Annotated in this window: 84 protein-coding genes and 1 tRNA gene (1 of these 85 running past the window's edge); 50 read left to right on the forward strand and 35 right to left on the reverse strand. The window is 47.5% G+C overall.

Translation table 11 applies throughout. The features are described from left to right. Window positions 1-165 precede the first annotated feature (165 nt). Window positions 166-936, forward strand: coding sequence for a DUF6090 family protein (locus DDZ15_RS11250; RefSeq protein WP_109647207.1), 771 nt, complete (start codon window positions 166-168; stop codon window positions 934-936). A gap of 182 nt (window positions 937-1118) precedes the next feature. Here DDZ15_RS11250 and DDZ15_RS11255 read toward each other — a convergent pair whose 3' ends face one another. Beyond that, the gene (locus tag DDZ15_RS11255) at window positions 1119-1658 is read right to left on the reverse strand and encodes a nuclear transport factor 2 family protein (RefSeq protein WP_158278689.1); all 540 of its coding nucleotides are present in this window, start codon (window positions 1656-1658) and stop codon (window positions 1119-1121) included. A 423-nt stretch (window positions 1659-2081) separates the two neighbouring features. On the opposite strand from DDZ15_RS11255, the gene DDZ15_RS11260 reads away from it, so the two are divergent. The 18 genes from DDZ15_RS11260 (at window position 2082) to DDZ15_RS11345 (ending at window position 42194) form a co-directional block, all read left to right on the forward strand. Next, window positions 2082-2837 carry a hypothetical protein gene (locus DDZ15_RS11260; RefSeq protein ID WP_109647209.1) on the forward strand — a complete coding sequence of 252 codons (756 nt, stop codon included), beginning with the start codon at window positions 2082-2084 and terminating at the stop codon, window positions 2835-2837. A gap of 462 nt (window positions 2838-3299) precedes the next feature. Beyond that, window positions 3300-6050, forward strand: coding sequence for an ATP-binding protein (locus DDZ15_RS17020; protein WP_109647210.1), 2751 nt, complete (start codon window positions 3300-3302; stop codon window positions 6048-6050). A gap of 166 nt (window positions 6051-6216) precedes the next feature. Beyond that, complete coding sequence (locus DDZ15_RS11270; protein WP_158278690.1) at window positions 6217-9597, forward strand: ATP-binding protein; 3381 nt, start codon at window positions 6217-6219, stop codon at window positions 9595-9597. 8 nt (window positions 9598-9605) lie between these two features. Continuing rightward, a complete protein-coding gene (locus tag DDZ15_RS11275) occupies window positions 9606-9986 on the forward strand; it encodes a response regulator (protein WP_109647212.1) in 381 nt (126 codons plus the stop codon). 207 nt (window positions 9987-10193) lie between these two features. Continuing rightward, on the forward strand, window positions 10194-14183 hold the full coding sequence (locus DDZ15_RS11280) for a two-component regulator propeller domain-containing protein (RefSeq protein ID WP_158278691.1): 3990 nt from the start codon (window positions 10194-10196) through the stop codon (window positions 14181-14183). A gap of 12 nt (window positions 14184-14195) precedes the next feature. Further along, window positions 14196-17642, forward strand: coding sequence for a GAF domain-containing sensor histidine kinase (locus tag DDZ15_RS11285; protein ID WP_109647214.1), 3447 nt, complete (start codon window positions 14196-14198; stop codon window positions 17640-17642). A gap of 105 nt (window positions 17643-17747) precedes the next feature. After that, window positions 17748-21023, forward strand: a complete 3276-nt coding sequence (locus DDZ15_RS17025) for an ATP-binding protein (RefSeq protein ID WP_109647215.1) — start codon at window positions 17748-17750, stop codon at window positions 21021-21023. A gap of 98 nt (window positions 21024-21121) precedes the next feature. Continuing rightward, window positions 21122-25072 (forward strand): ATP-binding protein, encoded by a 3951-nt coding sequence (locus DDZ15_RS17030; RefSeq protein WP_109647216.1) that lies wholly within the window; start codon window positions 21122-21124, stop codon window positions 25070-25072. Beyond that, entirely contained in the window at window positions 25065-33992 is an 8928-nt protein-coding gene (locus DDZ15_RS11300) for an ATP-binding protein (RefSeq protein ID WP_109647217.1), read from the forward strand. The genes DDZ15_RS17030 and DDZ15_RS11300 overlap by 8 nt, the downstream gene beginning before the upstream one ends. Continuing rightward, window positions 33989-35155: an FIST signal transduction protein gene (locus tag DDZ15_RS11305; RefSeq protein WP_109647218.1), complete on the forward strand. Its 1167-nt coding sequence runs from the start codon at window positions 33989-33991 to the stop codon at window positions 35153-35155. Before DDZ15_RS11300 ends, DDZ15_RS11305 begins: the two co-directional genes overlap by 4 nt. Before the next feature lie 41 nt (window positions 35156-35196). Continuing rightward, window positions 35197-35532, forward strand: coding sequence for a DUF6616 family protein (locus tag DDZ15_RS11310; protein WP_109647219.1), 336 nt, complete (start codon window positions 35197-35199; stop codon window positions 35530-35532). A 14-nt stretch (window positions 35533-35546) separates the two neighbouring features. After that, window positions 35547-36695, forward strand: a complete 1149-nt coding sequence (locus DDZ15_RS11315; RefSeq protein WP_109647220.1) for an FIST signal transduction protein — start codon at window positions 35547-35549, stop codon at window positions 36693-36695. Window positions 36696-36716: 21 nt separating this feature from the next. Next, on the forward strand, window positions 36717-37028 hold the full coding sequence (locus DDZ15_RS11320; protein WP_109647494.1) for an EthD family reductase: 312 nt from the start codon (window positions 36717-36719) through the stop codon (window positions 37026-37028). 39 nt (window positions 37029-37067) lie between these two features. After that, complete coding sequence (locus tag DDZ15_RS11325) at window positions 37068-38207, forward strand: FIST signal transduction protein (protein WP_109647221.1); 1140 nt, start codon at window positions 37068-37070, stop codon at window positions 38205-38207. A 79-nt stretch (window positions 38208-38286) separates the two neighbouring features. Next, window positions 38287-39450: an FIST signal transduction protein gene (locus DDZ15_RS11330; RefSeq protein WP_109647222.1), complete on the forward strand. Its 1164-nt coding sequence runs from the start codon at window positions 38287-38289 to the stop codon at window positions 39448-39450. Continuing rightward, entirely contained in the window at window positions 39451-40584 is a 1134-nt protein-coding gene (locus DDZ15_RS11335) for a sensor histidine kinase (protein ID WP_109647223.1), read from the forward strand. A gap of 11 nt (window positions 40585-40595) precedes the next feature. Then, complete coding sequence (locus DDZ15_RS11340; RefSeq protein WP_109647495.1) at window positions 40596-40973, forward strand: response regulator transcription factor; 378 nt, start codon at window positions 40596-40598, stop codon at window positions 40971-40973. A 24-nt stretch (window positions 40974-40997) separates the two neighbouring features. Beyond that, the gene (locus DDZ15_RS11345) at window positions 40998-42194 is read left to right on the forward strand and encodes a PP2C family protein-serine/threonine phosphatase (RefSeq protein ID WP_109647224.1); all 1197 of its coding nucleotides are present in this window, start codon (window positions 40998-41000) and stop codon (window positions 42192-42194) included. 13 nt (window positions 42195-42207) lie between these two features. On the opposite strand, the gene DDZ15_RS11350 is transcribed toward DDZ15_RS11345, so the two are convergent. Further along, window positions 42208-42549: an STAS domain-containing protein gene (locus DDZ15_RS11350; protein ID WP_109647225.1), complete on the reverse strand. Its 342-nt coding sequence runs from the start codon at window positions 42547-42549 to the stop codon at window positions 42208-42210. A gap of 192 nt (window positions 42550-42741) precedes the next feature. On the opposite strand from DDZ15_RS11350, the gene DDZ15_RS11355 reads away from it, so the two are divergent. From DDZ15_RS11355 to DDZ15_RS11380, 6 genes are all read left to right on the forward strand, one after another. Next, the gene (locus DDZ15_RS11355) at window positions 42742-43518 is read left to right on the forward strand and encodes a UbiA prenyltransferase family protein (protein ID WP_158278692.1); all 777 of its coding nucleotides are present in this window, start codon (window positions 42742-42744) and stop codon (window positions 43516-43518) included. Window positions 43519-43682: 164 nt separating this feature from the next. Then, entirely contained in the window at window positions 43683-44336 is a 654-nt protein-coding gene (locus DDZ15_RS11360) for a CDGSH iron-sulfur domain-containing protein (protein ID WP_109647227.1), read from the forward strand. 94 nt (window positions 44337-44430) lie between these two features. Beyond that, entirely contained in the window at window positions 44431-44820 is a 390-nt protein-coding gene (locus tag DDZ15_RS11365; protein WP_242979005.1) for a DUF423 domain-containing protein, read from the forward strand. A 369-nt stretch (window positions 44821-45189) separates the two neighbouring features. Next, window positions 45190-45708, forward strand: coding sequence for a hypothetical protein (locus DDZ15_RS11370; RefSeq protein ID WP_109647229.1), 519 nt, complete (start codon window positions 45190-45192; stop codon window positions 45706-45708). Between the two features lie 56 nt (window positions 45709-45764). Then, entirely contained in the window at window positions 45765-47999 is a 2235-nt protein-coding gene (locus DDZ15_RS11375) for a carbohydrate binding family 9 domain-containing protein (protein ID WP_109647230.1), read from the forward strand. 125 nt (window positions 48000-48124) lie between these two features. After that, window positions 48125-48472 carry an MmcQ/YjbR family DNA-binding protein gene (locus DDZ15_RS11380; RefSeq protein WP_109647231.1) on the forward strand — a complete coding sequence of 116 codons (348 nt, stop codon included), beginning with the start codon at window positions 48125-48127 and terminating at the stop codon, window positions 48470-48472. Window positions 48473-48860: 388 nt separating this feature from the next. Here DDZ15_RS11380 and DDZ15_RS11385 read toward each other — a convergent pair whose 3' ends face one another. From DDZ15_RS11385 to DDZ15_RS11415, 7 genes are all read right to left on the reverse strand, one after another. Continuing rightward, window positions 48861-49733: a hydroxypyruvate isomerase family protein gene (locus DDZ15_RS11385; protein WP_109647232.1), complete on the reverse strand. Its 873-nt coding sequence runs from the start codon at window positions 49731-49733 to the stop codon at window positions 48861-48863. Window positions 49734-49820: 87 nt separating this feature from the next. Then, window positions 49821-51071 (reverse strand): MFS transporter, encoded by a 1251-nt coding sequence (locus tag DDZ15_RS11390; protein WP_109647233.1) that lies wholly within the window; start codon window positions 51069-51071, stop codon window positions 49821-49823. 240 nt (window positions 51072-51311) lie between these two features. Beyond that, window positions 51312-52616: a glutamate-1-semialdehyde 2,1-aminomutase gene (hemL, locus tag DDZ15_RS11395; protein WP_109647234.1), complete on the reverse strand. Its 1305-nt coding sequence runs from the start codon at window positions 52614-52616 to the stop codon at window positions 51312-51314. Between the two features lie 47 nt (window positions 52617-52663). Further along, window positions 52664-53554 (reverse strand): protease HtpX, encoded by an 891-nt coding sequence (gene htpX / locus DDZ15_RS11400; protein WP_109647235.1) that lies wholly within the window; start codon window positions 53552-53554, stop codon window positions 52664-52666. Between the two features lie 248 nt (window positions 53555-53802). Next, a complete protein-coding gene (hemB, locus tag DDZ15_RS11405) occupies window positions 53803-54792 on the reverse strand; it encodes a porphobilinogen synthase (protein ID WP_109647236.1) in 990 nt (329 codons plus the stop codon). Between the two features lie 14 nt (window positions 54793-54806). Beyond that, window positions 54807-55694 (reverse strand): ChaN family lipoprotein, encoded by an 888-nt coding sequence (locus DDZ15_RS11410; protein WP_199222955.1) that lies wholly within the window; start codon window positions 55692-55694, stop codon window positions 54807-54809. 168 nt (window positions 55695-55862) lie between these two features. Beyond that, a complete protein-coding gene (locus DDZ15_RS11415; RefSeq protein ID WP_109647496.1) occupies window positions 55863-57521 on the reverse strand; it encodes a M28 family peptidase in 1659 nt (552 codons plus the stop codon). 152 nt (window positions 57522-57673) lie between these two features. Between DDZ15_RS11415 and DDZ15_RS11420 the strand changes: the two genes are divergently transcribed. The 3 genes from DDZ15_RS11420 (at window position 57674) to DDZ15_RS11430 (ending at window position 60995) form a co-directional block, all read left to right on the forward strand. After that, window positions 57674-58492, forward strand: a complete 819-nt coding sequence (locus DDZ15_RS11420; protein WP_109647238.1) for an SDR family NAD(P)-dependent oxidoreductase — start codon at window positions 57674-57676, stop codon at window positions 58490-58492. An 11-nt stretch (window positions 58493-58503) separates the two neighbouring features. Then, a complete protein-coding gene (locus DDZ15_RS11425; protein ID WP_109647239.1) occupies window positions 58504-59871 on the forward strand; it encodes an aldehyde dehydrogenase in 1368 nt (455 codons plus the stop codon). A gap of 125 nt (window positions 59872-59996) precedes the next feature. Then, window positions 59997-60995: a YhdH/YhfP family quinone oxidoreductase gene (locus tag DDZ15_RS11430; protein WP_109647240.1), complete on the forward strand. Its 999-nt coding sequence runs from the start codon at window positions 59997-59999 to the stop codon at window positions 60993-60995. Here the strand turns inward: DDZ15_RS11430 and DDZ15_RS11435 are convergent. The 4 genes from DDZ15_RS11435 to recJ all read right to left on the reverse strand — a co-directional run bounded on the left by DDZ15_RS11435 (window position 60979) and on the right by recJ (window position 66119). Then, window positions 60979-61392: a response regulator gene (locus tag DDZ15_RS11435; protein ID WP_109647241.1), complete on the reverse strand. Its 414-nt coding sequence runs from the start codon at window positions 61390-61392 to the stop codon at window positions 60979-60981. The two genes, DDZ15_RS11430 and DDZ15_RS11435, sit on opposite strands and share 17 nt — an antisense overlap. Before the next feature lie 654 nt (window positions 61393-62046). Further along, a complete protein-coding gene (locus DDZ15_RS11440; protein WP_109647242.1) occupies window positions 62047-63927 on the reverse strand; it encodes a DUF4914 family protein in 1881 nt (626 codons plus the stop codon). A gap of 188 nt (window positions 63928-64115) precedes the next feature. Then, window positions 64116-64188, reverse strand: a tRNA-Phe gene (locus DDZ15_RS11445). A 200-nt stretch (window positions 64189-64388) separates the two neighbouring features. Then, window positions 64389-66119 (reverse strand): single-stranded-DNA-specific exonuclease RecJ, encoded by a 1731-nt coding sequence (gene recJ / locus DDZ15_RS11450; protein WP_109647243.1) that lies wholly within the window; start codon window positions 66117-66119, stop codon window positions 64389-64391. A gap of 345 nt (window positions 66120-66464) precedes the next feature. Here recJ and DDZ15_RS11455 point away from each other — a divergent pair, with 345 nt between their 5' ends. The 4 genes from DDZ15_RS11455 to DDZ15_RS11470 all read left to right on the forward strand — a co-directional run bounded on the left by DDZ15_RS11455 (window position 66465) and on the right by DDZ15_RS11470 (window position 70934). Beyond that, window positions 66465-67637, forward strand: coding sequence for a Glu/Leu/Phe/Val family dehydrogenase (locus DDZ15_RS11455; RefSeq protein ID WP_109647244.1), 1173 nt, complete (start codon window positions 66465-66467; stop codon window positions 67635-67637). Window positions 67638-67765: 128 nt separating this feature from the next. Then, window positions 67766-68590 carry a DUF6159 family protein gene (locus tag DDZ15_RS11460; RefSeq protein WP_109647245.1) on the forward strand — a complete coding sequence of 275 codons (825 nt, stop codon included), beginning with the start codon at window positions 67766-67768 and terminating at the stop codon, window positions 68588-68590. Window positions 68591-68686: 96 nt separating this feature from the next. After that, window positions 68687-69592 (forward strand): Hsp33 family molecular chaperone HslO, encoded by a 906-nt coding sequence (gene hslO, locus DDZ15_RS11465; protein WP_109647246.1) that lies wholly within the window; start codon window positions 68687-68689, stop codon window positions 69590-69592. Between the two features lie 73 nt (window positions 69593-69665). Continuing rightward, a complete protein-coding gene (locus DDZ15_RS11470) occupies window positions 69666-70934 on the forward strand; it encodes an NAD(P)/FAD-dependent oxidoreductase (protein WP_109647247.1) in 1269 nt (422 codons plus the stop codon). A 19-nt stretch (window positions 70935-70953) separates the two neighbouring features. Here the strand turns inward: DDZ15_RS11470 and DDZ15_RS11475 are convergent, their stop codons facing one another. From DDZ15_RS11475 to lpdA, 8 genes are all read right to left on the reverse strand, one after another. Further along, window positions 70954-71394: a HesB/IscA family protein gene (locus tag DDZ15_RS11475; RefSeq protein ID WP_109647248.1), complete on the reverse strand. Its 441-nt coding sequence runs from the start codon at window positions 71392-71394 to the stop codon at window positions 70954-70956. A 16-nt stretch (window positions 71395-71410) separates the two neighbouring features. Next, window positions 71411-72088 (reverse strand): AlbA family DNA-binding domain-containing protein, encoded by a 678-nt coding sequence (locus tag DDZ15_RS11480; RefSeq protein WP_109647249.1) that lies wholly within the window; start codon window positions 72086-72088, stop codon window positions 71411-71413. Window positions 72089-72307: 219 nt separating this feature from the next. Next, on the reverse strand, window positions 72308-73318 hold the full coding sequence (locus DDZ15_RS11485) for an NAD(P)H-dependent glycerol-3-phosphate dehydrogenase (RefSeq protein WP_109647250.1): 1011 nt from the start codon (window positions 73316-73318) through the stop codon (window positions 72308-72310). Further along, window positions 73315-74010, reverse strand: a complete 696-nt coding sequence (gene plsY / locus DDZ15_RS11490) for a glycerol-3-phosphate 1-O-acyltransferase PlsY (RefSeq protein ID WP_109647251.1) — start codon at window positions 74008-74010, stop codon at window positions 73315-73317. Before plsY ends, DDZ15_RS11485 begins: the two co-directional genes overlap by 4 nt. Window positions 74011-74100: 90 nt before the next feature. Continuing rightward, the gene (lipA, locus tag DDZ15_RS11495) at window positions 74101-74979 is read right to left on the reverse strand and encodes a lipoyl synthase (RefSeq protein WP_109647252.1); all 879 of its coding nucleotides are present in this window, start codon (window positions 74977-74979) and stop codon (window positions 74101-74103) included. 34 nt (window positions 74980-75013) lie between these two features. Beyond that, window positions 75014-75763, reverse strand: a complete 750-nt coding sequence (lipB, locus tag DDZ15_RS11500; protein ID WP_109647497.1) for a lipoyl(octanoyl) transferase LipB — start codon at window positions 75761-75763, stop codon at window positions 75014-75016. A 110-nt stretch (window positions 75764-75873) separates the two neighbouring features. After that, the gene (locus DDZ15_RS11505) at window positions 75874-76569 is read right to left on the reverse strand and encodes an energy transducer TonB (RefSeq protein WP_199222956.1); all 696 of its coding nucleotides are present in this window, start codon (window positions 76567-76569) and stop codon (window positions 75874-75876) included. Window positions 76570-76800: 231 nt separating this feature from the next. Beyond that, on the reverse strand, window positions 76801-78225 hold the full coding sequence (gene lpdA / locus DDZ15_RS11510) for a dihydrolipoyl dehydrogenase (RefSeq protein ID WP_109647253.1): 1425 nt from the start codon (window positions 78223-78225) through the stop codon (window positions 76801-76803). Between the two features lie 231 nt (window positions 78226-78456). Here lpdA and DDZ15_RS11515 point away from each other — a divergent pair, with 231 nt between their 5' ends. Both DDZ15_RS11515 and tnpA read left to right on the forward strand, forming a co-directional pair. Continuing rightward, complete coding sequence (locus tag DDZ15_RS11515; protein WP_109647254.1) at window positions 78457-80523, forward strand: glycoside hydrolase family 97 protein; 2067 nt, start codon at window positions 78457-78459, stop codon at window positions 80521-80523. A gap of 566 nt (window positions 80524-81089) precedes the next feature. Beyond that, window positions 81090-81560 carry an IS200/IS605 family transposase gene (gene tnpA / locus DDZ15_RS11520; RefSeq protein WP_109647255.1) on the forward strand — a complete coding sequence of 157 codons (471 nt, stop codon included), beginning with the start codon at window positions 81090-81092 and terminating at the stop codon, window positions 81558-81560. Window positions 81561-82047: 487 nt separating this feature from the next. On the opposite strand, the gene tyrA is transcribed toward tnpA, so the two are convergent. Beyond that, window positions 82048-83178 (reverse strand): bifunctional chorismate mutase/prephenate dehydrogenase, encoded by a 1131-nt coding sequence (gene tyrA, locus DDZ15_RS11525; RefSeq protein WP_109647256.1) that lies wholly within the window; start codon window positions 83176-83178, stop codon window positions 82048-82050. Between the two features lie 205 nt (window positions 83179-83383). Here tyrA and uvrB point away from each other — a divergent pair, with 205 nt between their 5' ends. Genes uvrB through aat form a run of 4 tightly spaced genes read left to right on the forward strand, consistent with a single transcriptional unit; the run spans window position 83384 to window position 86793 of the window. Next, window positions 83384-85435, forward strand: coding sequence for an excinuclease ABC subunit UvrB (gene uvrB / locus DDZ15_RS11530; protein WP_109647257.1), 2052 nt, complete (start codon window positions 83384-83386; stop codon window positions 85433-85435). 11 nt (window positions 85436-85446) lie between these two features. Further along, the gene (locus DDZ15_RS11535) at window positions 85447-86010 is read left to right on the forward strand and encodes a class I SAM-dependent methyltransferase (protein WP_109647258.1); all 564 of its coding nucleotides are present in this window, start codon (window positions 85447-85449) and stop codon (window positions 86008-86010) included. Then, entirely contained in the window at window positions 86000-86161 is a 162-nt protein-coding gene (locus DDZ15_RS16745) for a hypothetical protein (RefSeq protein ID WP_158278693.1), read from the forward strand. The genes DDZ15_RS11535 and DDZ15_RS16745 overlap by 11 nt, the downstream gene beginning before the upstream one ends. Window positions 86162-86181: 20 nt before the next feature. Continuing rightward, window positions 86182-86793 carry a leucyl/phenylalanyl-tRNA--protein transferase gene (gene aat, locus DDZ15_RS11540; protein WP_109647259.1) on the forward strand — a complete coding sequence of 204 codons (612 nt, stop codon included), beginning with the start codon at window positions 86182-86184 and terminating at the stop codon, window positions 86791-86793. Between the two features lie 151 nt (window positions 86794-86944). On the opposite strand, the gene DDZ15_RS11545 is transcribed toward aat, so the two are convergent. Together DDZ15_RS11545 and DDZ15_RS11550 are read right to left on the reverse strand one after the other, a co-directional pair. Beyond that, window positions 86945-89362 (reverse strand): zinc-dependent metalloprotease, encoded by a 2418-nt coding sequence (locus tag DDZ15_RS11545; protein WP_109647260.1) that lies wholly within the window; start codon window positions 89360-89362, stop codon window positions 86945-86947. Window positions 89363-89457: 95 nt separating this feature from the next. Beyond that, entirely contained in the window at window positions 89458-89757 is a 300-nt protein-coding gene (locus DDZ15_RS11550) for a GNAT family N-acetyltransferase (RefSeq protein ID WP_109647261.1), read from the reverse strand. A gap of 54 nt (window positions 89758-89811) precedes the next feature. Between DDZ15_RS11550 and DDZ15_RS11555 the strand changes: the two genes are divergently transcribed. Further along, window positions 89812-90006 (forward strand): hypothetical protein, encoded by a 195-nt coding sequence (locus tag DDZ15_RS11555; RefSeq protein ID WP_146198578.1) that lies wholly within the window; start codon window positions 89812-89814, stop codon window positions 90004-90006. Window positions 90007-90158: 152 nt separating this feature from the next. Here DDZ15_RS11555 and DDZ15_RS11560 read toward each other — a convergent pair whose 3' ends face one another. Together DDZ15_RS11560 and DDZ15_RS11565 are read right to left on the reverse strand one after the other, a co-directional pair. Beyond that, window positions 90159-91040 (reverse strand): sterol desaturase family protein, encoded by an 882-nt coding sequence (locus DDZ15_RS11560; RefSeq protein WP_109647263.1) that lies wholly within the window; start codon window positions 91038-91040, stop codon window positions 90159-90161. Window positions 91041-91232: 192 nt separating this feature from the next. Continuing rightward, complete coding sequence (locus tag DDZ15_RS11565) at window positions 91233-93137, reverse strand: bifunctional metallophosphatase/5'-nucleotidase (RefSeq protein WP_109647264.1); 1905 nt, start codon at window positions 93135-93137, stop codon at window positions 91233-91235. 90 nt (window positions 93138-93227) lie between these two features. Between DDZ15_RS11565 and DDZ15_RS11570 the strand changes: the two genes are divergently transcribed. Then, entirely contained in the window at window positions 93228-95753 is a 2526-nt protein-coding gene (locus DDZ15_RS11570) for a M14 family metallopeptidase (RefSeq protein WP_109647265.1), read from the forward strand. A gap of 60 nt (window positions 95754-95813) precedes the next feature. Here the strand turns inward: DDZ15_RS11570 and DDZ15_RS11575 are convergent, their stop codons facing one another. Continuing rightward, window positions 95814-97106, reverse strand: a complete 1293-nt coding sequence (locus DDZ15_RS11575) for a DEAD/DEAH box helicase (RefSeq protein WP_158278694.1) — start codon at window positions 97104-97106, stop codon at window positions 95814-95816. 420 nt (window positions 97107-97526) lie between these two features. Beyond that, the gene (locus DDZ15_RS11580) at window positions 97527-100370 is read right to left on the reverse strand and encodes a M16 family metallopeptidase (protein ID WP_423242074.1); all 2844 of its coding nucleotides are present in this window, start codon (window positions 100368-100370) and stop codon (window positions 97527-97529) included. 158 nt (window positions 100371-100528) lie between these two features. On the opposite strand from DDZ15_RS11580, the gene DDZ15_RS11585 reads away from it, so the two are divergent. Next, window positions 100529-101776, forward strand: a complete 1248-nt coding sequence (locus DDZ15_RS11585) for a 4-hydroxy-3-methylbut-2-enyl diphosphate reductase (RefSeq protein ID WP_109647267.1) — start codon at window positions 100529-100531, stop codon at window positions 101774-101776. A 29-nt stretch (window positions 101777-101805) separates the two neighbouring features. Here the strand turns inward: DDZ15_RS11585 and DDZ15_RS11590 are convergent, their stop codons facing one another. From DDZ15_RS11590 to eno, 6 genes are all read right to left on the reverse strand, one after another. Then, window positions 101806-102813, reverse strand: a complete 1008-nt coding sequence (locus DDZ15_RS11590) for a CdaR family protein (protein ID WP_109647268.1) — start codon at window positions 102811-102813, stop codon at window positions 101806-101808. 27 nt (window positions 102814-102840) lie between these two features. Beyond that, window positions 102841-103149, reverse strand: coding sequence for a DciA family protein (locus DDZ15_RS11595; RefSeq protein WP_242979009.1), 309 nt, complete (start codon window positions 103147-103149; stop codon window positions 102841-102843). Further along, window positions 103149-104279 carry a DNA replication/repair protein RecF gene (gene recF / locus DDZ15_RS11600; RefSeq protein ID WP_109647269.1) on the reverse strand — a complete coding sequence of 377 codons (1131 nt, stop codon included), beginning with the start codon at window positions 104277-104279 and terminating at the stop codon, window positions 103149-103151. The genes DDZ15_RS11595 and recF overlap by 1 nt, the downstream gene beginning before the upstream one ends. 121 nt (window positions 104280-104400) lie before the next feature. Then, window positions 104401-105903, reverse strand: coding sequence for an alpha,alpha-trehalase TreF (treF, locus tag DDZ15_RS11605; RefSeq protein ID WP_109647270.1), 1503 nt, complete (start codon window positions 105901-105903; stop codon window positions 104401-104403). After that, the gene (locus DDZ15_RS11610) at window positions 105903-107153 is read right to left on the reverse strand and encodes an MFS transporter (RefSeq protein ID WP_109647271.1); all 1251 of its coding nucleotides are present in this window, start codon (window positions 107151-107153) and stop codon (window positions 105903-105905) included. The genes treF and DDZ15_RS11610 overlap by 1 nt, the downstream gene beginning before the upstream one ends. 199 nt (window positions 107154-107352) lie before the next feature. After that, window positions 107353-108639 carry a phosphopyruvate hydratase gene (gene eno, locus DDZ15_RS11615; RefSeq protein WP_109647272.1) on the reverse strand — a complete coding sequence of 429 codons (1287 nt, stop codon included), beginning with the start codon at window positions 108637-108639 and terminating at the stop codon, window positions 107353-107355. Window positions 108640-108711: 72 nt separating this feature from the next. Between eno and DDZ15_RS11620 the strand changes: the two genes are divergently transcribed. Further along, a complete protein-coding gene (locus tag DDZ15_RS11620; RefSeq protein ID WP_158278695.1) occupies window positions 108712-109398 on the forward strand; it encodes an HAD family hydrolase in 687 nt (228 codons plus the stop codon). Between the two features lie 7 nt (window positions 109399-109405). Here the strand turns inward: DDZ15_RS11620 and DDZ15_RS11625 are convergent, their stop codons facing one another. After that, window positions 109406-110233, reverse strand: a complete 828-nt coding sequence (locus DDZ15_RS11625; protein WP_109647274.1) for a hypothetical protein — start codon at window positions 110231-110233, stop codon at window positions 109406-109408. Between the two features lie 199 nt (window positions 110234-110432). Between DDZ15_RS11625 and DDZ15_RS11630 the strand changes: the two genes are divergently transcribed. The 8 genes from DDZ15_RS11630 to DDZ15_RS11665 all read left to right on the forward strand — a co-directional run. Beyond that, window positions 110433-110819: a hypothetical protein gene (locus DDZ15_RS11630; protein WP_109647275.1), complete on the forward strand. Its 387-nt coding sequence runs from the start codon at window positions 110433-110435 to the stop codon at window positions 110817-110819. Window positions 110820-110837: 18 nt separating this feature from the next. Further along, window positions 110838-111713, forward strand: coding sequence for a peptide chain release factor N(5)-glutamine methyltransferase (gene prmC / locus DDZ15_RS11635; RefSeq protein WP_109647276.1), 876 nt, complete (start codon window positions 110838-110840; stop codon window positions 111711-111713). Between the two features lie 395 nt (window positions 111714-112108). Then, the gene (gene dnaA, locus DDZ15_RS11640; RefSeq protein WP_109647277.1) at window positions 112109-113548 is read left to right on the forward strand and encodes a chromosomal replication initiator protein DnaA; all 1440 of its coding nucleotides are present in this window, start codon (window positions 112109-112111) and stop codon (window positions 113546-113548) included. Between the two features lie 59 nt (window positions 113549-113607). Continuing rightward, window positions 113608-113967 carry a dihydroneopterin aldolase gene (gene folB / locus DDZ15_RS11645; RefSeq protein WP_158278696.1) on the forward strand — a complete coding sequence of 120 codons (360 nt, stop codon included), beginning with the start codon at window positions 113608-113610 and terminating at the stop codon, window positions 113965-113967. Next, complete coding sequence (gene folK / locus DDZ15_RS11650) at window positions 113955-114443, forward strand: 2-amino-4-hydroxy-6-hydroxymethyldihydropteridine diphosphokinase (protein WP_109647279.1); 489 nt, start codon at window positions 113955-113957, stop codon at window positions 114441-114443. Before folB ends, folK begins: the two co-directional genes overlap by 13 nt. 23 nt (window positions 114444-114466) lie before the next feature. Then, a complete protein-coding gene (locus tag DDZ15_RS11655) occupies window positions 114467-115114 on the forward strand; it encodes a deoxynucleoside kinase (protein ID WP_109647501.1) in 648 nt (215 codons plus the stop codon). Then, window positions 115111-115320, forward strand: a complete 210-nt coding sequence (locus tag DDZ15_RS11660) for a hypothetical protein (RefSeq protein ID WP_109647280.1) — start codon at window positions 115111-115113, stop codon at window positions 115318-115320. Before DDZ15_RS11655 ends, DDZ15_RS11660 begins: the two co-directional genes overlap by 4 nt. After that, window positions 115317-115343: the start of a tetratricopeptide repeat protein gene (locus DDZ15_RS11665; protein WP_109647281.1), read on the forward strand. The gene runs 516 nt beyond the window's last position; only the first 27 of its 543 coding nucleotides appear in the window; the start codon lies at window positions 115317-115319; its stop codon lies beyond the right edge, outside the window. Before DDZ15_RS11660 ends, DDZ15_RS11665 begins: the two co-directional genes overlap by 4 nt.

The raw sequence follows: 115343 nt of genomic DNA on the forward strand, positions 1-115343 counted from the left end.
ATCAACCCGACAATTTGTTTACGCAAGGTAGGTGAAAACTCCCGGCGTTGCCGAAGATATTTTTTAGACATAAAGAATCGGTTTATAAGTGATAATTTATGTCAACCTATTTTAGGCACCTACATCTCACAACTCAACACTAAACACTAAGAACTCAAAACTAAAATGTTCAGCCTCTTCCGCCGTATCCGCCAGAAACTGATCGATTCGGGATCGGTAACAAGATACCTTCTCTATGCTGTGGGTGAAATCCTATTGGTGGTCTTGGGAATTCTCATCGCCCTGCAGATTAACAACTGGAATGAACAGCAGAAACAGGATGAGCGGGAGCGACTTCTTTTGATCAACTTGCGTAATGACTTTCAGACACGGTTTACCGAACTGAAGGAGATCAATACCGCCCGGGAGGAGGCCATTGAGCACATCCTGCTGCTAAACAGGATCATTGCAGACAGGACCCTTTTACCCGAAAATGACGAAATGGACCGTCTTCTCTCAACCATAATCAACTCATTCGGCTTTAACGAACAGTTCAATATGCTGGATGTACTTTTTAGTACCGGCATGATCAATGATCTGAGTGACGAGGAGCTGAAACAATTGCTGCTGCTTTGGCCACAGCAGGTAGAGGAGATGCTCGAGGAACAGCGCGGGTTGAACATTCTATACAATGACATACTTCGTCCCCTCTACTATAATTATCTGTCCATGAGAAACATCAATGAAGCCTTTGAATTCAGGGGTTACAATATCCCGAAAGGTGAGCCGGTTACTTTAACCCAGGATATTGGGGGGCTTCTGGATGATCCAATGTTTGAAAACTATCTCGCAGACGCACAAACCTATCTAACCGTCAACATCATCGACGGCCGAATACTGATAGATTCGGCTGAACGCATAATTGAGCTGCTAAATCAAAATATTGATGCATATTGAACAGCCGAATCATATTGAACTGACCGGTGCTTGTTTGTTTACAAAAAACCGGTGCAGGCAATGCTGAGCCGGCATTCCAGAATATGTTCAGTGTTATACAAAACAGGGCCGACCTATCAACTTACAACTTGCTATTTGACAGCTTCGACCCCGTTGATGTTCAGGTCTCAATTAATCGATATCTATTCAGAATCGGATAGAATATTGGTGCCCATTGCACTAATAATAAGTGAACGATCATAATAGCTGTAATACCGGTCAATTTTATTTTCTTCATTGAAATGAACGGTAATATTCATGCGCAGATTGACCTTAGTACCATTAAAAACCATCTCATTCGACAAATAGCTAACGACATACGGCCCGGTTAAACCGGCGTAATTCGGAGCCTCCTGTGCAATAACAGGCAGGTAAACAGGTTCGCTAAAAGTCATGGATTCTACTCCGGTAGTGGCTTCCCAGTTTTTCCACCAATCTATCAGAGCTTCTTTGCCGGTAATCACTGTACGGGTTCCCGCATCGCCATCCGGAAAATAGTATTCAATGTCATCTGCCATCAGCTCACCCCAGGCATCGAAATCCATATTCTGCATATGCATCATCCCCTCTTCCATAATCTCAACATACTCTGTTGAGCCTATATCCCAACTGTCATTCCCGTCATTCATGTTCTGAACACACCCGTTCAGCAGCATCATACCCAGAATCAATAATCCGGTCAAATACTTTATATTATTGTGTATAATCATATCTCCTATATCCCCTTATTTTATTTTTAAATGAAAAGAAAAGCATGTTTGAATCTCTGTAATCATTAATCAATTTGCCTTTTTGAAGGATAAATTCCAATAGTAAACTTTATGTAAATTTCATGATAATATTTACTATATACTTAATATCTGTGTGGCCTCACGGGTAATATATTATCATTAACGTTATATCAAAGTTCTATACCGGTATTTGCAATACCGAAAAATTTATTTTCATTTTTTTGAACAAAGGAAGATAATGCCGCATAAATTTATTACACTGAATTCTATCCACTTCTAAAATCAGTGAATCAATAGGGCAGGATGAGTGGGACGCACTGTCAGCTACTGACAGGCTTATTCATACATAACTAATAAATAATAGGGGATAATGACATGACTCAACTCAATAAGCTGTTTCTGTTTGTTTTAATATCTATCATCGCGGTTGGCGTAAAAGCTCAGATGGTGGAAGATTCCAGGACGGAATTTATCATGTGCACGCTGAAAGAAGGCAAGACCTTTGATGATGTGATCGAATACGCTGAGAAGTACGGCGAGGAGATCGAAGCCAAAGAGCTCAATTACGCGCAATTTTTGATGCGGCCTATGATGGCAGGATCATTTTTGGAAGACTATACTCACGTAATTGTCGGGTCATGGCCCGACGGTGGTGCCATGTATCGTGAGTATGGAAATTACGCCAATAGCTTTTTGGATAATGACGATCGTGAATCACCGCATACATGTAACGCGGTTTATTCTACGATTAATTATATGGTCATGAATTCCATGAAACAGGATGAGCCTATGGATGAACGGACTCCCCTTCAATTTGCAAGCTGTAATCTGAAGGAAGGTGTTAGCATGGAGTATGCCATGGAGGTTCAGGCGGAGTTCTCTGCCCGGCTGGATGAGGCAGGATATGACGGGATGGTTGGCTGGTGGGCCACTCCCTATCTGGGTTTTGAAGATTTCGGATATGATTTTATGTCCATCGCCTGGTGGCAAAGCTTTGAGCATCGCGCACAGATTGCCGGCGATTTTTATACAATGGCAGAAGATCTGAACTCCATGATGAATTCGGTAACTACCTGCGAAAATCCACGTGCCTACATGGTTGAAATGATCTTCGATCATCAGCAGGATTAATTGATTAACCGGCTGGTCTTATAATTACAAAAGGCTCATACGATGTATGGGCCTTTTTTATTCCGTCAATAAACTGGATCGACTTACACTCCCGGTATAAAACTGTAGTTAAACCTATACACTGAGTGCAAATTGCTTTATTCTCGCAACTCAAATACATATAAACCGCAGTTCACTTCCGGCAGATTTTTCCTGAAAAAAACCCTCAAAAAAATAGGCTTTTTGCCTGTATGTGCTATATTAATGGCGGCTGTGTAGGTAAAAAGGCATAAGCGTATTTCTTATCTGTGATTAGTTTTAACCCGGATAAAAATATTTTTTTTCGAAGACGGGCAAAAACCTTTGTTTCGTAATAATTTACAGCTTTACCAATCAGTCTATTATGTATGGGGGTGCGCGCTTTTTCAATTCATCTCTGGGGGTTTCAACAATCATTTAGAATGCAGAGTGCAGTAATTGTGTATGGATTCCGATAAGGAAAAAGCATTGAAAGAGGCTTATCAAAAGGTTATCGCTCTTAATTTCAATCAGGCTCCGATAGACCAAATAGAGTCTTATGTGGTTCCGGACGTGATGGTATTTGGCAGTACCGTCGACGAACAGGCACATGACCTGGAAGGATATATATCCATAATTAAGGGCCAGGAAGAGCAGACGAAATCAGAAGGCCTCTCCTTCCAGTTTGAAACGGAACCTATCCACAGGCGTATCTTGCCCGGCGAGGAATCAGCCCTCTTTGTGGATCTGGTAACGGTATCTTTCAAATCAGGCACTGAAGTTGTTCACCAGTCTGTATTCCGGTTGTCCTTGCTCATGGAAAAGATCGACGGGCAATGGAAGCTGGTTTACCTGCACGACTCCATCCTTACCGACACGGAAGGCGACCCTTTTCATATCAACGAGTACAAAAAGGAGAAGGAGAGGCTTGAACAACAGGTCGCAGAGCAGACGGCCGACCTTCAGCTGATAAACAGGGAGCTCGAAATTGAGGCCGCTATCCAAAGGGTCAGAACCGTTGCCATGGGAATGCAGGAGCCGGACGATATCATGAAGGTGCTGAATGTGATCAAAAAAGAGCTCGCCGCATTTGAGCTGAATAATATCGGTACCTGGATCTGGATCTTCAATGATGAAGAAACCCTCACGCAGTGGGATATTTCTGAAATCGACCTCAAAGGCACTCTCTCCAGCGTAAATATCACAATGGACCTCAAGTCATCCCAGAGCGCCCGGCGCCACGCTCCCAAATGGAAACGGGACGACTATTACACAATGTCCTGGAAGGGAGATCAGCTTCAGGGGCTTATTGATGAGGTAAAGACACTGGACGCTCAAAACGGGAAACTTTTCCAGGAAGCCGTCGATGAGGGACGCATGACCACCTATTGGCAGGCCTGTGCTCCGTTTTCTAAAGGAGTTTTGGGACTGGATTATCCGGCAGAGCCCCCGGAAGAGGCAAAAAACGTTTTGACCAAAATGGCCTCCGCTATCGATATGGCTTACCAGCGATTTGAAGATCTCCGGAAGGCGGAGCACCAGGCATACGAATCAAAAGTTGAAACCAGCCTCGAGCGGATACGCGGCATGGCATCAGCCATGAATCACAGCGATGATCTGATGCAGATCGCCGAGGCTATGTTCAGAGAGCTGGAAATCCTTAAAATCAGGCCGCTTCGCTATGGCTTAGCCATGATCGACCGGGAAAAAATAGAAGCGGAACTATGGGCGTCCACCGTTAACGACGGACACTATCTGGATATGCTGGGCACCCTCTCCCTTACCTGGCACCCGATGCTTCTGCAGGCACTTGATGCATGGGATTCGCAACATGAGGAATTGATATACGAACTCAAAGGCCAAGAGCTCAGCAGCTACTATAAAAAGATTGGTCTGATAAATCCGGAGATACCCAACCTGGGAGAGCTTCAGGACCCTGAAACGGATAGCGTACAGTACACCAGCTTTTTCCCTTTCAAAACCGGCGTACTCTATGCCTTTACCGAGGAAGAGCCGGCTGAGGAAGGACGGTCCATCCTGAAACGTTTTGCGTCCGTTTTTGAACAGGCCCATATCCGATACAATGATCTGCAGATCGCCGAACAGCAGGAGCACCTGATCCGCGAAGAACGCGATCGTCTTGAAATAGCGCTAAAAGAACTGAGGGCAACCAAGGATCAGCTTGTACAGCAGGAAAAACTGGCCTCCCTGGGCCAGCTTACCGCCGGCATCGCCCACGAGATCAAGAATCCCCTCAATTTTGTGAATAATTTCTCGGAGGTGAGCATCGAGATGGTGGAGGAAGCGATAGATGAAGTGAAAAGGCAAAAGGCAGAAGTGAAAAAGGAGGCGAAAAAAACTCCCCTCTCGCCCCGTAGGGATCCCGATGGGAAGAGGGACGGCGACCCGTCGTTAGACGGAAGCGCCAGGGGTGTGTCTGATGGGGCAAATGGTGAGGCAATCGACACAAACCTCCTCCTCGAAATTCTCGGCGACATTGAAGCCAACCTGCGCAAAATCCACGAGCACGGCTCGCGGGCCGACGGCATCGTAAAGTCCATGCTGCAGCACTCACGCGGCGGCGAGGGCACCTCTCAACCCACCAACCTGAATTCTCTGGTCAAAGAGTATGTCAATCTCTCCTTCCACGGCATGAGGGCCGGCGACGACCCGATCAACGTGGAGATCGACCTCCAGCTGGATGATTCAGTCGGTGAGATACCGCTGGTGGCCGAAGATTTCTCCCGGGTGATTTTGAATGTATGCAACAACGCCTTTGACGCGATGAGGGAAAAGCTGAGTGCTCAGAGCAATAGCGTTTCCCGCGCAAGCGAAAAGGCAAAAGCACGCACTGAGCAAAGTCGAAGTGTGAAAAGTGAGAAGTCCCTCCCTCAGCCGAAGGAGGGAGGTGATCCGTCGGCTGACGGAGAACGGGGGGATGACACTGAACATAGCTACAGCCCAAAACTCACAGTCCGTACACTTAGAAATAGTGGAGATGTCTCCATCCATGTTGAGGACAATGGAATCGGTATTCCGAAAGACATGAGAAGCAAAGTTCTGCAGCCGTTTTTCACGACAAAAAAGGGGACTTCAGGTACCGGACTGGGTCTCTCAATCACAAATGATATCATCAAGGCACACGGTGGTGATATCAGAATTGAATCGGAAAAAGGATTTGGAACCAACTTCAAAATTTTACTGCGGAACAGATAAAATTTTTCTGTCCGGCAAATAAAGCTTCATCGACAAAATGATAAAATTGACCCAATTCATTGTGTCTTTTTTGAATCCTGGATTCTCAACAGGCGATCTGCATCAACTACCTGCGGATTGGCTGACCCGGAAATCCAATGCTCTGCCGGCTCCAAAATCTGCTTCAATGATCCGGATCTCTATTTGGCTTATAATCTGCATTTTACTGGGAATCGAACCGGCCACCTCTCAAATCAAGCAGCACCCCGAAAAAGGCATCTACTATCATCAGCAATATCTACCCTCCGAGTTTAACGGGCATAATCAGAGCTGGTCAGTCCTTGAAAATAAGGACGGCCTGATCTATGTCGGAAACGGAAACGGCCTGATGGAATACGACGGCGTGCAATGGCGTATGATTCAGGTAGCCGGGGGGCAGGTTGCCCTATCACTAGCTCTAAGCGAGGATAACCGGGTATATGTTGGAAGTGTGAATGATTTTGGAGTGATTGAGACTGATTCCTTGGGGTTGGCTTTTTACAGGTCCATTTCAGACAGTCTGCCCGATAACATGAAGGATTTTGAAGATGTATGGGAGACCAAAGCCCACTCCGGCGGAGTATTATTCAGAACCCGCAGTGCCGCCTTTTATGTGACCCCTGATGATTCGATCGAAATTTTTCAACCTGTCGGGCAGTTCGAACGGGTCCATAAAGTGGGTGATACCTTGTATATGATTGACAAGGGCACAGGATTGATGAAATTCGGGGAAAATGAGTTTCGTCTTGTGCCCGGTGGTGAACAGTTTACGGATCTTTCAATCTGGTATATGGGAGGCCGGCCCGACGGATCCATTTTTATCGCTACCCGGGAAGGCACTTTTTTGCTGGATGGTGATGCTATAGAGCCATTTGAAACCGAAGTTTCATCCTTTCTGGGTAATCAGCTGGTCTATGAAGGCACCGAAGTGGGAGGCACGGGGTACGTATTTGCAACCATTGCCGGAGGTGTGGTAATGACCAACTATGACGGAGAAATCCTGGATGCTTTCAGCAGCGATGTTCTCACGAGTCCGCAGGCAACCAACGTATTTATCGATCGATTCGAAAACCTCTGGGTGACCACCACCAATGGGGTTAACAGAGTCGAAATTTCGAGTCCCCTCACCTACTTTGATAACACTACCGGACTCATATCAGCTGTTCTGGATGTGGTGAGACATGATGGAACCCTCTTTGTTTCCTCATCCTCGGAAATCCGATACCTCAATGAGAACGATTCCGCCATCAACGCTCCTCAGTTTGAATCGATCCCTGTGACCTCATCAAGCTACGACGTATTTGAATCGACAGACAGAGGCTTACTGGTCACATCCGGCTTTGGAATGGAAGAGGTAACCCTGAGCGGTACCTCACCCATAGGGCCTGAGCTTGAAGCTCAGGACATCTTTATCCCCGAATTCGATCCGGATCACCTTCTGCTGGGTCACAGGGGTGGACTGGCTCTGTACAGATATGAGAATGGAGAGTGGAATTTTTTGCGAAATTTGGAAGGAATAACAGAACAAATTTACAGAGTGGTGCAGGACTCTGATAGCGTCATTTGGGCCGGAACTGACTTTCAGGGCTTGATCAGGATCTCTCCTGCCCAAAGTGAAGATGAAGGAGAAGAGAGGGAAATTACCCGCTTTGATTCTGAGGAATTTTTTGATGCCAGGGCTACCAAGGTTGGGATATTTGATGATAATGTTTGGATTATTACCAACTCCGGCCTGTTCAGACCATCCGATCCCTGGAATCCGGAGCAGCCTTTTATTCCGGATATAAATGATTTGAAGGAGGAAACGGACAATTCTGTCCAGGGTGTGTTCAATGTCACAGAAGGTTTTGATGGCCGGTTTTGGGTGCTTACCGATCCGGGCCTCGGTTACGTTCCCGAACTGAGCAACCCTCTCGATTCACTTCGCAGAGGGGCCTTGGGACGCATTCCATCCTCCAATTTCGACTCCGTACATCCTGAAGAGGACGGAATCGTATGGATAGGAAGTGAAAATGGCTTAGTGCGTTATGATAGCAACTCCGACTACCCTGCAGGCATATCATTCGACGCATTTGTCAGGGGTGTCACTCACGAGAATGACCTGTTATTTGGCGGGGCCGTTAATTCAGGTTTTGACGAACTTTCGATCCCCTATCAGCAAAACGACCTTAGATTCCGATTTGGCACCAACTTTTTTGAGGATGAAGAGAACACGCTCTATCAGGTCAGAATAACCGGTTTTAACGAAGACTGGACAAGCTGGTCTGATGAAACATTCAGAGACTTTACCAATATCCCGCATGGAAGCTACACTCTGGAGGTCAGGGCTTTGAATACGTATGGCAACATAAGTACACCCGGTACTTTTTCTTTCGAAATATTACCACCATGGTGGTTCTCCTGGTGGGCCTACATATCCTATTTTCTGATATTCGCAGGACTTGTTTTTGCTGCAGATCGTTTTCAACGTAAACGTCTGATCAAAAAAGAGAGAGAAAGATCAAGGGAAAAAGAATTGGCGCAAGCACGGGAGATAGAAAAAGCATACGAAGACCTGAAAGCTGCCCAGGATCAGCTGATTCAGCAGGAAAAACTGGCCTCCCTGGGCCAGCTCACCGCCGGCATCGCCCACGAGATCAAGAATCCCCTCAATTTTGTGAATAATTTCTCGGAGGTGAGTATCGAGATGGTGGAGGAAGCGAGGGATGAAGTGCGACGGGGGACCGGAGACGGAAGACCGGGAGATTCAAAAAGAGAGAAGAATAATTCCCCCTTAACAAAGGGGGACAAAGGGGGATGTTCATCTCCGCAAAAGCAAGAAGTCTCGAATGATGACTATGACTCGGGGTTAATCCTCGAAATCCTCGACGATATCGAAGCCAACCTGAAAAAAATCCACGAACATGGCTCGCGGGCCGACTCCATTGTTAAGTCGATGCTGCAGCACAGCCGGGGCGGATCCGGAAAGATGGAGTCGACCGATCTCAATGCATTGATTAAAGAATATGTAAACCTCGCGTTTCATGGAATGCGCGCCGGTAAAGACCCAATTAATGTAGATATCGACCTGCAGCTGGATGAGAGCGTTGGCGAGGTGCCACTGGTGGCAGAAGATTTCTCGCGGGTGATTTTGAATGTTTGCAACAACGCCTTTGACGCGATGAGGGAAAAGCTGAGTGCTCAGAGCAATAGCGTTTCCCGCGCAAGCGAACAGGCAAAAGCACGCACTGAGCAAAGTCGAAGTGTGAAAAGTGAAATGGGAGAAGACTTCAGCCCTACCCTTTATGCAAGGACTAAATTGACTAATGAGTCTGTAATCATAGAAATCGAAGACAACGGTCCCGGGATTCCCGATGAAATGAAGGATAAAATCCTGCAGCCTTTTTATACAACCAAAAAAGGCACACAGGGAACCGGGCTCGGATTGTCGATTACCAACGACATTGTGAAGGCACACGGCGGGGAACTGGCCATTGAATCCCGGGAAGGTGAGTTCACACGATTTTCCATTCAATTAAACCGTAAATAAAACTCAGCATGAAGTTACTTATCGTAGATGATGAAAAAGACGTAGAAATGCTCTTTCGGCAACGTTTCAGAAGGGAAGTCCGACAGGGGCTCATCGAGCTGGAATTCGCCTTTTCGGGAGAGGAGGCACTGGACATTCTTCGAAGCAAAGAACCACCGGATATTGTATATATATTCTCCGACATCAATATGCCTGGTATGTCGGGCCTGGTACTGCTTGAAAGCGTGAAGACGCAGTTTCCGCAAATTCAGGTAAGCATGATTTCAGCCTATGGCGACACCGAGAACTATGAGAAGGCGATCAATTCGGGCGCTAAGGAGTTTTTTACCAAACCGATCGATTTTACTTCCCTGAAAGAAGAGATCCACAAGATGCTGGAAGAAGACTAGATCCTTATGTAGATAATAACAAAACCGTTAATCTCAGTTGTGGATAATGACAGTTAGTGCATCCGGCAACGACAACCATACATCTTATTCAGGATGGGCACTCAATCATTACATCATCGAAAAAACTATTCCGCAACGGGAAGTGGCCGAACTTTGCGCCAAACTTCATTTCCCGCATGTTTCAGACTCATCCTGCTTCTTTTAGCTTTGTCGTTACAAAACAGCAGATTACTTGCACAGGCTGAAGAAACTCCGCCATCACTGCTTTCTACCGAAGCCCCTACCCTTCGCTTCGAACATCTTAAAGTGGGCGACGGCCTGGCACAGGGTAGTGCCAATACTATCACCCAGGACAGCCAGGGGTATATCTGGGTTACCACACAAAGCGGCCTGCATCGCTACAACGGGTATGAGTTTGAAGTGTATAACTATACCGCGTTCGATTCTACGTCACTTTCTGAGGGATGGGTATGGCACACGGAAGAATCCATGAACGGAGACATGTGGGTTACCACCAATTCAAGCGGACTTAACCGGATGGACAGGGCAACCGGAAAATTTACCCACTACAGACACAACCCCGATGATTCCACGTCCATTTCAAGTGACTGGACGAGGTTTCTCTATGAAGATAGCCGGGGTAATCTCTGGGTTTCAACAGATAATGACGGCCTGAACCGGATGCGAGCGGGTGAGGACGGTATTTTTAAACGCTTTTTGCACGAACACGATGATTCCACAACCATTTCAAGCAATACCATCTACTTCATAAATGAAGATGCCGATGGGTATATCTGGGCCGGCAGTACCAACGGTATGAGCCGAATTCATCCCGAAACAGAAGAAGTTACCCGCTTTTTATTTGATCCGGATGCTCAGGAACGATACGGACAGCCTGGAAATGTGTTTGATATCATGCCTTATGATCAGGACCCGGATATTTTCTGGCTTGCTACCGGAAACGGCCTGGTTCGCTTTAACAAGCAAACCGGCGGCACCGAGCGGTTTATCATTGAACCCAATACAGATGGATTAAACCCACTCAATTTAATCCACCAGATTGTACCGGATCCGGATCTGCCCGGTGTTTTCTGGGTTGCAGGTCCCGGTACAGGCGTAGCCCGGTTTGATACACGGACAGAAGAATTCACAACCTATCGCAACGATCCGAGAGACCCCAACAGTCTTGCTGAGGATTATGCACAATCCATTTTTGCTGATCAGTCCGGCACCATCTGGGTCGGATATACGGCAGAGGGCATCAGCTCTTTCAACCCCGGAGCCGTCAATTTCTGGCATCTGCGCCACAATCCGAATGATCCGCTCAGCTTGTCTCCGGGTATTGTATGGGGCGTATATGAAGACAGCCGGGGCACCCTATGGGTGGGTACGGATGCAGGGCCTACAACCCGATACCTCACACAATACCATCCGGAAAAAGGAGCCATTAAATACCACCAGTTCGAACCCAATAACCCCAACTCTCTACTTCCGGGCCTCCATTGGAGATTCGCTGAAACCGATGACGGACGTTTTTGGGTGGCCGGAAATGTGGGCCTGAGCCGCCTCGACAGGGAAACCGGCGAAGTTACACGGCTGCGGCAACAGGAAGGCAACAATAATATCTTCAACATGATACCAACTCTTGGAAACAGAAATCAGTTCTGGATCGCAAATGGCGGGGGTTTAGACCTGTATGATACGGAGTCGGAAACATATACAAAGATAAACGTTGCCCCTGAAGGACAGGATAATGAACCCATCGTTCTTGATGTTTATGAAGACCCTGAAAATCAGGTTTTGTGGCTTGGCACATCTACCGGATTGATTCGCTATAATATGTCGGCCAGAACCTCCGAACTGTTTTCATACAATCCGAAAGATACCACATCCATCAGTGATGATGTGATTTTCAGCGTTGTTCCCCAGGAATCCGAACCCGGCATTCTCTGGCTGGCAACCCAGAATGCCGGGCTGAACCGGTTTGATACCCGTACAAATACGGCCACACATTTCACAATGGCAGACGGTTTGGCCGATGATCATATCTATGGCATGCTCAAGGATGAAAATGGCACCCTTTGGATGAGTTCGAACGGTGGGCTGACCAATTTCGACCCCAAAACGTTTGCTATCCGCAATTATGGATTGGATGACGGTTTGATGGCGCTTGAGTACAACCAAAACGCCTTCTTCAAAAACACGAACGGCATTATGTATTTTGGAAGCGCAAAAGGCGTTACCGCATTTGCGCCGGAACTGCTCAGGATCAATGAGACACCGCCCCGGGTTGCAATTTCCGATTTCAGGCTTTTTAACCGGTCGGTACCCGTAGGCCCCGACTCCCCGCTGCAGCAGGCGCTTTCCGAAACGGATACCATCACGCTGACCCACAAACAAAATGAAGTGGCGTTCGACTTTGTGGCACTGCACTATACAAACTCAAATAAGAACCGCTATCGCTACCAGCTTATCGGATATGATGAGGAATGGGTTGAGGCCGGAACCCAGCGAACCGCAGCTTACACTAATCTTTCTTCCGGCGACTATACATTCCGGGTCATTGCAGCCAACTCCGACGGAGTATGGAATAATGAAGGGGCATCTGTAAACCTCTCCATACTCCCTCCCTGGTATGCAACCTTGTGGGCCTACGGCCTTTTTGCTGGAATGTTTGGGTTTATGGTATTTGGCGTAGACCGGATTCAGCGGATGCGTTTAAGAAAAAAAGAGCAGGAGCGATCCGCACTGCGTGAAGCGGAATTACGGGCAGAAGCAGAAAACAAGCGGCGTTCTGACACCGAACAACTCAGCAAAATCGGACAGGCTATTACGTCCACCCTTTCTGTTGATGAAATTATTGAAAGGGTTTATGAGAACGTAAATGCACTTATGGACGCGGCCGTATTCGGTGTCGGCATTTATAACGAACATAAAAACAACCTTTACTTCCCCGCTACCAAGGAAAAGGGGGAGATGCTGCCATCATTCTCCTTCAGCCTCGATGAGGAGTCCCGGCTTGCCGTCTGGTGCTTTAAAAACAGAAAAGAGGTTGTAATTGGTGATTACGCAAATGAACACCAAAAGTATCTCAAGCAATATTTGAAGCCGGTTGAAGGAGGGGAACCTGTATCCGTTCTCTATCTCCCCCTGATTCAGCAAAATAAAGTGATCGGGGTGGTAACAACCCAGAGCTTTGAGAAAAATGCATATACAGCCTACCATATCAACCTTCTCAGAAACCTGGCTACCTATGCCGCCATCGCACTCGATAACGCAGCAGCCTATCGCAAGCTGAATTCCACATTGGGTGAACTGAAAGCAACTCAAAGCCAGCTCGTTCAACAGGAAAAACTGGCTTCCCTGGGGCAGCTCACCGCCGGCATTGCCCATGAAATCAAGAATCCGTTGAACTTTGTAAATAATTTCTCGGAACTGAGTGTGGAATTGGTGGAAGAGGCAAGGGAGGAAGTAAAAGAAAAGCTGACTGCTGACAGCCATCAGCTGACAGCTATTTTAGACGACATCGAAGTTAACCTGCGCAAGATCCATGAGCACGGCGGCCGGGCCGACGGTATCGTGAAATCAATGCTTCTCCATTCCAGGGGCGGAAGCGGTGAAATGGTAAAAACAAACCTGAATGCACTGGTACAGGAATACTCCAACCTGGCGTTTCATGGCATGAGAGCAGGAAAAGAATCTATCAATGTGGATATTGAGCTGGAGCTCGATGAATCCCTCGGAGATGTAAAACTGATCGCTGAAGACTTTAGCAGGGTGATTCTAAATCTGTGCAATAATGCCTTTGATGCCATGCGTGAAAAGCATACGCAGACCGGTGACGGAAGACCGGGGACCGAAGAAAAGTCCCCCCGTCAGCCGACGGAGGGAAAGACCGGCGAAGCCGGACAGGGGGATGACGCTCTGCCCCGCTACAGCCCCAAATTGACGATACGAACCCGTAAAACCGCCAATGGTGTGTCTATCGACATTGAGGACAACGGGCCCGGAATTCCTGATGAGATGAAAGACAAAATTATGCAGCCGTTTTTCACGACAAAGAAAGGCAAGCAGGGTACCGGACTGGGTCTCTCCATAACAAATGATATTGTAAAGGCCCATGGAGGCACCTTGAAAATTGTTAACAATCAGGATCAGGGTACCACCTTCGTAATTATGCTACCAGAACATTCATAATTCATTTAAAATATGTCCAAATCCCAAGACAGTGAAGTAAAACTAAAGCAGCGTGAAGCTGAATTAGATCTGATTAGCAGGGTTCAGGAGGGTCTGCTTGAGAAAAAAGACATGCAGGAGATCTACGAGCTGATCGGGGAACAGCTTCGCGAGCTTTTTGACGCTCAGGTTACGGGTATTTATACATTCGACCATGATGCAGACATGGAGCATTTTCAATACCTCTATGAGGATGGCGAACGGCTTTACCCGGAATCCCGCTCACTGAATAAGCTCAGAAAATGGATAATTCAGAATGCAGATACCCTATTAATCAATGAAAATTCCTTTAAAAGGATAGAAGAGATTACGGGCGTGGAAATTACACCCGTCCCCGGCACCCGATTTCCAAAATCGATGCTGTTTGTTCCACTCATTGTTGATGACAGGGTAACCGGCTGCCTAAGTCTCCAAAACCTGGACCGCGAACATGCATTTCAGGATTCCGACGTTCAGCTTCTGAGTACACTGGCTAACAGCATCAGTATTGCCCTGGAAAATGCACGCCTGTTTAACGAAAGTGAACAGCGAAATGCCGAACTGGCAGTGATTAATTCTGTACAACAGGGGCTGGTTGCAGAGATGGATTTGCAGGGTATTTACGAGCTTATAGGAGAGCATTTAAGAAATTTGTTTGATGCACAAGTAACCGGCATTTATTCTTTTGATCATGATTCAGGACTGGAACATTTTCAGTATTTGTTTGAAGATGGCGAAAGGTTACACCCTGAATCTCGACCATTAAATAATATCCGCAAATGGCTCATTGACAAAAAAACCATTCTGCATATTCAGGAAAATGCTGATGATGAAATTTTTAAAATAACCGGTGAGGAACACATAGCCGTACCCGGAACACGCCTGCCTAAGACGCTTCTTTTTGTTCCTTTGATTATCGGTGATACCGTGATGGGATGTGTCAGCCTTCAAAATTTAGATCGTGAAAATGCCTTTTCAGTTTCAGATGTACAGCTCCTAAGTACCATTTCAAATAGTATGAGCGTCGCATTAGAAAACGCTCGTCTATTCAACGAAACCGAACAGCGAAATGCCGAACTGGCGGTCATCAACAGCGTGCAGCAGGGCCTGGTGGCCGAAATGGATATGCAGGGGATCTATGACCTTGTGGGCGACCGTATCCGGGACCTGTTTAATGCTCAGATCGTTGTAATTTCTATGTTTAATCACGAAGAAGAAACAGAACACTTCCATTACTTTTTTGAAAATGGCAAACGTGTTTACCCTGATCCTCGTAAATACGATAAAGTTCGTCAGCGATTAATCAAGACTAAAAAGTTAATCTCAATCCAGGAAGATTCTGTTCAGGCGATTACAAATATTACTGGTGAAGCACCGGAAGCAATACCCGGCACGAGCATGCCGAAATCTATGGTATTTGTACCTTTAAAAGTAGGTAATGATGTGCGCGGATATGTCACCCTCCAGAATCTTGATCGAGATCATGCTTTTAGTGCTTCTGATATCCGTCTGCTGAGTACACTATCCAGTAGTATGAGTGTGGCTCTGGAAAACGCACGTCTGTTCAACGAAACCGAGCAGCGAAATGCTGAATTAGCGGTGATAAACAGCGTGCAGCAGGGGCTGGTGGCCGAAATGGACATGCAGGGAATCTATGATTTGGTTGGCGATCGTATTCGTGACCTTTTTGATGCCCAGGTTGTGGGTATCAACACCATAGATAATGATAAAAAGATTGAGCACTTCCATTACTTCTATGAGGACGGCGGACGAATTTACCCGGAATCGAGACCTTTGGATAAACTCCGTGAGCATCTGGTCAAAACAAAACGACTATTACTTATCAACGAGAATCTCCTTGAGAAAACAGAAGAAATTACCGGAACCAAAGTAAAACCCATTCCCGGTACGGTAATGCCTCAGTCCATTCTATTTGTCCCAATGGTTTTGGGTGACGAGGTACAGGGTTATGTGAGCCTGCAAAATCTCGACCGGGAGCACGCCTTTAGCGAATCCGATGTACGACTGCTGAGAACCCTGGCAAACAGTATGAGCGTGGCCCTGGAGAATGCACGCCTGTTTAATGAAACCACGCGCTTACTTGGAATTACCGAGCAGCGGGCCACGGAGCTACAAACAGTCAACCGGATCAGCCAGGCCCTCGTTTCACAGCTGGAGTTCGATGCACTGATTAAACTGGTGGGTGAATTAATGCGGGAAACATTCCGGGCGGATATCGTTTACGTAGCTCTGCATGATAAAGAGACGGATATGATCCATTTCCCTTTTGAATACGGCGACAAGAACGAACCGCGAAAATTTGGAGATGGATTTACCGAACGAATCATTTCCAACAATGAACCCCTTCTCATCAACAAGGATGTTGCAGAAATTCGTGCACAGCTGCAAGCCAAACAGATCGGACGGGTGATGTCCTCATTCCTGGGTGTACCCATACTCATTGGAAACGAGCCTATTGGAGTTATCAGCGTTCAAAGCACCGAAGAAGAGGACCGCTTCAACGAAAACGATCTGCGCCTGCTGAATACGATTGCGGCCAATGTGAGTGTGGCCCTTCAAAATGCAGATGCATACCAAAAGATGAGCTCCGCCCTGAAGGATTTAGAAGATGCCCAGGAACAGCTGATTCAGCAGGAGAAACTGGCCAGCCTGGGTCAGCTTACCGCCGGAATCGCGCACGAAATAAAGAATCCGCTCAATTTTGTAACCAACTTTTCAGATCTCTGTATAGAGCTGATCGAAGAAGTTGAAAAAGATCTAGAGGAAACATTTTCGAAAAACAACATTGAGAAACCGGAAATATTTGAGACTCTGGAAGATGTAGGCATGAATCTGAATAAGATTTTTGAGCACGGGAAACGGGCCGACGGAATCGTGAAATCCATGCTCCAGCACTCACGGGGCAGTTCCGGAGAGATGGAGCCAACCGACCTGAATTCTTTGGTGCGTGAATATGTAAATCTCACCTTCCATGGCATGCGCGCCGGAAAGGAACCGATTAATGTGGATATTAATCTGGATCTGGATGAATCGATCGAAGAAGTAAAACTGATTGCCGAAGACTTCAGCCGTGTAGTTCTGAATCTCTGCAACAATGCGTTTGATGCCATGCGGGAAAAGCTGACAGCCGACAGCAATCAGCTATCAGCTAATCCTGATCAGAAGTATGAGCCCAAACTTACAGTCCGAACGTTTTCAGAGGCAAAGAACATCATCATCAACATCGAAGACAACGGACCCGGAATACCTGCCGAAATGAAGGATAAAGTTCTCCAGCCATTTTTTACCACAAAGAAAGGAACACAGGGAACAGGCCTGGGACTCTCTATTACCAATGATATTGTAAAAGCCCACGGAGGCTCGATGGCTGTTCAATCGGAGCCCGGGAAAACTGTATTCACGATTACGCTCAATGGATAAGTTGATGGTCAAATTACATGTATTAATTTTCAGGTCCTTGAGTAAACAACCGATTTCTTTGCCTGTATTCAGGTACATACCCAAAAGCAAACCGGTAATCAGATCATGAAACTCACCCGGCAGCAAATCGATGAAGCCCGGCAGGTTTATGACCTTTACTGGGACAGCTATGTAAAAGGGGATGTCGATACATTTGCGGGTACGCTGGACGAAAACTTTGAAATGATCGGTACTTCTGAAAGTGAGATTTGCCACTCCAAAGAGGAAGGCATTGAATTTGTCAAGAGCCAGGTGGACGAGCTGATCGGCATAGTGGAAATGAGAAACCGCCAGATAAAGACGGCCCCCCTGGAAAATTTTGTTCTGGTAAATGAGCATTGCGACATCTATACCCTTGCAGAGGGTGACTGGTCATTCTACTCAAAAATCAGAATTTCAACCCTTCTTCGGGAAACGCCGGAAGGATGGAAAGTTGTCCAGCAGCATGGCTCTTTTCCGGATTTACGTGTCCAGGAAGGCGAAACCCTCGCGATCGACAAAATTCACCGGGAGAACCTGGAATTGCGTGATGCGGTTAAGCGGCGTACTGCAGAGCTTGAAAACAAAAAACGCGAACTGGAGATTGAAGCAGCCATGGAACGAATTCGGGTGCAATCCATGGCCATGCAGCAACCTGACGACCTTAACAAAGTAAATCAAGAGTTACTCAACCAGCTCAACAGCCTTCAGGTGGAGGGTCTGACAGGAGTAAGTATTTGGCTGATCGACAATGATGGTATAGTTACCGCCTGGGACCTTTCAAGTCCGGGAAATATGGGAGACCCGAGCAGCGCAACAGTTCATTACGATGCTGAAAAATATGATATCCTGGGAGAGCCCTGGAGAATAATTCAGAAATCAGACGATGATTATTTTGTTCTGGATTATCCTGTAAAAAAGCTTCAGAAAGCAATTGAAGAATGGGATAAAGTAGATCCTGCTGTGGCAACAAACTTCAGGGAAGCATTAACCACTGGGAAGTTGACCCATCAGTGGAATCCGATGGCCAGACATTCTCACGGCCTTCTAAGCATCGATTTAGTAAATCCTCCCCCTGCGGATACCAGGGAAATTGTAACAAAAATGGCAGGGGCGTTCAGCCTGGCATACAGACGTTTTCTTGACCTGCAAAAAGCCGAAGCCCAGGCTCGGGAAGCGCAAATTGAGGCAGCTCTGGAAAGAGTAAGAAGTAGTACGATGGGCATGCAGCATAGTGAAGACCTTTCCAATGTGGCCTCCGTGATGTTTGATCAAATGAATGGTCTGGGGGGTGAACTGTTTGCCTTCGGTATTGTACTGTGCGATAAACAGAAAGACACGGTAGAACAGTGGCATAATCTCGGCAATGAGGGCATGATCACCCCTTTCACGGTACCAATTGATCTGGACTATATCCATCGTTACAGATATGATCAATGGAGAGCCGGGAAGGAACTGTTTTCAATAGAAATTCCGGAAGACTACATCGAGGAGCACTTTGAGTTGATGTTTGAACTGCCCTCCGTAAAGTCTGCAATGGATGAGGTGGCTGCGCGGGGTGTTCAGGTGGAAATCCCTGATTGGGAAATAGATTACTGCGCATCCTTTACACATGGATATCTTCTCGTTTCCTCCCTAAAGGAATTTGAAGAGGATCACATCTTCCCAAAATTTGCAAAGGCTTTCGATCAAGCATACACGAGATATCTGGATCTTCAAAAAGCAGAGGTACAAACGCGGGAAGCACAAATCGAAGCCTCATTGGAGCGTGCCCGAGCCCAGAGTATGATGATGCAGCATTCAGATGAAATAAACTTTATTTCGAATGCATTTCATGAGCAACTCATTTTGCTGGGTATACCCTCAGAATTTTCCTACGTATGGCTTCCTGATGAAGAGAATCAATCTCATCAATTCTGGGCCAGCTGGTCGGAAATGAGTAAAGGGGAAATCAGACTTCAAAGCAAACAGGTCACCTATCCCCTCGACAAATCGGAACCCTACACCGCAGCATGTTTTGAAGCCTGGTCTACTCCCGATGTAGTATTGGAAGAATTTATCCCGCCAGAGGAAATTGCCGGTTTTTTTGATGTCTGGCAGGAGCTTCTGTCAGGAGCTGAAAAACTGAAAGCTGAACATTTCCCGGAAGGGATCTATTATTCAGAAGCCTACATGCGCTATGGGTGCTTTGGAATCAATATTCGGCGAAAACTCTCCGATGAAGAAAAGAGTATTCTCAAACGGTTTTCAAAAGAATTCGAACGCGCTTATACCCGATTTCTGGATCTGCAAAAAGCAGAAGAACAGGCACGGCTGATTCGTGAAGAACGGGATCGACTTGAAATCGCACTTAATAAATTACACGCTACTCAGGAACAGCTCATTCAACAGGAAAAATTGGCCTCCCTGGGACAGCTCACCGCCGGTATCGCCCACGAAATCAAGAACCCGCTCAATTTTGTGAATAATTTTTCGGATGTGAGCATTGAATTGGTTGAGGAGGCGAGGGAAGAAGTGTTGGCACAGAAGCAAACTTTAAGAAAGGAGACGGACCAAAATCCCCTCTTGAGAGGGGAAAGCAGCACCGAAGGTGATGCAAGGGGTGTGTTGGAAAAAGCAAGTACCGATGGTCAAACTCAAGATCCTGAAATTGAATCAAGTTCGACGAACACACCCCTCAATCCCCTCTCGAGAGGGGAAGCTGGATCGATCCCTCAAATGGATCTCATCCTCGAAATCCTAGACGACATCGAAGGCAACCTCCGCAAAATTCACGAACACGGATCACGAGCCGACAGTATCGTCAAATCGATGCTTCAGCACTCCCGCGGCGGGGACGGTAAAATGGAACCCACTCCACTCAATCCTTTGATCAAAGAATACGTCAACCTGGCCTTCCATGGGATGCGTGCAGGCAATGATCCTATTAATGTGGATATTGATCTGGATCTGGATCTGGATGAAAATGTGGGGGAAGTTTCACTGATTGCCGAAGATTTTTCCAGAGTGATCCTGAATCTTTGTAATAATGCGTTTGATGCACTGAAAGAGAAGCTGACATCCCGACAACAGTCGGGACGACAGCTATCAGCTGAGTCAGGCAATGGTTATAAGCCCAAACTTACCATCCGTACTTTGGCAGAGCCTAACACAGTCACCATCTCTATCGAAGACAACGGGCCCGGTATTCCCGATGAGATCAAAGACAAAATCATGCAGCCGTTTTTTACCACAAAAAAAGGAACTCAGGGCACGGGGCTTGGACTGAGTATAACGAATGATATTGTGAAAGCACATGGGGGGATTATGAATATTGATTCACAACCCGGACAAACCATTTTCACCATCAAATTTAATAGGTAATTCCATGATGAAAGCCCTCCTGCATATAACCTTTGAATCCCGGATTTCCGTTTTAAAGCGAAAATTCATGATCAGATTACTAAACTAATAGTCAGCCCATGAAAATCACAAATGAACTTGAAGCGGAAATCAATACCATGATGGATGACTACTGGGGTTCCTATTTCAGAGGCGATCTGGAACATTGGCAAAGTTACCTGGTGGATGATTACCGAAATATTGGCGGGACGGAAGAAGAGATTTGGAACTCAAAACAGGAGATAGTTGAATACACCCACCGCGTTATTGATCAAATGGCGGGGTTGACCGAACTCCGAAATGTGCAAAGGCAGATCATCCCTTATGATGGGTATCTAATGGTACATGAGTTCATGGATATATTTATCAGGATTGAAGAGAAATGGACGTTTTACGGAAAGTTCAGGTTGTCATCTTTAATTCAGAAGATCGCAGATACATGGAAGGTACTGCATCAACATGGTTCCTATCCGGATTCTCACACCGAACAGGGTGAGGCATTTGCTTTCGATACACTTAGAAAGGAAAATACCCAACTTCGCGAAGCGGTTAAACGCCGAACTGTTGAGTTAGAGAATAAAAATCATGAGTTGAAGATTGAAGTAGCCCTGGAACGGGTACGCTCGGCGTCTATGGCGATGCAGGGAAGCGAGGAACTGGCTACCGTTGCCCGCACTGTTTTTGAACAGTTAAGAGCCCTTGGAATCGATGTATACCGGTCATGGATAGATATTTTTCATATGGAGGAGGGATATGTACTAACCTGGTCAACCGATTTTGAAGGAAACTTTCAGTCAATCCCCGCAACTTTCCCCCTGGAATTCGATGAGACAATGTCCGACTTCTATAGGGATTTTAAATCCTCTTCCAAATTCATTGAACTCGAAGCTCATGGCGATGAGGTTAAGCAGTGGTTTGACTATCTGTATTCCGTGAGTTCAGATCCCATCTTCAAAATTCCTGACATACCAAATGATTTGTACCAGGTCTGGGCAAAACATCAATACGGGACGGTCGCAACAACAAAGCTAAGCCCCATAACGGAGAACGAAAAAGTCATTCTGAACAGATTTGCCAAGGTTTTTGAGCAAGCCTACACCCGCTTTCTTGACCTTCAAAAAGCCGAAGCCCAGGCACGTGAAGCGCAAATTGAAGCAGCCCTGGAACGGGTACGATCCAGAACCATGGCCATGCAAAAGGGTGAAGAGCTGCAGGAAGTAGCCGTTTTGTTGTATAAAGAACTCATAGCACTGGGTGTAACCAATTTTGTGACGTGTGGCTACGTCGAGGTCAATGAAGAAATTCAGAGGCAGCACACATGGGTCACCGCTCCCGGCGGAGATACCATGGGTTTATTTCATCTTCCATTAACGGGTGATGCCACATTTGATGAACGATATGCGGCGTGGAAAAATCAGGAGACAGTCTTTCATCAATCGATTGCCGGGCAGGTGCGAAATGATCACCTGGAGTATGCCATCACGACCTTCAATTCCAAAGAGGCCGAAGAGATGGTACGCAGCCAGTTTCCGGACCCGACCGTATTCTATTGTTTTAACTTTCCCCATGGATATCTGCACACTGTAGGCGGTTCTTTGTTAGACAAAGATGAAGAAGAGTTACTGGCCAGATTTACCAAGGTTTTTGCGCAGACATACACGCGCTTTCTGGACCTCCAAAAAGCCGAAGAACAGGCACGCGAAGCCAACATAGAGATGTCTCTTGAGAAGATACGTTCGCGCACCATGGGGATGCAGAAAAGTGAGGAACTGCCCGAAGCAGCCAATCTGATGTTTCTTGAAATACAGAACTTAGGTATCAACGCATGGAGCTGTGGATACTGTATTCTTGAAGAAGACCGAAGGTCAAGTATGTGCATCACAAGCAGTGAAGGAACCATTCAGAAACCTTTCTTACTCCCTCATATCGGTGAGGAGTCTTTTGAAGAGTGGGATGACTTTGTTCATAGTGAAGAAATCTTTTTTATTCAGGAACTGAAAGGTGATGCTATTCAAAGTCACTATGACTTCATGTTATCTCTTCCCCAATTGAAACCAATTTATCAGGAATTGAAGGGTGCCGGTCTGTCATTACCTACCTATCAGATCAACCATCTTTGCAAATTCAGTCACGGATTCCTGCTCTTCATCACTCATGAACCGGTGCCTGAGGCTCATGATATCTTTAAGCGGTTTACGGCTGTATTCAATCAGACTTATACCCGTTTTCTCGATCTGGAGAAGTCGGAGCAGCGAGCGCGGGAAGCAGAAGTAGAGTTAGCCCTTGAACGGATACGATCTCAGGTAACCGCCATGCAGAAATCATCCGACCTTTTCGATATCGTGGTGAATATGAGGAAGGAGTTTATATCGCTGGGTCATAAGGCAGATTACTTCTGGCACATGAACTGGATGCCGGATTCTTATGAGATGTCCATGACCTCTGAGGATGGGAATCGTATCGGAATGGTGATTCGTATACCCAAATTCGTTCACGATTCTATACCCGGCCTTGCAGATTGGGAAAAAGGCACTGATCCTGTTTACGTGATGCCACTGAATGCGGATGATGCCTGGAGCTATATTGAAAACATGAATACCCATGGCCGGTACGAGCAGGCAGACCCGAATGCACCTGAAGAAAAGGATATCCAGGAGATCGGCGGACTTACCTTTATCCTGGCACGTACGTCACATGGAGAGATCGGATACAGCCTTCCCGGAGAAGTGCCGGACCCTCCAGAGGACGCACTGGACACGCTGAAACGCTTTGCCGGTGTATTTGATCTGGCCTATCAGCGATTTGAGGATCTTCAGGAAGCCGAACAGCAGGCCCGGCTCGTTCTGGAAGAACGGGATCGCCTTGAGGCTGCCCTGAATGAGCTGCATGCCACCCAGGATCAGCTCGTCCAGCAGGAAAAACTCGCCTCCCTGGGTCAGCTTACGGCCGGCATCGCCCACGAAATCAAGAACCCGCTCAATTTTGTGAATAATTTTTCGGATGTGAGCATTGAATTGGTTGAGGAGGCGAGAGATGAAGTGAAAAGGCAAAAGCATGCCCTGAGCAATGTCGAAGGGGCTAAAGTGAAAAAGGAGGCGAAAAAAACTCCCCTCTCGAGAGGGGACGGCGACCCGTCGTTAGACGGAAGCGCCAGGGGTGTGTTGGAAAAAGCAAGTGCCGGTGGTCAAACTCAAGATCCTGAAATTGAATCAAGTTCGACGAACACACCCCTCAATCCCCTCTCGAGAGGGGAAGCTGGATCGATCCCTCAAATGGATCTCATCCTCGAAATCCTCGACGACATCGAAGCCAACCTGCGCAAAATCCACGAACATGGCTCCCGCGCCGACTCCATCGTCAAATCGATGCTGCAACACTCCCGCGGCGGGGACGGTAAACCGGAACCGACCGATCTGAATGCCCTCGTTAAAGAGTACGTCAACCTGGCTTTCCACGGCATGCGCGCCGGAGCCGAACCGATCGATGTTGAAATCGAGATGGATCTGGATGACAGCATCGGGGAGGTCCCATTGGTGGCCGAAGACTTTAGCAGGGTGATTTTGAATCTTTGTAATAATGGGTTTGATGCCTTGCGAGAGGGCCAAAAAAATCCCCTCTTGAGAGGGGAAGGCGACGGCGGAGCCGGAGCTAGGGGTGTGTCTGATGAGGCTGTGGATCGCGACCTACCTCAATATTCTGAGACAAATCCAGGATCGTCCAACACACCCCTCAATCCCCTCTCAAGAGGGGACGGAAACGCCAACCCAAAACTCACCATCCGAACCCGAAAATCCGATAACTCCGTCTCCATCGCCATCGAAGACAATGGTCCCGGCATCCCTGAGGAGATTAAAGACAAGATCCTCCAACCCTTCTTTACCACTAAGAAAGGGACTGCAGGTACCGGGCTGGGCCTGTCCATTACCAACGATATTATCAAAGCCCATGGCGGCAGATTAGAGATCGAAAGTGTTCCCCGGGAAAAAACTATCTTCATAATCCATTTAGAGAAACGGGGACAAGATGGATAAGAAGAAGAAAAAAAACCTGGAAGAGTCGTTCGAACGCATCATCAATGTGGGATTGTGTGTCGTTCCCTATGAAGACTTATCCGAGATTGTTGTCCCTGAAGTGATGTTATTTGGCACCACCATCGATGAAAAGATTTACTCATGGGACGATCTGGACGCAATGGTCAAGTCGCAATACGTTCAGATGGGCGACATGGAGCCATCAATCGATCGAAAAAGGCTGCATACACGTATTTCAGAAGATGAAAAACATGCCTCTATCATCGAAGAGGTAACCCTTACCATGGCCTCTCCCGACGAAGTCAACTCCATACTGATACGCTGCAGCTGCATTATGGAATATATGGACAACCGATGGAAAATGACTCATTGGCATGCTTCATCACCGGTTGAAACCGAAAACGATCACTGGCATCAGGAAGAGTGGAAACGGGAAAAAGAAAAGCTGCAGGCACTTGTTGATCAGCAAACCGCCGATCTTCAGGGCAAGAACCGGGAACTGGAAATTGAAGCCTCCATCGAACGGGTGCGTGCAGTGGCAATGAGCATGGATAAACCGGAAGATATGCTGAAGGTTTGCCGGGTTATTTCAGACCAGCTCCAGCAATTTGGTGTGGAGCACATCCGAAACGTTCAAACAGTGATTATAAACGAGGAAAATGGCACCTATCACAACTACCAGTATTTCACACCTTACGATCAGGAGATCGTAGAAATATCGAAATGCGACGAAACCCCGGTGGTCCTTGAAATGATTAACCGGATGCTGGAATCCCCTGATGCCTTTTTTACAACGACTTTAAAAGGTGATGATCTGGAAACTTTTCGATCATACCGTAAACAGGAGAACCAGTTCCCTGATCCTCTTATGGACAAAACCGAATCCGCTGACGGCCATTTTTTCTCCATCGGTCCGGGAGGCCTGGGAATAACCCTCTACCGGACCCTGAATGATGATGGGCTGAAGATTTTCAAACGATTCCACAACGTCTTTTCACTCGCCTATCGCAGATTCCGGGACATTGAGCTGGCGGAAGCCCAGGCTCGTGAAGCGCAAATCGAGCTCTCCCTCGAGCGGATCCGGGCTCAGGTTACCGCCATGCAGGAATCTTCCGACCTGCTCGATATCGTGGTCACCATGCGCACCGAATTTGTAAATCTTGGCCATGAAGCGCACTACTTCTGGCATATGCGCTGGCTGCCGGACACCTATCAGAAAGCGATGACCTCGGGCGACGGATCCCGGATCGGAATGGTGATGACCCTCCCCCGTCACATTCATGGCGACATTGAGCCCGTTGCCGATTGGGAAAAAAGTGATGAGCCAATCTACGTACTGTCCATGGATACCGACCTGGCCGTAGATTACGTAGACAAAATGATCTCACTGGGCGATTTTGAACAGGTGGATCCCCAGGCACCAACGCTTGATGACATTCGGCAGATTGGCGGATTAACATTCGTCATGGCGCGCACCACTCATGGAGAGATCGGGTACAGCCTGCCCGGTGTGGTTCCCAATCCGCCCCGGGATGCGGTCGATACACTGGTCCGTTTTGCGGGTGTTTTTGACCTGGCCTACAAACGATTTGAGGATTTAAAAAAAGCTGAAGCTCAGGCTCGCGAAACACAGATTGAACTGGCTCTGGAACGGGTTCGCGCCCGGACCATGGCCATGCAGAAATCTGAAGAACTTGCGGATGTGGCTTCCGTCTTGTTTGAACAGCTCAGGGAACTGGGCGGAAATCTCTGGGGTACCGGTTTTGGCTTGTGTGAGGAGAAAGCTGAAGAGGATGAGTTCTGGTTTGCCAACAAAAATGGTGTGTTCCCGGCGGTTTCTATCCCAAATACCGAGGATCCTGCACATAAAAAGATGTTCGATGGATGGAAAAAAGGATTGGAGTTTCTCTCTTTAGAAGGAGATGGGAATGACCTCAAAAAACATTATAAGTACATGATGTCCCTTCCGGAGGTCGAACCGTTTTTCCAGAAAATCCTGGATGAGGGTCTCTCCTTTCCCGAGTGGCAACAGTGGAATGCGGCCTACTTTTCTCACGGTTACCTGTTAATTATCACCCTGGATCCCTACCCTGAACCGGATATTTTAAAGAGATTTGCCAGGGTATTTGATCAAACCTACACACGGTTTCTCGACCTCCAAAAAGCTGAAAAACAGGCACGGGAATCTCAGATTCAGCTTGCACTTGAAAGGGTCCGTGCCCGAACGATGGCGATGCATAATAGTTCCGAACTGGGAGAAGTTGCTTCGGTTCTATTTGAACAGATCGGCTCGCTAACCTCTGCACCCGATCGATTCAACATTGGTATTATCAATGAAGAAAAGGAATACGTTGAATTATGGATCACCGATCAAAAAGGTCATCAGATTGCGACAAAGTTTGTAGCACATCCAAAGGATTCTCCGGAGATTGAAGAACTATTTCGGGTGTGGAAAAGCGATGCGACGGTCAGCGTCATGGACATTCACGGAGAAAGACTGGAAAACTACATTCGCTATATGGGCGGTAAATTGGGCATTCCATTTCGAAAAGACAGCGTAAAGGAACATCGATACATCACCAGTATCTCTTTTTCCCACGGATTGATCGGAATCACGACGCATCAGGAACCGGACTCAGAATCCATACAGATACTTAAACGCTTTGGAAAGGTTTTCCAGCAAACCTACACCCGATTTCTCGATCTTCAGAAAGCAGAACATCAGGCACGAGAGTCCGAAATCCAGCTGGCACTGGAACGGGTTCGTTCCAAAAGCATGGCCATGCATAAAAGTGAGGAGCTGGCCGATCTCTCCATGGAGCTGGTAAAGCAGGTGCAGGCTCTGGGAATCGAAACCTGGTTTTGCGCATTCAATATTTATGATGATCATCCGGATGGATCCCTCGAATGGGGCAGCAATGGGCAGGGCACGTTTCCAAAATACCGCACACCTCGAGAAGGAATCTTTTCACGCTATTATAAAGCCGGTCAGCGAGGTGAAAAACTCTTGATCAATGAGATCACCGAAGAGGAATGCCCCGCTCACTACAATTACCTGTGCAGCCTGCCGGGTGTGGGAGATCAGCTGCTCAAGATGAAAGATGAAGGAATCTCTTTCCCAACCTATCAGATTGACCACGTAGCCTACTTTAAATACGGGTATATCATCTTCATCACCTTCGAGCCGGTTCAGGAATCACACGACACGTTCAAACGCTTTGCCCGGGTTTTTGAGCAAAGTTATACACGCTTTCTGGATCTCCAGAAAGCTGAAGATCAGGCCCGCGAAGCAAAGATTGAAGCGGTATTGGAACGGGTCCGGGCACGCTCAATGGGAATGCAAAAAAGTGACGAACTCATCGAGGTTGTCAGAGAAATCGGCAAGGGCGCCCACGATTTGGGGATACAGCTCAACTATTCTCAAATTTTTACCGACTATACTCACGACCCGAAGACGGGAATTAATATCTGGGTGGATGCTGAGGAGCAAAATTACCTCGAAAAATTCCATATTCCTTATATCGACCATGTAATCACAAACGGTTTTTATGGGCCGTTAAATGAAGGACAGACATTTTTTGCCAATCAATACTCAAAGTCAGAGAAAGACAGCTATTTCAAACTGTTGTTTGAACATTCTGATCTGAGGGAGATTCCCCTGGAAAGAAAAGAACTGATTTTTGAGGCATCCGGATGGACACGGTTTACTGTGGTATTGGACGAATCCTCCCTGAATTTTGGCCGGTATGGTCTGGATCATTTCACAGACGAAGAAAAAGAGATTTTCATTCGATTTGGAAAGGTTTTTGGACAAGCCTACACCCGATTCCTGGATCTGCAAAAAGCAGAGGAGCAAGTACGGGAGGCTGAAATTCAGCTAGCACTGGAAAGAGTGAGAGCGAAAACCATGGCCATGAAAACCCAGACAGACCTGTTTGGTGTTGTGGAGTTGTTCGGTGATCAACTGGATGCTGTAGGCGTGAGGTTTGATGATGTGACAATCATTGATGGCCCCATTACAAAAGACAGAGACTGGGACTTGTGGAGTCATATACCGGGTGAAGACGGTTTCACGCGTAAAGTGCACATTCCCTACATCGATACCCCATACTTCACGAAAACAGCTGAGGCTGTAGAGGAATACGAAAAGACCGGCAATCCCATACAGGTTAAATCCTTCACGAAGAGTGAAAAGAATGAATTCCTGGATCACTATTTCAAGCATGCTCCTGCCATACCTAACGGGATTACCGAATCAATTTATGCAAATCCCGGATCGGTCATCGTTGACGCATTTTTGAAAGAGGTAACCGTTTCTCTGGTACGATGGGATCTTGAACCCTATACGGAAGAGGAACTTGAGATATTTGAACGTTTTGCTAAAGAATTCAGGCAAACCTATATCCGCTTCCTCGACATACAAAAATCTGAAGAACAGGCTCGCGAAGCGGAAATTGAAGCGGCCCTGGAACGGGTAAGATCCCGTTCACTTGCGATGCACAAACCCGATGAACTGCAGGACGTAGTGCGGGTAGTAGCTGAAGAATTAAAGAATACAGGTGTCATTCTTGACACGGGCGGTGCTGTAATATGTACATATTTTCAGGACTCTAAAGATGTAATACACTGGACCGCTACCGATGACTCCGCTCATCCATCCGTTCCCTATTTATTACCTTACTTCGAAGATGAATTATATGATGAAGCATGGGAATCCAAAAGCCGGGGAGACGACTATTTTGCGAAAGTATTTTCCCATGATGTAAAAAACGCATTCTTCAGTCATGCCTTTGAGCATTCTGATTACCGTCAGCTGCCCGATGAGTACAAAAAGATCATTTTAGATAGTAAAAACCATGGCATTGCGTGGGCCTGGTCAGAAAACTCGGCTATAATGATTCCCTCTATTCAGGGAGATCTGCCTACGGAAGAAGAAAAGAAAACCCTGATTCGTTTTGCAAAGGTGTTTGAGCAATCGTTTATTCGCTTTCTTGACCTCCAAAAAGCGGAACAGCAGGCACGGGAGGCTGAAATTGAAGCCTCACTTGAACGTGTTCGTGCCAGGAGCTTGTCAATGCAAAGCACTGAAGATATTGAATCTGCAACCATCGTCGTATTCAACGAGCTGAGCAGATTGGGTATTGATATGCAAAGATGCGGGATCACCCTTCTGGATGATACCCTGATCGCAGAACTCTGGTCCACAACCTTATCACGCGAGAGCAACAAAGTCATCGATATCGTTACCGGCCATATTGACTTCAGAATTCATCCAATCCTTGAGAAAATTTACTGGGATTGGAAAGAAAATAAGAGCTCTTCAAGCTTTAAAATGGTAGGAGATGAAGTACAAAAATACTACGACATCATTGAAAAACAGCCGGACTACAATTTTCCAAAAGTAGACGACTATCCAGCTCAACAGGTTATTCAAACATTCAATTTTAATGAAGGAGAGATATTCGTCTTTACCGAAACGGAGTTACCGGCTGAGGATAAAAAAGTGCTGCATAGGTTTTCCAAAGTTTTTGAACAAACCTATACACGCTTCCTTGACCTCCAGAAATCAGAAGCACAGGCCCGGGAAGCAAAAATTGAAGCCGCACTCGAAAAAGTGCGGTCCCGATCCATGGGTATGCAGTCGAGTGATGAGCTGCCCGAAGTGGCCAACCTTCTGTTTTTGGAAGTGCAGGGACTGGGTATCCCCGCCTGGAGCTGCGGATACAATATCCTGAATGAGGATCAAAAAACAGCTGAAGCCTGGATGAGCAGCGAAGGTGTACTACAGGAACCTTTCACTCTTCGATTATTTGGCGAGGCTTCTTTTGATGAAATGGGTCAGTTTATCCTCGGTGATGACAGCATGCTGGTCCAGGAACTTGGCGATAAAGCACTGGAAGAGCATTATGAGCATATGAAATCCTTCCCGGATCTGGCTCCTACGTTTGAAAATATTGAATCACAGGGACTTTCACTACCCACCTATCAGATCAATCATCTGTGCAAGTTTACGCATGGTTTTCTCCTCTTCATCACCTATGAGCCGGTTCCGGAAGCTCACTCTATTTTCAAACGCTTTACGAACGTCTTCGACCAGACCTACACGCGCTTTCTGGATCTAAAAAAAGCAGAGAAACAGGCGAGAGAATCTCGTATTGAAGCGGCTCTGGAGCGAATCCGGTCCAGAGCGTTGGCCATGCAGTCTTCTGACGAATTAAAAGACGTGGCAAATGAGCTTCGCACTCAAATGGGACTGCTCGGCCAGAAAAATCTGGAGGTGTGTGCCATTCATCTGTATGACCTCCATGAGGACCACTTTGAGTCCTGGGGTGCCATGCATCCGCCTGGCAATGATGACAAAATCCTGCAGTCAATGGCTCTTTTCCCGAAAACCGGGAGCCTGATCGTTGAGGAGATGATGGATCTTTATGCCTCGGATGAGACGGATTATGTCCTGGTCAATGAAGGTGAAAAATCAAAGCAGTGGCTTGAACTGATGAAAGAGCATGCTCCGGAGATATACCGGCACCTTTTAAAAGGCTTGGCTGACATTGCCGCAGGCAAATTGAAAGCCTTTTGGGCCATGTCGGAGTTTTCCGGCGGAGCGCTGATCATGGTCACCTACTCCTATCCGGATGAGGATTCCAGAAACCTATTGCGCAGAACAGCGAGGGTGTTCGGCCTTGCCTACAAACGTTTCAAAGATCTTAAGAAAGCTGAAGAACAGGCTCGCGAAGCTCAAATTGAAAATGCGCTGGAGAAAGTACGGTCCAGATCACTAGCCATGCAGAGTCCCGATGAACTGGTTGACGTTGTTCAGCTGCTTCGGGAAGAGATGGGGAACCTGGGCGTGGAAGAACTGGAAACCAGCTCCATTTTTATTCATGACCAGGAAAGTGACAGCACTCAATGCTGGTTTACCATCAAAAACTCTGAGGATCCTGAAAAAGCCGTAACAGATCGGATTATCATCAACCTGAAAGATACCTGGGTTGGCAGCCAGATGGACCAGTTTTACCGGTCATCGGATAATCAGACCTCCGTACTCATGAAAGGCGAGCAGCGCAGGGAATGGATCCAATACTGCGAGGAAAGATCCGAGCATTTTGAGACCATCGGCTTTTACGGGGAGTCCATTCCCGATCGAACCTATCACCTCTACAAATTCTCAACAGGGTTCCTGGGCGCCGCTTCACCCGGTGAAATTTCAGACGAAAGCTGGGACTTGTTGAGACGTGCAACCGGCGTGTTTTCTTTTGCCTACACCCGTTTCAGGGATCTTCAGAAAGCTGAGGAGAGCGCACGCCGGGCCCGGCAGCAGGCATCACTGGACCGTGTGCGGGCCGATATCTCCTCCATGCGTTCGGCCGAAGACCTTAACCGAATCACACCTCTGGTCTGGAATGAGCTGAAGACCCTTGGCATACCCTTTATCCGGTGCGGCGTATTTATCATTCACGAGGATGAAAAACAGGTGGAGGTCTATCTCTCCAAACCCGACGGCACCTCTCTGGCGGTGATGCATCTCCCCTTCGACTCCAGTGAGCTTGCAAGCCAGACTGTAAGCGCCTGGCAAGAAAGAAGTGTATATACCAATCATTGGACACGGGAAGAGTTTCTCAGCTGGGGACGGTCGATGATTGAGCAGGGACAAGTCCCGGACCTGAAATCGTATCAGGGCGCAGAAGAAGCCCCGGAAACCCTGCATCTGCACTTTATCCCATTTAATCAGGGAATGCTTTATGTCGGTTCGACCCGACCGCTCAACAATGATCATATCAGCCTCTCAGAATCGCTTGCCAAAGCTTTCTCCATCGCCTATGCACGGTACGAAGATTTTGTACAGCTGGAGAAAGCGAAAACCCGAATTGAAAAAGCTCTCGTCGAACTCAAGGCTACGCAGGAACAGCTCGTACAGCAGGAAAAACTCGCCTCGCTTGGCCAGCTCACCGCCGGCATCGCGCACGAGATCAAGAACCCGCTCAATTTTGTGAATAATTTCTCGGATGTGAGTATTGAGCTGGTTGAGGAAGCGAGGGAGGAGATTTTGGCAAAGAAGACAAATTTAAGAAAGGAGACGGACCAAAATCCCCTCTTGAGAGGGGACGGCATTGCCGAAGGCGATGCCAGGGGTGTGTCTGATGGGGCTGAGGATCGTGACCTACCACAAAATCCTGAAATTGATTCAAATTCGTCGAACAAATCCCTCAATCCCCTCTCAAGAGGGGATGCTGAATCCGGCCCCCAAATGGATCTTATCCTCGAAATCCTGGACGACATCGAATCCAACCTTCGCAAAATCCATGAACATGGCACACGGGCCGACGGCATCGTCAAATCGATGCTTCAGCACAGCCGGGGCGGATCCGGAGAGTTGGAACCAACTGATCTCAACTCCCTGGTAAAAGAGTATGTAAACCTGGCGTTTCACGGTATGAGGGCCGGCAAAGAGCCGATCAATGTGGAAATCGATCTCGATCTGGATGGGAATGCAGGTGAAATCCCTCTGATTAATGAAGATTTTTCACGTGTACTTGTAAATCTCTGTAACAATGCATTTGATGCGATGAGGGAGAAGGAAAAGCTGACCGGCGACGGAAGACCGGTGACGGAAAAGTCCCTCCGTCAGCCGACGGAGGTGGGGGATGACACTGGGCCTGGCTACAACCCCAAACTCACTATTCGCACACGAAGATCAGCCAACTCCGTCTCCATCGAAATCGAAGACAACGGTCCCGGTATTCCCGACGAGATCAAGGACAAAATCCTGCAGCCGTTTTTTACCACGAAGAAAGGCACTCAGGGTACCGGGCTGGGGCTCTCAATCACCAATGATATTATAAAAGCACATGGAGGATTATTTGACTTGCGTTCCTCAGCGAACAGAGGTACAATATTCACAATCAAACTACCTGCATGAAATCAATATCCATCCATGGCACCTCTCCAGATGAAATCCGTTCCGCATTGAAACAATGCCTGTCTAATGGATTTTCACCCACGCTGGCATTTGTTTTTATGTCCATTAAACAAGACAGAAAAAAAGTCAGGCAGCTGCTTGGTCAGCACAACATTGACATTTTTGGGGTTACGTCATGCGGTGAATTTATAAATAATCATCAAAGTGAAGGCGAAATTGTGATCATGCTCCTGGATCTGGACCGGGACACCTATTCAGTTCTTTTTGAGGATATTGGCAACAGAACGATTGAGAGTGCAGCCAACATGTTGGCCGAAAAATCCCTGCAGACATTTTCCAATCCATGCCTGATTCTTTGCAGTACAGGCGTAACCGATAATGGGGAATTTTTTGACGGAATGACACTGGTTCACAGCCTGGAACAGGCGCTTGGTCCGGAACGAATCTTCTTTGGCGGGATGGCCGGAGATGATATGAGCTTGACGGGTACGCGGGTGTTCTCAAATGAGAGTGAAACAGACTACGGTATCATTGCCGCCGTACTGAATGCGGACCGCGTGTCGTTGACCGGAATGGCTATAACCGGCTGGCAGCCTATGGGTATTTCCAGGAAAGTGACAAAGAGTGAGGGGAAATTACTATATACCATAGATGATAAGCCCGCTGTTGAGATGTATCTCAAATACCTGGGTAAAGCCGATATGGCGAATAACCGTGAATTTGAGTTGTTGGATGAACTTTCATTCAGCTATCCCTTTATTGTTGAGCGTGACGAAAGCGGTGAAACGCTGATTAAATCACCCATAAGTATTGATCACGATGAACGTGCACTGGTCATGGATATAGAGATGCAGGAAGGAGACGTATTTTGCTTTTCCATGCCTCCGGATCTGGATATCTCCCAAAGGATTATAGATGAAGCTGAACAAATAAAAAGTGAAATGAATGCAGATCGTGCAGATTCCTTGCTTATATTTTCCTGTGCCGGAAGACCCCCCGTTCTCGGTCCGCTTGTAACAATAGAGAATGAAGGCCTGACAAATGTATGGAATAGTCCTATGGCGGGTTTCTTTACCTATGGAGAATTTGGAAGAGTCAAAAATGGGCGCCAGCACTTTCACTCCACTGCATGCTGCTGGGTGGCATTGAATGAGAAGACGTAAAAAAATTAAATCTTACCCTGAACATAATTTAACAGAAACCTATGAAAGTGTTCATTGAACTGTGGAAAGCCAAAGATGCCTGGAAAAATCTGTCAATGGCCGAGCGACAGGATTATGTCGCACAAATAGGTCCTGTGATGGAGGATCTGATCAGCAGAGGGGCTGTCATAGAAGCCTGGGGAATGAACGAAGACGAAACAGATTACAAATCAGAATACGATTTCTATGCGATAACCAAACTGCCCAATGATGAAATGTTGAAAGAATTTCAATCGATTGTAGAGTCTGCAGGATGGTACGACTATTTTGAACAGGTGAATCTGTCCGGATCAATAATGTCGCCCAACGAGGTCATTGCTAAAATGCTGGAACTGTAATTTCTTTTAATTAAATGAAAGCAAAAACAATCACAGGAAATTCACCAGCGGAAATAGAGGCTGCTCTTGAAGAAAGCACAAAAGATGGGTTCAAGCCGACGCTTGTGATCATCACCCTGACAAACACGGATTACGCTGAAACCATACAGTCTTTATTCGACCTAAAGGGAATTGCCATTTTCGGGATTACTACATCCCAGAAGTTCACCTCGCATGGAATGCAATCAGAAGATCTCGTAGCCATGTTACTGGATTTAAAACCGGATTATTTCCGTATAGTTTTAAACGATTACCGAGAATCACCTCCTTATGAAACAGGTTTTCAGACGGGAATAACCGGAAAAAACGTGTTTAATAATCCGGGCTTTATCATATCCCCTATTGATTTTAAAATGTCAGGAGATGAACTGATCAGAGGATTAACAGATGCGGCAGGAAAGGATGCAACAATTATGGGCGGGGTTGCCGGAAATCCCGAAGATTTCTCAGGTGTTCTATTCACAAACGGCTCATCCAGCAAAGGTGGATTGCTGGCATTAATTATAGACCAGGATCAAATAACATTTAGCGGATTAGCTGTATCTGGGTGGAAACCGGTTGGAACAGCCAAAAAAGTTACCAAGAGCGAAGGCTCCTGGATTTTTACCATCGATGACGAACCGGCAATGAATGTCATCCGGAGATTTTTGGGTGATGAAATGATCAATTCCGAAAAGCTAGGTACCGGATTGTTGCCATCAGATCTGGGCTATCCCTTACAGTTTCAAAGAGCATCGGGGAGTGCCATCATGAAACCTGTGCTCTTCTGGAGAACTGCCGATCAATCCATCATGGTTGGTGGCGAAGTTAAGGAAGGAGAGCTTTTTCGATTCTCTCTGCCGCCGGATTTTGATTCAATTGATACTGTAGTCGAAAGCACCCGAATCATCAAGGAGGAAAGTATGCCTGATGTAGATGCGGTGCTCATCTTTTCATGCGTAGGCAGGCTGGGTTCATTCGGGCCAATGATTACGACTGAAATTGAAGGAATTGCTTCTACTTGGAACAAACCCATGCTTGGTTTTTTCTCATTGGGTGAATTCGGAAAGCTGGATGAGGGGCCGTGTGAATTTCACGGTACAACTGTAAGTTGGGTCACATTAACCGAAAAACAACAATCCTAACAAAAAAAGATGAAACCAGGTATGATTAAAGTAAGCGTATTTTATCCAAACGAGGAAGGCAAAACGTTTGATATGGCCTACTACCTTGACAAACATGTACCATTGGTGTCAAAAACGCTGGGGGCAGCACTCAAGGATTCAAGTTATGAAAAGGGACTTGCCGCAACGGAACCGGATACACCTGCACCATATGTGGCCATCGCCAGCCTGTACTTCGAGTCGATGGAAGAGTTCGGAAAAGCTTTTGAACAAGCTGCACCGACTTTGATGGCCGACCTGCCCAACTTTACCGATATCGAGCCGGTTGGCCAGATCAGCGAAGTGATGGGTTAAAGAGCCTATTTTTAAATTTCACACAAAAAGTGAGTCTTCATGATTGCAAAATCCATCAAAGGTAAATCACCTGATGAGATTCAGGTTTCTCTGGAAAAGAGCATGAGCGACGGGTTTTCACCCACTCTGGCGATTGTGTTTTTGTCTGTATCGCAAGACAGACAGGCCGTTTCCAAACTGCTGGACCAAAAAGGGGTTGCCGTTTTTGGTTCTACCACGAACGGAGAGTTTACCGACGAAACGCCGGAGTCAAAATCAATTGCCATACTGCTTCTTGATATGAAGCCTGAACAATTCCGTATTTATCATTGTGAGTTTGAGTCAGACAATTATCGGAAATCTGCAGGTAAACTTGCCAGGGAGGCAAAAAACGAATTTTCTGAGGTCGGTTTTCTCCTGGCAATCAGTCACGCTGCAACGGACGGTGAACAGGTGCTGCTGGGGCTGCAGGATGTTGCCGGTGAGAATATCAATGCATTTGGAGGAGCGGCCGGGGATGATTATCAATTTGAGGAAACGTTTGTTTTTACCAACGGCTGGGAAAGCAATAAAGGAATGGTCTTGATTGCAATCGATGAGTCAAAAATAAAGATGAAAGGAATAGCCACATGTGGCTGGAAAGCTGTCGGTACGGAAAAGACCGTAACCAAAAGCGAGGGTAATCACGTATTTACTATCGACGGATCTCCTGCACTCGATATTACCACAAAATATGGGGGACTTGAAAATGTCACGCCCGATAATAAAGACTTGCTCATGGAACTTGCTGCCAATTTTCCATTGCAATTACAGCGTGAAATGGGTGATCCGGTGATGCGGCCTCCATTGGTAGTTGACTGGGATGATCACTCCTACTACACCAGCGGCACGGTACCGCAGGGGTCGAAAATCCGTTTTTCCGTTCCTCCGGACTGGGATGTGATGGAAAAGGTGGTGAAAGGTGTACAAAACCTGAAGAACACAGAAATGCCTGAAGCTGATGCCCTTGTCGTGTTCAGCTGCGCTGGACGAATACTCTCATTTGGACCCATGATGAATGTCGAAATTGAAGGCATTAAGGAAGTCTGGAATGTGCCCTTGGCGGGCATGTTTTCAAACGCTGAACTGGGCAGGATGTCGGGCGGAAATCTGGAAATGCATAATCTGACAACCTGCTGCGTGGCATTAATGGAAAAATAGTTGAAAGACCTGCCGAATTTTATAAACATGAAACGGGTAATACGATTCATGGGATCACTACTTAACACCATCGGGTTATATGAAAGCTAAAACCATAAAAGGGGAGTCCACAAAAAACATTCAATCAGCCCTGGATCAAATTATGGCAGACGGCTTCAGGCCTTCTTTAGCCATCGTATTTATGTCCGTTAAACAAGACATTGAAGCTGTTTCCGGAATACTAGACGAAAAAAAAATACAGATTTTCGGTGCGACTACGGCGGGTGAATTTATTGATGGTGAAATCGAGGAAGGCAGTATCGCCATGATGTTAATCGATCTGAATCCGGCTTATTTTAAGCTGGAATTTATTGAAATAGACCAGGAAAATACCGTTGAAGACGCAAGAGAACTGGGTGTACTTGGGAAAAGTACTTTTCAGAATCCGGCCTTAATAATCGCCACCGGAGGTATATATATTGATGGCGATCACATTATGCACGGCATTACAAAAGGCTTCGGAGAACCTGTTTCGCCGGTTAAAGGAGAAGCAACCCTGTTTGGAGGTATGGCAGGAGACGATTTAATAGCTGAAAAACCCATTGTTTTTACCAATGGGAAAAGTAAAGACAACGCATTGCTGGCTCTTATAATTGACGAAGACAAAGTAGATGTTAGAGGCATAGCCTCCTGTGGATGGAATGCCATTGGCACGACGAAAACTGTGACAAAAAGCAAAGGCAATATTGTCTACACCATAGATGATAAACCTGCATTGGACATGCTAATGAAATATCTTGGAGTTGAGGTGAAACAAGAAGATGAAAAGGGCATCGTTGCATTTCTTAATTCCTGGTATTATCCCCTGCAATTGGAACGTGACAATGGAGATACCGTGATTCGTGCCACCAGATTTGCCAATAATGACGACCGTTCGCTGATTTGTACAGGAAGTGTGCCTCAGGGGTCCAAGATCAAATTTGCGTTTCCTCCGGATTTTGATGCCATAGAAACCGTTGTTTCTGAATGTGCCGGTATCAAAGATGATGCAGAACAACAAGCCGATGCATTGATTATGTTCTCATGTGTAAGCAGACATTTATCCTTTGGAGAGTTAATTAAAGAGGAAATAGAACAGGTACAACATATCTGGGATGCACCTATGGCCGGTTTTTTTACATATGGCGAATATGGAAAATCAAAAATCGGCAACAATGAATTTCATAACAACGCCTGCTGCGTGGTAGCGCTAAAAGAGAAGTAATTGAATCCACACCTCAAACATATCATCGAACTTCTGGATAAAACAGAATCACTTTCTGACGAACAGAAAGAAGAGATAGTTGGATCATTGAAAAGTGCCGATAAAGAGCTGACGATCCTGGAATTCAAGCTCGACCGCACGGAGAAAGTAAAGCGAACCACCGCCATTCTTCTGGAAGAGACCATCGAAGAGCTCGAACAAAAGCGAAGAGCGATTGAAGAGGCCATGTCTGAACTCAAAGCCACGCAGGATCAGCTGGTGCAACAGGAAAAGCTGGCTTCTCTTGGACAGTTGACGGCCGGCATCGCGCACGAAATCAAAAACCCGCTCAATTTTGTGAATAATTTTTCGGATGTGAGTATTGAGCTCATTGAGGAAGCGAGGGAGGAGCTGGTTGAGGAAGTGAAAAGGCAGACGTCAGACGTGAGACGTGAGACGGGAAAGTCCCCCTTCGAAGGGGGAAGTGAGCAGGGGGAGGAAGAGGAGTCAACCGGTGACCAAAATCTCTCCACTATCCTCGAAATCCTCGACGACGTCAAACTTAATCTGAAAAAAATCCACGAGCACGGGACCCGCGCCGATTCCATCGTGAAATCCATGTTGCAGCACTCCCGCGGCGGGGATGGCAAGCCGGAGCCGACCGACCTCAATGCCCTGCTAAAAGAGTACGTCAATCTCGCCTTCCACGGTATGCGTGCCGGCTCCGAGCCAATTAATGTAGATATTGTTCTTAATCTGGACGAATCCATCGATGAGGTCCCGCTGATTGCCGAAGACTTCAGCCGGGTCATTTTGAACCTGTGTAATAATGCATTTGATGCGATGAGGGAGAAAGAGAAGCAGTCAGCCGGCAGCGCTCAGCCGTCAGACACGTACACCCCTAAACTCACTATACAAACCCAAAAATCCGGCAGCTCCGTAACCATCGAAATCGAAGACAACGGCCCTGGGATTCCCCTCGAAATTAAAGACAAAATTCTTCAGCCGTTTTTCACCACTAAGAAGGGTAAGGAGGGAACCGGGCTGGGGCTTTCAATTACAAATGATATCATAAATGCCCATGGCGGGTCCCTCCAAATTCTTTCGGAAAGAGATCAGTTCACAAAATTTATTATTACATTAATACTTAAATAATGGGAAAAACTATGAAATTCTTGGTTGTGGACGATGAGCAGGATGTGGAGATGCTGTTCAGACAAAAATTCCGTAAAGAAATACGAAAGGGGCTGGTAGAGATTGAATTTGCATTTTCGGGGGATGAGGCCATTGAAATTCTAAAGAGCAACGATCCGCCTGAGGTAGTCTATATTTTTTCCGATATCAACATGCCGGGAATGTCAGGACTTGAACTGCTTGAAAAAGTAACCGAAGAGTTTCCCAATATTAAAGTGAGTATGATCTCTGCCTACGGAGATCAGGACAACTACAACAGAGCAATAGAGTCCGGGGCCAAAGCATTTTTTACCAAGCCAATCGACTTTAATTCCCTGAAGGAAGAAGTATACCAGCACATCGATGAATAATACCTCTTGTTAAACAAAGCAACCATGAGACAACACAAAATTCTAGTAGTAGACGATGAGCCGGATCTGCAAATGCTGATGCTCCAAAAATTCAGGTCCAAGGTTCGCTCCCAGGAGTATGAATTCTTTTTTGCGGAAGACGGCCGTGAAGCACTGAACAAGCTGGAAGAAAATCCGGACCTGAACCTGATTCTTAGCGACATCAATATGCCCAAGATGGACGGGCTCACGTTGCTCACCGAGCTTCAGCAACTCGAACGATTCGACATTAAAACCGTTATGGTGTCGGCTTACGGTGATATGGAGAATATTCGAACAGCCATGAACCGCGGAGCCTACGATTTTGTAACCAAGCCTATCGATTTTACGGATCTTGAAAAGACCATCGAAAAAACACTTCGGGAGGTGAACCAGTACCTTAAGGCAAAAGAGATGGAGGAACAGCTCGAATCCCTGAATTATGACCTGGACATGGCTGCCAGAATTCAGCAGAAACTACTTCATCAGGATTTTCCCGTTTTCCCCGCTGACAGCCGGTTCAATATATTTGCAAACATGATTGCCGCTAAACACGTTGGCGGTGACTTTTATGACTTTTTCAAATTTGACGATGATCATCTCTCCTTCTTTATCGGCGACGTGGCCGGAAAAGGGATGCCCGCAGCCATCTACATGGCTGTATGCCGAACCATGCTGAAAGCGATCGGATCGGAAGTGAAAGACCCGGCCGAGTGTATTACCAAGGTGAATAATATGCTCATCCCCGAAAGCGATATTTCCACTTTTGTGACCGTTTTTTACGGACTTCTGAATATTAAAACCGGAAAACTGTCCTACTGCAACGGCGGCCATAACCTGCCCTATATCCTCCGCTCGGATGGAACCGTAGATGAGCTTAATAATGTTGGCGGACTGCTTTTGGGCAAATTTGAGGATGCCCCCTACGATCAGGACAGCATTGATCTTCATCCGGGAGATAGCATTGTCACCTTTACGGACGGTGTAACCGAAGCGGAGAATGAAAATCAGGAGTATTACGACGAGGAACGGCTAATCAGGTACCTGGAAAACAAATCTTCCAAAAACCTTGGATCGCTTGTCAAAGGCCTGTTCCTTGAGGTAATGAAATTCTCCGGGACAGCTATACAGTCAGACGATATTACCGTCTTATCTGTTCAGTACCAGGGTACGGAAGCGGCTGAAGAAGAAAAAGAAGACTGATTCGAAACCCGGATTAGTCCTGATACGCAGCAACGGCCTCGTCAACATTTTTGTAATGATCAAACACCGTGATCAGCTTGGTAACCATCAGCAGGCTCTCAATCCGGTCTGATGCTCCGCAGATTTTCAGGTCACCGCCCGCTTTTCTCAGGGTAGTCAGAGAAGTTATCAGAACGCCAAGCCCAGATGAATTCATAAACTTTACCTTGCTAAGATCTCCCACTACGTTGGTCTTGTCTTTCTCAATCAGGCTTTTTATTTCATCGTGAAAAGCCGTTGCAGCCGGCCCTCCCATCACATTCCCTTTAAGTGTAAGAATTACTGTATTATACCTTTCAGAAACCGAATATTTCATGATGTACCCCTGTAAACCTTGGTGTTATGATTTTTTGAACCACATGAATCGTGCCTGAACTAAATAACAAAATATTTTTTCATATGCTCCTATAAATTCTTCCTTACTGAAAAATCCGCACCCTTTCCGAACTCATCAGACACCATCCCTTTGTTTCATCAGCTCTATATCAAATCCAGTATCCATGTCGCTTTGGCTGTTACTGCTTTTACAGTGATTACGATGCTGGAATTTAACCTCCCCATATCTGCAGCACTGCTCTTTTTTATCTTTTTTTGTACCGTTGTAGCATACAACGGGATCAAATACCTGTACATTCTCAAAAATCTCACCCGCCCGTTCAGCACCGGCATGGTTTCCATTGGAGCCATTTCGCTTTTTTCACTTTTAGGTGCCGCCGTTTCAGCACGTTTTATCAATCCAGTGGCCCTGGCAGCATCAGTCATCCCCGGGTTTCTTTCAGTATCCTATGCCCTGCCGCTCCACCGCAGGCTTAAAGGACTTCGCCAGGTTTATGGGCTTAAAATTTTTGTGATCGGCCTGGTTTGGGCTTTTGTTACGGTTCTGCTTCCCTTTGCGCAAACACACGGATCTGCATTTCCGGATCCCGAAATCCTTGCTGCGTTTCTGCAGCGACTCCTGTTTGTTATTGCGCTGACTATTCCGTTTGATATTCGCGATAGAGCCAGTGATCCCGAGTCTCTTGGCACGATTCCCATGATCTTCGGCAACCGTAACGCTATCCTTTTAGGCAGTTCCCTTCTGTTTGTATCACTATTGATAGAACTGCTTTTTCGGGAAAACCCGTTACCCGAAGTGATGCTGCACACGCTGATAATTTTATTGACGGGTGGACTACTCTGGAAATCAATTCACCGCCATACGGATAATCTTGCCTCGTTCTGGGTCGAGGGCATTCCCATACTATGGGTTCTATTGTTTCTCTTGCTTCGTTTTCTCAATCCGTAATTTCAGAAATGATCGGATTGGGAATCTCAATGATGAGATTTTTGGTGCCGGTAATCAATAAGTTATTAGACTCACATCTTTATAAATGCATGACAGCCGGTTTCAAAAGTTCTGCAATTTTGCTTTAATTGAATTCAAATACAGAACCTTTTTAAAGAACTGTTATGCGGAAAAAAATTCTGACCTACGATAATGATGAAATACGGGTTACCTACGACATCAAACGCTGCATCCATGCCGCGGAATGCGTGAAAGGACTGCCAACGGTTTTTGATCCGGATAAAAAACCGTGGATACAGCCGGAACATGAATCGGCGGAAAAAATCGCGAACGTAATTGAACGGTGTCCGACCGGTGCGCTTCACTATGAGATGAAGAAATCAGACCAAAGCGAAAAACCGTCATCCAAAAACAGGATCCGGCTGAATGCAGACGGACCGGTCTACTTTTTCGGTGATATTGAAGTACAGGATCATGATGGAAATGTAGTGCTCGAAGACACCCGCTTTGCCCTTTGCCGCTGCGGAGGCTCCGCCAATAAGCCTGCCTGCGACAATTCCCACAAGAAACTGGACTGGAAAGCAGATGCCGGTGCAGATAAATCAAAAATGCCCGAAGCTGAAAGTGATCAGCACGAAAGGCTCCTGGTAAAGCTGATGAAAAACGGACCCGCTATTCTAGGGGGTACTTATACGATGGAATCTAGTGAAATCGGGGAAGTAACATCCGATAGGGGCGTGGCACTTTGCCGCTGCGGGGCTTCATCAACCAAACCGTTTTGTGACGGATCGCATAAAGACGTAGGATTTGAAGGATAAGTCCATCGTATAACCGCATAGAGTAATGAGATGTTTAAGCCTTATGCATTGTTAGCATCAGCTCATATGCACACAACATGATCAAGGGTTCAAAGTGAAAGCTAAAACTCAACTACTTACCGGAGCAGTATTGATGGCGCTGGCTGTTGGGTTTGGTGCATTTGGTGCACATGTGGTTGAAGGGATTTTAACGCCCGAACGTTTTGACGTTTATCAAACCGCTGTTCAGTATCACTTTTATCATGCACTGGGGCTGCTACTCATCGGGGCCGTCTCACTCTATATCGGAGAATCAACATGGTTCTCAAGAAGCGGCTACTGCCTTCTGGCCGGAGTTTGCATCTTTTCCGGCACCCTCTACATGTTGACACTCACCGATACCGGTTGGCTGGGAGCCATTACACCCATTGGCGGAGTGGCATTTATACTGGGATGGGTTTTCTTTGCAATCGGTGTTGCCGCGGAGGCACGGAATCAAGTGTGATAAGGAAAACTGACGGCAGACGGAGGACCGAAGACCGGGGAGCAGCCCCCTTTTACAACTCCACTGGGCTCTTGATTAAGGCAGGGGCCTTCTGCCTGTTCGCTAAGCTTCGGCAAACTCACAATGATTTCACTCTGGCACCACACTGCGCTCTCAGCGCATCCACCGCGCCCCCTGCGGTTATACCTGGTCGATATGTAGTTAGGGAAAAGCTGACGGCAGGCGGAGGATCGTGTCAATCACATCAAAATTCCGACGTCAGCCGTCTGACATTTGACGTTTAACGTCTTCCCCTTGCCTCCAGGGATTAATTGGACAAATCTTCCCAATTTGAGTTAATTGAAAGAAAAATGTCAAATCACCTGAATCATGAAAAAATCAACCCTGTTTATTCTGCCTGTCATCTTTTTGTTCATTCCGAATCAGCTTCTTGCACAAAATGAAGTGGAGCGTGAGCGGCTTTCCCTGCAAGGCTTGCAGGAGTTCGGCTTTACGGCAAACATCGAAGGAAGCCGCGATGTGGCAGACAGTGAGGAGCTCACCCCCTCGGTAATCCGGCAGCAGTCTGTGAACCGGCTCATCGAATCGGGTATCCGTTATGTTTCGGATGAGGAAGTACGCTCATCTGCCGACATCCCTTTTCTCTACATGCACATCAACACCATGCAGCTGGAGAACGGCCTGGTTCCCTTCTCAATACAGCTCAGGCTTTATCAGCCCGTAAAACTTTCTCTGAACCGCGACCTGCAGACTTCAGCCAGCACCTGGGAAAACGGGATGGTAGGGATTGTTTCATACGACAGGCTTGCTACCATAAACCGTGCGGCCGACGACCTGCTGCAGGATTTTATTGACGACTACAAGAGGGCCAATCCGGGGTTGCGATAAAATATTTTTACATACCGGGCATGTGCCGATAAATATCTACTCCCTACCTTATCTGCATGAGCAATGTGCACAAAATTCTTTTCATTTTACTGATTTCTTCTGCCTGGCTATCCGCCTTCACAGCTCTTCATGCAGAACAGGCAATACAGCCAGGTGAGTCCGATAGCGACTACACCATTCGGGCATACAGGCTCCCGGAAGATGAATCCATGAGGCTCGACGGATTGCTTACCGAGTCTTTCTGGAAAAATGTACCGGCTATAACGAATTTCACACAGCAGGACCCACAGGAGGGCGGCCAACCCACTCAGAAGACGGAAATCTATGTCGCATACGATGAGTCCAATCTTTACATCGGTGCCATGCTCTACGACAGCTCACCGGATCAGATACTGGCCTATCAAAAGCGCCGTGATCAGGGACTGGGAGCCGATGACCGTTTTATGTGGATTTTGGACACCTTTAACAGTGGGCGGAATGCATATTTTTTTGAAACAAACCCGGCTGCGCTGAGAGGTGACGGCCTATTGACAGTTGGTCAGGGCAGAAACCTGAATAAGGCCTGGGACGGCATCTGGGACGTCAGAACAAATATCAGTGATGAAGGGTGGTCGGTTGAAGTGGTTATTCCATTCAGATCCCTCGACTTTGATCCTCAGAATTCAACATGGGGCATCAACTTTCAGCGAACCGTTCGCAGGGATAACGAAGAAATCTTGTGGGCGGGGTGGAGAAGAAACCAGGGGCTCTTCAGGCCACAGAACGCAGGCTTGCTGACGGGAATAACAGGTATTTCCCAGGGTTTGGGACTTGAAGTGAAACCATATTTTACCGCTAACAGGAACGTCTCTCAACCTTTAAATGAAGCCAAATTTACAGACTCATCCGCAGATGCCGGATTTGATGTTTCATACAGCTTTACTCCCAGTATCCGGGCTTCATTAACCATCAATACCGATTTTGCTGAAACGGAGGTGGATCAGCGGCGGGTCAATCTAACGCGTTTTCCGCTTCGATTTCCTGAGCAGCGGGATTTTTTCCTGGAAGGATCCGGCATTTTCAGTTTTGCACCTGCAAGCGGCATCGAACCTTTTTTCAGCCGCCGCATTGGCCTTTCGGGGGGACAGCCTGTTCCTATAACCGGCGGACTGCGCATTTTAGGCCGTGAAGGAAATACAAATCTTGGTTTTTATCAGATTCGCACAGCCGAGAATGATTTTACCCCAGCAGAAGATTTTACTGCTGCAAGAATATCGCAGAACATTTTTTCCGAGAGCTCGGTGGGCCTGATTTACACGCGCCGCGGTTCCTCAGATAATGGTGCAGGTGAAACCGGTCATACTCTGGGTACAGACCTTGAACTTGGCACATCATCATTTTTAGGAGATAAAAATCTTCAGTTCCAGGCCTTTTTCGTATGGCATAACCGGGGAAGCCAGGTATCATCAAGTGATTTCCTGGATCGTACCAGTCGCGGAGTTCGGCTCAGTTATCCAAACTTCCCATTTTCAGGTTCCGTCTCATACAGAGAGTTTGGATCTGCCTTTGACCCTGAAGTTGGTTTTACGCCACGCAACGGGTTCCGAAGGCTCCAGCCTAACGCAAACTACAGATGGGTGTTTCCGGATAACAGAATACTTAGACAGTGGGAAGTGGGAGTACGATATGAGTATCTTACAAACCTCGATTTCGAACCGGAAACCATTGTATACAGATTTACTCCTGTTGAGGTGGAGTTTGAAAGCGGTGAACAGATTCAATTCAGTGTTGAAAGAAATTTCGAACAGATCTTTGAAAGCTTTGATATTCTTCGCGATGGAACGGTGATCATTCTGCCGGGCGAATACACGAATTGGGGATTACGGACAGAATTCAACACAGCCAGGTTTCGAAAGATTTCAGGGGGCATCGAGTACAACTACGAGGGTTTCTGGACCGGTACACGTGATGGACTTCAGCTGCGGGGTACCGTTCGTCCCTACCGGGGATTTAACCTCTCTGGCAGTTGGTCGCGAAGCCATGTAGAGCTTCCCGGCGGCACCTCTTTCACCACCAACCTTTTTGTATTTCGCAGCAATCTGGATTTTACGCCCGACATTGCCTTTACACAGATACTACAGTATGATGATGTCAGTGATCTGGTTGGTTTCTACAACCGGTTCAGATGGACGCTCACACCGGGCTCCGATCTTTTTCTTGTATATACAAGAAACTGGATCGATACCGGTAACCGGCTTCAGGCAATTGAATCCCGGGCAGCTGTAAAGCTCAATTACACACACCGGTTTTGACAAACACCCTCAACTTCATTCACAGTTCATCCTCATTCACAGTCCATCCTCATCCACAGTTCTACTGTGGATGATCACTGGGCAGCTCCGCTGCCCGGCTCCCAGTCCACCAGTAAGCCAGCACCATGCACATAGAACAATTCCGAAATTTCTGCCTCTCCTTTCCAGGCACCACCGAAGAATTTCCATTTGATGAGCGTACCCTGGTATTCAAGGTAATCGGAAAAATGTTTGCCCTTTGCGATGTAGACCAGTTCGAAAGCATCAACCTGAAATGCGACCCCGTTCAAGCCCTGGAACTGCGCGAAACGTATCCGGGCACGGTTATTCCCGGTTATCACATGAACAAAAAACACTGGAATACGGTATTCATGCAGCACAATCTCCCCGATGATCTGATAATGGAGTGGATCACCGATTCCTACAATCTCGTTGTGGAAGGACTGCCAAAAAAGGATAGGGAGAAGCTATAAGACATGGCATGTCTGTTCAACCCATTACCACCCATTAAGCTCTAAACCCCGATTCGATCCAAAACGCAGACACACCCTGAGTAGACATACCTTGTCTCCTTAACTGGACTTCGACACCCCCAGACATGGTATGTCTATTCAACCCATTACCACCTGTCAAGCTCTAACCCCCGATTCGATCCAAAACGCAGACACACCCTGAACAGACATACCTTGTCTCCTTAACTGGACTTCGACACCCCCAGACATGGTATGTCTGTTCAACTCAATACCGCCCAATCAAACTCTAACCCCTGATTCGATCCATATCTCAGAGCAACATCGAACAGACATACCATGTCTTGTCACCTGCACCATGTACCCTGAACCCTGCAACCTGCGCCCTACCTCAAACATCACAAATCTCAATTCCCTGTCTTAAGGAAGCAATCGCATTGCCGCGCGAAGGAATGAATTCCTGGCCTACATACCCCTCAAATCCGGTCTCTGCGATGGCCCGCATAATCGCCGGATAGTTCAGCTCCTGGGTCTCGTCAATCTCATTGCGGCCGGGCACGCCCCCTGTGTGATAGTGCGCAAAATACTCCCCGAACTCCCGGATCCGGCGGATGATATCGCCCTCCATGATCTGCATGTGGTAGATATCATAGAGAAGTTTAAAGTTTTCGGATCCGAGCCGCCTGCACAGCTCCACACCCCACTCGGTACTGCTGGCCATATAACCGGGATGATCCACCCTTGTATTGAACAGCTCCAGGCAAAGCACCACCCCGTGCCTCTCTGCTTCGCGAAGCACCGGTTTGATACCCTGTTCGAAATTTCGCATGCCTGTTTCGGGGTCCATGCCGTTGGCGTTTCCGCTGAAGCAGATCAGATTTGTGAACCCGGCATCCGCCACCTGGGGGATGACCCGGTTGTAGCTTTCGGCGAGTGACGAATGAAGTCCGGGGTCAATAAATCCGACATCGATTCCCGGTTCGGCCCCGTTGCACATGGGGCAATGGAGATCATATTCTTTAAGTGTGGCCCAGTCGCCCGGGCCCACCAGCTCCAGGCCTTTGATCCCGATCTCATTGCAGACCGCACAGAGTTCATCCAGCGAAAGAGACCCGTATGGCCAGCGGGTAACGGAGTGGTTGATGTTACCTTTCAACTGAATGGGAGATAATCCTTTGGTTGATAATGATATCACGCCGGGCAGTGAAGCCGTACCTGCGGCCAGTCCCATTTTTTTGATCGCTTCGCGTCTTGAAATTCCCATAACCTGTTCCGTTTCCGTCTCTGTTCATTTTAAAATGGTAAGTAAACAGGTTTCGCGGTGAAAATCTACTGAAGCATCCTTCGATTTCTATCCGGATTTTTTCATCAGTCCAAATCCGATCCAGATTGTAGCGGAGACAATCAGTGCGGTAGCTACAAACGGAAGTCCAAATGTTATGGCAAACAGGGCACCTCCCCACGTGGGACCAATCATCCTGCCCAAACCCGATAACCCCTGTGAAGCACCCATCACCGCTCCCACATTGTCGTCGTTAGCTTCCTTCGAGATCAGGCTTGTGATGGTTGGCGTATTCAGGCTCTTGCCCGCAGCCATCAGGCCCAGGAACAGGGCCAGCGTAAGCATGCTGTTTGCGAAAGGAATGAGCCCAAGCCCGATCACCATCATCACGTTCCCGGCAATGAACAGCTTCTCTTCTGAAAAGACGTTAGTCAGTGGTTTGATCAGGAATCCCTGCACCACAACCGCAATGATCCCGATGTAGAAGAACTGGACGCCCACCTGTTCGGCGGTCATCCCCAGTTCAGACTCCGCAAACAGCGGAAATGCGCTGTAAAGACTCGACTCACCGAATGAAAGAAGAAAAAAACCGACGATGAGCGGAATCAGAAATCCACGCGCCGACTGCCCTTTCTGTTCCGATAACAGCCTCCAGAATCGCGGGGTAAACACACTGGGGCGCCGGAACTCACCCGTTCGCTCTTTGGTCGTATCAACCGTTTCAGGCAGCTTGAACAGCACCATCAGAAAGCTGCAAAAAGAGAGAAAAGCCGCAAAAAAACCGGGTAGAGCAAACCGGTTTGTGCTCATCCACTCTGCAAATTCCGTAAATCCAATGCTGGCAACAAATTCATGAAAAGCGGGGTGTATCAAACCAGTGGCGGTTGCCGGACCGATGACAAAACCGATCCCGAAAGCAGCCCCGATCAGTCCCATACCCCTGGCGCGGTTCTCGCTGTCGGTGACGTCGGCGATATAGGCTTGGGCTGTGGAGATATTTCCCCCCATCATCCCGGCTACGATACGTGACAAAAACAGAACGCCCACCGATTCTGCCAGTCCGAATATAATGTACGCAATGACTGCCCCAAAGGTACTCAACAGCATGATGGGGCGCCGGCCGATGCGATCGCTCCAGCTCCCCCAGATGGGAGAAAAAATCAGCTGCATAAATGAATAGACGCTGTACAGCAACCCGATGGTCACGGCCGATGCGGCAAACTCCTTAGCGTAAAAGGGAAGCAGCGGCAGCACGATTCCGAAACCTAGGAGATCGATCATCACCACCAAAAAAACAGTTGCCAGGGCAGGTTTATTCATCAAATGTATTGGATTAAAGACCCGACAAGATAGAGCCTTTGAATGTACATTTCATGAAGAAGATGGAATACAGTTATCCAGACGTCCCAGACATTTCCAGACATGGTATGTCTGTTCAACACAAAACCACCGATCTGACTCTAATCCCCGATTCGATACGAAACGCAGCATATCACAACACAGACATACCATGTCTCCTTAACCCGATCTCTACATCCCAGACATAGTATGCCTCCTCAACTACGACATCACTTTCGCCTTCGCCACCTCAAGGGCTTCATCCGCAGCGGTCAGGGTCGCATCCAGCATCTCATAGGTAAGTGAATTGGCCAGAAACCAGCTTTCAAAAGGCGATGGTGGCAGGTATACACCCCGATTCAGCATTTCATGAAAGAAGATCCTGAACAGCTCCTGGTTCGTGGTGTTCGCTGTGCTAAAGTTTGTGACCGTTTCAGAAGTGAAGAAAATACTGGTCATTGAACCTACACGATGCATATCGTAATCAATTTCATGCTCATTGAGCAACAAACGCATCCGTTTTTCCAGGTATTCGGTCTTTTCCTCCAGTTCCACATAATATTCAGGATGATTCTCAAGTGCTGACAACTGCGCAAGACCTGCACTCATAGCCAGCGGATTGCCTGAAAGCGTGCCCGCCTGGTAAACTGGACCCATTGGAGCCACCACATCCATGATATCTTTTTTGCCGCCGAAAGCTCCCACCGGCAGGCCGCCGCCAATAATTTTTCCGAAAGTAACCAGGTCGGCCCATACATCAAATCGCTCCTGGGCGCCGCCTCTTGCCAAACGAAAACCGGTCATTACTTCATCAAATATCAGAACCGCTTCATGCCGGTTGCAAAGCTCTCTGAGGCCTTCCAGAAAACCCGGCTCCGGCGGAATACAGCCCATATTACCCGCAACGGGCTCCAGGATGATGGCGGCCACATCACCCTTGTTCTCTTTAAGCAGCTTCTCAACGCTTTCCAGGTTGTTATAATCCGCATTCAGAGTATCCTTTGCGGTTCCTTTCGTGACACCCGGACTGCTCGGCTGACCCAAAGTGAGTGCCCCGCTTCCGGCCTTGATCAGAAAGGCATCGCCGTGCCCGTGATAGTTCCCCTCAAACTTGATGATTTTCTCCTTGCCTGTATATCCACGGGCTACCCGGATGGCGCTCATGCACGCCTCGGTACCCGAATTCACCATCCGCACCTTCTCCACATTTGGAACCATGCGCTGCACCAGCTCCGCCATGTTGATCTCAATTTCCGTTGGAGCCCCAAATGATGTGGAATTGAATGATGCATCCTGAACGGCTTTTACCACCGGCGGATAGGCATGCCCCAGAATCATCGGCCCCCAGGAACCCACATAGTCGATATACTCATTGCCGTCCTCATCTGTAATTATCGATCCCTTCGCCTTATTGAAGAAAACCGGAATGCCTCCAACCGATTTAAAAGCCCTGGCCGGAGAGTTCACCCCGCCGGGAATAAATTGCTGTGCCCTGTTGAAAAGAAATTCGCTTTTATTGAGAAGCATAGGTTATTTATAGTCTTGAGTATCAAGTAGTGAGAGATAATCCGCGATCAATCGCTCATGTTCTGCAGAGCAGCAATCCGGTCTTCAAGCGGGGGGTGGGTCATAAACAATGCTTTGATGCCTTTCTTCTTACCGCCCGTAATGCCAAATGCCTGCATCGACTCGGGAAGCTGATTTGGGACCTGCGTCTCGGCTTTCAGCCTCTGAAGCGCACCAATCATACCCTGACGGGTGCCCAGACGTGCACCGGCCTCGTCTGCACGAAATTCTCGTCTGCGCGAAAACCAAAAAACTATTGTGGATGCCAGAATGGCCAGTACGATTTCTGCCGCAATGGTTGTTATAAAATAACCAATCCCCAATCCCTGTTCATTTCGCAGAACAATGCGATCTACTGCAAAACCGACGACTCTGGCCAGAAACATCACAAACGTGTTAACAACACCCTGTATCAGCGCCAGCGTGATCATATCACCGTTGGCCACGTGGCCTACTTCATGCCCCAGAACGGCTTCAATTTCATCCTTATTGAATCGCTGCAGCATGCCTGTACTTACGGCGACCAGCGCCTTGTTTCTGCTGGCTCCCGTTGCAAATGCATTTGCCTGCTGCGCCTGAAAAACACCTACTTCCGGCATGCCGATACCCGCATTATCAGCTTGTCGCTCAATTGTTTTGAACAGCCACTCCTCATCTGAGTTTCGGGGCTTATCTATGATCTGAACCTTCATGGTCCACTTGGCAATCTTTTTCGAGAGCAGCAGGGAGATGAATGAGCCCGCCATACCAAAGACAAAACAGAAAATGAGCAGTGCCTGAAGATCCAGTCCGGTACCCGTTTCATCCAGAAATGAACCCACACCCAGAAGGCTCAGGGTAATGCTGGCTACCACGATGATGGCCAGGTTTGTGCCAAGAAATAATAGTACTCGTTTCATTTTTCGCTATTACGGTTTAGTTGATTCAATATTCTTTATAAAAATCCCCCTCTTGCCTAAGGCATTCCTACGGAGAAAAGGGAAAATGAAACCGAAAGCGCAAAGCGCTATTCGGTGAGCCAGGGGTGTGTTCGCAGCGTTGATCAAACTCAGTTTCATTTCAGATCAATCGACCTAACTTTACACACCCCTTTCCATAGGGATACCTACGGGGAAATACCCTCTGAAGAGGGGATTTTAAGCCTATCTCATTTCTGCAACAATCGTGCCGCATCTTTGGCAAAGTAGGTTGCAATGAGATCAGCACCGGCTCTCTTAAACGAAATCAGGGCCTCCATCATTGCATCCTCTTCATCGATCCAGCCCATATTAGCAGCCGCTTTGATCATGGCATACTCGCCTGATACATTGTAAACGGAAACGGGCAGGTAAACCGACTCTTTCACAGCCCTCACCACATCCAGGTAGGGCAGGCCGGGTTTCACCATAATGATGTCCGCTCCTTCCTGTTCGTCAGATATAGCCTCTTTTACGGCTTCAGTAACGTTGGAGGGGTCCATTTGGTACGTTTTTTTGTCTCCGAAACCGGGAGCTGAATCCAGTGCATCCCTGAACGGGCCATAGTAGGATGATGCATATTTAGCGCTGTACGACATGATTCCCGTATTCACATATCCCATCTCCTCAAGAGCTTCCCGAATCATTAAAATGCGGCCATCCATCATGTCGGATGGTGCAACAAAATCAGCCCCGGCTTCTGCATGACTCACCGCCATTTTGGCAAGAAGCTCCGCACTTTCGTCATTCAGAATCTGTCCATCTTCCACTATGCCGTCATGCCCATAGCTGCTGTACGGATCCAGGGCCACATCGGTCATTACAACCAATTCAGGAAATTGCTCTTTTAATGCACGTATCGCCTGCTGCATGAGTCCTTCCGGATTCAGCGCTTCGGTCCCTTTATTGTCTTTTTTTTCATCGGGTACTTTCGCAAAGAGCAGTACAGATGGGATACCCAATGACACTATCTCTTCAGCTTCAGTCAACATCAAATCGATGGAGAACCGAAAATAACCGGGCATGGACGGAATCTCCTCTTTCCGGTTTTTACCCTCCATTACAAATAGCGGTGCAATAAAATCACGCGGTAAAAGATGGTGCTCTGCTGCCATCCTGCGGATGTTTTCACTGCTTCGTAGCCGCCGGTGCCGTGAGTAAGGAAACTGAGAATGACTCATTTTCTGAAATAAAATTAATATGTTCTCGTCATATCTGAATCCACTACGAGAGTAATGTCTGCCGCCTGCAGCAGGCCGGCATCCACATTGTTGATCTCGTCTGCAGAAATGGTATTTATTGTGAGGATCGTTACACCTTCGGCCTTCCGGTTCACATACCAAACAATACCCTCATAATTGTTGGAATGATAGGAACCGTTCAGATGCAGCATCCCTGTCGAATCATTGATTGCGCTAATTATCGAATGAGCCATTGTTGCATCTTTCACAGCCTGTGAATAGATCAGATTCTCTCCTCCATGCCCCTGCGCAGCCTCAAGTATATCCCTGTAGCCCGGAAGCGTGGTATCTACCTCAACCGGAAGCGGGGCAATCCAATCTTTTGCTTCTGCATTCAGAGAATCAAGAACTGCCAGGCCATGTGAATAAACGGCAGAAGCATAGCGCCTGGGGATGTTCGTTGCCAATAGTCTCAGATCGTTTTCCCTGGCGAACTCCACAACCGGCGCATAATCTGTTTCATAATTTTGCCAGAGCCTGGCTTCGCTTTCAAAACTTCTGTTGCTGATGTGTCCTGCAAAATATTCATCAATCAGTATTTGCTGATCACGCTCAAACATCTCCATGCCTATGGCAAGGGAGCGGGTTGTATCTGCGTGCAGATCCTTTAAAAGCTCAAGCTGCAGCCAGTGTGCAATTGCATTGTCGTGCAGCTCGCCAAAAAAGACCAGATCCTTATTCTGCGCCAAATTCACCAGATGATCGTAGGTGATCTTCTCACCGTTCCGGTCATACAGCTGATATGCCGGTTTCTCCGAAGTCATTGCTGCACCTGCAAAAACCAGGACCATTAGCAGTAACAGAACCGCCCGGATTCTACCGTTAATAAGTAATTGAGTCATTTCTCTATAAATAAATCTGGGAGTCAGATGAATAAGTACCATAACCGCATGCTGCCCCCGCTTCCAGATTGTCATGCACCTGGCCACATACCCGGTTCTTACCGGATCCAGGCCAAATTAGCGGATGAAGGGTATGGTAAGCTGTTAATGTGAATCGGTAATAAAGACTTACTCCGCATCTTCAAGCATTTCCATTCGTACGGCCTCGAATTCATCCCCCTCAACCCATTCCATTTTTTCATCCGCATTGATGATATAAAACGACGACCGGTAAAAGAGCCGCAAATCGTCTACCATTCCTTCGATATCCCAATACTCGTTAATTTCATCCGTAACAGCATGGTAATTGGCCGCATCCACACTGTCGATGGTTGCGCTCCAACCTTCGGGTTTGCCGATGTATTCATTGCCCCGACGGGGAAAAACAGCCGGTATTCCCACACGGGCCATACTGAAATGATCTGACCTGTAGAAGTATCCCTGTTCCGGGCTGGGGTCCGGTTTAACCGTTCTGCCCGCCTCCGCAGCAAATTGCTCGATAACATCCGTAATTGTGTTCCGCCCATAGCCTACCAGAACCACATCCTCCGTGGGACCGTAGGTCTGCATGCCGTCCATGTTAAGGTTCGCAGAGATCTTTCCGGGGTGTACCGTTGGGTTGTTTGCCCAGTAAAGCGACCCCAGCAGTCCCATCTCTTCAGCTCCAACAAAAAGAAACACGGCGCTTCGTTTCAACTCTGTCTCCGTCTCTTTCAGCGCGTTTGCAAGATTTAAAACTGCGCTGACGCCGGCAGCATTATCCCTCGCACCGTTGTAGATGGAGTCTCCGTTCACCGGGGGAGCTGCGATACCCAAATGATCATGATGCGCTGTAAAAATGACGTACTCATCCATCAGGTCCGGATCATTACCCTGAATCATTCCCACTACATTTCTTGATGCCAGGTCACTGTAGGATGCCTGCAGGTTCACATTCATGGTCACGCCTTCCAGCGGAACGGGTTCAAAATCCATGCTCTCTGCAGCTTCAAGCATATCATCGAGAGAAAGACCCGCAGCTTCAAAAAGGGTCCGGCTGCTCTCTTCAGTCAGCCAGCTGTTGAATTCAGGGTTATCCGACGCGTCTCCTTCACTTCTCAGCGCGAAACGCTCCCGTCCCCAGCTGTTGGCAACCACATCCCATCCATATCCAGCCGTCGGCGTGGTATGAATAACGATTGCGCCCAGCGCACCCATTTCCGCAGCTTTTTCAAACTTGTAGCTCCATCGGCCATAATAGAGCCTGGATTCTCCATCAAAAAGCTCCGGGTCGTCCGATGGATCACTGTTTTTGAACACCAGAATTTTTCCCTCCACGTCTGTGCCTTTGTAATCATCCCAGTTAAATTCAGGTGCCTGAATCCCGTAGCCCACATATAGCACCTCTGCATTTTCAATCTCTACCTGATCCGCCTCATTGGAGGGCCATGCCATGAAATCCGTATTGTATGCAAGGCCGGCTGCACTTCGGCCGTTTTCTCTGATGGTCATCCCGGCGCTGCCGGCGTCTACGCGCTGACCCAGAAGCGGGAATTCCTGAATATAGCCGCCATCGTCCATTCCCGGCGCTACACCCATCTCTTCCAATTGAGCAACCAGATAGTCAACGGTAAGCTCTTCACCCCGCGATGCTGGTGCGCGCCCTTCAAATTCATCGGATGATAGTGATTCAATATGTGCCATCAGCGATTCGCCGGTGATAGTCCGGGCGCCCCGGTCAGCCGGATCGCTGCATCCCGAAATTAGCAATAGCGTTAGAAAAAGAGCGGAGATTGATATGTATTTCATAGCCATTTCATTAACTGTTGAACGGTTTATCATTTGGTTCTCTATAAAGAAAATACGCGAAAGAGTCTTTCATCTACAAACCGGCGTAAAGTACAGATTTGTACAATTTACACTTTTTACGGGAACGCATTTTTTGTAAGCTACCCTTAACGATGAAATCATTCTACCAAAACAAAAAAATTCTCATTACCGGAGCTGCCAGCGGTATTGGCAAGCGTTTTGCCGAAAAAGTGTCCCGGCTGGCCGATGTAGAACTTATTCTTTGGGATCTTAACAAAGAGCAGCTGGACGCATTGCGGGATACCCTGCCCGTTGAGGGACAAAAGAAACTGCATACAACCGGAATCGATATTACTGACCGGGAACATCTCTTTCTTGAAAGTGAGCACCTGAAAAAAGAAAATCTGCTGCCGGATGTCATCATCAATTGTGCGGGTGTGGTAACCGGTTCTTATTTTCACCGCCATTCCATGCAAGAGATCTCCGATACCATTAATATCAACGTGTTGGGCAGTATGTGGGTGGTTCAGTTGTTTCTCAGCGATATGGTTGACCGCGGTTCTGGACATATTGTAAATATGGCAAGTGCCTCAGGCTACATCGGCAACCCCCGCATGAGTGTCTATGCATCCAGCAAATGGGCTGTTTTAGGGTGGTCCGAATCGCTGCGGCTGGAGATGCAGCAGTTGAAAACGGGTATCAGCGTCACAACGGTTATTCCAAGCTACGTAGATACCGGAATGTTCAAAGGAGTTAAAGCCCCGGCACTCACCCCGATTCTCACTACAGAGCAGATCGTGGACAAAATGCTGCGCGGAATCGCCTCCGGTAAAACCGAAATACGGGCACCCTTTATCGTTAACCTCACCCCGTTTTTAAAGGCCGTTCTGCCCAAAAAAGTGTTTGACTGGCTTGCAGGACGCGTTTTCGGCGTTTACCACTCCATGGATACCTTTGAAGGAAGAAAATAAGCTACCGTGTCATGACTGTTTCTGATCTTATACAAACACAGAAGGCGGCTCACAAAAAAGGAGCCATGCATTCACTGAAAGCCAGAACGGATATGCTTTCCCGCTTGCGTACCATGATAAGCACCCATGAAAAAGAGCTCTGTGATGCCATAGCCACTGATTTTGGCAAGCCCTATGTGGAGTCGTATATCACCGAGATTTTTACTGTACTGCAGGAGATCGATTTCCATCTCAAGCATTTGAAAAAATGGATAAAACCGGAATCCGCCGGAACACATGTCACGGTGTTTCCATCTAAAAGTGAAGTTCACCACAGGCCATTTGGAACGGTGCTGGTTATCAGCGCCTGGAACTACCCCGTTCATCTATCTTTGATGCCTGTTATCGGAGCCCTATCTGCGGGCAATACGGTAGTTCTAAAACCCTCGGAACTGGCCGCGAATACATCAGCAACTCTGAAAAAGCTGATCGATCAATATTTTCAGAACCAGGTTTTCTCAGTTGTGGAAGGAGCTGTGGAGGAGACTCAGGATCTTTTAAAGCAGCCTTTTGATAAAATTTTCTTTACGGGCAGTTCTCGCGTTGGTAAAATTGTGATGAAAGCGGCGGCCGAGCAGCTCATACCGGTGTCCCTGGAACTTGGCGGTAAAAGCCCCGCCATTATCCACAGTGATGCAGATCTTGAAATTGCAACCCGGCGTATCTGGTGGGGCAAGACCATCAACGCAGGTCAAACATGCGTTGCGCCGGATTATGTTATGGTACATGAAACGCTTAAGAGTTCTTTCATTGAAACCAGCCGTGATGTTCTGTCATCTTTTTTTCAGGATGATTACCGCTGTGGAGAGAATTATACCAGAATTGTCAACGAGCAGCACTTTGAACGGCTAAAGGAACTTTTGAACAGCTCATTCGTACTGTTTGGCGGTACCGTTAACAGAGATCATTTGTTTATTGAGCCTACTTTAATTGAGTCCGAATGGACAGATCAAGTGATGCAGGAAGAAATTTTTGGGCCCCTTCTTCCTTTACTTACCTATTCAGACCCGGACGAAATGGTAGAACAGATCAGGTCGAAACCTGCCCCCCTGGCGCTTTATCTCTTTACCAACTCAGACCCGATTCAGCAAAAAGTATTTACGGGGATCTCTTTTGGAGGGGGATGCCTCAACGAAACCATCAGCCATCTTGGCAATCCCCATCTGCCATTTGGCGGGATTGGCAACAGCGGAATGGGATCCTACCACGGCAAACACAGTTTTGATACTTTCAGTCACAAGCAGTCGATTTTAAAAAAACCGGTGTGGCCCGACCCTGATGTACGATATCCGCCATATGATCAGGAAAAGCTGAAGTGGGTTAAAAAGCTGTTTTCTTGAATGAATACCGGATGCGATTTCGGCTCTTTCTCAACCTGCGGGGTGGGGGCTTGACAGGATGCATGACATAACATTGGGACGGTCTTCCCTCATCTAACTTACAAAGGTCACTATAGTATCTGTTTATGATTTCGAAAACCTATAAGGCTTTGGTTGCTGAAGAAAAAAGCGATGGAGAGTTCACCCAGTCAGTGAAGGAGCTGAAGACCGAAAATCTTCCGGATCATGATGTCCTGATTGAGGTACATTACTCTTCCCTTAACTATAAGGATGCACTGTCCGCGTCCGGAAATCGCAGTGTCTCCAAATCCTACCCCTTCACACCGGGCATCGATGCGGCCGGCATCGTCAGGAAAAGCCGCGATTCCAGATATCAGCCCGGAGACCAGGTAATTGTAACCAGCTATGATCTGGGCATGAACACACCCGGAGGATTTGGCCAGTACATCCGTGTCCCGGCCAGCTGGGTTCTTCACTTACCCGACTGCCTCAGGCTTAATGAAAGTATGATGATCGGCACCTCCGGCATTACCGCCGCCTTTGGTGTGGAAAAAATTGACCGGTTAATGCCCGCCACAGAAGGCGACGTTCTGGTAACAGGGGCAACTGGAGGAGTTGGCAGCTTTTCCGTCGGGCTTCTTAATTTACTTGGATATCGGGTAATTGCTGCTACCGGAAAACCGGAACAGGCGCGTTTTCTCAAAAATATTGGCGCTTCTGATGTGATAGAGCGTGACGCCGTTTCTGACGTTCCCGATAAACCGATGCTGAGTTCACGGTGGAGAGCTGCTTTTGATACTGTTGGAGGGTCCATGCTTGATTCCGTGCTCAGGCAGATGGAACATAACGGTGTTGTAGCATGCTGCGGGAATGTTTTGGGGGGCGAACTGAAAACCAGCATCTATCCGTTTATTCTGAGAGGGATTAGCCTGATGGGAGTTGATTCAGGAATAGCGCATATGCAGGATCGTGTGCGTATATGGGACAAGCTTGCTACGGAGTGGAAAATCCCGCACCTGGAACAACTATGTAAAACCCGAACACTATCGGATCTCCCCGACGAGATCGAAAAAATACTGAAGGGCGGACAAACGGGAAAGGTCCTGATTAGCTTGCGTGACTGATAAAGACCTTCTCTGAATTTCTGTTCATGGCCTTATCGAGGGGAGCTTCAATATCCGACGGATTGATCGGTTTCACAAGATATTCTACATAGCCTGTTTTCTTTGCCCTCTCCTTGCTCAGCTTATCCCCGTTCCCCGATAGATAGATAACGGGTACATCTGAGAATGCCCGAACACGGTTCATTGCATCAATGCCGTCCATTTCGCCTTTCAGGGAAACATCCATGATGACAACATCTGGCTGATGCTTTTTGATTTTTTGAACGGCGTCTTCTCCGCTAATCGCCTTTGCCTTTACTTCATAACCTAACTTTTCAACGATTCTGGTTTCCACCAGGGAAAGAAGCATGTCATCTTCCACGATGACAACCGTGCCTTTTGATATTCTATTACTCATAGCAGCGTATTTCTCTCAAAATATTAAAAATCTCTAATATTCAAAACAGATTGTAAAAAATAAATCGATCAGTCCTGTTGTGCGTCTCTGTATTATCTGATGTAGTATCGCTTCTTCTTACCGGAAGCTGTGTCTTTCATTGAATCTATGAATTAAGAATCGAGTCTGCAATTGCATCTGCAAATACCGCATATTCATGTACTTTAGCAAAAAAGTCTGAACGCATTCAGTTCTCCGGATGCGCACTTGCCAATGCCGGTGCATCCATTTATGCCATCTCCGTTGCTGCAATTCGCTTCATACTTACTTAACCCGGACGGTACCCTGTTCTCTCCAGATCATTAAAAACCATTAACGCTCATAACTTTATCCTCTTGAGTAGACGCCGGAAGAATGGATCAAACAGATATCATTTTGCCCGAAGGGCGCGATACAAGTCAGTACGATTTAATTGGCGCAATACTGAACGGAAGAGTCTGTGTCGGGTAACAACCGGGTACAAAAAATAAAACCCGTTACCCGCTGCTTCAGGTTGCAGGATAATCAATCCGATTTGAAACCCGAAGTAATCGCTGCGCCGACAACGGCATCAATAAAAAAAACCCCTGAGCTTTACGCATGCAGGGGTTTCTTTAGTTCAAAGGTGAGTTATGCTTAATTGTGCATAAATTTCTCATAATCGTGAACGGTTCCGTTATCAAGACAGCATTCAATGATTTGCCTGCCAAGGTCGTCAAGGTCGGGTGTAAGGAAATTCTTGAGCATTCTATGGAAGAACTCAAGCAGGATTTCAGCCCCGGCATCATATCCTTCCTCCTGAACTTCTCTCTGAAGCTCAACCCTGAGCAGCCATTCCGGAATGGTGCGTCCCTCGAACGTCATGTGCTTAAGTGCATATCCCAATACGCTGCATCGGGCCGGTATAATTTGTTTGTCCGAGAAATTGGCATTTCCTTTTCTTGCCAGGTACTCACGGGTTACCCACTGAGACATAAATCCAACCTTCCAGGCTCCGATTGTTTGGTTAGGCGTAAGGATATACTGCACTTCAGGTGTTTTATTAATTTGCTCCAGCAGCAGATTGGCCTGTTTTACCTTCTTGCCGGTAGCGAAAGGCCAGTAACTTCCCACACCTTCACTGCTGATTCCCTGTGTTTGGATAATGCTCGGATTCGCGTGTCCGCGAGGAGCTACGAGTCTCCAGAGCCAGGCAAGAGCCGGAGGCAGCACATGCATGATGCCCACAATGCCATAGTTGGGCTCCTCCTGCGTACAGGGGGGGGTGCGCATACCGATACTTCGAATCTCAACCTGAACCGGTTCTTCAACAATATTGGGTACGATATCCCGGGGCAGAATCACCCTGGGATTCGGGCAGGGCACGCCGGGTTCATCCATTGTGTGATCCCATATCATCGCCCTGCCGCCCGGTACGGATTGGATGTTCAGAAAAAGAAGGGGTTTTGGCGGTACAGCCGTCATTTTTTCCAGTGAGGGATCCGTACCGTACTCTTTAATGTGATCGACACGAACAAACCAGCCTTCCTCGGCATCTTCCAGTCCAAGCTTTCCATCATTTTTTTGAAGTGACGGGTGGCAAAGAGCCATATCATCAGCTACCGGCATCAGGTCACAAGTTTGTGCCAGGTCCAGATAGCGTTTGTCATCTTTGTAGAGGTTGTCGCCCAAAAGGAGCCGGCCATCCGCTAAACGGTGCGGCTGCTGCAACATTTCACTTTTACCGCCTCCGCTGGCCCCCTCGTGCATAAATGTTACGATGTTGTCGTACGGAGTTTTTACTTGCACGGAAGAGCAGTGAGCCGTTACCCAGCCCTCTTCTTCGCCCTGGCCGATAAGCATTCCGTATACACCTTTCTTGGCACTTGGCCCCGGATACAGATTGTAACTGAACATTTCGTAGTTGCCGGGTTGCCGGTTGTGTACAACCACCTGTTTGCCTTCAAAATGTGTATGCCTGAATGGCGGTGCAGTGTAGATGAAGGCGACAGGCTCAAAATCTTCATCAAGTTCGTCGGGGTTTATGATGCCCTGAAGCAGCGCCAGGCCCAGCCCAAAAAATCCCGCGTTGGCCGGAATAATGGCAGCAGCTTTGTAACCCATTCCAACTTTCCCTGCATTGAAATAAAACATGCCCAGATCCTGGCCTTTCAGCCATTCAAACGTTTCATGGCGCAGCTCCTGAAAATCGTAGTCGAATCGTTCATCAAATTTCGTCTTGTCTGTTGGAAAATCATCGGCAATCACCATACAATTCGGGTCTCTCCGCCTCATGTATGTTTCAAAATAGTTGGCGGCTATACCATTTTTTACCCGGTGAACGATCGCTTCTTTTTTAAATTCTCCGCCCGGTAGCTCATAAGAAACCTCACGTGACAGTCTGTTTTCTCCGCCCACGGAAAGGTTGACAAGGTCGTCGATATTTTTGGCTAATGTTACACTTTTGGCTTCATCCAGTAACTCTCTAAAATCAGCGTGCAGGTTGGAATCAAGGGAAAGCTCTGCAGTTTTATCCATAGAATTGAATTTTAAAAATGGAAATTATCTGGTGCTCCTGAAATATACGCTTCTTTGTGCAGATACTAAAGACATCAACTATATGTTTATGTTGATTTAACCATGGAAGGGCTTTTTTGAATTGGATATATCTGCAAATAAAAAAACCCTGGAATCACTATTTCAGATTCCAGGGTTTTGTTCCAGTGTGGGACCGGGCGGAATCGAACCGCCGACACACGGATTTTCAGTCCGTTGCTCTACCGACTGAGCTACAGTCCCTTATGGAAGACAAAAAAGATAAGGGGATTTGCTGCTTAACACAAAGGGCGTTTTTATTTTTTTAAGTTTCCTCTTCTGATAGAAGCTGAATGAAATTCCTGAGGCAGAAGCACCAAATTCCAAATCACAAATCACAATTCTCTGCGAATTTTGACGCCTTGTATTTCAGCCTCAAGATTTCGCACCAATCATGCGCTTGGCTATACTTTTTCCTCAATCTCCTCCTCCACATGAATATCCCTTATACGCATTTGAATAGTGCGTTTACCGTTCCAGTGGTTCTCCTCCAGTACATAGGCTATGTCAACGCGGCTCTTGTCACATTGGCGAAGTACCGGCAAATACTCGTGCATATTGAACCCGATTGCGTCCAGCACACCTGAATCTCCCTGGCTCACCTTCATCTTGAGGTGACCGTTACCCACAATGGTGGGCACGCTCTCAATGCAGACTCCCCTGGAGACGAAAACCGGGCGCATATTCCCCGGCCCGAATGGTTCAAACTGGCTGAGAAGCTTCCAGAATTTCATATCCACCTCCTCCAAATTAAGATCAGAGTCGATCTGCAGTTCGGGTAGAAAATCGTTTTCAGAAAGACGCGTACCCGCAATCCTGTTCATCCTTTCCCGGAATTCATCCAGGTTCCGGGCATCCATAGTAAGCCCTGCAGCAAATTCATGGCCTCCGAACTGTTCCAGCAGGTCCTCACACTCCTTAAGTGCGTCATAAATATTGAACCCCTTAATAGATCGGGCTGAGCCTTTAATTTTTCCCTCAACCGTACTCAGCATAATTGTGGGCCTGTAATAACTGTCCACAAGTCGCGAAGCAACAATCCCAATGACTCCAAGGTGCCAGTCGGGATGGTGCAGCACCATTGTAGACAATTCGTCCAGGTTAAAGTCCGATTCAAGCATCTCGGTAGCCTGCTCCATGGTTTCAGCATCCGTTGTTCGCCTCCTGATGTTGATCTCCTCCAGTTCGGCTGCATACCGTCTGGCGGATGTATGATCTTCCGCTATCATCAGCTCCACGGCTGCCGTGGCATCCCCCATTCGTCCAGCTGCATTGATGCGTGGGCCGACCGAAAAAACGATGCTGGAGGTTGAGACGGTACCGGGTAAAATTCGAATTTTCTCTAGCAGCGCCCGTACTCCAATGCGGGGCTCTGAATTGATCAGATTAAGGCCCATTCTCATAAGAATCCGGTTTTCATCTACGATCGGAACGATATCGGACGCTATAGAAATGGCAACAAGATCGAGATACTCATAAGGAAGCGTATCGCTGAGACCCAGCTTTTTCACTGTGGCCTGCACCAGCTTAAATCCTACGCCGGCACCAGACAAACCGTCGAAGGGATAGCTGCAGTCGGGACGTTTGGGATCGAGAACAGCAACTGCATCGGGAAGCTCATCTCCCACTGTGTGGTGATCACAAATAATGAGGTCGATACCTTTTTCCGAAGCGTATTTCGCTTCCTCAATCGCGGTGATTCCACAGTCAACGGATACGATAAGATCTGCATTCAGGTCACTGGCAAAACGAATGCCGTCCGGATTGATACCATATCCCTCTTTGAACCTGTGAGGAATATAGTAGTGCACATCCAGGCCAAACCGCTTCAGAAATGTGTAAAGTATACTCGTGGCCGTAGTGCCATCCACGTCATAGTCGCCATAGATAACAATACGCTCTGAGTTTCGAATCGCAGATGAAAGCCTGCAGGCTGCCGGCTCCATATCCTTCATCAGAAAAGGATCATGAAGGCGTTCGGATTCGGGTCTGAAAAATCGTTTGGCTTCATCAAAGCTGTCGATACCGCGAAGCACCAATAGCCGTGAAATCTGCTCCGGTATGTTGAGCGCAGACGCCATCTCGCTGACAGACCTCTCCATCCCGGGCTCGGTGTATACCCATCGAAATGACATAAATTATTTTCTGTTTTGTTTTCATTTAACAGGCAGGGGAGGATCAGCTCGGCAATGCCAAAAAAATAACGGTTCACGTGCTCCAGAGCATACATGAACCCGCTCTTTGTACTCTTCTTTCTATTATAAAAAAACGGCAGGAGAAAACGATATTTTCTTTTCCCCCATCTGTTTCGAATACTTCCTCCGATCATCATATATTACATGTAGATTAAGGCAAAACAGGTATGGCCTTTCAAGTTTCTTTTACAAAAAACAGGGCCTGAAATCTGTCTATTCCATCAAAAAATTCATAGCTTTGGAAGCGGTTCCAATGTTTTATCAATAATCTTACCTGAAAACGTTATGAACGACACAATCAACAGGGTTGAAACGGGTGCCAAGGTGAATAAGGACTTTGAACTCTTCAGTGATCTGCAAAATATGGAGCACGAGCAGATTGTGTTTTGCTCCAGGCCAGAAGTAGGGCTTAAAGCAATAATCGCCATTCATGACACAACTCTCGGCCCGTCGCTGGGCGGTGTGCGGATGTGGAATTACTCATCCGAAAAGGAAGCCATACGCGATGTTCTGAGGCTGTCGCGCGGCATGACGTATAAATCAGCGATTTCAGGACTAAATCTGGGCGGTGGCAAAGCCGTCATCATCGGCGATTCTCGCACCCAAAAATCAGAAGGTCTGTTCAGGGCATTCGGGCGTTTCGTTGACGGTCTCAGCGGCCGCTACATAACCGCCGAGGATGTGGGTATTTCCGAAAGAGAGATGGAGTGGATCTTCACGGAAACCAAATATGTAACCGGGATACCCAAACATATGGGCGGAAGCGGCAACCCTTCTCCTGTAACAGGATATGGCGTTTACATGGGCATGAAGGCGGCGGCCAAACGCGCGTACGGAAGTGATTCACTTGAAGGCAAGCGAATAGCGATTCAGGGTGCAGGATCCGTGGCATCTCACCTGGCAAACTATGTGAGCAAAGAAAATGCGGCACTTTTTGTGACGGATATTTTTCCTGAAAAGGCCAAAAAGATCGCCAATGAAACAGGCGCAACCATCGTGGACCCGGATGCCATTTACACTCTGGACATGGATATTTTCAGCCCTTGTGCATTGGGCGGTGTGGTAAACGATGATACCATCAATGTTCTCTCCTGTGATATAGTCGCCGGTGGTGCCAATAACATTCTTGACAATGAAGAAAAGCATGGTGAGATGCTGGTAAGAAAGGGAATACTGTATGCCCCTGATTATGTGATAAACGCAGGCGGTATTATCAACGTCGCAAGCGAACTGGAGGGCTATAATGAGCAGCAATCCATGGAAAAAACATCCCGCATTTACGATACAACGCTTCAGATCTTTGATTACGCTGAGAAAAATGGCATTCCTACCATTGCAGCTTCGAATAAACTGGCGGACGAACGAATCAAGGCCGTTGCTGGCATCAAAACCGTTTATTCATCTAAAAGCCATTTTTCCGGAAGAAAAGGGGAGACGTACCTTCGGAACAGGTCCTGATCCTGACGGTCAATTAGCCGACTGTTCTTTGGTAAAACGGATACCACCCGGCAGATTTCTGTAACGGCAGGGTAATTTTTTCGTATGTTCAGCGAAAACAGCTAAACCCGCTCTACAGACACACAGTTATGAAACGAATATCCAATACCTGGGAGCTGATTAAAAGTTCTTTCAGGGTTCTGATGGAAGATAAAAAAATGCTTCTCTTCCCCCTGCTGTCGGGCATTTGTACGCTCATAATCGTTGCCAGCTTTTTTATTCCGGCTTTCGTGACCGGTTTCATTCCTTTTTTAGGCGACCCGGATCAGATGAGTAATACGGCGCTTTACGTCTCTGTTTTTTGTTTCTACTTCATTAACTATTTCATTGTACTCTTTTTCAATTCGGCTGCCGTTGCCTACGCGATCGATCTCATGCGAGGCGGGTCCCCTTCCTTCGGAGCTGCATTCAAAAAAGTGCAAAGCCGAATTGTTCCGCTTTTGGGCTGGACGGTCATAGCATCAACAGTAGGACTCATTCTCAATACGATAGAAAATCAGTCTGATAAGATCGGCAGAATTGTGATCGCTTTTTTTGGCCTGAGCTGGACTATCATCAGCTTCCTCGTGCTGCCCATTCTGATCGTGGAAGGTAAAGGCCCAATCGCCTCGCTAAGCGAATCGGTCAGAATGGTAAAGGATGTATGGGCCGAACAGCTTGTAGGTCATTTCAGTTTTGGGCTGTTGTTTGGGCTTGTCCTGATTCCGGTGGCCCTGCTCAGTTTTTTCGTTATGAGCATGGATGGACTCTTTATGTGGGCAGGCCTTGCGCTGTTGCTCGCTGCCGGAATTACAGCTGGAGTGCTTCAGTGGATCCTGCAGTCAATTTTTATGGGGGCCGTTTACCTCTATGTGCGCGAAGACAAGGTACCCGATAGATTTTCCCTGTCACAGATTGACAGTGCCATGCGCTAGAACGGAAAAGTTGCTATTTTCAGCACCCCTAAACGCAACAGTACGTCTATGCGTTTATAAGGCAAAGCTCATCATAATCTACGCTCTATTTCCCCTATGTCCTTAAAAGAAGAGTTTAAATTCAAAGACAGGCTGATTAAAGGAATTCACCCCGGCGGCCAGTTCAAAATCAGCGTTGTCAAGACGACCGATGTCGTTCAGGCTGCAAAGGAGAATCATCACCTTTCACTATTAAACACGGTGATTCTTGGACGCACCCTTACCGCAGCCATGCTTCTTGCTTCCGAACTGAAAGGAGAAGAGCGAATACAGGTACGACTGGACGGAAACGGCCCCATAGGAATGGTTGTGGCCGAGGCAAACCGGGTGGGTGAAGTTCGCGGCTACGTTCAAAATCCCACGGCTGAATTGGATTACTCTGAAAGCAATGTGGATATCGGTGACGGTGTTGGGCTCGGTATTCTTACAGTATCCAAAACGCTTTACAACGAGGCTGAACCCCGCACAAGTACCATTGAACTTGTGAAAGGGGACGTTATAGCAGACATGGCACATTACATGGTTCAATCAGAACAGGTTCTCTCTGCGTTTCTTTTGGATGTAAGCCTGGATGACAAAGGCAATGTAAAACAGGCCGGCGGACTCCTTGTTCAGCGGCTGCCGGAAGCTGAAGATGAGTCGATGGAGACGCTTCAGAAGACCGTGGCCTCCATGCCACCGGTGAGTGAAATGCTGGCCGACGGTAAATACATAGATGATATTATGCACCTTGCATGTACACCCTTCGACGTGAAAGAGCTTGACCGTCAGCCTGTTCACTTTTTCTGCAGATGTTCCCCCGTGAGATTTAAAAACGCGCTTTCACTTCTGAGTTATGATGACCTGAAAGAGATGGAAGGCGAAAGCCAGGAAATTATTTGCCACTACTGCGGGAACCGCCACACCATTCCAAAAGACGAGATACGCTCCATCATTGAAAAAGCAAGGGCAAAGTTAAACTGAAGCCCGCTCATGGAATCCCAAAGGGTTACTGATTGTTTAAAGTAGCGCACTGAGTTATGAATAAAGCTTATCCATGAACAAAACTCCTGAGATCATCATCGTTGGCGGCGGATTCGGAGGTATTACGGCAGCCAGAAAGCTGAAAAATACGGGTTGGAACCTGACTCTCATCGATAAAAAGAATCACCATCTCTTCCAGCCTCTGCTTTACCAGGTCGCCACTGCGGCACTCTCTCCGGGCGACATTGCGGTTCCCATCAGGGGCATCTTCAGCAAAGATGACAATATTCGAACCGTCATGGATAAAGTCCTGTCTATTGACGCCGAAAATAACACCCTTGAGCTAGAGAATGGTGAAAATCTCTCGTTCGATTACCTGGTTCTGGCCCCTGGTGCCGTTTATAACTACTTCGGAAACGATGATTGGAAAAAGTCCGCACCGGGACTCAAAACACTTGGCAATGCACTTTCAATCAGGGAGAGAATTCTGCTCAGCCTGGAAAAAGCGGATCGCATTGATCACCCTGAAAAAAGAAAGCCCTACCTTACCTATGCGGTCATTGGCGGCGGACCTACCGGTGTGGAGATGGCCGGTGCCATAGCCGAGATTTCTAAACGCAACATGATGAGGGATTTCAGAAATCTGTCAACGGATGAAACGGAGGTGTATCTTGTTGAAGCTGCCGGCCGAATTCTGAACGGCTACCCGGAAAGTCTCTCCGAAAAAGCAAAGCAGGATCTTGAGGGAATGGGCGTGCGCGTACTTCTCAACACACCGGTTAAGGAAATCAGAAAAAATGGTGTTGTGGTTTCCGATAGTTTTATTGAAACACCCAATATCGTGTGGGCGGCGGGAGTAAAAACCGCGCCTTTACTCCAGACGCTGTCAGCCGATGCGGACAAGATGGGCAGGATAAAAGTACGTCCGGACCTAACCGTACCGGGAAATGATCATATTTTTGTTATAGGTGACGCCGCATATGTTGAAGATGACGACGGAAACCCGCTACCCGCCCTGGCTCCGGTTGCCATTCAACAGGGGAAATATGTGGCTGAACAGATCAAAGAGAGGGTAAAAGGGCGGGATATCAAACCATTCTCCTATGTAGACAAGGGCAGCATGGCAACCATCGGCCGTGCAAAAGCCGTCGCAGACATTCGCGGGTTTAAATTCTCAGGCTTTTTTGCGTGGCTGCTCTGGTCGTTCATCCATATTTTTTTCCTGATAGGCTTCAGAAACCGCTTCAGGGTTTTTGCCGAATGGATATGGCACTACATTACCTTCAAGAGGGGCGTTCGTTTAATAACGAACAGCGGTAAAGAAAGAACAGAAGAAGATTGAATATTCGTTTTATCCGCTTTTAAACGGCAAATGATGAGCCGCATCCGCATGACTCACTTGCATTAGGATTGTCGAACGTAAAGCCTCGTGCATCAAGGCCGTCAGGATAGTCAATCTGTATTCCATTCAGATAGATGAGGTGTTTCGGATCAACAATGATTTCGAGGCCCTGACTTTCAATGACGCGATCATCATCCGTACGGATATCAAATCCAAGCTTATAGCTCAGGCCGGAACAGCCTCCTCCCTCAACTGCTACGCGCAGATATAGTCCCTCATCCAGATTCTCATTCTCCTTTATTTTGCTAATCTGTTTGGCTGCTCTTTCGGTTACTATAACCGGGTTGTCAGAAACTTCGCCCGAAGGAGCTTCAGGAAGGCCTACAGCCTCTTCCGGCTCAGTGTCATCATCAATGAGAGAAGCAATGATGTCGTCAAGATTTTCTTCTTCTAAAGGCATAATTGTTTTTGGAACCTTACTTCGTTGTTTCCGCAAATGTAAAATAATCCGTTTCGTACCTTCTGAAAAGGCGCAGAATACCGGCACTGACTAAGTTAACCAATATTTTTGATGCACGGTAGCTGGTTACGTTGATCAATTGTGCGAATTTTGAAACGGTAATTTCACCGTATTCATTCAGGTACCGGAATAGCATCTGTTCGTTTTTACCATATTCGAATGTGACTCCCTCGGAAGAACTTTTGTTTTTCATTACCTCCGACTGTTCGTCACTGGCAAGAACACTCTCATCGTTGACCCTTACGAAAACCTGCCTTTTTTTTCTGTTCTTAAGATAAACAGGTTTGGTTTCAGACTCAGGCACACGCACCACCATAACATCCAGCGGACCTGTATGAACAAGCTCAATCTCAAGAGGAACAGCCGGGACACAATGCTTCTGAGACGCCTCCATCAAAAGATACTCCTCTTCAAAAAAACCGTCCACGCCGGTAACGTTCTGATGATCGTCAACACCGATCAGTATGGTACCCCCTTTGGTGTTTGCAAATGCAGCGATTTCTCGCGCAATCTTTTCAGGAGAGGGTATGGTTTTCTTGAACTCAAGGAATGAACCCTCCCCGCGCTGAATGAGGTTGCGCAAATCGGCCGCGCTCATCTCTGATATCCTGATTTCTCCGTTGGGCAATAGCATAAATAAAATATTAATCCGGGTATAGTATCTGAAATGGATTTGAACGTCTCATGAAGACGTGAAGAGGCTTCCGGGGCCGGAAAAGGTGTTTGAGTGGCGATTTAACTCTCTTTCAAGCAAGAATCCATTACCTGAAATGATCCTTTTATTCAGAAAATGGGCTTTAAGCCGTCAAAACTTTTCTTTTTTCAACCGGGCATGAGCCTGTGTTCATACCCATCAAATCATGATTTCGTTCTTTGCATTCCTTGTCATCAGTTTTTTAACGGCATCACGGGGGTCCATATTTTCAAAGAGTACCTGATAAACTGCTTCAGTGATTGGCATCTCCACTCCATTTTTCCGCGCCCATTGATGAACAGATTCAGCGGTTTTAACCCCTTCTGCCACCATGTTCATTCCTGATATGATCTCATCCAGCTTTTTGCCTTTGCCGATGTGATAACCGACAAAGCGATTTCGGCTATGGCGGCTCGTGCATGTAACAATCAGGTCGCCCATGCCCGCCAGGCCCGAAAATGTATCCTGTGAGGCTCCAAGGGCGGTTCCCATTCGTTTCATCTCATGCAGCCCGCGTGTCATCAATGCAGCTTTTGCATTATCGCCCAGGTCGGCACCATCGATAATTCCGGCGGCGATTGCCATAATATTCTTCAGGGCCCCGCCAATTTCGACGCCTACAATGTCATAATTCAGATAGACTCTGAAGCAGGGCGACATAAACGTCTCCTGTATAATGCGTGCCGTACGTTTTGAGTATGCCGACGCAACTACCGTGGTTGGCTTGCACAATCCAACTTCTTCTGCATGACTGGGGCCGGTTAGCACGCCGATCTGATCCTCAAGAACCACACCCTCGAGCACATTGGCCAGAATCTGTGAAGGTGTCATGAAACTGTCTTTTTCAATGCCCTTTGATACCGTCACCACAAACTCTTCTCCGCTCAGAAACGGTTTTACCCTCGTGGCCACTTCACGCAGCGCATGTGTAGGTGTGGCAAACAACACCATTTCAGCTCCCTCAAGCGCATCTTCGATCGAACTTGTGGCATGAACTTCTTCCGGCAGATCAATATCGCTCAGATACTCCGGGTTAACCCGGTCGCGGTTGATTCCGCGGGTCACATCTTTTTCGCGAGCCCAAACTGTGACCATGAATCCTTTATTGCCCAATACAACCGATAAAGCTGTACCAAAGCTTCCGGCTCCGATTACACTGATCTTCTTCACGTGACAGGTTCGTTTTTATTCAGCCTTCCCTTGGATGGCTTGAATGAGTTAATACGATTTTCATTGCCCTGCAGTAGACGGCGGATATTGCCTTTATGCTTTATCACAATACCCAGGGCTATGGCCGTACTGAAAAGAATAATACTTCCGTCAATATCCCAGCCGGCCCCGTAACGAAGAATCACCTGTGACAACGGGTATGCAATGGCTGCCATAATGGATCCCAGGGATACATATCTTGTGGAAAACATCAGAATCAGAAATATGGCAAGAGAAATACTGATGGATATTGGCTCGATTCCGTATAGCATACCACAAGCTGTGGCGGCCCCTTTACCGCCGCTGAATCGCGCATAAACTGGAAACATGTGCCCTATTACAGCCCCCATCCCCGATATAATGAGCAGCATGGGTTCCACTTCCCAACCCGAGTAAAATGCGACCGGACCGCTGCCGATCTGATAGGCAAGTTTGTAGATAATGGTTGTACAGAGAAGCCCCTTGCCAAAATCGAATAGCAACACACCGGTTCCAGCTTTCCATCCCAGAATGCGAAATGTATTGGTTGCGCCGGCGTTGCCGCTCCCGTGCTCCCGGATATCCACGCCAAAAAAGATTTTACCGGTCCAAAGAGAGCTGGGAATGGCCCCGATGAAGTAGCAAATAATGAAAACAGTAAGTACAGACAGCATTGGACGTGATTCCGATTCTTGAGGTTCCCGAAGATACCACTTTAAACCATCACCATTTCAACCACATAGTACAGAATAAGCGAATGCTCTTTAAACATGTCGCTCGGCATGGTAAGACGACCGGACAAGCGGTCCGCTTTCAACGTGCTCCAGTCCAAGCGCTTCTCCGATTTCCTTGTATTCTGCAAAAAGGTCCGGGTGCACCCATTCAACCACCGGATGGTGCATTTTTGTTGGCTGCATATACTGGCCGATCGTTAGAACATCCACGCGATGGTCCACGCAATCCTGCATTAGCTGGATCACCTCTTCCCGAGTTTCGCCCAGGCCAACCATAATTCCTGTTTTGGTTCTGAGGCCCTGCTCCTTGCAGCGCAGCAGCAGTTCCAGTGACCGTTCGTATTTTGCCTGAGGGCGAACATTCCTGTAAAGTCGGGGTACCGTTTCAAGGTTGTGGCTGAGTACATCGGGCGGTGTATCAATCACAATCTGAAGGGCATCCCATACACCGCGGAAGTCGGGGATCAATGATTCAATGGTAACACCGTCGATTGTTTCCCTGAGTACACGATGGCATTCCGCAAAAATCGGAGCGCCGCCATCCTTTCGCTCATCCCGGTTCACGGAAGTAAGCACCACATGCTTCAGGTCCATCTTTGAAGCCGCGTCAGCAACGCGGCGGGGCTCATCCCAGTCCAGCCCCTGCACGGGTCGCCCGGTTTTAACCGCACAAAAAGAGCACGACCGGGTACAAACATCCCCTAAAATCATAAATGTGGCTGTTCCTGCACCCCAACACTCACCCATATTCGGGCATCGAGCCTCCGAACAAACCGTATTCAGGTTGTTTTTCCTGATGGTCTCAGAAACCTCTTTAAATTTCTGTCCTGACGGCAGCTTAACCCGAAGCCAGTCAGGCCGGCGCTCTGAGGGTCCTTTGCGATCAATAACTTCAAGCTCTTTAATCATAACAACATCTGTGGTTTGCCCTTGCTGGGCGATTTTATACGGTTCTAAGGTAAGAAAATTGTTTGAGGGGTTCAGGTTTTTGAAGCCCGTATTTTACATCTACTCCGAATACTTCCGAAAAGTGTTTCATGAGCAGCACCCTTACTTCTGCGGGGTCCACGGCATCTCCAAGTATTTTTTCGAGGCTCGTTACGGCCTTGTTGCTGATGCCGCATGGCACTATGTGATTGAAGTAATTCAGATCTGTATTCACATTTAGGGCAAAGCCGTGCATTGTGACCCACCTTGAGCAGCGAATGCCCATGGCGCAGATTTTTTCATCCTCAACCCATACCCCTGTCAGTCCATCGATTCTGCCGGCGGAAATTCCATATTCGGCACAGGTTCTGATGATGACCTCTTCAAGATACCGCAGATATTTATGGATATCGGTAAAATACCCGTCAAGATCCAGAATTGGATAGCCTACGATCTGACCGGGTCCGTGATACGTGATATCTCCTCCGCGATCGGTCTCAACATACTCGGCTTCTATATTGCTTAACTCAGAAACAGCTTTGAGAAGGTGTGCCGAATCGCCGCTTTTACCCAGTGTATAAACGTGTGGATGCTCCACAAAAAGTAGCATATCGTGGATCAACTTCTCATCCGAAATGGAGTCACCATCACGCAATCGCCTTTTTTGATCAATCAGGAGCTGTTGCAGCGACTTTTGAAGATCCCAGGCTGTTCTGTAGGAAACTTCGCCCAGGTTATTCACATTGAGAATCTTTTCCTTTTTCATGGGGCAAAGATAACCAAAAATCGCAACATAAGATTCAACAGCAAAAGCCGGTACGCACATATTTAAAGCGCCCGGCTTTGACTGTTTTATATTTCTGGTTGATGTGCTGTTTAGTCGCGCAGAACAAATATAACGGGAACGGTGTATTGTACTTTCACAGGGCGTCCACGCTGGTTGCCTGGCCTGAACTTCGCCTCTTTAACAACGCGCAGGGCTTCCTCGTCGCAACCTCCGCCGATTCCCCGGATCACTTGCGGATTCACCACTTCGCCTTTCTCATTAACAACAAACTGCACGATCACGCGGCCGCTAATATCGGCTCTTTTCGCAATTTCAGGATATCTGATTTTGCTTTGAATAGACTCAAGCCCGCCGATAAGTTCCGGCATCTGCTCAACAATAACAAAGATCTGTTCGTCATCATCAGCTTTCTCGTCCTCCGGTTTGGGGCTTGGGGGCGGAGGCAGATTGAGAGGAGCATTAAAATCGAGCTCAGCGTCAATCATAATATCCACCTCTTCAATTATCTCATGATCCGGTACGGCCACCGGTACGGGAGGTCGCGGCGGCGGTGGAACCTTAATTTCCTGCCGCGTTTGTACAATTTCCTCCATAATCACTTCTTCCTGCACATCCAGCACAATCTCTTCCTGAACGGTCGGCCGAAGATCGATCCTCATGATAATAATGAAAATAAGCAGCGTTACAATAAGTCCAATTTCGAGAAAAATCGTATAGTATGTGTTCAGATTTACATTCTCTGTTCTTCTTCCCAGAAATTCTTTTGTTTTTTTTCCTCCTTTCATAGTAAGCCTCTCGCGCTTGATTCATGCATAACAGCAACTTCAGTTAGCTGTCAGCAAACTATCTGTCGGTTGTATTTTAGCAGAGAGAGGTGTGAAGGTAAATCAGGGATTACCTGATAGGGGTACGGGGTAAACCTTCACCGGAGCATAGGGCTTAATGCAAAAAAGGCGGACCATGAGGTCCGCCTTTTTCAGTATTTGGTCAGTATCGTTTAACTGCGTATTAAAAACCTACTTCTTTTTTTTAGGCTTGGAGCCGAGATGGACTCCTTCACCATAGGCTTCTGCAACAGCTTCCATAACGGCTTCACTCATGGTAGGGTGAGGATGAACCGCGCTGATAATCTCATGCCCGGTTGTTTCAAGGTCGCGCGCTACAACGGCTTCAGCAATCAATTCCGTAACATGCGAACCGATCATGTGGCAGCCAAGCCATTCACCGTATTTGGCATCAAATACAACCTTGACAAACCCCTCTTCATGCCCCAGTCCGGCAGCCTTTCCGCTTGCGGAAAACGGGAACTTGCCAACCATGACATCGTATCCTTCGTCCTTCGCCTGTTTCTCGGTAAGACCTACAGAGGCGATCTGAGGCTCGCAGTAGGTACAACCCGGAATGTTATCATAATTTACAGGATGAGGATTCTCGCCAGCAAGCTGTTCCGCCAGAACAACCGCCTCATGAGATGCCTTGTGGGCAAGCCATGGGGCACCAATTACGTCTCCAATTGCGTAAATGCCGTCCGCATCTGTTTTGTAGGTCTTTTTATCTACCTTAATGGCTCCTTTCTCGTGCTTTACGCCGGCTTTATCGAGGCCAATATTTTCAACATTGCCCGTTACACCCACCGCTGAAAGAACCACATCGGCTTCAACCACCTCTTCGCCTTTTTTGGTTTTGATGGTCACTTTTACACCCTTTCCTTTCTTCTCAACCTTCTCTACAGAGCTATCCGTAAGGATATTCATACCTTTTTTCTTGTAGATCTTGGCCAGTTCTTTTCCAATATCCTGATCCTCAACCGGAACAAGATTTTTCTGGACTTCAACAAGGGTTACTTCTGTACCAATGGAGTTGTAGAAATAGGCAAACTCAACACCGATGGCGCCGGCTCCGATTATCACCATCTTTTTCGGCTGTTTTTCCAGCTGCATGGCTTTTTCTGAGTCAATGATCATTTTACCATCGATTTTCAGGTTTGGAAGTTCACGCGGCCTTGCACCGGTTGCAATAATAAAATGCTTGGCTTTCACGGTCTCCACTTCTTTACCCTCATCATCATTTACGGCAAGCTCTTTGGATGACTTAAATACTCCTGTACCGTTAAGCACTTCTATCTTGTTGGCTTTCATCAAGAATTGAACGCCTTTACTCATTTTGTCGGCAACACCGCGGCTTCGCTTGATCATTTTTCCAAAATCCGCAGAGAAATCCTTCACATCAACTCCGTAATCAGACGCATTGGAGATCGATTCAAATACTTCGGCTGATCTCAGAAGAGCCTTGGTGGGAATACATCCGATATTGAGGCAAACTCCACCCAGAAATCTCTTTTCTACTACCGCCGTTTTAAAACCAAGTTGTGAAGCTCGAATTGCGGCCACATATCCGCCCGGACCGGTTCCGATTACACAAACATCAAATTCTTTCGCCATGTTTTTTTAAGGTCTATAATTTCAAAAGTTACTGTAAGGCCAATAGGATTTAAAACAGCCTCACGAATTGAATACCTGTTTTCAAGCACACAAAATTACGGAATCTAATTCAGATAATTAAATAGATCGCACCAGCAATTTGGATTCATGCATCTGTGTAAATCAGATTTGTTTGCTGAAAGAAAATCTGCAAAATTACATGTATGGTCTTCCAAAGCTAATCCCACTATTATGCATTTCACATCTCTGCGTAACTCACTTACATCACTTCTTTTTCTTCTCTTTCTGGCCGGTTGTTCTGCAGACGATCAAATTCGTGTAGAATCACCTGGTGCAATCAATGCTGTAGAGTTCAGCCTCTCTGAAGGCGTACCGATGTACGCTGTTCAGCATGAGGGAACTGCTGTTATTGCACCATCCAGACTGGGATTTGAACTGCAAAATGTACCCGCTCTGCGCGACGGGTTTGAAATTTCTTCAACTGAAATCTCTTCGTTCGATGAAACCTGGACGCAGGTATGGGGTGAAAAGAAAGATATAAGGAACCACTATAATGAGCTGAAAGTGTTGCTTCGTGAAACAGCTGAGCCTAACCGTGAACTTGCCATTGTTTTCAGGGTGTATGATGACGGTGTTGGTTTTCGATATGAATTTCCGGAACAGCCCGGACTTGAGGAATTCAATATCATGAACGAGCTTACCGAATTCAACATGACCGGCAATCATGAAAGCTGGTGGATTGGAGCCTATCAGTCCAACAGATATGAGTACCTTCCCGAGCATACAAGGCTGGCCGAAGTGGATACGGTTATTACTCCGTTCACGATGAAAACGGACGACGGCCTCTATGTAAGCCTTCATGAGGCGGCCCTTGTGGATTATTCGTCTATGACTGTTGAACATCTGGGAGACAACCGGATGAAAGCAAACCTTATGCCCTGGCATGACGGCGTACTGGTGCACGCTTCCGCTCCTTTTGTTACACCCTGGAGAACGCTGCAAATTGGAGAGACGGCGGGCGATCTGGTTACCTCGTACCTTATCCTGAACCTGAACGAGCCAAACAAAATTGAGGATACTTCCTGGATAGAGCCCGCCAAATATGTGGGGATATGGTGGGAGATGCACCTGGACAAATCCACATGGGGATCCGGACCAAGACACGGTGCCACAACGGAAAATACAGAGAGATACATCGATTTTGCAGCAGAGCATGGCTTTTCACACGTGCTTGTTGAAGGCTGGAATCCGGGCTGGGACGGCGACTGGGCTGCAAGCGGGGTTGTCTTTGACTTCACGCGTCCCATGGCTGATTTCGACCTTTACTACCTCACAGAGTATGCCCTGGATAACGGGGTCCGGCTGATGGGCCACCATGAAACTTCTGCCTCCGTCGAGCATTATGAAAGCCAGATGGAGGAAGCTTTTCAGCTATATGAAGACCTTGGGGTTCGTGCAGTCAAAACCGGTTACGTGGGTCACGGTCGTGAAATTTTCTGGACCGATGAAAAGGGTAACCGGAACTACGAATGGCACCATGGCCAGCACATGGTGCGTCATCATCAAAAGGTCGTTGAACTGGCGGCGGAGCACCGAATCTCACTGAATGTACACGAAGGACTGAAGGATACGGGTCTGAGGCGGACATGGCCCAATTTAATGACGCGTGAAGTAGCTCGCGGACAGGAGTACAATGCATGGGGTAGCGGGGAAAACGTATGGGACGGCGCAGGAAATCCACCCGATTATGTTACGATTCTCCCATTCTCCCGAAACCTGGCCGGTCCGTTTGACTACACGCCGGGGATCGTGGACCTGTATTTTGAGGACTACAGGCCTGACAACCGAATCAATCACACCCTCGCGAAAGAGCTTGCCCTCTACGTGGTAATCTACAGCCCTCTGCAGATGGCTGCTGATTTGCCGGAAAACTATGAAGAACGGCCCGAAGCATTTCAATTTATCAAGGATGTTCCGGCCGACTGGTACGATACAAAAGTACTTAACGGCGAAATCGGTGAGTATATCACAACGGTCCGAAAAGACCGAAACAGTGAAGACTGGTACCTGGGAAGTATTACCAACGAAGAATCCAGGGAGTTTGTCTTTCCTCTCGATTTTTTAACGGAGGGTGAGACCTATGTTGCGCAGATCTATCGTGACAGCGAGGATGCCGACTGGGCGGTAAATCCATACGGATTTGAGGTTGAGGAGATGGAAGTCACCTCCGCCACCAGCCTGGAGGTAACACTGGCCCCCGGAGGCGGTCAGACCATTCGGTTCATGCATATGGAGTAACACGGAATTTACTCTCAGGAATCACGGGTGAAAGAACCAGCTTGCGTTTGCCGGCCTCGATTCCTCGGGCTGGTGAGTGATTCTCCGATCCGGGCATCATTCACCCAATCAAAACCCAATGCACATTGGGTGACACACACGAGCGAGGGTTTCAACCCTCAATCCAAACGCCGGAGCTGAAGCACCGGCTCGCATTTGCCGCCCTCGATTCCTCAGGCTGGTGAGTGATTCCCTGATCTGAGCCATGCACCCAAATCAAAGCCCAACGCACGTTGGGTGACACACACGAACGAGGGTTTCAACCCTCAATCCAAACGCCGGAGCTGAAGCACCGGCTCGGATGTACCGCCCTCGATTCCTTGGGCTGGTAAGTGATTCCCTGGTCTGAGCCATGCACCCAAATCAAAACCCAACGCATGTTGGGTGACACACACGAGCGAGGGTTTCAACCCTCGTGTCAAAGTGCAAATGCACCAATCTGGATCGCTGTCTGAATTAATAATACCCTGTCACACAAGTAAATTTTGTAAGGACTTCCTGAAAATTGATTCATACTAAAAATAGGAATGAATAAATTTTTGGAGTTTAAAGCCATGGGAAGCTTTGTCATCACTCACGTACACACTGTTTTTGGAACCAAATCAAGGGAAGCTCTGATTCAGCCCAGGTTTGAGAACCATTTATATAAATACATCTCCGGTATCGGGAAACGGAAGGGAATTCCTATTATAAAAACCGGCGGCATGAGTGACCATATTCACATACTTCTGTTACAGCCAGGGAAAATGCCCCTTTGTGATATTATGCAAGTAATCAAGGGCAATACATCCAAATGGATAAATGACAATTATTACCCAGACAGAAGGTTCAGATGGCAGGGTGGATACGGTGCATTTGCTGTTTCCATGTCACAAATTGAAGTGGTTAAGAGATATATTCACAACCAGAAAGAACACCACAAACACTATGATTTCGACTCCGAGTATCACAATTTGCTGGTAAAGCATAAGGCAAACATAGCCGTGAAACATAAATAGAGAAGAAGAACCGGCTCGTGTTTGCCGCCCTCGATCCAAACGCCGGAGCTTAAGCACCGTCTCGCATTTACCGCCATCGATACCTCGGGCTGGTGAGTGATTCCCTGATCCGGGCATCATGCACCCAATCAAAACCCAACGCACGTTGGGTGACACACACGAACGAGGGTTTCAACCCTCGATCCGCACGCCGGAGCTGAAGCACCGTCTCGCGTTTGCCGCCCTCGATATCTCGGGCTGGTGAGTTCTTCTCCGATCCGGGCATCATTCACCCAATCAAAACCCAATGCACATTGGGTGAAACACACGAACGAGGGTTTCAACCCTCGATCCGCACGCCGGAGCTGAAGCACCGTCTCGCGTTTGCCGCCCTCGATACCTCGGGCTGGTGAGTGATTCTCCGATCTGGGCATCATTCACCCAATCAAAACCCAACGCATGTTGGGTGACACACACGAACGAGGGTTTCAACCCTCGTCAATTTTTGTCACGAAAACCGGTCAGCCAGGCGGTTGATCAGGTATCCGCTTTCCGTAAGGGCCTGAGAAGCAAATTTGCCAAAAAAGTCAGTTACGGCTTCAAACTCACGGATAAAACCGCGCTTGTCGTCATTTTCCACCATCTCCATGAGCGTTTGGTGATGCCTGAAAAAAGTAAGGAGCAGGTCTCGACGCTCCTTGTTGGCAAAAACGATGTCAGCATAGAGTTCCGCATCCTGAGCAAAAATCCTGCCCGTCATCATCAGTTCGGCCCGGTAAATCGGACTCGAATAGTCAAGCATTTCATTCGGGTTCAGATCGTACTCTTTCATAAATGATCCGTGCAGAAGGGCAACAAAGTGCCGCAAACCCTGCACCAGGTGCATCACATGGTCATGCTTGGATGGGTTTGCCTCTATAATCCGCATACCCCAAAGTATGCACTGCTCCCTGAACCAGTCTGCCTTTTCAGAATCCCGCCCTGAACAAATCACCATCAGCTGCTTTGATAGGTTTGGAACATCGGGTCCATGCATCGGGTGCAGGCCAACCACAGGTCCGTCATGTGCGTCCAGCATAGCCTTCAGCGGTTCACTCTTGTTGCTGGTAAAATCGGCAAGAATGGTATCGGGTTTTAATTTAGGGGCAATTCGCCGGATCACATCAATCGAGACGTTAATGGGAACTGTTATGATGACCATATCCAGCTTAGGCGCCATCTCCTCAAGCTGATACCAGTTGCCCTTATCCAGGCTGTATGAAATGTGTCCGCTGCTTTCAGTAAAACGGCGGTAGAGAGAGCCCATCCCCCCTTCACCGCCCACATAGAGAATATGCTTCGGTTCTTCAGTAGCGCTGGGAAATTTTTCAGCCGACTGTGCGGCCCTTGAGGCTGCCATCACCATGCGTAAAAAATCCTCCGCCCAATCCGGATCAATCCCACGGTCTGCTGCTTTTCTTCTGAACGACTCTGTCTTCTCTTCTTCCCTTCCGGCTACAAATACAGGCAGCTGGTTCTCAACTTTTCTTTTAATCACGTCCTGCACGACATCTTTTCTTGTTTTTAAAAGATCCAAAATCTGTTCGTCTATATCATCAATCTGAGTACGCTGCTTTTTTAACTGATCTTTTTCGGACATTCTTAAAACAAATAAATTTTGGATCGCATCACAGAAGCGATCCGGGTTGAATGATCGTGTGTATTCGTAGAATCTGATTTTCTTACGGAGGCAATCTCCGGGCAGCAGCAAAGTTACTTCTAATCACGCAAAAATGTGTAATAAGTGAATTTTTTACCGTTCAGGCTGTTTGTATCACTGATTCAGCTCCTTATCTTTAAAGAATATGTCTCAATTCAAACTTCACTCACCCTGGGAACCCGCCGGTGACCAGCCTAACGCCATCAAGGAGCTGACCGAGGGCATCCGGCAAAACGATAAATTTCAGACCCTGCTGGGTATCACGGGCTCCGGTAAAACCCGAACTGTAGCTGGAGTCATTGAAAACGTTCAGAAACCAACCCTGGTGATGAGCCACAATAAGACACTTGCCGCACAGCTCTACCGTGAGCTTAGCGACTTTTTCCCTGAAAACCGTGTCGAGTTCTTTATCTCCTACTACGATTATTACCAGCCTGAAGCCTATATCTCCGCGCAGGATAAATACATCGAAAAAGATCTGTCCATCAATGAAGAGATTCAGAGGCTGCGTCTGCGTGCCACCAGCTCCCTGCTTTCCGGGCGCAGGGACGTCATTATTGTCTCATCCGTAAGCTGCATCTACGGTATCGGGTCGCCCTCTGAGTATGAAAAACTGATCATCACGCTTAAAACCGAACAGGAAATCGCCCGTAACACCCTTCTTTACGATCTTGTGGACCTTCACTACACGCGCAGTGACAACGACTTCCGACGTGGCACATTTCGTGTGAGAGGAGATGTGGTGGATATCTATCCCGCTTACTCTGAAGAGGGGCTGCGGGTAACCATGTGGGGCGATGAAATTGAAAAAATGCAGGTTTTTGATGTGGAGGGCGGCTCTATTATTGGTGAGGTGGATGAGTTTCGAATATATCCGGCATCGCACTATGTAACCACGCAAAGCCGCCTTGAAGAGTCAATACAGCAAATCCGGGATGAGATGCACTGGAGGGTGGAAGTACTGCAGAACGAGCAGAAATTTCTGGAGGCCAAAAGGCTGGAGCAGCGTACACTGTTTGATATCGAGATGATGCAGGAGATCGGCTACTGCTCCGGTATCGAAAACTACTCGCGATATCTGAGTGCACGCAAACCGGGAGAAAGGCCCTACTGCCTGATGGACTATTTTCCGGATGATTATCTTCTTGTTGTGGATGAGAGCCATCAGACGGTGCCACAAATCGGCGCCATGTACGGCGGCGACCGCTCCCGGAAGATTGAACTGGTTGAACACGGATTTCGTCTTCCATCTGCGCTTGACAACCGGCCGCTTACCTTTGAAGAGTGGGAGACAATGATCAATCAGGCCATATTTGTAAGCGCCACTCCGAGCGACTATGAACTGGAACAGTCGGGAGGTGTGTACGTTGAGCAAATTATCCGGCCAACCGGACTTATGGAACCGCAGATAGAGGTGCGTCCGCTTGATACACAGGTGGATGACCTTCTTGAGGAGATCAGGCTTCGGGCAAACAAGAATGAACGCGTACTCTGCATCACCCTGACCAAGCGTCTGAGTGAAGAACTGAGTGAGTACCTTAAAAATCTTGGAATACCTGCCGCTTACATGCACAGTGAGCTTGATGCCATGCAACGGATCGAGGTGCTCTATAAGTACAGACGCGGTGACTTTAAGGTGCTGGTTGGAATCAATCTTCTTCGTGAAGGAATTGATATTCCCGAACTGAGCCTTGTAGCAATCATGGATGCCGATAAGGAAGGCTTTTTAAGGTCTGAAACTTCCCTGTTCCAGATTGTTGGGCGCGCCGCCAGGAATATTGAGGGGAAAGCCATCTTGTATGCGGATAAGATCACGGCAAGTATGCAAAAGGTAATTGATGAAACCAATCGCAGACGCAGAGTACAGCAGGAGTATAACAGGGAACACGGTATTACACCGCAAACAATCAAAAAAGAGCTGAAACCACTGGTTGATCCGGCTCTTATTTCCACGCAGGACTTTACCCTCGACAACAAACCCGGAGAAGAAGAAAAAGATTATCTGGAAGTGGTTAAGGTTGCGGAAGATGGCATTCAGTACAAAGCAAATCCGGCCATGAAAGAAGTTACATTTGAAAGCAAGGAAAAATTTCTTGATTATCTTCGTGAATCGATGCTGCAATCTGCAAGAAACATGGAGTTTGAGGAAGCTGCACGAATCCGGGATCAAATTGCTACATTGGAAAAAGAACTCTGATACACATATTTATGAGCAACAAACTTGATTTCTTTAAAACCTTCGTAAAAGATAGAGATGTGGCATCGATCGTGCCTACATCCCTGCGCTGCGTGAAGAAGGTTTGCGCAAACATCGATTTTTCAAGGGATCTGATTATTGTAGAATACGGCCCCGGTAACGGCGTTTTTTCAAAATATATACTGGAGCGTATATCTCCGGATTCAAAGCTAATCATGATTGAAGCCAATAAGGACTTTGTAGCCCAGCTTAAAGAGCAGATAACGGATCCGCGGGCCGAAATCCATAATATTCTTGCCGGAGACGTGGAAGAAGCGCTTGATCCTGATGATGTCGGAAGCGTGGACTATGTACTCTCGGGAATTCCATTTTCCTTCCTCAAAAAAGATCGTAAGATTGCAGTTCTCAAAGCCACAAAAGCCATTCTGAAACCCGGTGGTAAATTTCTGGCATATCAGACCAGCGGTCATCTTAAAAAACCCGTGCAGGAGGTGTTCGGCAACCTGGAAACCGATTTTGAGCCGCTGAATATTCCTCCCTATCTGATCTATAAGGTTGTCAAGAATGGAGTGTGAAGCAGGAGCAGGCTTCAGGCTTCAGGCTTCAGGCTTCAGGCTTCAGGCTTCAGGCTTCAGGCTTCAGGCTTCAGGCTTCAGGCTTCAGGCTTCAAATGGCAACATGAAAATTCCTTCTCAGATCTTCTCATTTTTGCCATTTGCCTTTTAACCACTCAGTACCAATAAACAATGAAATCACCCTCGCCCAATCGCATTATCCCTCCCGGGGTACTCCTGAACGGCTATCGTCAGGGCATCTTCCCGATGAGTGAAACAAGGGATGATGATTCCGTTGGCTGGTATTCTGCGCGCAAAAGAGGAATTATTCCCATTGAATCGTTCCGTGTTTCATCCAATGTAGAGAGGATCATCCGCCAGGATCGTTTTGAATGCAGAATCGATACCCGCTTCAGGGATGTGATGATTGCCTGTGCGGACCGTGACACGACATGGATATCTGACCTTATCATTGACTCTTTCGAGGTGCTTCACCTGGCCGGCCACGCTCATTCAGTGGAAATGTTCAATCGAGACGGCGAGCTGGCCGGTGGCCTGTACGGCGTGTCGCTTGGCGCGGCTTTTTTCGGCGAATCCATGTTTAAAGAAGAGAATGAAGCCGACAAGGTCGCACTCTGGCACTGCCACCGCATCCTCCGGAATAACGGCTTCGAACTCTGGGATACGCAATTCTATACGGAGCACCTTGCTCAGTTCGGATGCATAGAGATCTCCTCTGAAGAGTATAATGCCCGGCTGGATAAGGCCCTTCAAAAAGCAGCGAAATTCGCTTTGCCTGAGTAATTCACCTTACTTCAACATACGTACTTGTTGAAGAGTGTTACTCTTTCCCCGGAGAGGGATTTTGGCGGCGTAATTATCGGCTAACTCTATTTTTTATGTGCAGCCGAAATATTTTTCCGGCTGCATTTACAAGGTTTGGAATACCTGCAATCTATCCTTCCAGGATATCGGCAATCCGTTCCTTCACATCATTCAGGTGAACGCGTGTGGCACGGTCGGATGAACCATCGGCCGCCCCTTCCACCAGATCCTGCAGTTCATTGAGTTCTGCCCTGAGCATCGCTTTAATATCACTGCCGACCGCAAGCTCATCCTCGCTTTCCATCGTCTGCCCGACCAAATGAATATAAACACGCTGAAGGTTTCTTCGATAAACATCAATTGAGTCGCCCGTGGAGAGTTCGCTCCAGATACCGTTTCGCAGGTCTTCGAGCATCTCCGCAGGTGCATACGCTTCATCTCCCCGAAATGCCTCATCCTCAATTAGACGTATCATTCGTGAGGTGCTCATCACATTTGCCAGTTGCCGGCCCTGTAGATTCTGGATTCGCTCAATTGCGCCTGCATGTTCGATATTACGAAGGATTTCCGCGTTAAGCAGCCAGTCGGGCGTGCTGAATGCGTTATCAATCATGAACTGCATCGCTTTTTGCTGATATTCCCTGGATACCGGGCGAAATACATCACCTTCCTGATCGGTTGTGATCCGCTCTACATACACACCGCCAATGTTGGTGATCACATGATTCACGTACCGATTCCACTGTCCTATCAGCTCGCCGTAAATCTCTTCCAGATCTTCATAGTTTCTACCCGGGCGGGATGTCCACTCGATCAGATTCGGGATGACACGCTGCAGATTCATCATTCCATATGTGGATGCCTGAACCGGATCATCTGACAGTGCTTCGGTTTGCGCCGAGGGATCGTACCCGGTTGACGTGCCGAACCGGTACATCGGGTCATTCGCTTTCTCCATAATCCACTCTCTTAGCGTCGGTATCTCCTCCTCTGGCGTTTCCGCACCCGGAATAATCCTATACCCCCAATTAACGGCATATTTATCGTATGGGCCTATTTTCCGGATAAATCGTTCCACCCCGTCACCCGGCTGGGCGATGTAGTTCTGCCGTGCATAATCCATCACGGAAGCTGAAACACCATATTCTGCCGTAAACGAAGGTGACCGTAGGGAATCGACCGGGTAGGAAGAGTTTGCTTTCATGTTGTGCGGCAGCCCTATCGCATGACCAATTTCATGTGCAATAACCTGGCGAATGGCTTCCATCAGATAGTCATTATCAATGGGAAGGCTTCTGGCATCCGGATTGGCAGCTCCTGTTTCGAGCATCAGCCGGTTCCGGTAGGATCGGATGTGATTGTGATACCAGATAATATCACTTGCTATGATCTCGCCGGTTCTTGGGTCGGTAGTGCTGGGCCCTGTGGCATTTCTTGTGGTGTTTGCAATCCAGCGCACCATGTTATAGCGGATATCTTCCGGCTCAAAGTTCGGATCTTCCTCCTCGGTAGGAGGAAGCTTGGCCTGAATGGCATTTTTAAATCCGGCCTCTTCAAATGCCACGTTCCAGTCTTCCACACCCTGAATTACCGCCTCGCGATACTCCTCGGGGGTTCCGGGATCCACATAATAGACGATCGGTTTCACCGGTTCCACCAGTTCACCCCTGAAATAGGCCTCCGGATCGGAAGGTTCCAGCCTCCAGCGCCGGATAAGCGACCGGGTATCGGCTTTCTGAGCGTCCGAATTAAAATCAAGCTGATTAACCGTAAACCAACCTACCCGGTAGTCGTGGTGACGAGGCTTCATCGGCTCTTTGGGAAGGAGCACCATCGATTGATTCATCAGCAGGGAAATGGTGTTGGTTCCGCTTGCAGAGGGTGGGTTCATCGCTTCATAGGTCATGACATGACGTGCCTCAACATTGAGCGGAAACGTACGGACCGTGTCAATATAACTTCGTCCGGTGTCGAGGCGGCGAACCTGGTAGCGTGATCGCAGCCAACCCTGCATGCCCGAAATCGCCGGTACATCGGTTTCAAACAGCGGATTGATTTCAATGACCGAAGCTCCCGTTTCCGGATTGGTTGCCTGAATGTCGAAGGTGGCAATCACAGGCTCAAAATTGTTGGCTCTCACCGAACGGGAAATCGGCAGGGAATCGGCCGCTACCGCATTATAGGAGCGCTGACGCAGGGTTACCTTATCCCGCACCTTCTCAAAAATTACAACCTGTTCGGCCGTTTTCGATCCGCTGCTGGTGAATCCAAAAAAGTTGGAGGGGACAGATGCCACGCGGCTTACCATCAGAAAGTCACGGCCAAAAAGCGAATCGGGAATTTCATAATAAATTTTATCGTCCTTGTAATGAATATCAACCACACCGTCTGCGCTGACCGCATCGCCGCCGGTAATGGTGCTGTAATCGTTCGAAGATTCCGCTGAACGCTGGGATGACGGGCGTTCGCTTACCGACTCGGCTGATTTACAAGAGATGGCAAAAAAAGCTGGCAGAAGGAGGATATACAGAAGTTTGGTACGTCGCATGGGATTAACTTATTTAATTTTTTTGGATACGGGAAGAAACGAAAAATCTCGATGAATGTGGGAAATCCAGCAGTATCTATAAATTTTTAACAAAATCAGAACCTGTGGTTTTCATGCAGCAGTCTCTTCCAATCCGGATTCCTGGAAAGCCACGATTTAACAAACGGACAGATCGGCACTACACTAAGTTCTCTCTCCGACACGACTTGAAACACCCCTGAAAGCAAATCCGAAGCAATTCCCTGCCCCTCCAGCTCTTTCGGCACCTCTGTGTGCGTAAGGTAGATCGTTCCCTGGTTGGTCAGAATGTAGTCAACAAAGGACGTTTTACCTTCCCTCTCCAGTTCAAACCTTTTCTTCTCTTTATTATCCTTAACCTGAATTTTTTCAGACATGTTAGCTCACTATTTTGTTTATTTGATATATTCGCTTAAAATAAAGCTTTCGGAATGCCTATGCCCGAACTCACTATTCAAATAGCACAATACCTGCTTCTGGCTGCGGGCGCGGCTTCACTGCTTGTCGGCCTTGTCAAGCTGTTCAAAAGAAATAAAGGCTGGTGGCTTTGGCTTATCACCGGCATCGCACTCACACTCACCTATGCCTATCTGTTTGACCCGGAATTTTTCGGACTCCTGGCCTGAAGTGAAGTTAATCAATTATTCAATTCAGGAATATCAAACTGATACAACGTTGATTCTTCCGCCTGAGAAACTGCGAATATGATGTGTTTCTCTTCCGAAACAGCAAGGTCGCTTACGGTTACATTCAAGTATGCCCTGTAAACCTGCTCCACTCATGGATTATCCCGATCGTCATTACTGACACTTATCTCAACATCCTCACCAAACTTTGAGCCTACAGGGGGGCGGTACGACTGAAAAGGTATTTTCAGCAAATTGGCCAAACGGTCATTTTCCTCAGGGTCCATGTGGGTATCGATCCCGTACGTAAGGTCGCGGGTATCCTCCACCTCTGCGAAGGTGCCGAAAAGACGATCCCATATGGCAAATATATTGCCGTAGTTTGTGTCGGTAAGCGGCTGTGCGTAGTGATGGTGCACCTTATGCATGTGCGGTGTTACAAAGACCCAGGAGAGCGCCCGATCCACATTTCTTGGCATGTTGATATTGGCGTGTGTGATGTGTGCAAAGAGAACGGAAATACTTTGATAAAGCATAACAATGCCGATCGGCACGCCGATAAGCAAGACCCCCATAATGGTAAAAAAGATGCGGAATACCGTCTCGCCGGGGTGATGGCGAAGGCCTGTTGTCACATCCACAGTGGTATCCGAATGGTGAACCAGGTGAAATTTCCACATCCATTTCACTTTATGCTCCACCCAGTGGACAAAATAGGCACCGATAAAATCGAGCAGCATGACGCCCAGGATAATTTTGGCCCAGAGAGGCAGTTCCACCAGCCAGAGAAGACCGAATTCATTCTGTGTAACCCATGTGGACGTGAAATAGAGCACACCCGCCAGGCCGAAACCGATAATGGCCGTAAAGAGGGTAAAAGTGAGGTTGATACCGGCGTGCCTGACCTTGTTGTAGGTAAACTGAAACAGCGGTATAACACCTTCCGCCACCCAGAAAATGAAAATCCCCCCAATCAGAATGGTTGCCCGCCAGACTGTGGGAATATCTTCAAAAAAATCAATTATAGATTCCATAAGGCCAATTATACTAAGCAGTCAACCTACATGTACCGTGTGGTAACCACTTAATTTTACGTCGGTTCGAGATAAAGAAATGAACAGGAATGCCCCCCCCTTACCGTTCGAGACCCAATAAGAAACGGGGGACACTCTTCATCAAACTTACGTTATTCTAAAAAACCAATTCCTTCGTACTCAACGTTCAAATCACTTTCTTTTAATGATGAGGACAATTACCGAAACCACAATAAAAATTGCAACAAGCGGCCAGACCCACAGCGGCAGGGTATACACCTCAACCTGACGCCCCTCAGGTGTACTGTACCGGTCGGGTATGACGGGAAGTCCTTCTTCATCCGCACCGAAGCTCAGGGTGTAACCCAATACAGCCTGCCATACTTTCAGCTGGGATCCGTCTTTTTCAATAATAGCATCGTCAAGCAAAATAGGCTCGCCGGTTTCGTCCTTTAGTTCGATTGCAAGGTTTGGCACAAAATCACCGACCATTGGCAGAAAACCCGCTATGTAGTAATCCGTTACCACGTGCAACAGGCGGTTGCTTCCCTTTTCAAGCCTGTTAAGGCTATCCGTCCCGGTCTCAAGTTCCGCACTCAGAACGGCACGCGATGTCGGGATCGGTGTATCGGTAAATGGTATGTGAAAAAGCACCGCCCGGGAAGGGTCATAGAGCATCTGCATACCGGAAAACTGCAGATAATAGTTGTTGCCCAGCAGCTCCGACAGAAGCACCGACACCTCCAGTGCGCGCCTCACTTCGTCCTCGGTGATATGGAAAGACACCAGCGGGTATCCCGGGTTACCATCGCTTCCTGAACCCAATCCCACAGCCATCATCATATCATAAAACGTCACAAGATTCCGGCTCCACTCCTGCGTACCCGGCCTGATATTGCTCCGGATTGCCCCGTTTGCCTGAACCGCAATGTCAATGGGTTTCCCCAGCGCTTCTTCCGCCGCATATTTCATGGCATCGGTAATAAAATTACCGATGGGCGCTTCGCTTTGAGGTTCACTTCTCTGAATGACAAACGGCAGCTTTGCAATGGGCTGGGTTATCTGCTCAATGCGGCCTTCGGTAAGGTCCGAAACCCACTCATTCAGAAGCACCCTGTACCTCTCCACTTCCGCCTTCACATGCTCATCTTCAGGAACTGAGTCATTCAGTTCGGTCAGAAACGGAGTGCCGTTCGCCTCATTGAGAACGGTTACCTCACCGCTCTCCGGGTCAATAGCAAGCTCCAGAACCCCCAGATGGCTCAGATAGCTGCCGGCCTGAACAATGACTGCATTGCCGGCATAAACAGGCTCCTGCAACACGGTATGGGAGTGTCCGCTGACAATCACATCCAGCTCTGGAATCGTCTCCGCAAGTACACGGTCTTCACTCAGACCGGCATGATTGACGGCAATAATAAAATCAACTTCCTCTTCCAGCAGTACCTTTACCGCTCTGCGTGCTGATTCGACCGGGTCGTCAAACTCCACCGGTTCAGGGTGAGCCGTTTTGTTTATGGCATCATTTCCGATGATTCCAAACACACCTGCTTTCAACCCATTTTCAAGTTCCAGAACTACATGGTTCCGTATGCTGGTTTCAGCAAGCGGATGACCGGACGGCGGACGTATATTGCTTCCGAGTATGGCGGGCCGCAGATCTTCCCGCTCTCCATATCCTGCATCCCTGTAGTAGGCTGCCAGCACCTCAGTCCCGTAATCAAACTCGTGGTTGCCGATTACTGCGGCATCGTATCCAATCATCCTCATCAGTGAAAGCTCAGGAGTTACATCCTCCATCAGGGGAAGCCAGCCAAAAGCAGGGCCACCCAGGATGTCGCCGCCTGAAAACATCAGTACAGGTTCGCCCGATTCCTTCTTCTCAGCCTTTATCCGGTTAGCAGCAGATGCCAGCCTCGCAAATCCCCCGATAGAGGGATCCTTCAGTTCCGGATGGTCATCAGCAGCGGGAATGGGAATAAGGTGCGAATGCTCATCATTGGTATGCAAAATGGTCACACGCAGCTCCTGAGCATCCGCATGCGTAAGAGTAAGTAAAAAAAACAGTATCGGGAGAGTCCGTAAAATGCTTTTCAATTCTTTTCAGCTTTTAGCAATTAACGGTTTTGATTAAGTTACCGTACTAGTCAATTATTCATGCGGGACTAAAATAACCTACAAAACATCATGCAAAAACAGACACTATTTTTGAGCAGCCTTCTGGCATTTTGCTTCATCGCATCCGCGGCATTTGCACAGCTTCAATCACCTGAGGAATTTCTCGGATATGAACTCGGCGACCGCTGGACACCCCACCATCGCGTACTCAGTTATGTATCCCACGTAGCGGAACATTCAGACCTGGCTACAATTCAGCAGTATGGAACCACGAATGAACACCGTGAACTTGTTTATCTGATTATTACTTCCCGTGATAACCACGAGAATCTGGAAGAGATCCGCATGAATAACCTCAGGCTCGCAGGTCTTGAGGACGGTGAACCCACTGAAAACAAAAAAGCGATCGTATGGCTCAGCTATAACGTGCACGGCAATGAAACGTCGAGCAGTGAAGCGGCTATGATGACGCTCTTTGAGCTTGTGAATCCCTCAAACAGTGAATCGAAGCAGTGGCTCGAATCCACCGTTGTCGTCATGGATCCAATGATCAATCCGGATGGTCGCGACCGATACGTGAACTGGTACAAGAGCGTGGTTGGAACCACCGTAAACCCTGATCCCGCAGCCCGCGAACACCGCGAACCGTGGCCCGGCGGCCGATCCAATCACTACTATTTTGACATGAACCGCGACTGGGCATGGCAAACACAAAAAGAAACAAGACACCGTATTAAAGTGTACCACCAGTGGATGCCGCATGTGCACGTCGACTTCCATGAAATGGGCTACAATTCTCCCTACTATTTTGCACCCGCAGCCAAACCCTATCACAGTGTGATTACCGAATGGCAGACAGAGTTTCAGACGATGATCGGCCTCAACCATACCCGCTATTTTGACGAAGAGGGATGGCTCTATTATACCCGGGAAGTTTTTGACCTGTTCTATCCCAGTTATGGCGATACCTGGCCAACCTACAACGGTGCCATTGGCATGACTTATGAAAAAGCGGGTGGCGGAAGCGCCGGCCTGGCCGTTTTAACGGAAACGGGCGACACACTGACGCTGAAAGACCGGCTCACCCATCACCACGTAAGCGGGATGTCGACTGTTGAGGCAACCGCCAATAATGCCGATCGCGTGGTCAGTGAGTTTGAACAATACTTTGACGATGCAGTCAATAATCCTGCCGGTGCATGGAGATCCTTCGTGGTAAAAAGAGACAGTGATCCGGACAAGCTGTACCATCTCCTTAAATTTCTGGATTCGCAAAATATCCGCTACGGAACGGCAGGATCATCAGATAATACACGCGGATACGACTACAGTACAGGTCAGACAGGCAGTGTCAGTATAAGCGAAGACGATATTGTGGTGAGTGTACGCCAGGCGCAGGGTCAGCTTGCAAGGGTGTATTTTGAACCCAACCCTGAACTGTCTGACTCTCTTACCTACGACATTACCGCCTGGGAAGCCCACTACAGGTTCGGTGTTGAGGGATTTGCCCTGGAATCGGATATGACACCCGAAATGGGAATCACGCCTGAAGATGTACGAACTCCAGTTAACAGCGGCCCTGAACGCCCCTACGCATGGCTTGTTCGCTGGGATAGCATGGACGATGCCCGTTTCCTGGCAGAAATCACCGAAAAGGGCGTGAAGTCACGATTTGCCACCAGGGATTTCGAAATTAACGGCGAACAGTACGACCGAGGAACGCTCATTATTCCGAGGGGGAACAACACCCATCTTGGTGATCGTTTCGACGACATAATTCGTGAATCGGCGGCAAACCATGAACGGTCGTTGACCGGTTCTGCAACCGGGTTTGTTGAGTCAGGCTCTGATTTTGGCTCCAATACCGTCAGCTTCATTCAAAAACCATCTGTTGCAGTGATATCCGGTGAAGGGACTTCCTCACTGAATGTTGGCGAGATCTGGCACTATTTTGATCAGCAGCTGGGCTATCCCGTTACCCTTATCAATACAGACGATTTTGCGCGTACAGACCTGAGCTCATTCAATAAGCTGATCGTACCGTCCGGTTTTTACGGTGGCGTTCTGAGCGACAGCGCAATGGAACAAGTATCTACCTGGGTGCGCGGGGGCGGCACATTGATTACGGTTGGCAGGGCCAATTCCTATTTTACCGGGCGCAACGGATTTCAGCTTGAAAGAAAGGCTCAGGATGCCGAAGAACCGAAAGTTGATGAGATGCTGGAGCCCTACGGAGACCGTGCACGGCGGAGTGCTGCCAACAGCACACCCGGCTCTATCTTTAATGTAAAACTTGATACAACCCATCCCCTCGCTTTTGGATATGATGAAGACTACTTCACGCTTAAATTAAGCTCAGATTCATACAATTATCTCTCTTCCGGCTGGAACGTAGGCACCATTCGCGACGATGCCTGGCGGAGCGGCTTTGCCGGAGCGGGGGCCCGGCCTATGATTGAAAATTCGCTCTCCTTCGGAGTACAAAATTACGGATCAGGCAGAGTTGTTTACATGATAGACAATCCGCTTTTCCGTGGCTTTTGGGAAAACGGCAAACTGCTTTTTGCCAATTCGATCTTTTTGGTAGGAAACTAACTTTGAATGTAAGTCCTGAGTAAAGCGACATCATAAAAATACTCAGGACTTAAAAACTCACTACTGTTTTTCCACTTTCATCTTAAACAATGCCGCCGCAATTTCGATAGCGGTGAATCCATGTTCTGCTATCGGTTCAATTTGCTCGATATAGGGACGCAATCCGCCTTTTTGAAGCGTACCGATCAGATCATCAAGTTCACGGTCCATTTTGGATAGCTCCACCTCTTTCAGAGTCGGCATCGGAATGGGCTCCAGCCTTGTTCGGATAATTTTTTCAATAAACCGAATTCTCTTCCGCTTTTTACCCGACGAAAATGTGATGGCCATTCCGCTCTTGCCTGCACGCCCGGTCCGTCCGATGCGGTGCACATAATATTCCGGATCCTGAGGAATGTCGTAGTTAAACACTATGTCCACATTATCGACGTCCAGGCCTCTGGCTGCAACATCCGTTGCCACCAGCATCTCAATATTTCCCCGCCGGAAGTTGTTCATTACCTTATCCCGGATATGCTGCGACATATCGCCATGCAGCGCATCTGCTGTAAAACCCCGGGATTTAAGCTCTTCCACCAGGGTATCGCAAAGCCGCCGCGTGTTGCAAAAAATCAGGGAAAGCCGCGGCTGAACCATATAAATAACACGCTCTACAGCTTCAGTACGAACAGAATCCCGAACCTCCATCACATACTGTTCAATTCCTGCAGCCGTTTCGGCCTTTCCTTCAACTTTCACCATTTCGGGCTTATCCATCCACCGGTTCATGATGTTGCGGATCTGTTTGGGGACCGTAGCTGAAAACATCACCGTTTGGGATTTTCCGTGACTGTAACCGAGAATCTCTTCCAGATCTTCGCGGAACCCCATATTCAGCATCTCATCCGCTTCGTCCAGAATCACCATTTTCAGGTTATCCAGCTTCAGCGTTCCGCGTTTCAGGTGGTCAATTACGCGGCCCGGTGTTCCGGTAACAATCTGTGCACCTCGTTTGAGAGCTTTGAGCTGCCGGCTGATCGGCTGCCCGCCGTACACAGGCACTGTAAAGATTCCGTTCATGTATTTTGAGAGTTTGATCAGCTCGCCGGTTACCTGAACGGCCAGTTCACGGGTCGGACAGAGAATCAAGATGGATGGCAGTCCGGATGAAGTGTCGGCGGCCTGAAGGGCAGGAATACCAAATGCGGCGGTTTTTCCTGTTCCCGTTTGAGCCTGGCCCACCATATCCCTGCCGGAAGAAATCACCGGAATGGATCGCTCCTGGATCGGTGTAGGAGCTTCAAAACCCATTTCGTCTATAGCTTGTATGATTTCCGGGCGTATATTAAGCCCGCTAAATGTACTGTTTTTCATGTGTTGGAATAGAATTATTGCAGCAAAGAATTTGCGTGAACGCGCACCCATTCATATCCGGCAGCCTGTAGGTCGCAGGACGAATCGGCTACCACGCCATTATTTGCATGTGCTTATTGAATGTTTCTGTCGCTCTTCTCGCGCATCGCTCCGCTTGCAGATTTTTTTTTCATTATCAAGCGGAGATACTTCCTGACCATCTAATAGCGCGTTATGCAAACATTCAGAAGAGTACTTACTGAAGAGAGGCAAAAAGGGTACCGTGCGGGCAGGTCAACGTTGAACGTCAGTTGATTTAAGCCCCAAAGATACGGATAAGAATTGACTTCCTTGCCATGCAAATATGCATATATAAAAGAAAGTTCTCTATACTGCTTTCCAGATACGAGATAGATTTCTGTTTACCTGGAAGTTGCGATCTCAGTTCAGCAGTATGGGTTCACCATAGCCAAGCTGTCTCAGCCGCGGAAGCTGGGTTCTTGCGTCTCCCACAATCACATATACCATCTTGCCCGGATTGGCATAGGTTCGTGCAAGACGCGTAATTTCATCCAGCGTCATATCCCGGACAATTTGCTGACGTTGCGTAATGTAGTCAGCCTCCCAGCCGTTCATGCTCATGGTTTCCAGAATGTTCAGTTTGGCACCCAGCGTTTCAAACGCCCGTGCGTTGCTTTTGAGCAGAAAGCTTTTGGTGTTTTCAAGATCCTCCTGGGTAAATGTTTCGGGATAATCTTCCAGAATGGTTTTGATTGACTGGAGCGACTCAAGCGTAACGTTACTTCGAACACCGCTGCTGATTATAAATGGGCCGGGCACATTGGTGCCGGAAAATCCGGATCCGATGCCGTACGTAAACCCTTTCCCTTCGCGAAGCTCCTGGGTGAGGCGCGATGCAAAACCTCCCCCGCCCAGCTTATAGTTCATCACCACGGCCGGGTAGTAATCCTCATCGGTTTCGGGCATGGAAAGGTACCCGATTCTTAGCACCGACTGCGAAGCATTGGGCACATCATAGAAAAATACAGCCGCCTCTTCTCTGCCTTCAGGAAAAATGACAGAGGTATTGGGGATCTCTTTAGGCTGCCACAGCTCATTCAGCTCGTCCAGCGAGCTTACCACCTCATCACGTCCTGCGGAACCGGCTACATGCATGCTTGTTATCGTGGGCGACACATATGCCTCATAGTAAGCTTTCAGGTCGTCCATCGTAATAGCCTCAACACTTTCAACCGTACCGATGGGGTTTCTGGAGAAGATGTGATCCTCACCGTAAATCACTTTGTTAAACTCATTGGTGGCAATGCTATTCGGGCTCGACTGCTGCTGTGCGATCCGGCTGATCACGCTCTGCCTGGCAAGTTCAAATTCCCGCTCATCCCAGCGAGGCTCGAGCAGTATTTCCTGCGCCAATTTCAGCGTCTCTTCATAGTTTTTCGTCAGCGTGTTGGCAGATAATGTGATGTCCTGCCGTCCCGAGGAGACATTGATAGACGCCCCCAGCAGGTCAATCGCCTGCTCCAGCTCAGCCGGTGTTCTGTTGGCCGTTCCGCGGGTCAGCATCTCTGCAAGCAGGTTGGATACACCAATCTTTTCAGGATCCTCAGCTATCATGCCGCTCTCTATCCGCAGGTTAAACCGCACAAGCGGGAGCTCATCATTTTCAATTCCATAAATTTTCATTCCGTTCGTGCTCTCAGCGGTCCAAACTTCCGGAACACGTATCTCCGGTGAGGCTCCATACGGAGGTTCAACGCTTCGGTCGAACGAGGATGGTGTGCGCTCGTAAGGAGTATCTTCCGGGAGCTCAAATGCTTCCCCTTCACCCTGAGCCACGATCTCCTCGATAGCCACTTCAGCTTCCGAAGAACCCGCCAGTACAAGCTCCGTTTCACCAAGGGGCACGAAACTGGTGGCAACAAACGGCTGGTCTTTCACATAAGTCTCATATACGCGGCGAACGTCTGCAAGCGTCACATCCAGCGTTTTCCTGATATCCTCATTGATATATCCCGGGTCACCGGCAAAGATATTGTACTGCGCAAGCTGAAAGGCTTTGCCCAAAACACTCTGCAGGCCATTGTAGAAACCGGTCTCAATACCGGCCTTTACCCGCACCAGGTCGTTTTCCGTAAATCCATTCTCTTCGTATCGCGCAAACCCTTTCTCAATGGCCGCATATACGTCGTTGAGATCAGTTTCAGCGAACGCACGTACGCGCAATGTGATTTCACCCGCCAGTTCCGAGTTTCCGCTGAACATACTCACGCCGGAACTCAGCTCTTCTTCTTCAACAATTACCTCATAAAGCGGTGCTGTTTTCCCGTCTGATAGCAGCTGCGCTAGAATATCCAGCGCATAGGCGTCGTCGTGGTATAGCTCCACACCGGGCCATGTAAGCCGCAGCTCCGGAAGGCGCGCATAATTGTCTTCGTGATACAGTTTTTTGATCTCCGACAGGTCCGACCCTCTTGTTGCAAGGGGCTCTATCTCTTCACCGGCCGGGATTTCATCAAAGTACTTGTGCACCCACTCACGGGCCTGGTCAGAGTCGAAATCTCCCGCAATAACGAGCGTGGCATTGTTCGGTACATACCATGTGTTGTAAAAATTGATGACATCATCAAGGGTAGCTGCCTGAAGATCATCCAGCGACCCGATGACCTGCCAGCTGTAAGGGTGGTCTTCCGGATAGAGGTTCTTGCCGATCACATAGCCGGTGTGTCCGTATGGTGCATTATCCACACCCTGACGCTTCTCATTTTTTACCACCTGCTTCTCTTTCTCCAGAACCATCTCATTTACGGTGTTGATGAAAAAGCCCAATTTATCGGCTTCGGCCCAGATCATCTTTTCAAGTGCATCATTAGGCACGGTCTGAAAGTAATTCGTGCGGTCACGGCTTGTGGACCCGTTGGCTCCGGAGCCGCCAATCCGGCTGCTCATTTGATCCAGTCCGCCACGGCCCAGGTTTTCAGACTCAAGAAAGAGAAGATGCTCAAAAAGATGGGCAAACCCGGTTCTTCCGGGCAGTTCTCGCGCGGAACCAACATGGAACGTGAGGGCAACAGCCGTTACAGGATCCGAATCGTCCTTGTGAAAAATGACCTCCAATCCGTTGTCGAGAACAAATTTTTCATAATCCACAGAAAAATCCTTCTGCCCCGGCGGAGTGCACGATGATTGCAGTATCAGGGCAGATAAAAGAACGAAAAAAGCTGATAATCTCAGAAAATTCATAAAAATTGCTGTGTGTGGGATCATTATAAAGAGTGATATGAAACATAAGTTACACGAAATGACGGACAAGAAGTTATAAAGATTGTTACAACCTGATGCGTGAATCATTCTCCTGCTTCACGTGTTTCTCTGATGAACTTCGTATCTTAAGGCAAACGAAATATTGAGCATCCACTCCTTACATGGCCCGTAAAGAATTTGACATTCCAGATATCTATCGCTCTCCTGTTATCCGAAAGGTGAAGGAGGCAAATCAAATAACCGATCCCAGAAAAAAAGATCTCTCCCCGACAGAACTTGATTTTGGGCCCCTTTCGTTTTTGATTCCCCGTCACTTTGGTTTTTGCTACGGAGTGGAAAACGCCATCGATATTGCGTATCGCACGGTAGAGCAGAATCCGGAGAAAAATATCTACCTGCTCAGTGAGATGATTCACAATCCAACGGTGAACGAAGATCTTGAGAAAAAAGGCGTAAAATTTCTATTCGAAACGGATGGCAGCATTCGTATCCCTTTTGATGACCTTGATGCGGAAGATATCGTGATTGTCCCTGCTTTCGGCACCACACTTGAGATTCAGGAACAGCTTCAGGCAAAAGGAATTGATCCCTACCAGTACAACACCACCTGCCCGTTTGTTGAAAAAGTATGGAAAAGAGGGAATCAACTGGGTAAAAAAGGGTATAGCCTGGTTGTACATGGCAAGCATGAACATGAGGAGACCCGCGCAACCTTTTCACACAGCGCCGACCATTCGGCAGTCGTAGTAGTGCTCAATCCGGAAGAAGCGCAAATCCTTGCCGAGATCATGACCGAAAAGCGTCCGCTCGACGATTTTGATACCTATTTCGGCCACAAAAGTACGGAAGGATTCAACCCTCTTAAAGACCTGGAGCACTTCGGGGTTATCAACCAAACCACCATGCTGGCTACCGAAACCCAAAAAGTGATGGACATCCTGAAAGAGGCGGCCCGTGAGCGCTTCGGCGAAGAGAACGTACAAAATCACTTCGCTGACACATCAGACACCCTGTGTTATGCCACAAACGAAAATCAGTCGGCCACCTATGCACTTGCGGATGCAAACCCGGACCTTGCGGTTGTTGTGGGCGGATACAACTCCTCGAATACCATGCACCTGGTTGAAATTCTGGAGCACCACTGCCCTACGTTTCATATTCGCGATGCGGGTGAGTTTGATTCTCCAGACCGAATTCACCACTTCAATCAATGGAAGAAAAAGATCATGCTCACCGAAAACTGGCTGCCTCAGGAGAGAAACAGCCTGAAAATAGCGCTGACTTCCGGGGCCTCATGCCCCGATGTTCTGGTTGATGAGGTGCTGTTAAAGATACTCACCTTCTTTCCAAAAGCGCGAAGTGTGGAAGATGTGATCAGCCCATTTGAGGAGTCAGCCGTCGAGGAGTAGGAGCCCGCAGACTGCTTAAGCTGATCATTTCAATCCGGGATAATATTAAAATATGAAACGCGCGTTGGCTGGATGCTTCTGAGTCTGACGTTGAATTCGTCCGATATCTTCTCAACCTGTGGTGTAATAAATCCCGTGGTATCCCTTTCAAGCTCTTCGTAGTCTACGTAGACGGAAAATGGACGGGTACCCTGAACATCGGAATAGAGCTCTATAGGAACATCAAACCTGACTGTAACGGATGATGGATTGTACGTGACAGCCTTGCCGGCCGGCAGGTTCCGGGTTCTTACAGGAATTCTCGCCTCAGCCTCTGTATATTCCGACACATCCACGCGAAGCGTAACTTCCGTCGGTTCAACGGAAATATTAGACTCTGCGGATTCAAGCTGAATAGTTTCTTCAAAGCTGCGGTTGATATCATCAAAACCGGTCTGAACCGTTTGCCATGAGTCAATTTCATCCAGGCGGGATGTTGCAGCCGTCACGGTCACGCTGTCCGGCTCCAGTGCGGGATCCTGCAAAAGGCCAAACTGGCTTCGAAAATCAAGCTGTACACTGGAGACCACTGGAACGCGTTTAGACGCTTTTTCTTCCGTTTCAATCGTGATCACAACCGGATCAACCTGCAAAATATTCAGATTTGAGAATGCCCCCATCTGATTACGCACCTGCTCGTTGAGATTAATCTGCCTGGCTTCGGCAGCAATACTGATGCGCGGAGGATTGGTATATACCGGAAGCAGGTTCCACCCCTCACCCGTCACATTTACGGATGCATGTTCCGGTATATCGCTGCTCAGAGCAAGATTTTCAGGCAGGTTGACAAGCTGTATCGGTACCTCAACAGTGATATTGAACTCACGGCTCAGATTTACCATAAACCACAGACCCATTGCAATCAGAAATGCAATGGAAAATACGATAACCCGTTCACGTCCAAAAAAATTGGAGTCGTCTCCTTCTTCGGGTGTTCCTGAGCTGCCGCTTTTGAAGAACTCTTTTATGCGTTCCGATATAAAAGTAAAGATGTTCATTTCTCGAAGGTACTATGAGCGGGTGACTTATGCACGCACAACGATCTCTTTTACCACTTTAGAGCCTACTTTCTCATTCAGTTTCTTTGCAATCGAGTATCTGTTTGCGTGAATTTCATGGCGCCAGGCTTCATTTTCTACATGTAAAATAAGTTTACTGCCCTCAAAACGCAGATTCTTTGTTACAGAGCTGATTCTCTCACCTACAACGTCAGGCCAGAAATGAAGCACCATTCCCCTTTTCAATTCTGTCTGGTGAGGTACTTTCTTCAAAAACTCCCTGAGGAGCTGATTCATTGACTGTGGTTTTCTGCCAAATGCCATATTCTTATCCATCAAAATTTCCGTGTTACCTCTCCGGCCGAAACGGTAAACCATGCATTATTATCCGTCTCAGTAAACTGTTCTTTTGAAAAAGGGCGATCATTTGCGGAGGTGATGAACGTCTGACCCTTGTGACGGTTCAGCGTTTCTGTAATTATGTCCGTTTTTTCCTGATCCAGATTACCAAATACATCATCCAGAAGCATGATCGGCAGATCGTCCAGCTCATCAGAATAATAAAAAAGCTGAGCCATCTTCAGCGCCATTGAGAAAAGGCGGTGCTGACCCTGCGATCCATAATTGCGAAGCTCCATATCACCCAGGTAAAATACAATTTCATCCCGGTGCGGCCCAATAATCGTTTGCTCCCTTTCCAGTTCTTTTTCAAAGTTTTCAGCGAGCAACCTGCTGAATTCCGTTTTTACATGATCTTCAGATTCCCGTTCATCAACAATAGTTTGATACGTTAGCGATGGTTCCAGGTTGAAACCGGAGATGGTTCTGTATTGCAGTGCCAGGTACCTTTTAAACTGGTTCAGAACTTCAGCGCGCTTAACTATAATCGCTGAACCCGTTTCTACAAGCTGCACGTTCCAGGGCTCCAGCAGCGACTCCACGAGAGATACGGGACCGCGGGTTTCCTGCAACACCCTGTTTCTCTGCTTTCTTATTTTTCGGTATCGAAGCAGATCGCGCAGGTATTTTGGTGATATCTGACTGATCAGCGCATCCAGAAAAGAACGCCGTTCCACAGGTCCTTCGCTTGTCAGTTTCAGGTCTTCAGGGCTGAGCACAACAACCGGTACCATCCCGATCAGGTCAGAAAGACGGTCGAGCGGGCTGTCATTGACGAAAATCTTTTTACCTTCGCCACGTGAGTAGCTGCAGCTCACTTTAAAAGATGCCCGTATCTCACCTTCAAAGTCTCCGTTCACCATAAAATATTTATGATCCTGGTGCGGAACGTACTGATCGCTGGATGTTACAAAACTGCGGCTCATGCATAAGTAGTGAATGGCATCGATCAGATTGGTTTTCCCGGCGCCATTCGGACCCGTAATCAAATTCAGATGCGGGGCAAACCTTACCTCAGTCTCCTCATGATTTCTGAAATGAGTCAGCTTTAACCGGTTAATGCGCATCTGGCAGGTTTAAAGGTGAAATAATCAACACGGTAATGTACACCGATACGCACAATTTTTCGAATAACGAAAAACTTCACGACAGCAGATCCTGGTTTGGCGAACAGGAGGTATATGGAATCTACTCAATTGCAAGGGCACTGTATACACCATTAGACCAGCCAAAGCCATCCTGTAACGGATATTCACCCCCGCCTCCCTTCTTTGACAGATCTTCAACATTGTATTTCTCTACCATCTTGCCTGTCCGCAAATAAACCGACTTGTTCAGCTTCATCCACCGCGACCGAATGGTAAGTGCGAGATCATTCAATCCATATCTTTGCAGCCCTTTGTAGGCCATCCATTGAAGCGGAGCCCAGCCATTCGGTGAATCCCATTGCTGCCCTGTTTCAACGGTGGTGGTTATCAGTCCGCCGTCTTTCAGAAATTTATTCTCCAGATGTGATGCCACAGATTCAGCCTGATACTTCTCCGCCATACCAAAATAGAGTGGGTACACCGCGGCCAGCGACCAGATATCCGTCATCTCACGTTCATCGATGCGATAGTCAAAAAAGAAGCCTTTCTCATCACTCCACATCAGATCCTGTATGGCACTCTTCCTGATGGCAGCAAGACGGGTATATTTTTGCGCCTTTTCAGTCTCTCCCTCAACCCGGTACCAATCTGCAAGCTTTTCCTCCATATACCAGATAAGTGAGTTCAGGTCAACAGGTAAAATATTGGTCGTCTCCATGCTCGAAAGATTCATAACATCGGCGAACCACCGGCTGCTGAAATCCCAGCCCGATTCACACGCTGCGCGAATATTGCGAAACAGTTTCTCTCGCTGATCTGTTGGAAAATCTTCTGCAAGCTTCATGTCCTCATACCAGGACTCTTCGCGGGGTGCCGGAAAGTCATCCCAGTATCTGTTCAATGTAACGGGGCCCGACTCTGTTTCGACTTTTACGGAGCGACGCCCCGTGCCACCTGTTTCATCCATCCAGAACATGTACTCTTTTTCGACCGCGGGCAGAAAGCTCCTTATTTTTTCGCTGCCGTGAAGCGTTACAACCATATCGGCCATCGGAGCAAAAAAAGGAGGCTGGGACCGGCTAAGGTAGTACGCCCTGTTTCCATTGGGAATGTGGCCGGTAGTGTTTATCAGGTGCCGAAAATTTTCTGCCATGGCAAGCACCATATCCGGATATCCGTCAGCATTCAGGCCCTGAGCCGTAAAATAACTGTCCCAATAGTAAATTTCGCGAAACCGGCCTCCGGGTACCACATACGGCTTGGGAAGGGGAAGGAGTGTGCTGCCGGGTTTTACGCCGCTGTCGGGCGATCTGAAAAGTGACGGCCAAAGCTCGCGGATATGGTCACGGCACGACGCTTTTTGTTCGATTTGAACGCCTTCTCCAGATGAAGAAGGGCCGCTGAAATGCCTGTTCACAAATTCTTTGAGGTCAAAATCCGGTTCATCTTTCTCTTCCTGATACATCCGTTTAATATCTTCGGGATCCCCAACCGGTGTCATATCCACAAAGTGTTTCGAATCTGAAAAGATTCGTGCCTTCTGTACGGCTTCAAACAGTTCTCCTGACAGCTGGATATAGGGTCTTACGTGACTGTTATCCATTATTCTGCGGTTTTATTGTTTAAATCAAATTGTTCGCGCTTTCTCCTGTAGGGTATCAGTATCAAAAAAAGGAGCACAAGCGGCACCAGTGTAAAATAGAATGCTGTTTGTCCGTCCAGTCGTCCGAACAGAAACCCGGTAACCATAGACCCGCTTGTACCGCCCAGTGCTGAGAAAATCACGATAAGCCCCGTCATACCGCTCTGTCTGTTTTTGGGAAGGGCACTCAAAATTGATGAACTGAGCGTAGGGTAAATTGGAGCAAGAAAAAGACCGATTGCAGGCAGCACATAGGCGGCAAAAGGTACTTCTGCCCAACCGGTTATAGATCCCGGTTCAATTCCAATAGTAAGCGGAAGCACCAGAAGCACCAGAACCGAAGCCATAATAAGGCTGGTTTGCAGCACATAAAACCAGTTCAGTTTTTTCATAACGTATCCGCCGAGAATACGGCCCGCTGCAAGTGCTCCCGCATAAATACTGGTAATCTGTACACTGATTGCGTCGGGCAGCTGAAGTACCTGGTAATTAAATGTAGGCAGCCATGTGTTGATCGCCTGTTCGATATACACATAGAGAAAAGCTCCAAGAATGAAAAAGATGACGACCGCGTACTTAATCAGCCCGATCATATCCTTGAAATCCTGAAGAGGATTGTCGGTCTCTGTTTTGATGGAGCTTTCATCCAGTTCGGTACTCAGCAGCAGAATCAGCGCCATCGCACCGATGCCTGCAAGCACCCAGTATGTGTCGAGCCACGTAATTGAGTCGCTGCTGTTGGCGATATCAATAAAAAAGCCGAACAGCCAGAATCCGCTGAGCACACCAATCATAAAGAACCCCTCCAGAATACTCATAAAACTGGCGTGCTCATTGGCGTTATCCGTAACCAGGCTCACGGTTGAGTAGACAGATATTTTTATGAGTGCAAAGCTGACGCCCACCATGGCAAAGAGCATCTGCGACATTGCAAAGCCCCCAAACAGTGGCATCATGATACTGCCAATAATTACCACGCTTAAACCGGTAATCATTGCACGCTTATACCCGAACCTGGGAATGTACGAGGCCAGCAAAAAGGAGGCGATGGCTATGGACAGATCTTTCCAGGCTTCAAGCACACTGGCCGATTCCGGATTAACTCCAAAATCATTGATCACCTGCAGGATCACCACACCGACACTGTTGAGCAGTATCGCAAAAATGATATAGTTGATTATCAGGGAAAGCTTCAGTTTCCAGTATTTCATGATGCGGCCCGGGTTGTATTGAGAAGAAACAGACAGTCGTTATGTAGAGAGAAAAGTTACTTTCCGACCGGCATACTTCAAACTTTTATTCCTCAAATACCGCAAAAATGCATCCGGAGAAAAGAGAATGGCAAAAAAAAGGGAGCAGCCTGTGCCACTCCCTATTCCTGATGGAGAACCATTAATCAAAGATACGATCTCAGAAACCGAATGCGTCCTTGCCTAGAAATATTGCGCTTTCACCCAGCTCTTCTTCGATTCTGAAAAGCTGGTTGTATTTCGCAATTCTGTCGGTCCGGCTCATGGAACCTGTTTTAATTTGGCCGGCATTGGTGGCAACTGCTATATCGGCAATTGTGGTATCCTCCGTTTCGCCCGAGCGATGCGATACCACAGCTGTATAATCATTCTTATGAGCCATTTCGATGGCATCAAACGTCTCAGTGAGGGTCCCGATCTGGTTCACCTTGATCAGTATTGAATTTCCTACACCTTTGTTGATTCCATCAGCCAGTCGGTTTGTATTGGTCACAAAGAGGTCGTCACCCACAAGCTGAACTTTGCTTCCAAGGGCATCGGTCAGCATTTTCCAGCCGTCCCAGTCATCTTCATACATGCCGTCTTCGATAGAAACAATGGGATATTTTTCAGCCCACTCCACCCAGTACTCCACCATCGCATCGGCATCGCGTTTTGAACCATCGCTCCATTTGAACTCATAAAGACCCGATTCTGCATTGTAGAACTCTGATGCTGCAGGATCAAGTGCGATAAGAACGTCATCGCCCGGGGTATATCCTGCCTTTTCGATTGCGGTTAAAATCACCTCAACAGCCTCCTCATTCGACTTCAGGTTGGGTGCAAACCCGCCTTCATCACCCACAGCGGTGTTATATCCTTTGTCTGACAATACTTTTTTCAGATTATGGAAAATTTCCGCTCCCATCTGTACAGCCCGGCTGTATGATTTAGCACCTGCAGGCATCACCATAAATTCCTGGGGATCCACATTGTTATCAGCGTGCGATCCACCGTTAATGATGTTCATCATCGGAAGCGGCAGCACTTTTGCGTTGATCCCGCCAAGATATCTCCAGAGCGGCAGTCCGGTGGTTTGGGCGGCTGCCTTTGCTACAGCCATCGATACGCCCAGTATTGCATTTGCGCCAAGCTTCGATTTGTTCTGGGTACCGTCCAGCTGAATCATCATCTGGTCGATCTCGGTCTGCAGGTAAACAGGATAACCGGTAAGCTCATCAGCCAAAGTACCGTTTACGTTCTCAACAGCCTGTTTAACACTTTTGCCCATAAAATAGTCTTTTTCATTGTCACGCAGCTCAACAGCTTCGTGCTCTCCGGTAGATGCACCGGATGGAACAGCCGCCCTGCCCACAATCCCATTTGTCAGGGCTACATCCACTTCTACAGTTGGATTGCCGCGCGAGTCCAGAATTTGTCTCGCATGAATCTCTTCAATTAAACTCATAATCGTTTTTTTCGGTTAGTTTATATATCGTTTAAATGTAACGCTAATTACTCTTTTCATAAAGAAAATCCCTTGAAACCAATCCTTTTGTTTGACATCGACGGCACCCTGCTTCATGTGAAAAGAAAATTTTTGCGAAATGCACTCGCAGACATCATGAAAGAGCAGGATATATCCCCTGACAACCTGAAAAACATCTCTTTTGCAGGACGAACAGATCGCGACATTTTCAACGAACTTGTAAGCTCGTCAGGCAGTAAACCCAATTCCGAAGAACATGACATGCATTTTAACCGGTTAAAGCAGGCGTACTTGAAGGTGATGCTTAATGAGCTGGATCGTTCTGCCGTGCTCCAAATCGATAGTGTAACCGAAACCATTCATTACCTTAAAGAGAACGGGTATCAGATGGGATTATGTACCGGTAATTTCAGGGAGATTGCCTATAAGAAAGTGGAAGCGGCCGGATTGGGCGGGCGTTTTGACTTCGGCGGTTTTGGGTGCGATCATGCCGACAGAATTCACCTTCCCGGAGAAGCGCATGCCAGCTACACGGCTTTTAGCGGCATATCCCCTGAACCGGAACGCTACCTTGTTATCGGGGATACTCCGAATGATATCCGGTGTGCAAAACATTTCGGAGCCAGGGTGGTGGCTGTAACTACCGGCAGTTACAGCGAAGATGAGCTCACAAAATTTCAGCCTGACACTATCATTTCAAGCATGAAAAACCCGGATGATTGGGTTGTGGCTTATTGAAACGATTTTACCAGAGCCAGCCAAATGTAAAGGTGATTTGGGGGGTACCGAAAAATTTCTGTGGTGAAAAAAACGGTTCAAGAATGAGATCGCCGTCCTGATCCACCAGGAAAGGATTCTGACCCGGTGCTGCATTTGGATTGATGATTGGCTGATTCGGCATCATAATTTGTATTCCATCCGGGAAATAGTAAAAATAGTACCCGAACTCAATGGAGTTGAGCCGTGTGGCATTCCTGCCAATGTCAACGCCCAGCTTGAGCTCACCGGCACCGCCAAAGTGCCACTGTCCGTCACTCCATCCTGTGAATATATCGTTCACCGGTTCAAAAAAGTCGACGAACTGCTCCCTGTAGCCGTTATTATTGATATCCTCAAAATAGGGATAGGTAAATGCCGCTGTACCTCCAACCAAACCGGTTACGAAAAACCGGTAATTATCCTGAACAATATCTGAAAACACACGCTGGCGTACACCAAGCATCAGTGGAAATGCAAAACCACGCTTAAACTTATTGGGTACAATCTGCTGGCCAAAGAATATATCTGTAAACGTCTGCTCACTCGCATCCCGCAGGCCGGTAATGCCAATCTTGGCTACAAACTCGGACTGGGGTGCGATAACATTTCTGTACTCTGAGGCCAGCCCAAAGCCGAAGTTATTCATGTTAACTCCTATTCCGAATCCTGCATCATAGGCCTGCTCCAGTGTGTTGATGTTTCGTGGAGTGGGAATAACCTCCGGTTCAACTATCTGGGCTGAGCTATTTTGAATGGAGAAAAAGAAGATCAGTAATAGCAGCAGGGTTGAAAATCGCCCGTACGAAAAAGTCATAATGTTAAGTTGCGTTATTTTTGATGTGAATCTAACGTTTTTTCATTCCATTACATTGCATGAACAATATCACAAAAGAGTATTAAAGTTACTCTTCCCATTCTGATTCAAAAACGGAATTTGATTATTGTTGTATTTAGGCTTTTATTCCTGCAGAATTTTAGCCTCACAGTATCCCATCAACACGATTCGGTGATCTATGAATAATATCACAAAATACCTGGTATACGGCCCTAATGACACATTGAGAAGGCTGCCTGCTAAACTTTTTGATTCTCTTGAACCCAAATATCTCTATACATATACATCCTCTGCCAACAAGGACGAAATTTACGTTGCTGTATATGAACAATTCGAAAAACAAATAAATGCCACGATCACGCTCACGTGCGTTATTGAGTGCACAGCATCTCAAACACGTATTGAGCTGAAGAAAGCGGGCGGGCGAATGGGATTTCGCGGAAGCTCGCTCTCAGAAGATAAAAATATTGAATCCGACGTGGTTGATTTCATTATGGATTATTCCAAGCGTTTTGGCCTGTCTCTTCAGGAAGAAGTAGAATCTCCTCCGGCAGAGGAAGAATAAGTAAAATCCTCCCCTCCTATGAGCACCAATTCCGATCAGGTATGGACTGTACTGTCTATGCTTGAATGGGGTACGGGTTACCTGAAAAAAAAAGGCGTGGACTCAGCCAGGCTTAGCATGGAGTGGCTGCTCGCATATGTTCTTGACGTTCGCCGTCTTGATATTTATCTCCAGTTCGACAGGCCTCTATCACCGGAAGATCTCGAGACCTTAAGACCGCTTGTCAAAAAAAGGGCGCTGCATGAACCTCTCCAGTACATAACGGGTAGCACAGAATTTCTGGGGTGTACAATCCAGGTCAATCCATCTGTTTTGATACCCCGTCAGGAGACGGAGCAGCTGACGGAAATCATTCTTGAACGACATGCCAGTCAGAAAGAGACTTCACTAACTGTTCTGGATATCGGCACGGGAAGCGGGTGTATTCCTATTGCAATCAAAAAGCATGCACCTGAATGGATGTGTGTGGGTATAGATATTTCCGAGGAAGCCCTTCGAACGGCTCGTTCTAATGCAGAACTGAACAACACGGAAGTCCTATTTCTAAAAGGGGACCTTTTCAACCTTCACGGTTCGGATGCCATCAGTTCTCTTCAGCCCGATATTATTATATCTAATCCACCATACATAACCCATGAAGAAGCTGACGAACTGGATCCGCAGGTCATAAATTACGAACCTTCCGGGGCACTGTTTCACGACAGTCCGCTTCAGATTTACGATTCTGTTGCAAATTATGCATCGTCCCGGCATGCAGTACTTTATCTTGAGTGCAATCATAAGTTCGCTGCAGAAATCCTGGATATTGTGGCCAGATACTATTCACAGGCAGAACTGATCCCTGACCTTGATATGAAGGACCGGTTTATTGCTGCTTCAGACTCTCCTAAGTAATTTACGGACAACCGGTTTTTGCTAAGATCCATAACTTCTCTCATGCGGTCGATACTCGCTGAAAATTAATGTGGACAACTTGTGGAAAAGTTTTTTGAGAGCAACAACGCGGGTTCACTTTTTTGTTAAATACGCGTTACGTAATTGTTAGGGGGTGTCAAGTGCTTTTTTGCAACTTTGGGCTTAAAACCTTAATTGATTGCCTCCCTTGGTATTATGGTATTTATAAAAATGTGGATAACTTTGCTCTTTTTTGAAAACTAAATTTTGATTTGACGTCCGGAAATTCACATTTTCCTGTCAGACAATGATTCAGCTCCTGTTTTTATGTGTGGATAACTTAAGGGACAATTGCAAATTTTTTTTGACTTTTTTTAGGAGGCTATACGTTGAAAATGCTAACTGCTGAGGGTGCCTGGAAAGAGTGTTTGGAGATTATCCAGGACAACATCAGTTACCAAAAATATAAATCATGGTTCGAGCCGATCAAGCCGGTTAAACTGGCTGATGATACACTCACCATTCAGGTTCCAAGTCAATTCTGGTATGAGTGGCTGGAGGAGCATTACTATAATATGCTCCGCTCTACAATAGCAAAGGTTCTGGGTAAGAACGGGAAGCTTGAGTATTCTGTCCTGGTTGAAAAATCGGACCGCCTGGAGGACAACCGATCCATTCGCCTGCCGCAACGGCCTATGGGTCCGTCAAAGCCACAGGAAATGAATACGTTTACCGATTACCATCCGGGCAAGATCGAAAATCCGTTTGTCATACCGGGAATCAGAAAAACCAATATCGATTCGAACCTGAATATAAGCTATGTGTTCGACCGGTTTATTGAAGGCGACTGCAACCGCCTTGCACGATCTGCCGCCATGGCCATTGCTGAGAACCCGGGCAACAATTCTTTCAATCCCCTTTTTGTGTATGGAGGTACCGGGCTTGGAAAGACACACCTGGTACAGAGTATAGGGAATAAGATAAAACACGATTTCGGAGATGAATATTCTGTCTTGTATGTCTCCTCCGAAACCTTCACCAACGAATTTGTACAGGCGATCCGGAACAACCGCGCCAGTGAATTCACTACCTTTTACCGAAATATTGATGTTCTCATCGTTGATGACATTCAGTTCTTCAGCGGCAAGGAAAAAACCCAGGAAGAATTTTTTCATATTTTCAATGCCCTGCATCAGGACGGAAAACAGATTATTCTGAGCAGCGACAGGGCTCCCAAAGACATTCCCGATATAGAAGACCGCCTCATTTCACGCTTCAGCTGGGGCCTCAGCGCTGATTTGCAGATTCCGGAGTATGAAACTCGCTACGCCATACTTGAACGCAAGGCAAACGACAACGGCATCAATATCGACTCGAACATTATTGAGTTCATAGCGCATAATTTCAAATCGAACGTACGCGATCTTGAAGGTGCCGTAATTAAGCTTCTTGCCACAGCATCCCTGAAACACGTGGATGAGATCGACCTGAATATGGCTAAGTCGGTGCTCAAGGACATGGTTAAAAGCTCACACACGCAGGTTTCGATCGAATCCATACAAAATTACGTTTGCGAGTATTTCGGAATCGACACCAACAAGGTGCGCGAAAAAACCCGCAAACAGGAGATTGTTGAGGCCCGGCAAATTGCAATGTATCTCTCCAAAAAATTCACCAAATCGAGTCTTAAAACGATTGGGCTACAGTTTGGCGGCCGCGATCACTCCACCGTAATCCATGCGATATCAACGGTTGAAGAGAGGTTGTCAACAAGCCCCAAACACAAGCGGATGCTGAGCGAACTGGAGCAGAAGATCGAGGTGGCAACGCTGTAAACCCGACCTGCTTCAACTTATAGCTCATCTGATCCAGCAATCAATCTGCCTCAATTACTTTGGACACCATTACACTTAAATCTCTTTCTTACCATGCAAAACACGGGTTTTATGAAGAGGAAAGAGTACACGGCAATCAGTTTGAGGTAGACCTTGTAGCAAAAGGCCATTTCAGGAAGTCGGCAGGCGGCGAAGAGCTTTCGAAAACGTTCGATTATGAGCAGGCAGAAAAGGCCGTACGCTCCATCATGAATGGAAGGTCCGAATATCTGATTGAAACTCTTTGCGCTGAAATTGGGGAGGCCCTCTTCAATCGTTATTCTATCGTTGAAACCCTTCAGGTATCCGTTCGCAAACTCAATCCTCCCCTTCAAACAGACGCACTTTACGCAGAAATAACCATGGAATGGACACGGTAATCATCGCAGCGGGATCCAACCTGGGTGATCGTCACGATTATCTGAAGAAAGCGGGGAAATTTTTGTCCGAATTAAGCGAAGGTATCGTAAAAAAATCCTCCATATGGGAATCGGAACCGGTGGGTGACGCTAAATATACCTTTCTCAACAGTGCAATTTTAATTGAAACAACCCGTAAACCGGATGAGCTCCTGAATCTCTTAAAAGACTTTGAGCGGAAATGCGGCCGTGAAAAAGATCCGCAACGGTGGGGGCCGCGGGTACTCGACCTTGACATCATTGGGTTTGGGGACTTGGTGATTGATCGGGAGACCCTTATTATTCCACATCCGGAGTATCACCGGCGCCTGTTTGTGCTATGCCCCATGATGGAAATTATTCCCGAATGGACAGATCCCAGAAATCAGAAGGGACTCAGGGAGATAGTCGGTAAGGCTCCTGAAATCGAAATCAAAAAAACAGACCTACGCTGGTAAGCTGTGGCTTGCCGGTTAGCGAGATGCCCAATAAGTTCGATTTTATTGCTATAGAAGGCGTGATTGGCGCAGGTAAAACGTCGCTCGCACAAATCCTTGCGGAGCGCAATGGTGCGCGGCTGGTGCTCGAGCAGTTTGAAGAAAACCCATTTTTGCCCAAATTTTACGAAAACCGGAAACGTTTCGCTTTTCAAACCCAGCTCGCCTTTTTAGCGAGCCGTTTTAAACAGCAGCAACGTGTAACCGGCCGCGAGCTGTTCGATGATTTCATCATCTCCGATTATATTTTTGAGAAAGACCGTATTTTTGCGCGTCTGAACCTTGATGAAGATGAGATGGGGCTTTACGACAACATTTTCGGCATTATGACCGGAATTTCAGCGAAACCCGATCTGGTTATATATCTGCAAAGCACGGTAGAAAGGCTCATGAAAAATATTGAAAAACGAGGTCGCGCATATGAAAAACACATCACCGGCGACTACCTGCAAGAGCTCAGCGATGCCTATAACAAATTTTTCTATCACTTCGACAAAGCACCATTAATGATCATCAACGCTGCGGAAATCGATTTTGTTAATAATCCAACCCATCTGTCGTATATTGAAGAACAGATTTTTGATCAACCGATCAGAGGAAACACACATATTCACATTATTCCTGATTCATGATTCGCTGGCTTCTGATAGCACTCTTTATCTACATTCTTTACAAGCTGATTACCGGACAAAGAGCCAGAAATAAAAATCAAAAACCGAACTCCTTTTTTGGCAGCAACGGATCGGAACAGAAACGGCGAAGAAAAAACCTCGACCATATCGAGGAAGCTGAATTTGAAGATATAACCCACAAAGAGAAGAAAGGTAACGAACCATGAGTTTCGAAGAAAAGCATAAGCAA

It is taken from the genome of Rhodohalobacter mucosus (genome assembly GCF_003150675.1).
In the GTDB taxonomy this organism is placed as follows: domain Bacteria; phylum Bacteroidota; class Rhodothermia; order Balneolales; family Balneolaceae; genus Rhodohalobacter; species Rhodohalobacter mucosus.

What these genes read in the sequence shown, in the direction of transcription:
- DDZ15_RS11250 (WP_109647207.1), top strand. Translation starts at nt 166, where the DNA reads ATGTTCAGCCTCTTCCGCCGTATCCGCCAGAAACTGATCGATTCGGGA.
- DDZ15_RS11260 (WP_109647209.1), top strand. Translation starts at nt 2,082, where the DNA reads ATGACTCAACTCAATAAGCTGTTTCTGTTTGTTTTAATATCTATCATC.
- DDZ15_RS17020 (WP_109647210.1), top strand. Translation starts at nt 3,300, where the DNA reads ATGGATTCCGATAAGGAAAAAGCATTGAAAGAGGCTTATCAAAAGGTT.
- DDZ15_RS11270 (WP_158278690.1), top strand. Translation starts at nt 6,217, where the DNA reads ATGATCCGGATCTCTATTTGGCTTATAATCTGCATTTTACTGGGAATC.
- DDZ15_RS11275 (WP_109647212.1), top strand. Translation starts at nt 9,606, where the DNA reads ATGAAGTTACTTATCGTAGATGATGAAAAAGACGTAGAAATGCTCTTT.
- DDZ15_RS11285 (WP_109647214.1), top strand. Translation starts at nt 14,196, where the DNA reads ATGTCCAAATCCCAAGACAGTGAAGTAAAACTAAAGCAGCGTGAAGCT.
- DDZ15_RS17025 (WP_109647215.1), top strand. Translation starts at nt 17,748, where the DNA reads ATGAAACTCACCCGGCAGCAAATCGATGAAGCCCGGCAGGTTTATGAC.
- DDZ15_RS17030 (WP_109647216.1), top strand. Translation starts at nt 21,122, where the DNA reads ATGAAAATCACAAATGAACTTGAAGCGGAAATCAATACCATGATGGAT.
- DDZ15_RS11300 (WP_109647217.1), top strand. Translation starts at nt 25,065, where the DNA reads ATGGATAAGAAGAAGAAAAAAAACCTGGAAGAGTCGTTCGAACGCATC.
- DDZ15_RS11305 (WP_109647218.1), top strand. Translation starts at nt 33,989, where the DNA reads ATGAAATCAATATCCATCCATGGCACCTCTCCAGATGAAATCCGTTCC.
- DDZ15_RS11310 (WP_109647219.1), top strand. Translation starts at nt 35,197, where the DNA reads ATGAAAGTGTTCATTGAACTGTGGAAAGCCAAAGATGCCTGGAAAAAT.
- DDZ15_RS11315 (WP_109647220.1), top strand. Translation starts at nt 35,547, where the DNA reads ATGAAAGCAAAAACAATCACAGGAAATTCACCAGCGGAAATAGAGGCT.
- DDZ15_RS11320 (WP_109647494.1), top strand. Translation starts at nt 36,717, where the DNA reads ATGATTAAAGTAAGCGTATTTTATCCAAACGAGGAAGGCAAAACGTTT.
- DDZ15_RS11325 (WP_109647221.1), top strand. Translation starts at nt 37,068, where the DNA reads ATGATTGCAAAATCCATCAAAGGTAAATCACCTGATGAGATTCAGGTT.
- DDZ15_RS11330 (WP_109647222.1), top strand. Translation starts at nt 38,287, where the DNA reads ATGAAAGCTAAAACCATAAAAGGGGAGTCCACAAAAAACATTCAATCA.
- DDZ15_RS11340 (WP_109647495.1), top strand. Translation starts at nt 40,596, where the DNA reads ATGAAATTCTTGGTTGTGGACGATGAGCAGGATGTGGAGATGCTGTTC.
- DDZ15_RS11345 (WP_109647224.1), top strand. Translation starts at nt 40,998, where the DNA reads ATGAGACAACACAAAATTCTAGTAGTAGACGATGAGCCGGATCTGCAA.
- DDZ15_RS11350 (WP_109647225.1), bottom strand. Translation starts at nt 42,549, where the DNA reads ATGAAATATTCGGTTTCTGAAAGGTATAATACAGTAATTCTTACACTT.
- DDZ15_RS11360 (WP_109647227.1), top strand. Translation starts at nt 43,683, where the DNA reads ATGCGGAAAAAAATTCTGACCTACGATAATGATGAAATACGGGTTACC.
- DDZ15_RS11370 (WP_109647229.1), top strand. Translation starts at nt 45,190, where the DNA reads ATGAAAAAATCAACCCTGTTTATTCTGCCTGTCATCTTTTTGTTCATT.
- DDZ15_RS11375 (WP_109647230.1), top strand. Translation starts at nt 45,765, where the DNA reads ATGAGCAATGTGCACAAAATTCTTTTCATTTTACTGATTTCTTCTGCC.
- DDZ15_RS11380 (WP_109647231.1), top strand. Translation starts at nt 48,125, where the DNA reads ATGCACATAGAACAATTCCGAAATTTCTGCCTCTCCTTTCCAGGCACC.
- DDZ15_RS11385 (WP_109647232.1), bottom strand. Translation starts at nt 49,733, where the DNA reads ATGGGAATTTCAAGACGCGAAGCGATCAAAAAAATGGGACTGGCCGCA.
- DDZ15_RS11390 (WP_109647233.1), bottom strand. Translation starts at nt 51,071, where the DNA reads ATGAATAAACCTGCCCTGGCAACTGTTTTTTTGGTGGTGATGATCGAT.
- hemL (WP_109647234.1), bottom strand. Translation starts at nt 52,616, where the DNA reads ATGCTTCTCAATAAAAGCGAATTTCTTTTCAACAGGGCACAGCAATTT.
- htpX (WP_109647235.1), bottom strand. Translation starts at nt 53,554, where the DNA reads ATGAAACGAGTACTATTATTTCTTGGCACAAACCTGGCCATCATCGTG.
- hemB (WP_109647236.1), bottom strand. Translation starts at nt 54,792, where the DNA reads ATGAGTCATTCTCAGTTTCCTTACTCACGGCACCGGCGGCTACGAAGC.
- DDZ15_RS11410 (WP_199222955.1), bottom strand. Translation starts at nt 55,694, where the DNA reads ATGACTCAATTACTTATTAACGGTAGAATCCGGGCGGTTCTGTTACTG.
- DDZ15_RS11415 (WP_109647496.1), bottom strand. Translation starts at nt 57,521, where the DNA reads ATGAAATACATATCAATCTCCGCTCTTTTTCTAACGCTATTGCTAATT.
- DDZ15_RS11420 (WP_109647238.1), top strand. Translation starts at nt 57,674, where the DNA reads ATGAAATCATTCTACCAAAACAAAAAAATTCTCATTACCGGAGCTGCC.
- DDZ15_RS11425 (WP_109647239.1), top strand. Translation starts at nt 58,504, where the DNA reads ATGACTGTTTCTGATCTTATACAAACACAGAAGGCGGCTCACAAAAAA.
- DDZ15_RS11430 (WP_109647240.1), top strand. Translation starts at nt 59,997, where the DNA reads ATGATTTCGAAAACCTATAAGGCTTTGGTTGCTGAAGAAAAAAGCGAT.
- DDZ15_RS11435 (WP_109647241.1), bottom strand. Translation starts at nt 61,392, where the DNA reads ATGAGTAATAGAATATCAAAAGGCACGGTTGTCATCGTGGAAGATGAC.
- DDZ15_RS11440 (WP_109647242.1), bottom strand. Translation starts at nt 63,927, where the DNA reads ATGGATAAAACTGCAGAGCTTTCCCTTGATTCCAACCTGCACGCTGAT.
- recJ (WP_109647243.1), bottom strand. Translation starts at nt 66,119, where the DNA reads ATGTCATTTCGATGGGTATACACCGAGCCCGGGATGGAGAGGTCTGTC.
- DDZ15_RS11455 (WP_109647244.1), top strand. Translation starts at nt 66,465, where the DNA reads ATGAACGACACAATCAACAGGGTTGAAACGGGTGCCAAGGTGAATAAG.
- DDZ15_RS11460 (WP_109647245.1), top strand. Translation starts at nt 67,766, where the DNA reads ATGAAACGAATATCCAATACCTGGGAGCTGATTAAAAGTTCTTTCAGG.
- hslO (WP_109647246.1), top strand. Translation starts at nt 68,687, where the DNA reads ATGTCCTTAAAAGAAGAGTTTAAATTCAAAGACAGGCTGATTAAAGGA.
- DDZ15_RS11470 (WP_109647247.1), top strand. Translation starts at nt 69,666, where the DNA reads ATGAACAAAACTCCTGAGATCATCATCGTTGGCGGCGGATTCGGAGGT.
- DDZ15_RS11475 (WP_109647248.1), bottom strand. Translation starts at nt 71,394, where the DNA reads ATGCCTTTAGAAGAAGAAAATCTTGACGACATCATTGCTTCTCTCATT.
- DDZ15_RS11480 (WP_109647249.1), bottom strand. Translation starts at nt 72,088, where the DNA reads ATGCTATTGCCCAACGGAGAAATCAGGATATCAGAGATGAGCGCGGCC.
- plsY (WP_109647251.1), bottom strand. Translation starts at nt 74,010, where the DNA reads ATGCTGTCTGTACTTACTGTTTTCATTATTTGCTACTTCATCGGGGCC.
- lipA (WP_109647252.1), bottom strand. Translation starts at nt 74,979, where the DNA reads ATGATTAAAGAGCTTGAAGTTATTGATCGCAAAGGACCCTCAGAGCGC.
- lipB (WP_109647497.1), bottom strand. Translation starts at nt 75,763, where the DNA reads ATGAAAAAGGAAAAGATTCTCAATGTGAATAACCTGGGCGAAGTTTCC.
- DDZ15_RS11505 (WP_199222956.1), bottom strand. Translation starts at nt 76,569, where the DNA reads ATGAAAGGAGGAAAAAAAACAAAAGAATTTCTGGGAAGAAGAACAGAG.
- lpdA (WP_109647253.1), bottom strand. Translation starts at nt 78,225, where the DNA reads ATGGCGAAAGAATTTGATGTTTGTGTAATCGGAACCGGTCCGGGCGGA.
- DDZ15_RS11515 (WP_109647254.1), top strand. Translation starts at nt 78,457, where the DNA reads ATGCATTTCACATCTCTGCGTAACTCACTTACATCACTTCTTTTTCTT.
- tnpA (WP_109647255.1), top strand. Translation starts at nt 81,090, where the DNA reads ATGAATAAATTTTTGGAGTTTAAAGCCATGGGAAGCTTTGTCATCACT.
- tyrA (WP_109647256.1), bottom strand. Translation starts at nt 83,178, where the DNA reads ATGTCCGAAAAAGATCAGTTAAAAAAGCAGCGTACTCAGATTGATGAT.
- uvrB (WP_109647257.1), top strand. Translation starts at nt 83,384, where the DNA reads ATGTCTCAATTCAAACTTCACTCACCCTGGGAACCCGCCGGTGACCAG.
- DDZ15_RS11535 (WP_109647258.1), top strand. Translation starts at nt 85,447, where the DNA reads ATGAGCAACAAACTTGATTTCTTTAAAACCTTCGTAAAAGATAGAGAT.
- DDZ15_RS16745 (WP_158278693.1), top strand. Translation starts at nt 86,000, where the DNA reads ATGGAGTGTGAAGCAGGAGCAGGCTTCAGGCTTCAGGCTTCAGGCTTC.
- aat (WP_109647259.1), top strand. Translation starts at nt 86,182, where the DNA reads ATGAAATCACCCTCGCCCAATCGCATTATCCCTCCCGGGGTACTCCTG.
- DDZ15_RS11545 (WP_109647260.1), bottom strand. Translation starts at nt 89,362, where the DNA reads ATGCGACGTACCAAACTTCTGTATATCCTCCTTCTGCCAGCTTTTTTT.
- DDZ15_RS11550 (WP_109647261.1), bottom strand. Translation starts at nt 89,757, where the DNA reads ATGTCTGAAAAAATTCAGGTTAAGGATAATAAAGAGAAGAAAAGGTTT.
- DDZ15_RS11555 (WP_146198578.1), top strand. Translation starts at nt 89,812, where the DNA reads ATGCCTATGCCCGAACTCACTATTCAAATAGCACAATACCTGCTTCTG.
- DDZ15_RS11560 (WP_109647263.1), bottom strand. Translation starts at nt 91,040, where the DNA reads ATGGAATCTATAATTGATTTTTTTGAAGATATTCCCACAGTCTGGCGG.
- DDZ15_RS11570 (WP_109647265.1), top strand. Translation starts at nt 93,228, where the DNA reads ATGCAAAAACAGACACTATTTTTGAGCAGCCTTCTGGCATTTTGCTTC.
- DDZ15_RS11575 (WP_158278694.1), bottom strand. Translation starts at nt 97,106, where the DNA reads ATGAAAAACAGTACATTTAGCGGGCTTAATATACGCCCGGAAATCATA.
- DDZ15_RS11580 (WP_423242074.1), bottom strand. Translation starts at nt 100,370, where the DNA reads ATGATCCCACACACAGCAATTTTTATGAATTTTCTGAGATTATCAGCT.
- DDZ15_RS11585 (WP_109647267.1), top strand. Translation starts at nt 100,529, where the DNA reads ATGGCCCGTAAAGAATTTGACATTCCAGATATCTATCGCTCTCCTGTT.
- DDZ15_RS11590 (WP_109647268.1), bottom strand. Translation starts at nt 102,813, where the DNA reads ATGAACATCTTTACTTTTATATCGGAACGCATAAAAGAGTTCTTCAAA.
- DDZ15_RS11595 (WP_242979009.1), bottom strand. Translation starts at nt 103,149, where the DNA reads ATGGATAAGAATATGGCATTTGGCAGAAAACCACAGTCAATGAATCAG.
- recF (WP_109647269.1), bottom strand. Translation starts at nt 104,279, where the DNA reads ATGCGCATTAACCGGTTAAAGCTGACTCATTTCAGAAATCATGAGGAG.
- treF (WP_109647270.1), bottom strand. Translation starts at nt 105,903, where the DNA reads ATGGATAACAGTCACGTAAGACCCTATATCCAGCTGTCAGGAGAACTG.
- DDZ15_RS11610 (WP_109647271.1), bottom strand. Translation starts at nt 107,153, where the DNA reads ATGAAATACTGGAAACTGAAGCTTTCCCTGATAATCAACTATATCATT.
- eno (WP_109647272.1), bottom strand. Translation starts at nt 108,639, where the DNA reads ATGAGTTTAATTGAAGAGATTCATGCGAGACAAATTCTGGACTCGCGC.
- DDZ15_RS11625 (WP_109647274.1), bottom strand. Translation starts at nt 110,233, where the DNA reads ATGACTTTTTCGTACGGGCGATTTTCAACCCTGCTGCTATTACTGATC.
- DDZ15_RS11630 (WP_109647275.1), top strand. Translation starts at nt 110,433, where the DNA reads ATGAATAATATCACAAAATACCTGGTATACGGCCCTAATGACACATTG.
- prmC (WP_109647276.1), top strand. Translation starts at nt 110,838, where the DNA reads ATGAGCACCAATTCCGATCAGGTATGGACTGTACTGTCTATGCTTGAA.
- dnaA (WP_109647277.1), top strand. Translation starts at nt 112,109, where the DNA reads ATGCTAACTGCTGAGGGTGCCTGGAAAGAGTGTTTGGAGATTATCCAG.
- folK (WP_109647279.1), top strand. Translation starts at nt 113,955, where the DNA reads ATGGACACGGTAATCATCGCAGCGGGATCCAACCTGGGTGATCGTCAC.
- DDZ15_RS11655 (WP_109647501.1), top strand. Translation starts at nt 114,467, where the DNA reads ATGCCCAATAAGTTCGATTTTATTGCTATAGAAGGCGTGATTGGCGCA.
- DDZ15_RS11660 (WP_109647280.1), top strand. Translation starts at nt 115,111, where the DNA reads ATGATTCGCTGGCTTCTGATAGCACTCTTTATCTACATTCTTTACAAG.